The organism is Pseudomonas sp. MT3 (genome assembly GCF_054720805.1).
Genome location: NZ_JBTVPY010000001.1, coordinates 329,157 through 422,951, shown reverse-complemented (window position 1 = coordinate 422,951; position 93,795 = coordinate 329,157). Strand labels below are relative to the sequence as shown.

The 93,795-nt window shown below is 66.8% G+C and carries 84 protein-coding genes and 2 pseudogenes; 40 read left to right on the top strand and 46 right to left on the bottom strand.

Annotated features, from left to right (window positions below; all coding sequences use genetic code 11):
* Positions 1-128: 128 nt before the first annotated feature.
* Positions 129-548, bottom strand: coding sequence for a group II truncated hemoglobin (locus tag ACYCAX_RS01840; RefSeq protein ID WP_015477664.1), 420 nt, complete (start codon positions 546-548; stop codon positions 129-131).
* 83 nt (positions 549-631) lie between these two features.
* Positions 632-886: a hypothetical protein gene (locus tag ACYCAX_RS01835; RefSeq protein ID WP_294971741.1), complete on the bottom strand. Its 255-nt coding sequence runs from the start codon at positions 884-886 to the stop codon at positions 632-634.
* Positions 887-1,471: 585 nt separating this feature from the next.
* Between ACYCAX_RS01835 and ACYCAX_RS01830 the strand changes: the two genes are divergently transcribed.
* Positions 1,472-2,539, top strand: coding sequence for an MBL fold metallo-hydrolase (locus ACYCAX_RS01830; protein ID WP_460247311.1), 1,068 nt, complete (start codon positions 1,472-1,474; stop codon positions 2,537-2,539).
* 132 nt (positions 2,540-2,671) lie between these two features.
* On the opposite strand, the pseudogene ACYCAX_RS01825 reads toward ACYCAX_RS01830, so the two are convergent.
* Together ACYCAX_RS01825 and ACYCAX_RS01820 are read right to left on the bottom strand one after the other, a co-directional pair.
* Positions 2,672-3,345 (bottom strand): annotated as a pseudogene (locus tag ACYCAX_RS01825) (LysR family transcriptional regulator); the annotation flags it as partial.
* A gap of 157 nt (positions 3,346-3,502) precedes the next feature.
* Positions 3,503-3,778, bottom strand: a pseudogene (locus ACYCAX_RS01820) (CadC-family transcriptional regulator); the annotation flags it as partial.
* Between ACYCAX_RS01820 and ACYCAX_RS01815 the strand changes: the two are divergent.
* From ACYCAX_RS01815 to dctM, 4 genes are all read left to right on the top strand, one after another.
* On the top strand, positions 3,778-4,179 hold the full coding sequence (locus ACYCAX_RS01815; RefSeq protein WP_460247316.1) for a cupin domain-containing protein: 402 nt from the start codon (positions 3,778-3,780) through the stop codon (positions 4,177-4,179). The pseudogene ACYCAX_RS01820 and the gene ACYCAX_RS01815 sit on opposite strands and share 1 nt — an antisense overlap.
* 206 nt (positions 4,180-4,385) lie before the next feature.
* Positions 4,386-5,381, top strand: a complete 996-nt coding sequence (gene dctP / locus ACYCAX_RS01810) for a C4-dicarboxylate TRAP substrate-binding protein DctP (protein ID WP_015477658.1) — start codon at positions 4,386-4,388, stop codon at positions 5,379-5,381.
* Positions 5,382-5,452: 71 nt separating this feature from the next.
* Positions 5,453-6,100: a TRAP transporter small permease gene (locus ACYCAX_RS01805; RefSeq protein WP_015477657.1), complete on the top strand. Its 648-nt coding sequence runs from the start codon at positions 5,453-5,455 to the stop codon at positions 6,098-6,100.
* Entirely contained in the window at positions 6,097-7,380 is a 1,284-nt protein-coding gene (gene dctM, locus ACYCAX_RS01800; RefSeq protein WP_460247310.1) for a C4-dicarboxylate TRAP transporter large permease protein DctM, read from the top strand. Before ACYCAX_RS01805 ends, dctM begins: the two co-directional genes overlap by 4 nt.
* A 49-nt stretch (positions 7,381-7,429) precedes the next feature.
* On the opposite strand, the gene ACYCAX_RS01795 is transcribed toward dctM, so the two are convergent.
* From ACYCAX_RS01795 to ACYCAX_RS01760, 8 genes are all read right to left on the bottom strand, one after another.
* Positions 7,430-7,843, bottom strand: coding sequence for a DUF1850 domain-containing protein (locus tag ACYCAX_RS01795; protein WP_015477655.1), 414 nt, complete (start codon positions 7,841-7,843; stop codon positions 7,430-7,432).
* On the bottom strand, positions 7,840-9,867 hold the full coding sequence (locus ACYCAX_RS01790; RefSeq protein ID WP_015477654.1) for a TRAP transporter permease: 2,028 nt from the start codon (positions 9,865-9,867) through the stop codon (positions 7,840-7,842). Before ACYCAX_RS01790 ends, ACYCAX_RS01795 begins: the two co-directional genes overlap by 4 nt.
* A gap of 51 nt (positions 9,868-9,918) precedes the next feature.
* The gene (locus ACYCAX_RS01785; protein ID WP_460247309.1) at positions 9,919-10,872 is read right to left on the bottom strand and encodes a TAXI family TRAP transporter solute-binding subunit; all 954 of its coding nucleotides are present in this window, start codon (positions 10,870-10,872) and stop codon (positions 9,919-9,921) included.
* Between the two features lie 301 nt (positions 10,873-11,173).
* Positions 11,174-11,680, bottom strand: a complete 507-nt coding sequence (locus ACYCAX_RS01780) for a hypothetical protein (RefSeq protein ID WP_460247308.1) — start codon at positions 11,678-11,680, stop codon at positions 11,174-11,176.
* 159 nt (positions 11,681-11,839) lie between these two features.
* Positions 11,840-12,529, bottom strand: coding sequence for a GNAT family N-acetyltransferase (locus tag ACYCAX_RS01775; protein ID WP_015477651.1), 690 nt, complete (start codon positions 12,527-12,529; stop codon positions 11,840-11,842).
* 230 nt (positions 12,530-12,759) lie between these two features.
* Entirely contained in the window at positions 12,760-13,518 is a 759-nt protein-coding gene (locus tag ACYCAX_RS01770) for a class I SAM-dependent methyltransferase (RefSeq protein ID WP_041712023.1), read from the bottom strand.
* Positions 13,511-14,002, bottom strand: a complete 492-nt coding sequence (locus tag ACYCAX_RS01765) for a MarR family winged helix-turn-helix transcriptional regulator (protein ID WP_015477649.1) — start codon at positions 14,000-14,002, stop codon at positions 13,511-13,513. Before ACYCAX_RS01765 ends, ACYCAX_RS01770 begins: the two co-directional genes overlap by 8 nt.
* Before the next feature lie 183 nt (positions 14,003-14,185).
* Positions 14,186-15,220, bottom strand: coding sequence for a helix-turn-helix domain-containing protein (locus ACYCAX_RS01760; RefSeq protein WP_460247307.1), 1,035 nt, complete (start codon positions 15,218-15,220; stop codon positions 14,186-14,188).
* 272 nt (positions 15,221-15,492) lie between these two features.
* Between ACYCAX_RS01760 and ACYCAX_RS01755 the strand changes: the two genes are divergently transcribed.
* Positions 15,493-16,419, top strand: coding sequence for a LysR family transcriptional regulator (locus ACYCAX_RS01755; RefSeq protein ID WP_294971710.1), 927 nt, complete (start codon positions 15,493-15,495; stop codon positions 16,417-16,419).
* Between the two features lie 70 nt (positions 16,420-16,489).
* Here the strand turns inward: ACYCAX_RS01755 and ACYCAX_RS01750 are convergent, their stop codons facing one another.
* Positions 16,490-17,422 carry a LysR family transcriptional regulator gene (locus tag ACYCAX_RS01750; RefSeq protein WP_460247306.1) on the bottom strand — a complete coding sequence of 311 codons (933 nt, stop codon included), beginning with the start codon at positions 17,420-17,422 and terminating at the stop codon, positions 16,490-16,492.
* A 93-nt stretch (positions 17,423-17,515) separates the two neighbouring features.
* Here ACYCAX_RS01750 and ACYCAX_RS01745 point away from each other — a divergent pair, with 93 nt between their 5' ends.
* The 6 genes from ACYCAX_RS01745 to ACYCAX_RS01720 all read left to right on the top strand — a co-directional run bounded on the left by ACYCAX_RS01745 (position 17,516) and on the right by ACYCAX_RS01720 (position 25,394).
* Positions 17,516-18,358 (top strand): AraC family transcriptional regulator ligand-binding domain-containing protein, encoded by an 843-nt coding sequence (locus ACYCAX_RS01745; protein WP_460247305.1) that lies wholly within the window; start codon positions 17,516-17,518, stop codon positions 18,356-18,358.
* Between the two features lie 84 nt (positions 18,359-18,442).
* Positions 18,443-20,272, top strand: coding sequence for a DUF1302 domain-containing protein (locus ACYCAX_RS01740; protein WP_460247304.1), 1,830 nt, complete (start codon positions 18,443-18,445; stop codon positions 20,270-20,272).
* 11 nt (positions 20,273-20,283) lie between these two features.
* A complete protein-coding gene (locus ACYCAX_RS01735) occupies positions 20,284-21,621 on the top strand; it encodes a DUF1329 domain-containing protein (RefSeq protein ID WP_294971699.1) in 1,338 nt (445 codons plus the stop codon).
* A gap of 259 nt (positions 21,622-21,880) precedes the next feature.
* Complete coding sequence (locus tag ACYCAX_RS01730) at positions 21,881-23,224, top strand: DUF1254 domain-containing protein (protein ID WP_015477642.1); 1,344 nt, start codon at positions 21,881-21,883, stop codon at positions 23,222-23,224.
* Between the two features lie 3 nt (positions 23,225-23,227).
* Positions 23,228-24,634 carry a DUF1254 domain-containing protein gene (locus tag ACYCAX_RS01725; RefSeq protein ID WP_460247303.1) on the top strand — a complete coding sequence of 469 codons (1,407 nt, stop codon included), beginning with the start codon at positions 23,228-23,230 and terminating at the stop codon, positions 24,632-24,634.
* A 238-nt stretch (positions 24,635-24,872) separates the two neighbouring features.
* A complete protein-coding gene (locus ACYCAX_RS01720) occupies positions 24,873-25,394 on the top strand; it encodes a DinB family protein (RefSeq protein WP_460247302.1) in 522 nt (173 codons plus the stop codon).
* On the opposite strand, the gene ACYCAX_RS01715 is transcribed toward ACYCAX_RS01720, so the two are convergent.
* Positions 25,391-26,302 carry a LysR family transcriptional regulator gene (locus ACYCAX_RS01715; RefSeq protein ID WP_015477616.1) on the bottom strand — a complete coding sequence of 304 codons (912 nt, stop codon included), beginning with the start codon at positions 26,300-26,302 and terminating at the stop codon, positions 25,391-25,393. The genes ACYCAX_RS01720 and ACYCAX_RS01715 overlap by 4 nt on opposite strands.
* A gap of 210 nt (positions 26,303-26,512) precedes the next feature.
* Complete coding sequence (locus tag ACYCAX_RS01710) at positions 26,513-27,319, bottom strand: alpha/beta fold hydrolase (RefSeq protein ID WP_460247301.1); 807 nt, start codon at positions 27,317-27,319, stop codon at positions 26,513-26,515.
* Positions 27,320-27,437: 118 nt separating this feature from the next.
* Here ACYCAX_RS01710 and ACYCAX_RS01705 point away from each other — a divergent pair, with 118 nt between their 5' ends.
* Both ACYCAX_RS01705 and ACYCAX_RS01700 read left to right on the top strand, forming a co-directional pair.
* Positions 27,438-28,388, top strand: a complete 951-nt coding sequence (locus ACYCAX_RS01705) for a GlxA family transcriptional regulator (RefSeq protein WP_460247300.1) — start codon at positions 27,438-27,440, stop codon at positions 28,386-28,388.
* A 344-nt stretch (positions 28,389-28,732) separates the two neighbouring features.
* Positions 28,733-29,437 (top strand): MgtC/SapB family protein, encoded by a 705-nt coding sequence (locus ACYCAX_RS01700; RefSeq protein ID WP_015477613.1) that lies wholly within the window; start codon positions 28,733-28,735, stop codon positions 29,435-29,437.
* Between the two features lie 128 nt (positions 29,438-29,565).
* Here ACYCAX_RS01700 and ampC read toward each other — a convergent pair whose 3' ends face one another.
* Positions 29,566-30,711: a class C beta-lactamase gene (ampC, locus tag ACYCAX_RS01695; protein WP_460247299.1), complete on the bottom strand. Its 1,146-nt coding sequence runs from the start codon at positions 30,709-30,711 to the stop codon at positions 29,566-29,568.
* 125 nt (positions 30,712-30,836) lie between these two features.
* Here ampC and ACYCAX_RS01690 point away from each other — a divergent pair, with 125 nt between their 5' ends.
* The gene (locus ACYCAX_RS01690; RefSeq protein WP_460247298.1) at positions 30,837-31,874 is read left to right on the top strand and encodes an RNA methyltransferase; all 1,038 of its coding nucleotides are present in this window, start codon (positions 30,837-30,839) and stop codon (positions 31,872-31,874) included.
* Positions 31,875-32,242: 368 nt separating this feature from the next.
* Entirely contained in the window at positions 32,243-32,587 is a 345-nt protein-coding gene (locus ACYCAX_RS01685; RefSeq protein WP_015477610.1) for a cupin domain-containing protein, read from the top strand.
* A gap of 50 nt (positions 32,588-32,637) precedes the next feature.
* On the opposite strand, the gene ACYCAX_RS01680 is transcribed toward ACYCAX_RS01685, so the two are convergent.
* From ACYCAX_RS01680 to ACYCAX_RS01665, 4 genes are all read right to left on the bottom strand, one after another.
* Positions 32,638-33,330, bottom strand: coding sequence for an MgtC/SapB family protein (locus tag ACYCAX_RS01680; protein ID WP_015477609.1), 693 nt, complete (start codon positions 33,328-33,330; stop codon positions 32,638-32,640).
* Positions 33,331-33,571: 241 nt separating this feature from the next.
* Positions 33,572-34,996, bottom strand: coding sequence for an efflux transporter outer membrane subunit (locus ACYCAX_RS01675; protein WP_294981052.1), 1,425 nt, complete (start codon positions 34,994-34,996; stop codon positions 33,572-33,574).
* A gap of 5 nt (positions 34,997-35,001) precedes the next feature.
* Complete coding sequence (locus ACYCAX_RS01670) at positions 35,002-38,133, bottom strand: multidrug efflux RND transporter permease subunit (protein WP_460247297.1); 3,132 nt, start codon at positions 38,131-38,133, stop codon at positions 35,002-35,004.
* A gap of 27 nt (positions 38,134-38,160) precedes the next feature.
* Entirely contained in the window at positions 38,161-39,309 is a 1,149-nt protein-coding gene (locus ACYCAX_RS01665; RefSeq protein WP_041712013.1) for a MexC family multidrug efflux RND transporter periplasmic adaptor subunit, read from the bottom strand.
* Positions 39,310-39,497: 188 nt separating this feature from the next.
* On the opposite strand from ACYCAX_RS01665, the gene ACYCAX_RS01660 reads away from it, so the two are divergent.
* On the top strand, positions 39,498-40,064 hold the full coding sequence (locus tag ACYCAX_RS01660) for a TetR/AcrR family transcriptional regulator (protein WP_041712012.1): 567 nt from the start codon (positions 39,498-39,500) through the stop codon (positions 40,062-40,064).
* 183 nt (positions 40,065-40,247) lie between these two features.
* Positions 40,248-41,693 (top strand): SulP family inorganic anion transporter, encoded by a 1,446-nt coding sequence (locus ACYCAX_RS01655; protein WP_015477604.1) that lies wholly within the window; start codon positions 40,248-40,250, stop codon positions 41,691-41,693.
* Position 41,694: 1 nt separating this feature from the next.
* On the opposite strand, the gene ACYCAX_RS01650 is transcribed toward ACYCAX_RS01655, so the two are convergent.
* A complete protein-coding gene (locus ACYCAX_RS01650) occupies positions 41,695-41,913 on the bottom strand; it encodes a hypothetical protein (RefSeq protein ID WP_015477603.1) in 219 nt (72 codons plus the stop codon).
* 67 nt (positions 41,914-41,980) lie between these two features.
* Between ACYCAX_RS01650 and ACYCAX_RS01645 the strand changes: the two genes are divergently transcribed.
* The gene (locus ACYCAX_RS01645) at positions 41,981-42,184 is read left to right on the top strand and encodes a hypothetical protein (protein ID WP_460247296.1); all 204 of its coding nucleotides are present in this window, start codon (positions 41,981-41,983) and stop codon (positions 42,182-42,184) included.
* A gap of 122 nt (positions 42,185-42,306) precedes the next feature.
* Here ACYCAX_RS01645 and ACYCAX_RS01640 read toward each other — a convergent pair whose 3' ends face one another.
* The 3 genes from ACYCAX_RS01640 to ACYCAX_RS01630 all read right to left on the bottom strand — a co-directional run bounded on the left by ACYCAX_RS01640 (position 42,307) and on the right by ACYCAX_RS01630 (position 44,574).
* On the bottom strand, positions 42,307-43,500 hold the full coding sequence (locus tag ACYCAX_RS01640) for an MFS transporter (protein ID WP_460247295.1): 1,194 nt from the start codon (positions 43,498-43,500) through the stop codon (positions 42,307-42,309).
* Positions 43,501-43,606: 106 nt separating this feature from the next.
* Positions 43,607-43,822 (bottom strand): tautomerase family protein, encoded by a 216-nt coding sequence (locus ACYCAX_RS01635; protein ID WP_015477600.1) that lies wholly within the window; start codon positions 43,820-43,822, stop codon positions 43,607-43,609.
* Between the two features lie 17 nt (positions 43,823-43,839).
* Positions 43,840-44,574 (bottom strand): SDR family NAD(P)-dependent oxidoreductase, encoded by a 735-nt coding sequence (locus ACYCAX_RS01630; protein WP_294973358.1) that lies wholly within the window; start codon positions 44,572-44,574, stop codon positions 43,840-43,842.
* Between the two features lie 132 nt (positions 44,575-44,706).
* Between ACYCAX_RS01630 and ACYCAX_RS01625 the strand changes: the two genes are divergently transcribed.
* Positions 44,707-45,618: a LysR family transcriptional regulator gene (locus ACYCAX_RS01625; protein WP_460247294.1), complete on the top strand. Its 912-nt coding sequence runs from the start codon at positions 44,707-44,709 to the stop codon at positions 45,616-45,618.
* Positions 45,619-45,659: 41 nt separating this feature from the next.
* On the opposite strand, the gene ACYCAX_RS01620 is transcribed toward ACYCAX_RS01625, so the two are convergent.
* The 6 genes from ACYCAX_RS01620 to ccoN form a co-directional block, all read right to left on the bottom strand.
* Positions 45,660-46,100 (bottom strand): nuclear transport factor 2 family protein, encoded by a 441-nt coding sequence (locus tag ACYCAX_RS01620; RefSeq protein ID WP_294973362.1) that lies wholly within the window; start codon positions 46,098-46,100, stop codon positions 45,660-45,662.
* Positions 46,101-46,239: 139 nt separating this feature from the next.
* Positions 46,240-46,743, bottom strand: coding sequence for a GNAT family N-acetyltransferase (locus ACYCAX_RS01615; RefSeq protein WP_015477596.1), 504 nt, complete (start codon positions 46,741-46,743; stop codon positions 46,240-46,242).
* Between the two features lie 97 nt (positions 46,744-46,840).
* Positions 46,841-47,701, bottom strand: a complete 861-nt coding sequence (locus ACYCAX_RS01610; protein ID WP_015477595.1) for a LysR family transcriptional regulator — start codon at positions 47,699-47,701, stop codon at positions 46,841-46,843.
* Between the two features lie 47 nt (positions 47,702-47,748).
* Positions 47,749-48,888: an HPP family protein gene (locus ACYCAX_RS01605; protein WP_294973364.1), complete on the bottom strand. Its 1,140-nt coding sequence runs from the start codon at positions 48,886-48,888 to the stop codon at positions 47,749-47,751.
* A gap of 111 nt (positions 48,889-48,999) precedes the next feature.
* Entirely contained in the window at positions 49,000-49,209 is a 210-nt protein-coding gene (locus ACYCAX_RS01600) for a hypothetical protein (protein ID WP_015477593.1), read from the bottom strand.
* An 11-nt stretch (positions 49,210-49,220) separates the two neighbouring features.
* The gene (gene ccoN, locus ACYCAX_RS01595) at positions 49,221-50,666 is read right to left on the bottom strand and encodes a cytochrome-c oxidase, cbb3-type subunit I (protein WP_015477592.1); all 1,446 of its coding nucleotides are present in this window, start codon (positions 50,664-50,666) and stop codon (positions 49,221-49,223) included.
* Between the two features lie 373 nt (positions 50,667-51,039).
* Between ccoN and ACYCAX_RS01590 the strand changes: the two genes are divergently transcribed.
* Both ACYCAX_RS01590 and ACYCAX_RS01585 read left to right on the top strand, forming a co-directional pair.
* Positions 51,040-51,432 (top strand): DUF6306 domain-containing protein, encoded by a 393-nt coding sequence (locus tag ACYCAX_RS01590; protein WP_294973369.1) that lies wholly within the window; start codon positions 51,040-51,042, stop codon positions 51,430-51,432.
* A gap of 47 nt (positions 51,433-51,479) precedes the next feature.
* Positions 51,480-51,902, top strand: a complete 423-nt coding sequence (locus ACYCAX_RS01585; RefSeq protein ID WP_294973371.1) for a GIY-YIG nuclease family protein — start codon at positions 51,480-51,482, stop codon at positions 51,900-51,902.
* On the opposite strand, the gene ACYCAX_RS01580 is transcribed toward ACYCAX_RS01585, so the two are convergent.
* Entirely contained in the window at positions 51,894-52,802 is a 909-nt protein-coding gene (locus ACYCAX_RS01580) for a LysR substrate-binding domain-containing protein (RefSeq protein WP_041712006.1), read from the bottom strand. The genes ACYCAX_RS01585 and ACYCAX_RS01580 overlap by 9 nt on opposite strands.
* A gap of 128 nt (positions 52,803-52,930) precedes the next feature.
* Here ACYCAX_RS01580 and ACYCAX_RS01575 point away from each other — a divergent pair, with 128 nt between their 5' ends.
* Complete coding sequence (locus ACYCAX_RS01575; RefSeq protein WP_015477588.1) at positions 52,931-53,881, top strand: DMT family transporter; 951 nt, start codon at positions 52,931-52,933, stop codon at positions 53,879-53,881.
* A gap of 1 nt (position 53,882) precedes the next feature.
* Here ACYCAX_RS01575 and ACYCAX_RS01570 read toward each other — a convergent pair whose 3' ends face one another.
* The 7 genes from ACYCAX_RS01570 to ACYCAX_RS01540 form a co-directional block, all read right to left on the bottom strand.
* Positions 53,883-54,713, bottom strand: a complete 831-nt coding sequence (locus tag ACYCAX_RS01570) for a peptidylprolyl isomerase (protein WP_015477587.1) — start codon at positions 54,711-54,713, stop codon at positions 53,883-53,885.
* A 12-nt stretch (positions 54,714-54,725) separates the two neighbouring features.
* Entirely contained in the window at positions 54,726-55,409 is a 684-nt protein-coding gene (gene narI, locus ACYCAX_RS01565; RefSeq protein ID WP_015477586.1) for a respiratory nitrate reductase subunit gamma, read from the bottom strand.
* Positions 55,410-55,422: 13 nt separating this feature from the next.
* Complete coding sequence (gene narJ, locus ACYCAX_RS01560; protein WP_460247293.1) at positions 55,423-56,181, bottom strand: nitrate reductase molybdenum cofactor assembly chaperone; 759 nt, start codon at positions 56,179-56,181, stop codon at positions 55,423-55,425.
* Positions 56,174-57,730: a nitrate reductase subunit beta gene (narH, locus tag ACYCAX_RS01555; protein ID WP_460247292.1), complete on the bottom strand. Its 1,557-nt coding sequence runs from the start codon at positions 57,728-57,730 to the stop codon at positions 56,174-56,176. The genes narJ and narH overlap by 8 nt, the downstream gene beginning before the upstream one ends.
* Complete coding sequence (locus ACYCAX_RS01550) at positions 57,727-61,491, bottom strand: nitrate reductase subunit alpha (protein WP_460247291.1); 3,765 nt, start codon at positions 61,489-61,491, stop codon at positions 57,727-57,729. Before ACYCAX_RS01550 ends, narH begins: the two co-directional genes overlap by 4 nt.
* Positions 61,492-61,524: 33 nt before the next feature.
* Positions 61,525-64,173: a nitrate/nitrite transporter gene (locus ACYCAX_RS01545; protein ID WP_294973381.1), complete on the bottom strand. Its 2,649-nt coding sequence runs from the start codon at positions 64,171-64,173 to the stop codon at positions 61,525-61,527.
* A gap of 289 nt (positions 64,174-64,462) precedes the next feature.
* On the bottom strand, positions 64,463-65,155 hold the full coding sequence (locus ACYCAX_RS01540) for an MOSC domain-containing protein (protein WP_015477581.1): 693 nt from the start codon (positions 65,153-65,155) through the stop codon (positions 64,463-64,465).
* 121 nt (positions 65,156-65,276) lie between these two features.
* On the opposite strand from ACYCAX_RS01540, the gene ACYCAX_RS01535 reads away from it, so the two are divergent.
* Entirely contained in the window at positions 65,277-65,537 is a 261-nt protein-coding gene (locus ACYCAX_RS01535; protein WP_236620479.1) for a cytoplasmic protein, read from the top strand.
* 202 nt (positions 65,538-65,739) lie between these two features.
* On the opposite strand, the gene ACYCAX_RS01530 is transcribed toward ACYCAX_RS01535, so the two are convergent.
* On the bottom strand, positions 65,740-66,633 hold the full coding sequence (locus ACYCAX_RS01530; RefSeq protein ID WP_460247290.1) for an aldo/keto reductase: 894 nt from the start codon (positions 66,631-66,633) through the stop codon (positions 65,740-65,742).
* 243 nt (positions 66,634-66,876) lie between these two features.
* On the opposite strand from ACYCAX_RS01530, the gene ACYCAX_RS01525 reads away from it, so the two are divergent.
* Genes ACYCAX_RS01525 through ACYCAX_RS01515 form a run of 3 tightly spaced genes read left to right on the top strand, consistent with a single transcriptional unit; the run spans position 66,877 to position 69,291 of the window.
* On the top strand, positions 66,877-67,209 hold the full coding sequence (locus ACYCAX_RS01525; protein ID WP_294973387.1) for a carboxymuconolactone decarboxylase family protein: 333 nt from the start codon (positions 66,877-66,879) through the stop codon (positions 67,207-67,209).
* A 10-nt stretch (positions 67,210-67,219) separates the two neighbouring features.
* The gene (locus tag ACYCAX_RS01520) at positions 67,220-68,227 is read left to right on the top strand and encodes an aldo/keto reductase (protein WP_015477577.1); all 1,008 of its coding nucleotides are present in this window, start codon (positions 67,220-67,222) and stop codon (positions 68,225-68,227) included.
* 20 nt (positions 68,228-68,247) lie between these two features.
* Entirely contained in the window at positions 68,248-69,291 is a 1,044-nt protein-coding gene (locus ACYCAX_RS01515) for an NAD(P)-dependent alcohol dehydrogenase (RefSeq protein WP_460247289.1), read from the top strand.
* Positions 69,292-69,324: 33 nt separating this feature from the next.
* Here ACYCAX_RS01515 and ACYCAX_RS01510 read toward each other — a convergent pair whose 3' ends face one another.
* Positions 69,325-70,218 (bottom strand): LysR family transcriptional regulator, encoded by an 894-nt coding sequence (locus ACYCAX_RS01510; protein WP_460247288.1) that lies wholly within the window; start codon positions 70,216-70,218, stop codon positions 69,325-69,327.
* Between the two features lie 532 nt (positions 70,219-70,750).
* On the opposite strand from ACYCAX_RS01510, the gene ACYCAX_RS01505 reads away from it, so the two are divergent.
* From ACYCAX_RS01505 to ACYCAX_RS01495, 3 genes are read left to right on the top strand one after another with little or no spacing between them, the layout of a single operon-like run.
* Positions 70,751-72,253 carry an OmpA family protein gene (locus ACYCAX_RS01505; RefSeq protein WP_460247287.1) on the top strand — a complete coding sequence of 501 codons (1,503 nt, stop codon included), beginning with the start codon at positions 70,751-70,753 and terminating at the stop codon, positions 72,251-72,253.
* A 12-nt stretch (positions 72,254-72,265) separates the two neighbouring features.
* Complete coding sequence (locus tag ACYCAX_RS01500; protein WP_460247286.1) at positions 72,266-74,029, top strand: hypothetical protein; 1,764 nt, start codon at positions 72,266-72,268, stop codon at positions 74,027-74,029.
* Positions 74,029-74,862: a hypothetical protein gene (locus ACYCAX_RS01495; RefSeq protein WP_460247285.1), complete on the top strand. Its 834-nt coding sequence runs from the start codon at positions 74,029-74,031 to the stop codon at positions 74,860-74,862. The genes ACYCAX_RS01500 and ACYCAX_RS01495 overlap by 1 nt, the downstream gene beginning before the upstream one ends.
* 91 nt (positions 74,863-74,953) lie before the next feature.
* On the opposite strand, the gene ACYCAX_RS01490 is transcribed toward ACYCAX_RS01495, so the two are convergent.
* From ACYCAX_RS01490 to ACYCAX_RS01480, 3 genes are all read right to left on the bottom strand, one after another.
* Positions 74,954-75,814: an SMP-30/gluconolactonase/LRE family protein gene (locus ACYCAX_RS01490; protein ID WP_460247284.1), complete on the bottom strand. Its 861-nt coding sequence runs from the start codon at positions 75,812-75,814 to the stop codon at positions 74,954-74,956.
* A 369-nt stretch (positions 75,815-76,183) separates the two neighbouring features.
* Positions 76,184-77,425 (bottom strand): EAL domain-containing response regulator, encoded by a 1,242-nt coding sequence (locus ACYCAX_RS01485; RefSeq protein WP_460247283.1) that lies wholly within the window; start codon positions 77,423-77,425, stop codon positions 76,184-76,186.
* A gap of 190 nt (positions 77,426-77,615) precedes the next feature.
* Positions 77,616-78,629 (bottom strand): ABC transporter substrate-binding protein, encoded by a 1,014-nt coding sequence (locus ACYCAX_RS01480; protein WP_015477569.1) that lies wholly within the window; start codon positions 78,627-78,629, stop codon positions 77,616-77,618.
* Between the two features lie 268 nt (positions 78,630-78,897).
* On the opposite strand from ACYCAX_RS01480, the gene ACYCAX_RS01475 reads away from it, so the two are divergent.
* The 5 genes from ACYCAX_RS01475 (at position 78,898) to ACYCAX_RS01455 (ending at position 85,300) form a co-directional block, all read left to right on the top strand.
* Complete coding sequence (locus ACYCAX_RS01475; RefSeq protein WP_015477568.1) at positions 78,898-80,349, top strand: amino acid permease; 1,452 nt, start codon at positions 78,898-78,900, stop codon at positions 80,347-80,349.
* 233 nt (positions 80,350-80,582) lie between these two features.
* Positions 80,583-81,359: a trehalose-phosphatase gene (otsB, locus tag ACYCAX_RS01470; protein WP_294973402.1), complete on the top strand. Its 777-nt coding sequence runs from the start codon at positions 80,583-80,585 to the stop codon at positions 81,357-81,359.
* Complete coding sequence (locus tag ACYCAX_RS01465) at positions 81,356-83,155, top strand: glycoside hydrolase family 15 protein (protein ID WP_294973404.1); 1,800 nt, start codon at positions 81,356-81,358, stop codon at positions 83,153-83,155. Before otsB ends, ACYCAX_RS01465 begins: the two co-directional genes overlap by 4 nt.
* The gene (gene otsA, locus ACYCAX_RS01460) at positions 83,137-84,549 is read left to right on the top strand and encodes an alpha,alpha-trehalose-phosphate synthase (UDP-forming) (protein WP_015477565.1); all 1,413 of its coding nucleotides are present in this window, start codon (positions 83,137-83,139) and stop codon (positions 84,547-84,549) included. The genes ACYCAX_RS01465 and otsA overlap by 19 nt, the downstream gene beginning before the upstream one ends.
* A 541-nt stretch (positions 84,550-85,090) precedes the next feature.
* Positions 85,091-85,300 carry a cold-shock protein gene (locus ACYCAX_RS01455; protein ID WP_015477564.1) on the top strand — a complete coding sequence of 70 codons (210 nt, stop codon included), beginning with the start codon at positions 85,091-85,093 and terminating at the stop codon, positions 85,298-85,300.
* 84 nt (positions 85,301-85,384) lie between these two features.
* Here the strand turns inward: ACYCAX_RS01455 and ACYCAX_RS01450 are convergent, their stop codons facing one another.
* Together ACYCAX_RS01450 and ACYCAX_RS01445 are read right to left on the bottom strand one after the other, a co-directional pair.
* On the bottom strand, positions 85,385-85,696 hold the full coding sequence (locus ACYCAX_RS01450; protein WP_294973408.1) for a cupin domain-containing protein: 312 nt from the start codon (positions 85,694-85,696) through the stop codon (positions 85,385-85,387).
* Between the two features lie 171 nt (positions 85,697-85,867).
* A complete protein-coding gene (locus tag ACYCAX_RS01445) occupies positions 85,868-86,728 on the bottom strand; it encodes a LysR substrate-binding domain-containing protein (protein WP_460247282.1) in 861 nt (286 codons plus the stop codon).
* A gap of 133 nt (positions 86,729-86,861) precedes the next feature.
* Here ACYCAX_RS01445 and ACYCAX_RS01440 point away from each other — a divergent pair, with 133 nt between their 5' ends.
* From ACYCAX_RS01440 to ACYCAX_RS01425, 4 genes are read left to right on the top strand one after another with little or no spacing between them, the layout of a single operon-like run.
* Positions 86,862-87,914 carry an agmatine deiminase family protein gene (locus tag ACYCAX_RS01440; protein ID WP_460247281.1) on the top strand — a complete coding sequence of 351 codons (1,053 nt, stop codon included), beginning with the start codon at positions 86,862-86,864 and terminating at the stop codon, positions 87,912-87,914.
* Entirely contained in the window at positions 87,914-88,816 is a 903-nt protein-coding gene (gene aguB / locus ACYCAX_RS01435) for an N-carbamoylputrescine amidase (protein WP_460247280.1), read from the top strand. Before ACYCAX_RS01440 ends, aguB begins: the two co-directional genes overlap by 1 nt.
* 2 nt (positions 88,817-88,818) lie before the next feature.
* Positions 88,819-89,916 (top strand): extracellular solute-binding protein, encoded by a 1,098-nt coding sequence (locus tag ACYCAX_RS01430; RefSeq protein WP_294973416.1) that lies wholly within the window; start codon positions 88,819-88,821, stop codon positions 89,914-89,916.
* A gap of 10 nt (positions 89,917-89,926) precedes the next feature.
* The gene (locus tag ACYCAX_RS01425) at positions 89,927-91,024 is read left to right on the top strand and encodes an agmatine deiminase family protein (RefSeq protein WP_460247279.1); all 1,098 of its coding nucleotides are present in this window, start codon (positions 89,927-89,929) and stop codon (positions 91,022-91,024) included.
* A 185-nt stretch (positions 91,025-91,209) separates the two neighbouring features.
* Here ACYCAX_RS01425 and ACYCAX_RS01420 read toward each other — a convergent pair whose 3' ends face one another.
* Positions 91,210-92,733 (bottom strand): sensor domain-containing diguanylate cyclase, encoded by a 1,524-nt coding sequence (locus ACYCAX_RS01420; RefSeq protein WP_294973418.1) that lies wholly within the window; start codon positions 92,731-92,733, stop codon positions 91,210-91,212.
* Positions 92,734-93,117: 384 nt separating this feature from the next.
* Here ACYCAX_RS01420 and ACYCAX_RS01415 point away from each other — a divergent pair, with 384 nt between their 5' ends.
* The gene (locus ACYCAX_RS01415; RefSeq protein WP_294973420.1) at positions 93,118-93,747 is read left to right on the top strand and encodes an FMN-binding negative transcriptional regulator; all 630 of its coding nucleotides are present in this window, start codon (positions 93,118-93,120) and stop codon (positions 93,745-93,747) included.
* Positions 93,748-93,795: the final 48 nt, after the last annotated feature.

Below are 93,795 nucleotides of genomic sequence, written 5' to 3'. Positions count from 1 at the left end.
TCTGCCGGCGGCATCGGGTGGCAGCTACTTTTTCAACAGAATCGGCCGATTGCTGCCGGTCGCGGCGGGCAGATATCGGCCAGAAGGAACCTTGGATAGGTAAAGGCCGGGCAGGCGGCGGGGGTGGTTCAGCCGTGCCGAGCCCGGCTCGCCTGTACCACCCGGTGCGCCGGCACGCGCAGTTGCGTCAGCAGGTATTCGGCAAACTCCAGCGAGAAGGGTTGCAGGGCAATGGCGCGCTCCATGCAGCCCAGCCAGGCGGCGCCTAGGGCTTCGTCGATCGGCCATTGGGCGTGGAAGGACGGGATGGAGATGGAACCGTATTTTTCACTGAACAGCCTTGGGCCGCCCAGCCAGCCGCTGAGGAAGCAGGCCAGTTTGTCGCGAGACTGTTCCAGGTTTTCCGGGTGTATGCGGCGCAGGTCGGCGGCATCCGGCAGTTCGTCCATCAGCCGGTAGAAGTCGTCGACCAGGTGGCGCAGGCCGTCGATGCCGCCAGCGGCCTGGAAGGAGGCATCGCCTGTGCCGAAGGGGAGGGTGTTGCTCACGGACGGGGCTCGCTGAGGTTCGGGAACCACATCATACTCGGCGCGCCGGCGGATGATCAGTTGGTATGCTGAACAAGCGCCACTCAGTTACAAGAACAGCAGTCGTTGGAGTCGCTTCCATCGTACAGATAGGGGGCCAGGTCTTCCCTGGCTTCTTTCTCTAGCAAACCGACACTAACGTCGATTCCTGCCGCGCGAAGTATCGCAATGCCTGCACCCGCATTGCGCGGGTCAGGATCCAGCAAAGCAACGACAACCTGTCCGATAGGCAGATGGAGTTTCAGTTGCTTGACCGGAACAACGGCAGCCGCGATTTCTGGGTAGATCGCGGCTGTCACGACTGGCCTCGGAAGCGCTGGCTCAAGTTGATCGCATATCCAGCGCAAGGGGCAGGCCGGCAAACCCATCAGTGAGCGGGGCGAGGCACGGAACAAGCGCATAGCCAGCCCACGCGCTCGAGTCGAGCACGTCACCCGGCACCCGGGTGCCAGGGGTTGTACTCATCACTGCCTGGATCAGCTCTGATGTGTGTTTTAGAGGTGCCCTTTAGGATAATTGCTGAAGGGGAGCTGTCTTGTGCGAACGAATGATTCGGCCGGAGCCCGCCACGGAGCAGGTTTCGATTATCCAGGGCGAACCATGCTCACGGGTAGCCATCGACCCCATTGGTTGCAGTCGATGGCTGATTTTTACCTGGACGGTGGATGTCTCACCCGCGTCGCCCCGGTGCTGAATCTGGACGAGGTGGCGCACCCGCGCCTGCGGGTGCGCAGCGTATTCAGCCGTGAACAGGGTATCCTGCGGGCCAACCCGGCGCCGCGCTTTCCGCCCCGCCGGCCGCAGTGCACATGCCGAGGCCGTGCTGCGCGAGTGGGCGGCAGACCGGCCAGTCCAGTGCTGGACTTGAACGATAAGGAGAACGGATGAGCGGTACAACTGAACCCCTGGTGTATCCCTGCGGTGAGCCGCCCGCACCCGGCAGTGCGCGCGAAGTAGCGCCGGGGGTGTTCTGGCTGCGCATGCCGCTGCCATTGGCGCTGGACCATATCAACCTCTGGCTGGTCCGCGATGGTAGGGGCTGGGCGGCATTCGACAGCGGCATGCACGAGGCTGAAACCGAGGTCGCCTGGCGCCAGTTGGTGGGGGCGGGCGGCGTCCTCGAGGGTGTACCACCCGGGCGGCTGTTCGTCACCCACATGCACCCCGACCACGTGGGCATGGCCGGTTGGCTGCAGCGCGAGTTCGGCAGCGATCTCTGGATGACCCAGACGGAATACCTCAATTGCCGGATGCTGGCTGCCGACACTGGCCGCGAAGCGCCGGAGGAGGGAGTCAGTTTCTATCGCGCGGCCGGTTGGGAACATGAGGCGCTCGAGCGTTACCGGGAGCGCTTTGGCGGTTTCGGCCGGATGATCTCGCCGATGCCGCAGAGCTACCGGCGTGTGCAGGATGGCGAGTGGATACGGATCGGCGGGCAGGACTGGCAGGTGCTGGTAGGCACCGGACATTCGCCCGAGCACGCCTGTTTCTACAACCCGGAACAGGGCCTGCTGATTTCCGGTGACCAGGTGCTGCCGCGTATTTCGTCGAACGTCTCGGTGTTTCCCACCGAGCCGCTGGCCGATCCCCTGGGGGACTGGCTGCAGTCGCTGGAGCGTTTCCAGCGGCTGGTGCCGGACGATGTTCTGGTGCTGCCGGCCCACGGCGAACCTTTCCGTGGCCTGCATGCGCGCCTGCAGCGCATGGCCGACAGCCAATTGCGTGCGCTCTCGCGTCTCGAAGGGCGTCTGCAGCAGGGACCCAAACGTGCCGTCGACCTGTTCGGCGCGCTGTTCGCCCGCGCCATCGGGCCGGACCTGCTGTCGCTGGCTACCGGCGAATGCCTGGCCAATCTCAACTATCTGCTGCGACGTGGCCGGGCGGTGGTGGAGGCCGACTCCGATGGCGTGCACTGGTATCGGGCTCCGGCCCCGGCTCCGACGATGGCCTGACGCATTGCACGCCAGGGCGTGGATTCGCCAGCAGGGAACGGTGCGAGCCTGAGAAACGATCTCCGCGAAGGCCTCTTTTGCGCCTGCGCGGAGCCCGGCAGCGAGGTGATTGCTGAATTTTTCTCATCTACCTTCCAGTACGCGTTGCAGCCGTCCATCCTTCAGGGCGGGACGAACCAGATCCTCGAACACGTAGGCGAGCCCGCAACCTCTCACCGCCGCTTCGGCGGTAAGGCCCATGTCGTCGAGCGTCAGCGGACCGTCCACCTCCGTTTCGAGCTTGATCCCACTCCGTTCGAACTCCCAGCGGTAGTACGTGCCGCTGGGTAAGCGCAGGCGAATGCACGGCAGGTCGCGCAGGTACTGGGGATGTCGCGGCTTCGGGTGGGGTTCGAAGAACTCCGGCGCCGCCACCTCCGCCGAGCGCAGATGCGGGCCGATGGGCACTGCGACCATGTCCGCTTCCAGGGGCTCGCCGAAGCGCAAGCCCGCATCGAAGCCGCTGGACACTCCATTCACCAGCGCATTGTCGGCCACCACCTCGACGCGGATGTCCGGGTAGGCCGCCAGGAAGCGCCCGAGCAGCGGTAGCAGGACCATCTGTACCGTCGGCCGGCCGCATTGATGCGCAGGGTGCCTACAGGCTTGCCGCGAAAGCTGTTGAGGTCATCCAGCGTGTCGTCGATATCGCGGAATGCCGGCTGGATGCGCTCGCGCAGTCGCTCGCCGGCTTCGGTTAGCGCCACGCTGCGAGTGATGCGGTTGAACAGGCGCAGATCGAGACGCTCTTCCAGGCCCCGCAGCGCAGGTCGTCGCTGCTGATTTTCTTCATCGGAGGCTCGCTGCGGAATTGGCCGATGCAGTGGTAGCCGAGCGGGGAAGGAAGTGTCAAGCGGGAGGGCGACCGGACATGGCACGGCTCTTGTCATTCCGGCAAACCGGCCAGCCGCAACCCCTCGGCAAGCCGGTCAGGTGGGCGAGCGCATGCCCACTTCGAGTCAGGGCGACGGCGTCGTCCCGGCCGAGTTCCACCGCCAATCTCGCCAATCGCGTGCCCTTGGCGATTTCTCCGGGGGGATCGGTCATCCAGCCATTGAGTTTGCGCCAGAAATGGCACAAGGCGGCCATGCCATAGGCCGACGCGAACTCTTCGTCCAGCTCGATGGCTTTGTAGAACAGGGATAGCGCGTTCTCCACCGCCTCACGGGTGCCGTTATGCAGCTTCGCGGTTCCGTGCAATAGTCTTCGCCGCCACTATCCCGGCCCTGTCCATCACCTCTGTGTCGGCCGATGAGCGGCCGGTCAGCAAGATCTCCGTGGTTTTCGATCAGCCCTTGCCGAACGTGCCTGGCAAGAGCATGCGAGGCGTGATCGTCGACTATGCGCCGGGCGCGGCGTCACCTTCCCATCGGCATCCGAAGTCAGCCTTCATCTACGCAACGGTGCTGGAGGGGGAAGTGCGCAGCAGCGTCAATGGCTCGCCAGAGTGGACCTGCAAGGTCGAGGAATACTGGTATGAGGCGCCTGGCGCATTCCACGCCGTAAGCGCCAACGCCAGCGATACCAAACCCGCGCGACTGATGGCCGTGTTCGTCCTCGACAGCACGGAGACAGAGCTGGTCACTCCCAGCTCCAGGTGAGGGCCCTGTATCCCACGGCGCACGGCGGTATCTCCGTCGCGCGCCAGGGAGCATCCGGCGAGCGTCGCAGCTTCGAGCCGAAGAGATAGAAGATTCACAATCCAATCCCCCAATTCGCAGTTGCCACCTAGACTTCGTCTTGTTGCCTCGCTCGGGCCAAGCCTCGCTTGCCTGAGTTTGACCAAGAACAACAAGAGGATTCACCCATGTTCAACGCTGTCCTGAAAGCGCTCGCCTGTGCTCTCGCGCTGGGAGCTGCCGGCCTGGCCCATGCCGCCGATCCCATCGTGATCAAGTTCTCGCACGTAGTGGCCGAACATACCCCCAAGGGACAAGGCGCACTGCTGTTCAAGAAACTCGTCGAAGAACGCCTGCCCGGAAAGGTAAAGGTCGAGGTCTACCCCAACTCCTCGCTCTTCGGCGATGGCAAGGAAATGGAAGCTCTGCTGCTCGGTGACGTACAACTGATCGCCCCGTCCCTGGCCAAGTTCGAGCAGTACACCAAGCAACTGCAATTGTTCGATTTGCCGTTCCTGTTCAACGACATCCAGGCGGTGGACCGCTTCCAGCACAGCCCGGAAGGCCAGTCCCTGCTCAAGTCAATGGAGAGCAAGAACATCACCGGCCTGGGTTACTGGCACAACGGCATGAAACAGCTATCGGCGAACAAGCCCCTGCGCGAGCCCAAGGATGCCCGTGGCTTGAAATTCCGCGTGCAAGCCTCCGCCGTGCTTGAGGAACAGTTCAAGGCCGTACGCGCCAACCCGCGCAAGATGAGCTTCGCGGAGGTTTACCAGGGCCTGCAGACCGGCGTGGTCAACGGTGCCGAGAACCCTTGGTCGAACATCTATTCGCAAAAAATGCACGAGGTGCAGAAGTACATCACCGAGTCCAATCATGGCGTGCTCGACTACATGCTGATCACCAACACCAAGTTCTGGAATGGGCTGCCGCCTGACGTACGGACCGAACTGGAGAAAATCATCCAGGAAGTGACCAATGAGGTGAACAAGCAGGCCGAGGCCCTGAACCAGGGTGACAAGCAGCGCATCATCGAAGCCAAGACCAGCGAGATCATCGAGCTGACCCCCGAGCAGCGCAATGAGTGGCGTGAAGCTATGAAGCCGGTGTGGAAGAAGTTCGAAGCCGAGATCGGCCCCGACCTGATCAAGGCTGCCGAAGCCGCCAACCAGGCCCAGTAAGACGCTCGTTCGAGGGGGAGGTTTTCGCCCCCTCGACCCCACGACGTTTCTGCCATCGGGAGATGCCATCCATGAACGCCTTGTGGCGCGTCTGGGACCACTTCGAGGAAGGCTTCATCGCCTTCCTCCTGGCGGCCATGACGCTGGTGACCTTCGTCTACGTTGTCCTCAACAACCTCTACACCCTGTTCTACAACCTGGCCGATCGCTGGGAGGCCGCTAGCGACACGCTGTTTGCCATTGGCGATGCGATCCTTGCGATGGCTCAGGCCATGACCTGGAGCAACGCTCTGACCAAGGCGCTGTTTGCCTGGCTGATCTTCTTCGGCCTGGCCTATGGCGTGCGTACCGCCGGACACATCGGCGTCGACGCGCTGGTCAAGCTGGCTCCGCGTCACATCCAGCGGATCATCGGGGTGGTCGCCTGTCTTTGTAGCCTGGGCTACGCCGGCCTCATAGCGGTGGCGAGCTTCGAATGGATGCAGACCCTCTTCACTGCCGCCATCGGCGCCGAAGACCTCGGTCACTTCGGTGTGCAGCAGTGGCATATCGGCCTGATCCTGCCGCTGGGCTTCAGCCTGATGTTCATCCGCTTCGTCGAGATCCTCTGGCGCATCCTCAAGGGCCGGCAGACCGGCCTGGGCCTCGCGGATGAAGCTGCCGAGGTGCTGAAACTCACCGAGCAGGATGACGGTCCGCACAAGGAGGAGGGGAAATGACAGTCCTGTTCCTTTTCTTCCTGCTGTTCCTGCTGATGTTCATCGGTGTACCTATCGCCATCTCCCTTGGTCTGGCCGGTTCGATGACCATCATCCTGTTCAGCCCGGACTCGGTGCGTTCCCTGGCGATCAAGCTGTTCGAGACCTCCGAGCACTACACCTTGCTGGCGATCCCGTTCTTCCTGCTGGCGGGCGCTTTCATGACAACCGGCGGCGTGGCGCGGCGCCTGATCGACTTTGCCAACGCCTGCGTCGGCCACATCCGTGGTGGACTGGCGATCGCCGCCGTGCTGGCCTGCATGCTCTTCGCCGCGCTGTCCGGCTCCAGCCCGGCCACGGTTGCCGCCGTCGGCTCCATTGCCATCGCCGGCATGGTGCGCTCCGGTTACCCGCAGGCTTTCGGCGCAGGGATCGTCTGCAACGCCGGCACCCTGGGCATCCTGATCCCGCCGTCCATCGTGATGGTCGTCTATGCGGCCGCAACTGAAACCTCGGTAGGCAAACTGTTCATGGCGGGTGTAGTGCCAGGGATCATGCTGGGCATGGTGTTGATGGTGGCGATCTACGTGATCGCGGTGAAAAAGAACCTGCCCTCTCTGCCCCGGGCCACCTTCGGCGAATGGCTTACCGCCGGGCGCAAGGCCATCTGGGGTTTGCTGCTGATGCTGATCATTCTCGGGGGCATCTACTCAGGCATGTTCACCCCCACCGAGGCTGCCGCGGTGGCGGCGGTGTACTCGGCCTTCATCGCCCTGTTCGTCTACCGGGACATGAAGTTCAGCGAAGTGCCCAAGGTGCTGCTGGAGTCCGGCAAGCTGTCGATCATGCTGATGTTCATCATCGCCAACGCCATGCTCTTCGCCCATGTGCTGACCACCGAACAGCTGCCACAACAGATCACCGCCTGGGTGATCGACGCCGGCCTGACCCCTGTGACCTTCCTGCTGGTGGTGAATATTGTGCTGCTGATCGCCGGGGCCTTCATGGAGCCCTCGGCGATCATCCTGATCCTGGCGCCGATCCTCTTCCCCATCGCCACGAAACTGGGCATCGATCCCATCCATCTCGGCATCATCATGGTGGTCAACCTGGAGATCGGGCTGGTGACCCCGCCGGTGGGGCTTAACCTGTTCGTCACCTCCGCGGTGACCGGCATGCCGCTGACGGCGACTATCCGTGCGGCCATGCCCTGGCTGATGATCCTGCTGGCCTTCCTCGTCCTGGTTACCTACGTGCCCTGGATATCCCTCGTCCTGCCCAACTGGCTGGGCATGAATTGATTTCCCGTGCCGGGCTTCGTGTCCACTCCCGGCGGGTGGCAGTCTTTTGCTATGACCGAGGAGTGGTGCGTTCACCGGCGCCCGGATCGCACGCCCAGAAATCCACGGCCGGGGTCGCCGTCGTCGGAGGCCCCAGCCAGTGCGCCAGCGCCTGGCAGCCGTGTTCGGTGCACAACTGGTAGTCGCCGGCCTCGGGCGTGCGCCCGGCGTGCAGCGGTTGCAGTGGCGGCAACTGGCGCCGGTAGTGCCAGGCACCGTCGTGCAATACGGCGTCATCGGGTATCTCCATGCCGGCGCCGGTGCCGCGTACCCGCGCCTCGCCCAGTACCAGCCCGGCGGGCGTCACCTGGTAATCCTCCTCCCAGCGGATCTTCTCGATGCTGTGCTGCCAGGCGAGGGTGAAGTGCTGCAGCGGCAGGCTGGCCCAGACGACTCCGGCCAGCCCCAGGCACAACCCGGTCATGCTGGCTGCCCGGATGCCGCGCGATGGCGCCACAGGTGCCAGCCGACCAGTGCCGCGCCGAGGACGAAGCCCGCCTCGTCGCTGATCGGCACGGCGAGGATCAACAGCAGCCCGGCGGCGAACGCCAGAGCGCGTTCCCACCAGGGCATGGGCCCGCTGAAGTGACCGGTGGAGGCCATGCCCCAGAGCGCCACCGCGAAGATCGCCTTGACCAGCATGTAGAGGGTGGCAAGCCAGTTGTCGCCCTGCATCATCAGCGCCGGGTCATACACCGCCATGAAGGGTACGACGAAACCGGCCAGGGCGATGCGTACCGCCCAGAAGCTGATCTTCAGGCCTTTCTCCTGGGCGATGGGCGCGGCGGCGAAGCAGGCCAGGGCCACCGGCGGGGTGAGGTCGGCGAGGATGCCGAAATAGAACACGAACATGTGCGAGACGATCAGCGGCACGCCCAGCTCCAGCAGGGCTGGCGCTGCGATGGAGCTGGTGATGATGTAGTTGGGGATGGTCGGGATGCCCATGCCCAGCACCAGGCAGGTGAGCATGGTCAGCACCAGCGAGAGGAACAGGTTGTCGCGACCCAGGTCGAGGATGTAGCCGGCGAAGGTGGTGGCGATGCCGGTCAGCGAGATGACGCCGATGATCACCCCGACCAGGGTGCAGGCGATGCCCACCGGCACCGCGTGGCGCGCGCCCTCGGCCAGGGCCATGACGCAGGCGCGCAGGGTGGCGCGGCCGCCCCGGATGAAGAAGCAGGCCAGCGCCAGGGCGGCGATGACCAGCAGGATCACGCCGATGCCCAGGCGGAAAAAGCCTGAGCAGAGCACCCCCAGCGCCACCCAGAAGGCGACGCGCAGCCAGGTGTTGCTGGCGCGCAGGATGATTGCCGAGCCGAGAATCACGATTGCCGTCAGGGCCAGGCCGACCATGCCCGAGTACAACGGGGTGCGCCCGGAGAACAGCAGGGCGATCAGCACCAGCAGCGGGATCAGCAGGAACCAGCGCTGGCGCAGCGCGCCCCAGGCGCTGGGGCATTGCTCGCGCGGCAGGCCGTGCAACTGGCTGCGCCGCGCCTCCAGGTGGACCATCCAGTACACCGAACCGAAGTAGAGCAGCGCCGGGATCAGCGCCGCCTTGGCCACCTCGGCGTAGGGCACGTTGATGGTCTCGGCCATGATGAAGGCCACAGCGCCCATCACCGGCGGCATGATCTGGCTGCCCATGCTGGAGGTGGCCTCGACACCCCCGGCGAAGGCCGGCGAATAGCCGAAGCGCTTCATCAGCGGGATGGTGAACTGCCCGGTGGTGACCACATTCGCCACCCCGGAGCCGGTGATGGTGCCCATCAGCGCCGAGGAGAACACCGAAACCTTGGCCGGACCGCCGCTGCGGTGGCCGAACAGGCCCATGGCGAAGTCGGTGAACAGGCGGATCATCCCGGCCTGTTCGAGGAACGCGCCGAACAGGATGAACAGGTAGATGTAGGTGGCCGAGACGTAGGTAGGCGTGCCGTACAGCCCCTCGGTGCCGAACGACAGCTGGTTGACCAGTTGGTCGACGCCGTAGCCCCGATGCGCCAGGTCACCCGGCAGGTACTGGCCGAACAGCCCATAGGCGAGGAACAGGGCGCAGATGATCGGCAGGGCGATTCCCATGACGCGCCGCGCGGCCTCGAACACCAGCACGATCAGCACCAGGCCGATGAGCATGTCGCCGTGGGTCAGTTCGCCGGAGCGCTGGATCAGGTCGGCCTCGAAGATCCACTGGTAGGCCGCCGTGGCCATGCCCGCCAGGCCCAGCAGCCAGGCCAGTGGCTGCCAGGGACGCTCGTAGCCGCGGGCGGGGTAGCACAGGTACACCACCAGCAGCAGGAAGCCCACGTGTATGGAACGCTGGACCTGGGTGGAAATCAGCGGGAAGGCCGCGGTGGCGACCTGGAAGATCGAGAAGGCCAGGGCGACGGCGAACAGGCTGGCGGGCCAGCGCTCTGTGTCGGCGTGCAGGCCGTGCGCGGTATCTGTCATGCGAGGGTCTCCTGCGGTGGCCGGCCCCGGGGCGCGGGGCCGGCCCATGACTCAGGGAAGCAGACCTTTTTCCTTGTAGAAGCGCTCGGCGCCGGGGTGCAGGGGGATGGGCAGGTTCTTCGTCGCCTTGTCCAGGCTGATGTCCTTGGCCGCCGCATGGGCGGTAATCAGACGCGGCAGGTTGTCGAACAGCTGCTTGGTCATCTGGTAGGCCAACTCGTCGCTGACGCCCTTGCGGGTCACCAGAATGTTGACGATGGCGGCGGTGGGCACGTCGGCGTCCTGGCCGTCATAGGTCCCGGCCGGGATGGTCGCGGGCAGGTAGGCGTTGTTGCCGATCTTCGCCACCACCTCGGCGGGGATCGCCACGAAGCTCACCGGCATGGTCGAGGCCAGGTCGCGGATCGATGCCTGGCCCAGGCCCGAGGACTGCAGGGTGGCGTCGAGCTGGCGGTTCTTGATCAGTTCCACCGATTCGGCGAAGGGCAGGTATTCGATCTTGCCCATGTCCTCATAACTCAGCCCGGCGGCCTTGAAGATGGCGCGGGCGTTCAGCTCGGTGCCGGACTTGGGCGCGCCGACGGAGATGCGCTTGCCCTTGAGGTCCGCCAGGGACTTGATCCCCGATTCCTTGCTCGCGACGATCTGGATGTAGTTGGGGTAGGTGCCGGCGATGGCGCGCAGCTTCTTCAGCGGCGCCTTGAAGCCGGCATCAGCCTCACCCTTCCAGGCGTCGGACACCGAATCGCCGAGGGCGAAGGCCAGTTCGCCACGGTCGGCTTGCAGCAGGTTGAGATTTTCCACCGAGGCCTTGGTAGCTTGTACCGAAGTCTTGCTGCCCTCGATGCCGTGACTATAGATCTGCGACAGGCCAACGCCCACCGGGTAGTACACCCCGCTGGTGCCGCCAGTGAGAATGTTGATGAAGGTGGGGGCAGCCTGGGCAGTGGCGCAGACGGCAAGGAGGGCGGCGCCGGCCAGCGCCAGGCGGGTACGTCGGATCATGGCTCGGTCTCCAGGTTCTTGTTCTTGTGCCTGAAAGGTTAACCCTAGATCGCCTGGGCCGGACCTGCCCGTTTTTTAGTCGAGAATCTAAGAGGTCGCGACGGCGTTGAAGCTCAGATTCTGTTCAGCGCAGCCTCGTTGAGGATCTACCGTGCCAGGGCGGGCGCGCAGCTCCAGCGTGGGCTCGATGACACGCACGACAGAGCGGTTCCGCGCAGTCCCTGGAAGCGCTGGCGTATCACGAAAGGCAGGGGCGGCTTCCGCTGCAGGGCCCTCGAGTATCATGCGAGGCCCCTGCAATTCATGCTGCCGGTGCCTTGCCAAAGAGCGCGGCATACATCCCGTCCAGGGTCGAAAAGGACGAGAACTCACCGCGCCGGATTTCACGGATGTTTGGACGCTCGCCCTTTTGACCGGCCTGGTTGGCCTTGGTGTGCCTGGCCACCTTTGCAGTCTCCAGGCTGGGGAGGGGCTTTCCAGGTTCGCCGCCGAAGTACAGGAATGGCCCCAAGGCGAGGGTCTGTTCGTCGAAATAGATCCACACCATGCATCCCGATGGCTTGTCGCCGAGGCGAACATGCAGCTTCTGCCTGGCGGTGCTGGAGCCAATGAACGACGCTTTGAGCTGTACGTGGCGAATTACGCCGTGTGCCTCGAGGATGAGGTCATAGCCGGCGTTGTCGACCTCGGGCTTGGCCACTTCCAGATCACACCGATCCAGGCGCCAGGACTCTTTCAGTAGCTCGCCGACGAAGAGGTGTTCTACCAGCTTTTCGCGGTAGGAAGAGTGTTCGGAGTGCTTGCTCATCGTTATCCGGGGCAGAAGTCCATTCGAGCGGCCAGTCTAGCCTTTGGCCGGGATCGAGTCAGAGGTGAATCGGCCCGCTGCTCCTTGACGCCCGACGTGGACTTCTGTGCCGGACGCGGACGCTCAACGCAGGAAAAGGAAATCCGTCCCCTGTGGTCGTCAGTGAATCGTAGGGAAACGCTCTTCCACCACTGCCTGAGCCTGGCGGGCCATCTGGTCGAGCAGGCGATCGCGTTTGTTCTCGGCCTCGCGCATGGCCTTCCTGCCGTGCTGCTGCACCAGGTAGGCGTGGATCTGCCGCACTTCCTTGGACTGGTAGATCGGGGCCAGGTCCTGCACCGCGACCATGCCGTCCGAGCGGTGATCGCGGGTGTTCAGCAGCACGTGTGGTCCCTGCGCCGCCAGTACCTGAAATCCCATCGACTCGAAGATCGCGACCTTGCCTGCCGCGCAGGCCAGCTCGGCGTGGGGCCGGCTCTCGACCATTTGCTGCAACAGAGCCCGGGCAATACCGCGACGGCGGTGGCTGGCCTTGACGGCCACATAGGCCAGCGTGCAGGCCTCGCTATCGTCCTGGCTCGGCAGGTACAGGGCAAATCCCAGCACCTGGGAGGGCTCTTCATCATCAAGGGCCAGGATCAACCGCGCGTGACTGTCCCGGGAGCCATTCATGGCCTGCAGATAGAGGTGCACCTCGTAGCCAATCACGTACTGGTACAACTGGTAGAGCGGATTGCTGGGCGTCAGCGACACCGGGCTGATATCGCTGAAGTAGTCCACCACCATTTGTAGAACCTGACTCTTCAGGGATTCGGGCGGCGGTGTATCCAGGTTGACAAGGGTGAACATCTGAAGCTGGCTCCGGGCGTGCCCGATCCGGGGAATCGGCGCTGGCGCGATTGTAACCCCGGCGAGCGTCGAGTGTTCCCGTCGCGCTCGCGGGGAAGGGCCCAGCCGGTCGCATCATCATTCCCCGACTCTCGCTAGTCGTTGTTGCTAAAGCAATGTGTGCCGGTTAGCCACGGCCAGGGTTTCGCGGTGGGACAGTCCGACGGTGAGCGGTAACGGCTGGCGAGGGCTCATAGGCGTCCGATCCTCATGTTGATGGGCCAACTGACGGGGTGCCGGGTGGCGGGGTCTCCCCAGCGTTCGGCCAACTCGGCGGCGAACCGCCGCAGCAGGTCTTCGCGTCCGGCTTCCCTGGCGCTGCGCACTGCCGACCAGGTAGAGACGTAGCCGAGGAACTCCTCCAGGTTCCACTCCAGGCGGATGGCTATTTCCGGGCCTTTGAGTTCGTCGAAGGGGAAGTCGATGGTCGCGTAGCCGCTGTCCACCAGCGCGCGTTCGGCAGGCCAGTAAGGGCCGATCTCCTGCCAGTAGAATGGCTCGAAGCGAGCGCCCAGCGCGCCTTCCAGGCGCAGTACGGCGTAACTGATCAGCGCGAGGATCGCATGGGGTTTCGCCACCCGGCGCACTTCGGCGTAGAACCTGGGCAGGTCGAACCAGTGCGCGGCCTGCGCGGCGGTGATCAGGCTGGCGCTGCGGCTGAGCAGGGGAAGGTCTTCCGCCTGGGCGCAGCCGTAGCTGATGTTTTCCCGTGGCGCCGTGTGGGTGATCTGATCCAGGCTGGGATCGAACCCGACCACCGCGCTGAAGTGTTCGGCCAGTTGGCGGGTCAGTTGGCCGCTGCCGCAGCCGACGTCGACCGCGAGCAGCCGGTCGGGAGCCAGCGAGGCCAGATAGGCCGCGAGTTCCGCCGGGTATTCGGGGCGGAAGCGCGCGTAGGCCTGTCCGCCCTGGTCGAACCAGTTCCTCAATTTCATGTCCGGACTATTCATGGCTTGGGACTCCCGCGTCGAGGCCGTGTATGACGTTGCTCAGGCGCTGCGAGAAGCCCTGCCTTTCGAGGGCTTTCGCGGTGTCTTCAAGTACGCGGCGCAATGGGTGGCCGATCTCGTTTTCGAGCTGCTCGATGGCTTCGAAGGTCGCGGCCCAGTGCGAGTTGAGTGTGCTCACCAAGCGCTTTCCGGCGGGCGTCAGCTGGATGACGCTCTTGCGGCCATCGTCGCCACGCTGTCGGGAAATGACGCCGTCAGCTTCCATCTGGCCGACGGTCTGGCTGATGGCGCCCTGGGTCAGGTGGGTACGGGCGGTGATTTCAGTGACCGTTTGCGCGCCCGACCGGATGGCGCGCAGCACCGGGGTATAGCGCGCTCGATAGTTCAGGCCCATCTGCTGGTAACGCTCTTCGGCGCCGAGCTCCACCAGCTCTGACACATAGCGCAGCAGCTCGCCCAGCCCGGGTTCGTTCTTTCTGTTCATCGTGCGTCTCCAACCGCTGGCAGCAAATTACATTAGCGCTAATGTAATTTGCAAGCCGACCTGTGTACGGCGTGGCGCCATTGCGGGAATCGGCGAGTGCCCGGTCCGACGGCCGTTCGCCTCAGGTCGAGCCGAGTGGGTGAAGAGGGGATCGAGCGTCCGCGCCAGGCCGAGATGGATGCGTCAGCGCGGCAGGGCGTTGCGCCAGGCGCCAGGGCTGGTGCCATACCAGCGGGTGAACGCCCGGGAGAAACTCTGCAGGTCGCCATAGCCGAGCTGGTCGGTTATCTCCGACAATGACAGCGCAGGGTTTTCCAGCAGGTCCATCGCCCTGTAGCGGCGCTGTTCGTCGAGCAGTTCGCTGTAGCGCCAGCCATGTCCCAGCAGCCGCCGCGCGGCGGTGCGCTCGGTCAGATGGTGCGTTTCGCAGAAGGACTGGAAGCTGGCGCCCTGCGGCATGGACCACGCGATGTAGTCGGCGGCCTCGTCCAGCAGGGTTCTCTGCGTCTGCCCGCGCGCTTGTTCCACTATCCCGACCAGGGTTGCTTCCAGCTCCGGGTTGGGGGGCGACAAGGGGCGGCGGTAGACCTCCGGCCGCAGCCGTATGACGACGTCGGTGTCATGCGCGCGCCAGTGCACCGGTGTGCGCAACGCCTGCGTGTACGGCGCGGGGTCCGAAGGCCCGCTGCCGGGGAGATCGATGCCCAGCAGCGGGTCCTGGAGGATGCCGCTGGCCAACAGTTTGCGCCTCAGCAGGCTGCAGACGCCGACCACCGTGTACTCGCGACTCTGCCGGCCGGACAGCAGGGCTCCGCGCTCGGACAGCACCAGCGCGATGCTGTCGCCCTGCGCGCGCAACTCGGCACGCAGCGAGCCGTTGAAGTAAGGGAAGTACTCGGCGAAATAAGTGCAGGCCGACTCCAGGGTCGGCGCGACATCGAACAGATAGGTCAGCCCGTTGGTCAGGGTGGAGACGAAGCGCTTGCCGGCGAACAGTCCGATGGCGGCGTCGCCGCTGGCCGCTTCGGCCAGGTCCCAGAATCGCCGCGAGAGGAAGAGCGGCACACGCACCAGCGGCATGCGCAGCTCCAGCAAGGTCCGGCGAAAACAGGCCTCCAGTTCCTCTCCAGCGACACCGCGGGACAGCAACTCTTCCATCGCCGGCAGCAGCGTCGGTGCATAGAAGGCGTTGGACACGGAGGAAGCGAGAGGACTCATTTCGAACGGAAGCTCCGCAGGGCAGGCGGGATGACCTTACGCATTCCGTCCGGCACCGACAAGCCGCGCCGGGCGACCGCTTCCGGTTCCGAGGTTGCCGTTCGCCAGGTCGCGTCAGGCCGGCGCCCGCCGTTGTCCGGGACGTCCTGGCACGAGGCCTCTTGTCGGCCGGCGGCACGGATGATCGGAAATTGTCCTTTCCGGCTGGGGCGGCGACGCGCGTCGTTCCCTAGCATCGGCGACCCGTTTCAGCGTATGCCGCGGTACCCGCCATGCTCGACCTCCGCCAACTGGACCTCAACCTGCTGCTGGCCTTCGACGCCATCTATCACCAGCGCAGCATCACCCGCGCCGCCGAGGTCATGGGCCTGACCCAGCCGGCGATGAGCAACGCCCTGCGTCGCCTGCGCCAGCTCTGCGACGACCCGCTGTTCGTCAAGACCCACCTGGGCGTGGCGCCGACGCTGGTGGCACACCGGCTTTCCGGCTCGATCCGCGAGGCCCTGGAGAGCCTGCGTGAAGCCCTCGGCCATACGCCCGCCGCCCACGGCCAACCGGCTGCGCGGGTCCTGCGCGTCAGTTGTCCGGAGGCCTTCCAGCCGACGCTGCTGGAGGCGTTGCTGGAAAACCCGGACGCCGACTGGCAGCCGCGTTTCTACCAGAGCCGCCGGCGTGAGGCGCTGCAGGAGCTCACCAGTGGCAAGCTCGACCTGCTGATCGACATCGACCAGCCGCTGTCCCGCCAGAGCGGCCTGCGCAAGGTGCCATTGCTGGGCGACCATTACGTGTTCGCCCACGGCGAGGCGCTCGCGCAGCCGCCGCGTACGCGGGAGGAGTACCTGAGGGTGCCGCAGATCCAGCTGTCCCAGCGCCGCGACGGGCTGGCGCCGATCGATCTGGAGCTGGGCCTGCGCGGACAGCGCCGGAACATCGCCCTGACGTTGCAGAGCGCCCTGGCGGCGCGCCTGGTCGCCGACCAGCGCCCGTACGGCCTGACCCTGCCCAGCCGCGTCGCCGGGCTCCTCGGGTTGCGTCAGAGCCCGCTGCCGCTGGAGCTGTCGGTACGTATCGAGCTGTGCCTGTATGTGGAGGACCGCTACCGCTTCGAGCAGGCGATGGAGCGAGCGATCCGCCAGGTGCAACGGGCATTTGCCGGCGGCCGGACCTTGTCACCGCAGCACGTGGGGGCACAGGGGTAGCGGTCAATCGCGGCTGCCGTTGGTACGGGGGTTCGCGGCTGTTCCGCCGTTCGCTGCGCACCGGCGATCGTCAGCCGGTGCTGTCCAGGCCGCGCGGCAGGCGTTCGTCCGCCGCCAGGATCGTCTCGATCATCGCCTGTGCCGCCGGTGACAGCCCGTAGTCGGCGCGGCTGACGATGCCGTAATGCAGGCGCAGTTCGGGGCGGTCCTGGGGAACATCGGCGATGCTCAGCAAGGCGACCTCGCCGCGCTGCACGGGCGCGTGCAGCGCCTCCACCGCCGCCAGGCCCACCGCGTCGGAACGCGCGACGATGTGCAGGATGGCGGCGAACTGTGCGCACTCGATGTTCATGTGGAAGTCGCGCTCGCCGATCACCTCGGCCAGCACCTTGCGCAGCGGCGGCGGGATGCGCGTGCCCACGCGCGGGTAGTCGAGCAGGTCGGTCAGCTTCAGTGTCCGTCGCGCCGCCAGCGGGTGGCCGTGGCGGCAGAAGAAGCGACCGGGGCGGAGCTCCAGCCAGCGCACCCGGTAATCCGGGTCGCCGGCGAAATTGCGGGCGTCGCCGATGAAGAACTCCACCTGTTCTTCCTTGAGCAACTGGGTCATCTGCTCCCAGTCGCCCATCAGGAAGCCGACGTCGATGGCCGGGTGTGCGCGGATGAAATCGGCCATCGCCTCGGGCACCAGCAGTTGCGCGGGGTAGGGGCCGCAGCCGAAGCGCAGCTCGCCGGCGTTGAGGCCGTTGAACTGTTCCAGTTCGTTGCGCAGCGAGCGGGTACCGGCGAGTAGCCGGCGAGCGTGCTGCAACACCAGCCCGCCCTGGCCGGTGAGACGGAACTCGCGACTCTGGCGGTCCACCAGCTCGCAGTCCAGGTCGCGTTCCAGCGACTGGATGCTGCGACTCAGCGCCGACTGGCTGAGGCCGATGGCGTCGGCGGCGCGCTGGAAGTTCTGGTGGTCGGCGAGGGCGATCAGGTGGCGGAGCTGTCTGAGTTCCATCATGCATCCAATGCATAGAAGTGCTGAGTTAAATGAATTTGATGGATAGCAGAAGGAGCTGGTCTAGTAAACCCGTTTGCCGGAGGGAAATCCGCCATGTCGCCGCTACTTTTCGCATCCAGTGCCTTTGCCAGCACCATCCTGCTGCATGCCGCTCGCCTCGGACTGAGCGCCGCCGAGCTGCGCCTGCGGGCCGGCATCGCCGAGGCGCAGCTGGAGGACCATCGCGCCTGCATTCCCGCCGAGCAGGTGGAGCGGCTGTGGCGCGAGTGCGAGCGCGCCAGCGGCAATCCGCGCTTTGGTTGCGAGCTGGTCAATGGCATGGCGACCCACTGCCTGCAAGGGCTCAATATCCTGCTGGATTCGGCACCGGACCTGGGTGCCAGCCTCGCGGCCTTCTGCGAGCACCTGCCGAGCGTGACCAACTGCGTGGAGGCGCGGTTGCTCGACGAAGGGACGGTGACGCGCCTGGGCCTGCGGCTGATGCGTGACGACCTGCACCACTTCGGCCTCGACGCCGCCGTGCTGACGCTGATCCGCAATATCGCCCGGCGCATTGCCCAGCCGGCGGCGACCTTCATCGAAGCGGGCATCGCGCCACACCAGCACTGCGGCGAGACGCTGGCTGGCTGGGGCGTGCCCTGGCGTGTCGCGCCATCGCCGTTCCTGCTGCTGCCCACGGCGTTGCTGGCCACGCCGCTGCCGGGCGCCAACGAGTTCCTCTACCACAGCCTGCGCCAGCAATGGTGTGGCGCGCGGAATGCCGGGGAGGGCGATGGCCTGAGCCTGGCGCGCATCTGGCTGCGCGCCTCCGACCAGCCCATCGAGCGCATCGCCGAGCGCATCGGCTATCGCCAGAGCGGCAACTTCATTCGCGCCTTCCGCAAGCGCTTCGGCGTCACGCCCAAGCAGTTCCGCCTGGGCCAGTGCCAGGCATGATCGAAATTTGTCGTTCCCGGCTTGTGGTCGCCATGCGCGCTGCCGTCAAGGTTGGCCCGCGGTACAACCCATCCGGAGCCCATAATGACAAGAATCCATCCGGCCCTCGCCCCCCGTGTGTCCAGGGGGCGACGCCAGCACTGCACTGCCCGACCGCTTCTGCTCGCCCTGGCGGTCGCTGGCGCCTTGCCGGCGCACGCCACCACCTTCAAGTTGAACGACGACTGGAGCCTGTCGACCAAGACCACCTTGAGCCTGGGCGCCAGCTGGTCGGCGCAGGACCCCGACCGCCATCTGATGACCCACGCCAACGCGATGCAGGCCCAGCACATCGGCAACGCCGACGGCACCAGCATCAGCGCCGACGACAACCGCCTGAACTTCAAGAAGGGCGACCCCATCTCGCAGATGTTCAAGGGCCTCACCGACTTCAGCCTGGACGGCCAGGGGCAGGGTGCCTTCGTCCGCTTCAAGTACTGGTACGACCACGCCTACGAGACCGGCGACGGCCGCTTCAAGGACTTCGATGACGACGGCTGGCCGACCCTGGCGCGCTTCCACGGTTTCGATACGCTCGACGCCTACGTCTGGAAGGACTTCGACGTCGACGAACATCCGCTGAACCTGAAGCTCGGCAAGCAGGTGCTGTCCTGGGGTGAGGCGATCCTGATCCAGAACGGCATCAACGTGATCAACCCGCTGGACTACAGCGCCTTCAACAAGCCCGGCGTGGACATCAAGGAAGGCCAACTGCCGGTGGAGATGCTCTCGTTCAACCTCGGCCTGACCGACAAGGTCAACCTCGAAGGCTTCTACCAGTACAACTGGCGCCCCAGCGTACTGGACGGCTGCGGCACCTTCTTCGCCTCCAGCGACGCCATTCAGCCCGGCTGCGGCCCGCTGTACCTGAGCCAGGTGCAGACCGACGCGCAGATGCAGGCCAGCGGCCTGTACGTGGCCCACGGCGCCGACCAGGACCCGTCCGATCAGGGCCAGTGGGGCGTCGCCCTGCGCACGCTGATCAGCTCGCTGAATGACGCCGAGGCGGCCTTCTACTACGTGAACTATCACGCGCGCCTGCCGTACCTGGCGCTCACCGCGCGGGATGTCAGCAAACCCGGCAGCTTCCCGCTCGGTCGCGTACAGGGGCCGGTTTATGCGGCGGCGTTCCCGGAGAACATCAACCTCTACGGCCTGAGCATCAACGGTGCGCTGCCCGGCTGGGGCACCTCGCTGGCGGCGGAGCTGAGCTACCGGCCGAACATGCCGGTGGCGCTCAACGGACCGGACATGAACGTGGCGATGATCAGCGGTCCTGGTGGCAGTTCGTCGATCACCGACGTGTCGGCCAACGCCTCCACCACCGGCCAGACCCTGGACGGCTGGGAGCGCAAGCCGGTGTGGCAGATGACCGCCTCGGCCACCCAGATCATCGACCATGTGCTCGGCGCCACGCGCCTGACCTTGCTGGGCGAGGCCGGCGTGGTGCACGTGGGCGATGTCGGCGACGAGCGCCTGGGGCGCAACTCCGCCTTCGGCCGCAGCGCGCCGCTCAATGGTTCGAAATGCAACACCGTGGCCAGCGGCGTGACCAACCGCTACTGCACCGACGATGGCTTCACCACGCCCTGGTCCTGGGGCTATCGCCTGCGCGCCGGCCTGGAATACAGCGACGTGCTGCCGGGGGTGAACATGCTGCCCAGCCTGAACTTCCGCCACGACGTGGAGGGCTACTCCTACGATCCGGGCGGTCCGTTCCAGGAAGGGCAGATGGCCGCCGGCCTGTCGCTGGCCTTCAACTACCTGAACGATTACAGCCTGGAGTTCGGCTACAACAGCTTCTTCGGCTCCAACACGTACAGCACGCTCGACGACCGCGACTTCTACAGCGTCAGCGCCAAGGTCGACTTCTGAGGAACCGCCCCATGCAACTTGCGAAAATCTCCGCCCTGGCACTGGCCTTGGGCCTGGCGTTCTGCGCCCACGCCGACACCGTGGCCGATCTCGGCAACCGCCTGACCCCGGTCGGCGCCGAGAAGGCCGGCAACGCCGACGGCAGCATCCCCGCCTGGGACGGCGGCCTGAAACCCGACGCCGGGCAGGTCGACGCCAAGGGTGGCTATGCCGATCCCTACGCCGCCGAAAAGCCGCTGTTCACCATCACCCCGGCCAACGCCGGGCAGTACAGCCAGTGGCTCAGCCCCGGCGAGCAGGCGATGCTCAAGCGTTATCCGAACACCTACAAGATCAATGTCTACCCCAGCCACCGCAGCGCGCGGCTGCCCGAGGAGATCAATGCCGCGACCCGCGACAATGCCAGCAAGGCCAAGCTCGCCGACGGCGGCAACGGCGTGCTGAACTACCAGCGTGGCGTGCCCTTCCCGCTGCCGAAGGAGGGTGTCGAGGCGATCTGGAACCATATCACCCGCTACCGCGGCGGCAGTATCGAGCGCACCTTCAGCTCGGCCAACGTGAAGGAGAACGGCGTCTACAGCCTGGTCCGCTCGCAGACCGACATGAACTACGCCGAGACCGTCGACGACCTGCCGCAGGGCGCCAACCTGCTGTACCTGTTCAAGACCCGCGTGCTGGCGCCGGCGCGGCTGTCCGGCGAGGCGGTGCTGACCCACGAGCCGATGGACCAGGTGGCCGAGCCGCGCGCGGCCTGGCAGTACATCCCCGGCCAGCGCCGGGTGCGCCGCGCCCCGCTGGTCGCCTACGACAACAGCGCGCGCTACAGCGACGGCATGATCACCGCCGATAGCCTCGACGGCTTCAACGGCGCGCCGGATCGCTATGACTGGAAGCTGGTGGGCAAGCAGGAGCTGTTCGTGCCCTACAACAGCTTCCGCCTGTACGACCGCTCGGTGAAGTACGCCGACATCCTCACGACCGGCCATATCAACCCCGACCTCGCACGCTTCGAGAAGCACCGCGTGTGGGTCGTGGAAGCGACCCTCAAGCCCGGCGCGCGCCACGTCTACAGCAAGCGCCGCTACTACCTCGACGAGGACAGCTGGAACATCCTCCTCGGCGAGCTGTACGACAGCCGTGGCGAGCTGTGGCGCAACTACCAGTCCCACGCCATGCCGTACTACGACAAGCAATTCACCTTCGAAGCCCTGGCCGCGGCCTATGACCTGATCAGCGGGCGCTACTTCGTCAACGGCCTGATGAACGAGGAGAGCACCGGCCTGAAGACCGGGCAGCACGCGAAGATGAGCGACTACACGCCATCCGACCTGCGTCGCTGGGCCAAGTAGATCTCTGCTCCTTCCCCGGCCGGACGTGGCCGGGGCTCCTGCGCCATCCCCCGCGTCATGGGGATGGCATTTTTTACAAGGCATGCCAGCCGGCATGCGCTCAACGCCGGACTGGGTGGTCCTCCGGCGCCGTGATCGTTTTTTGTCCGCTGGCGCTAACCCCCGGTGCCGCCGCGTAGCGCACTCTGGCCGGACATCGGGTTCCGGCGTTCGCCTGGCCGGCCCATGCCATTCCAACAAGAACAACGAGGAACACCCCATGCGCCACTGGCTGCCTGCATTCGCCCTGCTTCCCCTGTTCGCCGGCCACGCCTGGGCGGCTGCGCCGAGTCCGCAGCAGGCCCGCGAGCTGGCCGAACAGGCCTACCTGTTCGCCTACGCCACCGCCGAACACGGCAAGACCCTGCAGGCCATCGCCGCCAAGCTGCCGGTCAACCACCTGTACAACCGCACCACGCTGCTCGGCCCGGAAGACCGCACCGTGGTTTCGCCGAACAACGACACGCTCTATTCCTACGCCTTGCTCGACCTGCGCGAGCACCCGGTGGTCCTCGACGTGCCGGCGGTGCCCCGGCGTTACTACAGCTTCCAGCTGATTGACATGCGCACCGACAATCTCGACTACATCGGCACCCGCGCCACCGGCCGCGCCGCCGGCAGTTTCCTGATCGCCGGCCCCGACTGGGACGGCAAGCAGCCCGAGGGCTTCCAGGGCAAGGTGATCCGCTCGCCCAGCCGCATCCTGTTCCTGCTCGGCCGCACCGCCGTGGATGGCGAAGCCGACCTGGCCGCCGCCAAGGCGGTGATGGAGGGCTACACGCTGCGCAGCACCCAGCCGACCCTGCTGCCGCACAAGATGGACGTGCCGCCCTACCAGCCGACCAAGCAGGGGCCGGCGCAGAACGTCTTCGTCGATTTCAACGCGCTGTCCACCTGGCACGCCTGGAACCCGCAGGAGCGGGAGCGCCTGGCGCGGTTCGCGCAGATCGGCGTGGGCACCGGCAAACCCTTCGACCCCGCGCAACTGCCGGCGGATATCGCCCAGGCCGTGGCCGAGGGGGCGGAGGAGGGCCGCAACAAGGTACTCGCCGCCACCGAAGGTTTCTCCAAACCGAGCAATGGCTGGCAGACATTCCCGACCAATGTCGGCCATTACGGCAGCGATGACCTGACCCGCGCGGCGGTGGCCTGGAAGTACCTCTACGCCAACGACGCGGTAGAGGCCATGTACCCGGTCACCCGTGTCGATGCCGGCGGCCAGGTGCTGGACGGCGGACGGGCATACCGCCTGCGCTTCGCCCCCGGCCAACTGCCGCCGGTGGACGCCTTCTGGTCGGTGACCCTGTACGACGGCAAGACCCAGATGCTCGCGGCCAACCCGCTCAACCGCTACACGCTCAACAGCGAAGGCGGGCTGAAGAAGGACGCCGATGGCGGCCTGACCCTGACCATCCAGCACGCCCAGCCAACCCATACCGACAACTGGCTGCCGGCGCCCCGGGGGCCGTTCAACCTGATCCTGCGCATGTACCTGCCGCAGGCCAGCGCGCTCAAGGGCGACTACCAGCCGCCGGCCGTACAGCCGGTCGCCAGCCAGGAGTAAACCATGAATCCACTTCTGACCCGCCGCCGTTTCCTCGGCGCCAGCGGTGCGCTTGGCTTCGGCCTGGGCTGTGTGCCGAACTGGCTTCTGGCCGCTCCCGCCGAACTGGAAAGCGATCCGGCCGTGTTCCGGGACATCGTTCGCCAGGCCTGGATCTACGCCTACCCGATGCTGATGCATTACCAGACGATGCAAAAGCAGGCACTCGATCCACGGGGGCCGGAGTACGTCGGCGGCTTCGGCGTGTTCCGCCACTACAGCGAGCTGTTCACCCCGAAGAACCGCGACGTGGTGACGCCCAACAACGACACCCTGTACTCCTGGGCCTGGCTCGACCTGCGTGCCGAGCCCTGGGTGCTCAGCGTGCCGGCGGTGGCCGACGACCGCTACTACGTACACCAACTGGTTGACCAGTACACCTTCAACTTCGGCTATGTCGGCGTGCTCGCCACCGGCCGCGAGGCCGGCGACTACCTGGTTGCCGGGCCCGACTGGAAGGGCGAGGCGCCGGCCGGTATCCGCCAGGTGCTGCGCAGCGAAACGCAGATCGCCATGATCCTGGGCCGCACCGGTCTGCGCAGCGCCGCCGACCTGCCGGCGGTGCGCGAGCTCCAGCAGCAATACCGGCTGCGCCCCCTGCATGCGTTCAGCGGCACTCCGGCGCCCGCTGCCGCCCCCGTCGTCAACTGGCTGCCCTGGGAAATGCCGCGTGACCTGGGCGCCGGCTTCATCCCACACCTCAACCGGATTCTCGCCTTCTGTCCGACGGACCCGAGCGAGGTCGAGCTGCGCCAGCGTTTCGCCCGTGTCGGCATCGGCGCAGGCCTGGCGTTCGACCCGGCGGCGCTCGGCCCGGCTCAACGCCAGGCGCTGGCCGCCGGCATCCAGCAGGGCGTGGCCGAGCTGAAGGCCAAGGGCGCCACGCTGCGCTCCTCCGCCGGCCTGTTCGGCACCCGTGCTGCCATGCACAACGACTACCTGAGCCGAGCGGCCGCGGCGGCCAGCGGCATTTATGGCAACAGCGTGGAGGAGGCCATCTACCTGGGCAGCCGCATCGACAGTGCGAAGCAGCCGCTGCAGGGTGGCCAGCGCTACCGGCTGCGCTTCGCTCCGGGGCAACTGCCGCCGGCCAGGGAGTTCTGGTCGCTGACCCTCTACGACCTGCCGGATCGCCAACTGGTGGACAACCCCATCCAGCGCTATTGCCTGAGCAGCCGCGATCCGCTGGTGCGCGATGCCGATGGCGGCGTGACGCTCTACATCCAGGCCGACGCGCCTGGCAAGGCGGAGCAGGCGAACTGGCTGCCTTCGACGCGGCAGGGGCCGTTCAACCTGATCCTGCGGATCTACGGACCGCAGCGGCAGGTGGTGAGCGGGGAGTGGGCGATGCCGGGGATCGAGCGGGTCTGAGTGGCGCGGACCGTACCCGCTGGACGGCGGCAGGTCGCCGTCGCCGTCGGCTTTGCGACCATCGGGGCGGGCCGCTCTGTCGCGCGGTGTGGCGTATCCGCTCGGAGAGGAGATGTCGCTCCCAGGCATGTCGCGTCGGCGAGCGTGCCGGGGGATGGTCTATATCCAATAGGTTCTTCCGGGCGCGCCCCGGAAGGAGCCATTGGGACTCCCACCCACCCCGCCAGGAGGATTACCCGTGATCAACCTTGCCACGGCCAGGCTGCTGGCCCACTACAAGCGTTGGGCCGACCAGGCGCTCTTCGCCAGCCTGGCCACGCTGGCGCCCGAGGAACTCGACCGACAGCGCGCCGGCCCGATGAAGAGCATGATCGCCACGCTCAATCACATCCATGTGGTGGACCGCATCTGGCAGGCCCACCTGCAGCACCGCGAGCACGGATTCACCTCGCGCCAGGCGCTGCCCTACCCGGAGCTTGCCGACCTGTGGCGGGCGCAGCAGGAGGTGAACGACTGGTTCGTCGACTGGAGCGCCGGGCAGACGGAAGCCACGCTGGAGATGCCCATCGATTTCGCCTTCGTTTCCGGCGACCGCGGCACCCTGAGCGCCGGCGCCATGCTGCTGCACGTGGTCAACCACGGGACCTACCACCGTGGCTGGCTGGTGCAGATGTACTTCGAGATCCCCGCCATGCCGCCCATGACCGACCTGTCGGTGTACCTCACCGAGGCCAATCCGGCGCCGGTCGCCAACTGCTAGGCCTCCGGCCTGGCCATGTGCTCGACGATCTTGCTGCGCAGCCAGCGCTCGGCGGGGTCGTTGTCGGTGACTTCACCCCAGACCATCGACAGCTCCGAGGTGACGATGGGGAAGGGCGGGTCATCGGCGCGCAACTGGCTGCCCTCGACCAGCGCCGCCGCCGCGTAGTCCGGGACGCAGGCGAGCAACTCGGTGCCCGGCAGGATCGAGCGCAGGCCGCTGAACTGCGGCACCGCCAGCATCACCCGGCGGGTGCGGCCGACACGGGCGAGATCGTTGTCGATGTTGCCGCACAGGTCGCCGGAGAACGACACCAGCGCGTGGGGGCGCTCACTGAAATCGTCCAGGCTGAGAGGGCCGGGGCGGTCGTCGCCGCGCAATACCTTGACCGTCATGTCGCGCAGCCCGCGGCGCTTGGCATTCGCCGGCAGCTCGGTGGTGTAGCTGACGCCGACGGAGATTTCGCCCGAGGCCAGCATCGCCGACATCAGCAGGAAGTTGACCCGGCGCACTACCACGACCACGTCCGGCGCTTCCTCGCGGATCTGCTTGAGCAGCGCCGGGAACAGGCCGAACTCGGCGTCGTCGGACAGGCCGATGCGGAAGGTGTCGCGGTTGGTCGCCGGGTCGAACTCCCGGGCGCGGCTGACGGCGCTGGAGATGGTGTCCATCGCCGGCTGCAGTTCGCGCAGGATCGCCAGGGCGCGCAGGGTGGGCTCGTAGCCCTTGCCGTTGCGCACCAGCAGCGGGTCGTCGAAGAGGTCGCGCAGGCGCGCCAGCGCGGCGCTGACGGCCGGCTGGCCGAGGAAGAGCTTCTCCGCGGCGCGCGTCAGGTTCCTCTCGAACATCAGCGTCTCGAAGATCACCAGCAGGTTCATGTCGACGCGGCGCAGCTCGTTACGGTTCATGCCGGCTCCTCGTGGGCTTCTGCTCGGACAGGCGATTCAGGCAGCAAGTATCGTGCAGGATGGGAGATTTTCCTGTCTGGTCGCGGAGGATTTTGCCGGGGAGGGGGCCGAGGCGCCGCCCGCCACGCCTGCCACTAGTATGTGCCTCGGCCCGGTGCGCACGGCGGAAGTTGGACGGGCCGTGGGGACTGGTCGCTGGATGGAGCGATCCTAGCCTGCCATCGCGTTGCCGAAGCGCCGGAGGAAATCGTCCACCGCCGCCAGCACCGTCGCCTGCTGCTGGCGGTGCGGGACGTGGCCGCAGTCGGGCAGCAGCTTCAGCACCGTGGGCACGCCCGGCACCGAGGTGAAGCGTTCGGGGTGCGCCGCCGAGCCGTATTCGTCCTGCTCGCCGTGCAGGCTGAGGATCGGGCAGCGCACCTGGGCCAGTTCGGCGTCGAGGTTCCAGTCGCTGAACTCCTCCGACAGCCAGGTATCGACCCAGGCACGCAGCACCCAGAAGGCCTTGTCGCCGTGGTACTTCTGCAGGCGCTCCAGTTGGCCTTCGCGGGCAAATTCCTGTTCGGCGGCGCGGATGCCGTCGCGGGTCCGGTGCTCGACGAAGGCCTGGGCCGATTCGGTGACCAGTGCCGCGCAGGCCTGCGGATGCCGCGCCACGCAGGCCACCGCCATCGCGCCGCCGACGCTGTGGCCGAACACCACGCAGCGTTCGAAGCCGAAGTGCTGTTGCAGCCGCGGGAAGTGCTCCTGCGCTTCGTCGTCGATGAAGCCCAGGGGCAGGGCACCGGGGTAGGGTTCGGAACGGCCGAAACCGAGACGGTCGTAGGCGATCACCGGGCGGCCGGTAGTGCGTGCGAGGTGCTCGGGAAAGTCCCGCCACAAAGCCACGCAGCCCAGGGAATCATGCAGCAGCAGGATGGGCTCGCCGCGCGTTTCGGCGGGCGTCCAGTCCTGGGCGAAGAGCTGGCCCTTCTCGGTGCTGATCCAGTGTTCGCGGGTGCTGACGGGCAACGGCATGAGGCTCTCCTGTGGGACGGGGCTGACTCGCTTGTCGTTCGGCCATAGTATTCCGGCACGCTGTTCAGAGCGATGTTCAGACGGGCGCATGCATAGTCCGATCGGGCCAGGAGGGGAAATGAAACAGGTGGCGGTTCTGGCCTACGAAGGGTGCTGGGCGATGGGGTTGTTCTCGGCGACGGACTTCTTCCGCATCGCCTCGCTGCTGGAACGGCACGTCGGCGTGGAGCGCTCCTTCGCCGTCCGCGTGGTGTCCGTCGAGGGGGCTCCGGTGCTTGCCGCCGGTGGCCACCTCGTCACGCCGGATGGCGGTTTGCGGGATGTCGCGGAGGCATCGCTGATCGTCCTGCCGGCCATCGAGGGACCGCGTCTGGCCGGCTTCGAGCCGGATGCGCGGGTGCTGGCCTGGCTCGGCGAGCGGATCGACGCCGGCGCCCGCGTCCTGGCGCTGACCACCGGCGCCGCCTGGCTGGCCGCCAGCGGCCGGCTGGACGGCGGCCTGCTGGCCACCCACTGGGCCTTCGTGCGGCAACTGGGCAAGCAGTACCCGGCGTGCCGCTTTGTGGCCCGCGAATCCTTCCTCCAGGAGGGCGGGCGGTACAGTACCGGCTCGCTCAACGGCTGTTTCGATGCGTTGCTGGACATCCTTGCCCAGGAGCGCGGCGACCGCTTCGCGCAGCTCTGCGCCACCCACTTGCTGGTGGCCGACCCGCATCGGCTCGGACCGATCCTGCCGGGTCACCGCAACCATTGCGACGAAACCGTGCTGCGGGTGCAGGACTGGATCGAAAGCCACCATGCGCAGCCCCTGACCATTGCACGCATGGCGCACCAGGCCGGTGTCAGCGAGCGGACCTTCAAGCGCCGCTTCAGCGAGGTGACGCGGCTGCCGCCCAACCTCTACCTGCAGCAGGTACGCATCGACAAGGCGAAGAAGCTGCTGCTGGCGACCCCGTTGGCGGTGCGCGAGATCGCCGCCGAGGTGGGCTACGAGAACGTCAGCTTCTTCGTCCGCCTGTTCAAGGCCCGCACCGGGACCACACCGGCGCGCTGGCGGGCGGGTTCCTAAGGAAGCCTTAAGGTTGCCGGGGGATAATGGCGACTCGCGGCCGGAGTTGTCCCGGGCAGTGCTCACACCGGGTCCGGTCGCTTTTTTTCAACTTGCACGGGAGTCCTGCCTTGGACACTTGCCCTGGTCGATTGCGACAGGTCTGAACAGCGAGCCGTCCGGCGGAACCCTGCCGCTGTCTCGCTGCGTTGCGGACAGTGGCGACACGCATCCCCACGGGATGACGTCTCTCCATTCCCCTCCGGGGCTCCCGCGGCCCTTCGATCTCTTGCAATCCATCACCCGATAGCGCGCCGGCCTCGCCCGGCGCATGGACCGGCCGCGCGCCGGATACGAGGTGGAACATGGATTGGAAAATCTTCCTGCTGCGGGTGGCCGCGGCACTTGCCCTGGGCGCCCTGATCGGCGCCGAACGCCAATTGCGCCAGCGCCTCACCGGCCTGCGCACCAATGCCCTGGTCAGCACCGGCGCCTGCCTGTTCGTGCTGATGACCCAGGCCATGCCGGGCCTCTCGGCGGACGCACCGCGCATCGCCGCCTACGTGGTTTCCGGCATCGGTTTCCTCGGCGGCGGCGTGATCATGCGCGACGGCCTCAACGTACGCGGCCTGAATACCGCGGCCACCCTCTGGTGCACCGCCGCCATCGGCGTGCTGTGCAGCATGGGCCTGCTGCTGGAGGCGGCGCTGGGCAGCGTGGTGGTGCTGTGCGCCAATATCCTGCTGCGCGACATCGCTTCGCGCCTGAACCACCAGGACATGCTGCCGGCCAGCGAGGCGGAGCAGCGCTACGGGGTGGCCATCGTCTGCCGCGCCGAGGACGAGATCCAGGTGCGCAGCCTGATGCTGCACAGCCTGGACGGTGGCGAACTGCGCCTGCAGTCGCTGCACAGCGAGGACCAGCCGAACCCGGCGAAACTGGAAGTACGTGCCGAACTGCTCGGCGGCCACGGCGCCGCCGGCCAGCTGGAGCGCATGGTCAGCCGCATCAGCCTGGAGAAAGGCGTCAGCTCGGTGCGCTGGCAGTTGTTCGAGCTGGCAAGCGACTGAGAATCACCGAGCCGGCATTGTGGCGGGGCTCTTCGCAGGAGCGAGCCTGCTCGCGAACAGATTTGCCGACGGCATCGGTGTCGGGTGGTTCGCGAGCAAGCTCGCTCCTACAGGGGGGGCGTACCGAGTCACTCCAACCGTGAAAGAATGTCCCAGGCCAGCTTCACCCGCGCCTCGTTGGGATAGTTGCGGTTGGCCAGCAGCACGATGCCGCGCTGTTTCGCCGGCACGAACGCCACGTAGGCGCCGAAGCCGGCGGTGGCGCCGGTCTTGTTCACCCAGACCTTCTGCTGCGGCGGCAACGGTGGGGTGAGGGCGGTGACCACCTGGTTGCCCTGGATCATCTGGCTGCCGTTGTACTGCTGCAGCTCGGCCAGCTTCGGCGGGTAGGCGTACTGCTCCCAGATCAGGTCCTGGGTCATCGGGCCGACCTTGTAGTAGCCGGTGCGGGTGGCGTCGAGCGCGGCCTGCAGCTTCTCCCCCGGCTTGACCCGGCCCAGCTGGATCTCGACGAAGTGCAGCAGGTCGCGGCTGCTGCTGCGTACGCCGTAGGCCACGTCGGCCAGCACGTCGGGGTTGAGCCGCACCGGCGCGTCGTTCTTGTCGTAGCCCTGGGCGTAGTAGCCCTGGCGGGTCACCGGCACCTCGATATGGGTGTTGGAGAGGCCCAGCGGGGCGAACACGTTGCGCTGCATCGCCGTCTTGAACGGCACGTCGAGTGCCCGCTCGGTGGCGAAGCCGACCAGGGCGATGCTCGGGTTGGCGTAGGTGCGCTGGGTGCCGGCGAGGTACTGCGGCTGCCAGTCGTTGTAGTACTCGGTGAGCTGCGCGGACGTTTGCACCGCCTCGGGAACCTGCAACGGGAAGCCGCCGGCGGTATGGGTGGCGAGGTTGATCAGGCTGACCTTGTCCAGCGCGCTGCCGCGCAGCTCCGGCATATAGCGGGTGGGGCTCGCCTTCAGCGACAGCTTGCCGGCGGCCTGGGCGAAGGCGGCGAGGGTCACGGTGAAGGTCTTGCTGATCGAGCCGACCTCGAACAGGGTATCGCTGGTGACCGGCTGGCGGCTTTCCTTCGACGCCAGGCCGAAGTTGTAGAAGCGCTGCTCGCCGTTGTCGGTGACGCCGATCGCCAGCCCCGCGATAGCGTGTTCGCGCATCACTGCCTCGGCGGCCCTCTGCACCTTGGCATCGAAGTCCGGCGCCACGGCGTTGGCCGGGGGAATGCAGGCGAGGGTGAGCGAGCAGCTGAGTGCGAGCGGGCCGGTCAGGCGCATGGCGAACATCCTGTTGCGATGGGCAAGGGCTGACCCTAGCACCGCCGCGCCCGGCGCTCCAGTGGCGGGCGCGGCGACAGCCCGCGCTACGCCGCCAACCCCGCCGGTGGTAGCATGCGCGCCCCATGCACTTCACCGACCTCGACCAACGTCTCGCCACCCTCGGAGCGCTGCCCCTGCACCGCGCCCGGATGCTGCGCGCCTGGCTGCAGGGCAGGGCGCTGGACAGCGGCACGCGGCGCCAGGCCAGCGCAGACTTCCTGCCGCTCTCCGTGCGCAACGGCGTGGCGGACATCGACGCCGAACTTGCGCAGCTGGCGCGCCTGCATTCCCGGCACCCCGGCGCGGACGGCTCCGAGCGCCTGCTGGTGCAACTGCACGACGGGCAGATGGTGGAAAGCGTGCTGCTGCCGCGCGGCGGCGTGTGCGTGTCCACCCAGGTCGGCTGCGCGGTGGGCTGCCTGTTCTGCATGACTGGCAAGAGTGGCCTGCTGCGCCAGGTGAGCGCGATGGAAATCCTTGCCCAGGTGGTGCTGGCCCGCCGCGTGCGAGCAGTGAAGCGCGTGGTGTTCATGGGCATGGGCGAGCCGGCGCACAACCTCGACAGCGTGCTCGAAGCCATCGACCGCCTCGGCACCGACGGCGGCATCGGCCACAAGAACCTGGTGTTCTCCACCGTCGGTGATCCGCGTGTGTTCGAGCGCCTGCCGCAACAGAAGATCAAGCCGGCGCTGGCGCTCTCGCTGCACACCAGCAACGCCGAGCTGCGCGAACGGCTGCTGCCGCGCGCGCCGAAGCTCAGCCCGGAGGAACTGGTGGAGCTGGGCGAAACCTATGCCCGCCAGGTCGGCTATCCGGTCCAGTACCAGTGGACGCTGCTCAAGGGCATCAACGACAGCCAGGACGAGCTCGACGGCATCCTGCGCCTGCTCAAGGGCAAGTTCGGCGTCCTCAACCTGATCCCCTTCAACAGCCTCGAAGGCGACCAGTACCAGCGCCCGGACGGCGAGCGCATCGATGAGATCGTCCGTTACCTGCACAGCCGGGGCGTGCTGACCAAGGTGCGCAACAGTGCCGGGCAGGACGTCGACGGCGGCTGCGGCCAACTGCGTGCCCGCGCCACCGGGCTGATCGCCACGTCGCGCCGGCGGATGCCCTCGTAGTAGCGGACTCTGTCCGCGATGCTTTTGGGTTGGGAGATTCTGCATCGCTTCGGCGTGTGCTGATGTATTGGGTTTCGCCCCTTGGGCGAGTCCCTTTCGTCAAACGTCGGATAGCCGCCCTCACAAAAGGAAGCAAAAGGTCTTGCCCCATCATCCGGCCCCGGTTTTGCCCGGGGTGATTCGCTTCGCTCTCCCTTCGAGCCAGCCTTCGGCTGATCCGAGCCTGGAACTGTCCGGTAGGTAGCGGACCTTGTCCGCGAAGCTCCGACAAGCCGGCCACGGACAACCGCAGGTCGGCCCCAGGCAACTCTCGGGCGTTACGCCGACCTATGGTGACGGGCCCTTCACTGGATCGACCCGGAGCTGAGATGTCCGACTTCATTACCGTGCTGCGCGAAACCTGTCCGACCCCGGTGCTGGACGCCACCCAATGGAAACGCATCGGCGGCGACCCGCACACCGTCAACCTCAATGCCTACACCTCGAAAGACGGCAGCAAGATCATGGGCACCTGGATCTGCACCCCCGGCAAGTTCGAGGTGAACTACGGGAAGTGGGAGTACTGCCATTTCCTCGATGGCTACTGCGTCATTACCCCCGAGGGCGAGCAGCCGATCCACCTGCGTGCCGGCGATGTGTTCGTCATCGAGCCGGGCATGAAGGGCACCTGGGAAGTGGTGGAAACGGTGCGCAAGTACTTCGTCTTCGCCTGATTGCCCGCCATGAAGAGGGAGCCGGCCAGCTCCCTCTTCATGGCGGGGTTTCACTGTGGTTCTTCGCTGATCGACCAGCATGCCGCCGAGACATACGGGGCCAGCGCCAGTTCGCCCACCAGGGTTTCCAGCAGGCTGTCCTTGCTGCTGGGGGCGAGCACCAGGGCCGTCACTTCCACCTCGCCGCCGGTCTTGCGCGCATGGCTTTCCAGGCGCTGCAGGGCCAGGCCGTTGACGCTCAGGCGATTGAGCAGGGTGGAGCGCACCAGAGCTTCCTGATGCGCTTCGGTCACCGTCTCGATCAGGTAGTAGCGTTCGCTGCTCGGCTCGATGGGCGCGTAGCGCTGGATCCAGCGGGTCACCGGCGGCAGCGTCAGGTTGCACAGGACGATCAGCAGGGTGGCGGACAGCGCGGCGAGGAAGAAGCCGCTGCCGGCCAGCACGCCTACCGCGCCGGTGCACCAGATCGTGGCGGCGGTGCTCAGGCCGCGAACGCTCAGACCGTCGCGCATGATCACGCCGGCGCCGAGGAAACCGATGCCGGTGACCACCTGGGCGGACATGCGCACCACCTGGTCCTCCGCGCCCATGAGGAAGGGCAGGGTGGCGAAGGTGGCCGCGCCGAGGGCGACCAGGCCGTGGGTGGCGACGCCGGTGAAACGCTGCCGCCATTGCCGCTCCATGCCGATCAGCGCGCCGAAACAGAGGGCTGCGAACAGGTCCAGGATGATCTCGAAGTGCATTACGTTACGCTCCGCGCCGGCCTTGCGCCGACGCCAGTGGGAAGGGTCGATTCGCCCCGAAGAGGATGAAAGTCGGGCCAGTCTATCGGGCTATCGGGTGAAGCGGGGTGATATGGGGCAGAGCGCCCTGTCGGGGGCAACGTTACTGCCCCGGATCACCCCGTAGGAGCTGACTCTGTCCGCGAAATCCATCGCGAGAGGAGTCCGCCCTGCGGGGGCCGCACCGCCGGCGGGGGCGTGATCAGCGCCGCGCCATCGCATCCCCGCTCCAGCCGCCGCCCAGGGCGCGGAACAGGTCGACGAGGGCGATCTGCCGCTGGGTGCTGGTTTCGATGTAGGCCGACTCGTTGATGAAGTTGCTGCGCTGTGCGTCGAGGTAGCGCAGGTGGCTGTCCACGCCGCCTTCGTAGCGCGCCTTGGCCAGCTTCAGCGTCTCGTTGGTGGTGTTGGCCAGCGCGCGGCGGGCGCTTTCCTCGCGGCGCAGGGTATCGGTCGCCGCCAGGGCGTCGGCCACTTCGCGGAATGCCGTCTGGATGGTGCCTTCGTAGGCGGCCACGGCGGAGTCCTTGCGCACCTTGGCCAGGTCGAGGTTGGCGCGGTTGCGGCCGGCATCGAAGATCGGCAGCGACAGTGTCGGCACGAAGCTCCAGGAGCGCGAGCCGCCGTCGAACAGTCCGGACATTTCCGCACTGGAGGTGCCGAAGCTGCCGGTCAGGCTGATGCGCGGGAAGAACGCCGCGCGGGCCGCGCCGATGTCGGCGTTGCGCGCCTTGAGCTGGTGCTCGGCGGCGAGGATGTCCGGGCGCCGCTCGATCAGTTCGGACGGCGTGCCGGGAACGATGTCCTGGACCAGCATCGGCTTGTTCTGCGGCAACTGCGGGATGCGTTTCGCCGCGTCCGGGGTGCCGAGCAGCAGCACCAGGGCGTTGAGCGCCTGCTGCTTCTGCCGCGCGTTGCTTTCCAGTTCGGCGCGGGACTGTTCCACCAGTCCCAGCGCTTCCTGGTAGTCCAGCGCGGTGGCGGCGCCGGCCGTGCGCCGCTGGCCGATCAGGCCCAGCGAGTCTTCGCGGCTGGCCAGGGTCTGCTCGGTGAGCTGCAGGCGACGCTGGGCGCCGTCGTAGCTCAGGTAGGCCTGGCTGACTTCGGCGATCAGCGCCAGGCGCGCGCTGCGGCCGGCTTCCTCGGTGGCCAGGTATTGCTCCAGGGCGGCGTCGGTCAGGCTCTTCACCCGGCCGAACAGGTCCACTTCGTACTCGGGCAGCGACAGGCCGACCTGGTAGCTGCTGCTCACGCCGGAATGGCCGTCGCTGGAGAGATCCCCCGGCAGCCGCTGGCGGTTGCCGTTGGCTGTCGCGCCGAGGCCCGGCACCCGCTCGGAGCGCTGGATGCGGTATTGCGCGCGGGCCTGTTCGATATCGAGCAGGGTCTGGCGCAGCGAGCGGTTGTTGTCCAGGGCGATGTTCACCAGGTCGCGCAGTTCGCTGTCGACGATGAAGGTCTGCCAGTCCAGGTTGCTCGCGGCCCGGCCCGACTGCGCGGCGGGGCCACTCCAGTTCGAGGCTACGGGCGCTTCTGGACGTTCGTAGGTCGGCGCCAGGGAGCAGCCGGCCAGGAACAGGGCCGGGACCAGCAGCAGGGCTGACGCGGCAAAGGCTGGTTTGCGCATGGCGGTCACTCCGTGGCCTCGAGGGATGGATGGGCGGGCCTGGGTTGGCGGCGCAGCAGCGACAGCAGCCAGACGAAGCAGACGGGCACGAAGATCACCCCCAGCAGCGTGGCGCTGAGCATCCCGCCGATCACCCCGGTGCCGATGGCGCGCTGGCTGGCGGCGCCGGCGCCGCTGGCGATGGTCAGCGGCACCACGCCGAGGATGAAGGCCATCGAGGTCATGATGATCGGGCGGAAGCGCAGGCGAGCGGCCTCGATGGCGGCCTCGCGCAGGCTGTAGCCCTTCTCCCAGAGTTCCTTGGCGAACTCGACGATGAGGATCGCGTTCTTCGCCGCAAGACCGATGATGGTGATCAGGCCGACCTTGAAGTACACGTCGTTGGGCAGGCCGACGGCCGTCACCGCGAGCACCGCGCCGAGGGCGCCGATGGGCACGATGAGCATCACCGACAGCGGGATCGCCCAGCTCTCGTAGAGCGCCACCAGCAGCAGGAACACCACCAGGATGGCGAGGGCGAACAGTTGCGCCGCCTGGCCGCTGGCGACCCTCTCCTGGTAGGACAGGCCGGTCCATTCGTAGCTGATGCCCGCCGGCAGTTCGGCGGCCAGGCGCTGCATTTCGGCCATCGCCTCGCCGGTGCTGACACCGGGCGCGGCGTCGCCGGCGATGCGGATCGACGGGTAGCCGTTGTAGCGCACCAGTTGCACCGGGCCTTCTTCCCAGCGGGTGCTGACGAAGGCGGACAGCGGCACCAGCTCGCCGCCGGCGTTGGGTACGTAGAGCTTGAGCACGGCTTCCGGGGTCATCCGCTCGCCCTGTTCGGCCTGCACCACCACGCGTTGCTGGCGGCCGGCGTTGGCGAAGTCGTTGATCACCGACGAACCGAAGGCGGCGGACAGCGCACTGCTGATCGACTCGAAGCTCACGCCGAGGGTGCGTGCCTTGTCGCGGTCGATTTCCAGGCGCAGCTGCGGCGCTTCGGCGAGGCCTTCCATCATCGCGTAGAGGATCTTCGGGTTGCCGTTGGCTTCGCCCAGCAACTGGTCGCGGGCCGCCAGCAGGGCGTCGCGGCCGAGGCCGGCGCGGTCCTGCAGGCGCAGGGCGAAACCGCCGGAGTTGCCCAGGCCGTCGATCGGCGGCGGAGTGACCGCCATGATCGCGCCGTCGCTGATCCCGGCGAAGCGTTCGTTGGTGTGCGTGGCCTCCGCGTCGGCGGACTGCTCGGCGCTGCGCACGGACCAGTCCTTCAGTGTCGGGAAGGACAGCGCGGCGTTCTCGCCCATGCCGGAGAAGCTGAAGCCCATCACCAGGAACACCGAATCGACCGCCTCGCGGGACATCAGGTAGCGCTCCAGCTCCTGGCCGGTGAGGTCGGTGCGCGCGCGGGTGGCGCCCGGCGGCAGTTGGATGTCGACGATCATGTAGCCCTGGTCTTCCACCGGCACGAAGGACTCCGGCAGGCGCACGTAGGTGTAGCCGAGCACGGCGATGATGCCGGCGTAGACCAGCATGTAGCGCCCGGCACGCTTGACCAGTGCGCTGTTGAGCAGGGTGTAGCGCGCGGTCAGGCGCGCGAAGCCGCGGTTGAAGGCGCCGAAGAAGCCGCGCTTCTCGTGGTGACCCTCGGGGATCGGCTTGAGCAGGGTGGCGCACAGCGCCGGAGTGAAGGTCAGGGCGAGGAAGCCGGAGAACAGGATCGACACCGCCAGCGACAGGGAGAACTGCTGGTAGATCACGCCCACCGAGCCGGCCATGAACGCCAGCGGCAGGAACACCGCCGACAGTACCAGGGTGATGCCGACGATGGCGCCGGACACCTGGCCCATCGCCTTGACCGTGGCGGCGGCGGGGGAGAGCCCTTCCTCGGCCATGATCCGCTCGACGTTCTCCACCACCACGATGGCGTCGTCCACCAGGATGCCGATGGCCAGCACCATGCCGAACATGGTCATCATGTTCACCGAGAAGCCCAGCAGGTACATCATCGTCAGCGTACCGAGCAGGCACACCGGCACCACGATGGCCGGGATCAGGGTGTAGCGCACGTTCTGCAGGAACAGGAACATCACCAGGAACACCAGCACCATCGCTTCGAGCAGGGTGTGGATGACCTTCTCGATGGCCACGTCGACGAAGCGCGAGGTGTCGTAGGGCACCGAGTACTCGATGTCGTCGGGGAAGTTCACCGCCAGCTCGGCCAGGCGCTCCTTCACCAGGGCGGCGGTCTGCAGCGCGTTGGCGCCGGGGGAGAGCTGGATGGCGCCGGCCACCGCCGGCTTGCCGTTCAGGCGCGCGGTGAAGTTGTAGCTTTCGCTGCCCACTTCCAGGCGTGCGACATCGGCCAGCTTCACGGTGGAGCCGTCGGGATTGGCGCGCAGCACGACGCGGCCGAACTCCGCCGGATCATCGAGGGTGCCTTTCACCGCCAGGGTCGCGGTCAGTTCCTGCTGGGTGCTGCCCGGCGAGCTGCCGAAGCTGCCGGCCGGCACCTGCACGTTCTGCCCGCGGATGGCGTTGCCCACATCGTCGATGGAGAGGCCATAGCCCACCAGCTTCTGCGGGTCGATCCAGACGCGCATGGCCGCTTCGGAGGAGAAGAACTGCAGCTTGCCGACGCCGGAGACGCGGCGCAGCTCGTTGTTGATGTTGCGCGCGGCGTAGTCGCCCAGGGCGGTGGTATCGCTGCGCTGGGCGCCTTCCTTGTAGTTGAGCGCGTAGATCAGCAGGAAGCCGGCGCTGGTCTGCTCGACCTCCAGCCCCTGGGTGAGCACGGCCTGGGGCATGCGCGCCTCGGCCTTCTTCAGGCGGTTCTGCACGTCCACCTGGGCCAGCTCCGGGTTGGTACCGGGCTGGAAGGTGACCACCACCTCGGCCATGCCGTTGGAGTTGCTGGTGGACTCGAAGTAGAGCAGGCCCTTGGCGCCGTTGAGCTCCTCCTCGATCACGCTGGTGACCGAGTCCACCAGCACCTGCGCCGAGGCGCCGGGGTAGGTGGCGGTCACGCTGATCTGCGGCGGCGCCACGTTGGGGTACTGCGCCACCGGCAGCAACGGAATGACCAGCAGGCCGGCCAGGGAGATGAACAGCGCCACCACCCACGCGAAGTTGGGGCGCATGATGAAGAACTTGGACATGAAAGATTCCTCGCGGCGAGCCCGGCCTTACTGGCGTGCCGCCTGTTGTTCCTGCGCGGAACGCGGTTCGACCTTGCTGCCCGGCTGCAGGCCGGTGAGGCCGCCGACGATCACCTGGTCGCCGCTGGCCAGGCCCTGGCTGATCTGCCAGCGCGAGCCCTGCATGGCACCGGTCACCACCGACCGGGTTTCGACGCGGCTGTCGGCGCCGATCACCAGCACGTGGGCGCTGCCGTCGGTGGCGCGCTGCACGGCGCGCTGGGGCACCAGGATGGCCTTGTCGTCGCTGCCCTGCGGTGCGGTGACCCGCACGTACATGCCCGGCAGCAGCACACCGTCGGGGTTGGCGAAGCTGCCGCGCAGCGACACCTGGCCGGTGCCACGGTCCACCGAGACATCGGTGAACAGCAGCTCACCCTGGCGCTGGTAGTTCGTGCCGTCGACACGGATGCTCAGCGCCTGGCTCTGGCCGGCGGAGAGGTTGCCGCCCTTGAGCGCCTCGCGCAGGCGCAGCGCGTCGGCCACCGGCTGGGTGAAGTCGGCGTAGATCGGGTCGAGCTGCTGGATGCGCGCCATCAGCGTCGCCTCGCCCTGGCCGACCAGTGCGCCCTCGGTGACCAGCGCACGGCCGATACGCCCGGAAATCGGTGCCTTGACCGAGGCGTAGCCCAGGTTCAGCCGCGCGGTTTCCACGTCCGCCTGGGCCGAGCGTACCGCCGCCTGGGCGCTGCGCATGTCCGCCGTGGCGGTGTCGAAGTCCTGCTGGCTGACCGCTTCGATCTTCACCAGCGGCTCATAGCGCCTGACCCGCGCCTGCGCCTCGTAGAGCGAAGCCTGGGCACGCGCCAGTTCGCCTTCGGCGCGGGACACGGCAGCCTTCAGCGGCGCCGGGTCGATCTGGAACAGCAACTCGCCGGCCTTCACGTCGGCGCCTTCCTCGAAGCGCTTCTGCAGCACGATGCCGGCGACCCGCGCGCGGACCTCGGCCACCCGCATGGGCTCGATGCGACCGGGCAATTCCGAGGTCAACACCAGCGGCTCGGTGACCACCGCCACCACATCCACCGGGCGGGCGACCTCGGCGACCGCTTCCGGCTCGCCCGAAGGCCCGCAACCGGCCAGCGCCATCGCTGCCATCCAAGCGCTGATCATCCCTACCGCACGCAACCTGCCCATGATTCACCCGGGTCTGCTCTAACTGGAAAGGTGCGTATGATCCTTTTAAAAACAAAATGAGTCAATATTGTCTCATATGCTTCTAGAGTGTATAAAATGTGACATATCCTTTCAAAAGGAGAGGCTTTTTCTGCACAATGAGACTCTCCAACATCGAAGCAACCCGACACCCGGTTCCGAGGCTACGAATGACACTCACTGCCCACGATGAACGTCTTCTCAATGCGCTGGCCGTCGCTATCGTCGATCGCCCTCGGGCGACACTGAAGGAGCTGGCGGCATCGGCAGGGGTGAGCAAGGCCACGTTGCACCGCTTCTGCGGCACCCGTGACAATCTGCTGGAGATGCTGGACAACTATGGCCACTCGGTGATCCGGCAGATCCTCGAGGCCGCCGAACTGCAGCAGGCGCAACCGCTGGATGCACTGCGCCGGCTGATCGGCGAACACCTCAAGCATCGCGAGATGCTGGCCTTCCTGCTCTTCCAGTACCGCGCCGAAAGCCTCGACATCGAAACCACCACCGAACGCTGGCGCTACTACACCGCCGCCGTGGACGCCTTCTTCCTACGCGGCCAGCAGATCGGCGTGTTCCGCATCGACATCACCGCCGCGGTGTTCACCGAGCTCTTCCTCTCGATGGTCTACGGCATGGTCGACGCCGTGCGCTATGGCCGGGCGGCCAGCTCCAGCTCGGCCAGCGTGCTGGAGCAGTTGTTCCTGCACGGGGCGCTGGTACAGGGGCAGGCCGGATAGGGCGGTGGCCCGGTTTCACCCGCTTCGCCATGAGCGCGGATCGAAGCCCGCGGTATCGTCGAGGTCGGGTCCTCGGCTCCGGAGAACTGACCGGTACGCCGCGCGGGTGTAGCGAGTGGCCGTGCGCGATGCATTTCCGTACCATTGCCGATCTTTTTCGCAACACCCGTCCCGAGTCGAACCATGAAACCCGCCCGCCTGCGTGCCGATGTCCTGGCAGGACTGACCACGTCCTTCGCCCTGGTACCCGAGTGCATCGCCTTTGCCCTGGTCGCCCACCTCAATCCGCTGATGGGGCTGTATGGCGCCTTTATCCTCTGCACCCTGACCGCGTTGTTCGGCGGACGGCCCGGCATGGTGTCCGGCGCGGCCGGTTCGATGGCGGTGGTGATCGTCGCCCTGGTGGTGCAGCACGGGGTGCAGTACCTGCTGGCCACGGTGCTGCTGGGCGGGCTGGTGATGATCGGCTTCGGCCTGCTGCGCCTGGGCAAGCTGGTGCGGATGGTGCCGCACCCGGTGATGCTGGGGTTCGTGAATGGCCTGGCGATCGTCATCGCGCTGGCGCAGATGGAGCATTTCAAGGACGGCGAACACTGGCTGAGCGGCAACCCGCTGTACCTGATGCTGGGGCTGGTGGCGCTGACCATGACGGTGGTGTATGGACTGCCGCGCCTGACCCGCGCGGTGCCGCCGGCGCTGGTGGCGATCCTGGGCGTCGGCCTGCTGGTCTACCTGCTGAACCTGCCGACCCGCACGTTGGGCGATATGGCGCACATCGCCGGCGGCCTGCCGCCGTTCGCTCTGCCGGACATCCCGTGGAACCTGGAAACCCTGCGGATCATCGCGCCCTATGCCTTCCTCATGGCGATGGTCGGGCTGCTGGAAACCCTGCTGACCCTCAACCTCACCGACGAGATCACCGAGAGCCGCGGCTTTCCCGACCGCGAGTGCGTGGCGCTGGGCGGCGCCAATATCGTTTCCGGGCTGTTCGGCGGCATGGGCGGCTGCGCCATGATCGGCCAGACGGTGATCAACCTGAGCTCGGGCGGCCGTGGCCGGCTGTCGGGCGTGGTGGCCGGGGTGATGATCCTGTTCTTCGTGCTGTTCCTATCGCCGCTGATCGAGCGCATCCCGCTGGCGGCGCTGGTGGGCGTGATGTTCGTGGTATCGCAGCAGACCTTCGCCTGGGCTTCGCTGCGGGTGCTGCACAAGGTGCCGCTGAGCGACGTGCTGGTGATCATCGCGGTGACCGCGATCACCGTGGCCACCGATCTGGCGACCGCGGTGTTCTGCGGCATCATCCTCGCCGCCCTGGACTTTGCCTGGAAACACGCCCGCGAGCTGTACGCCGATGTGCATGACGAGGCCGATGGCAGCCGGCTCTACCGCGTGCACGGCACGCTGTTCTTCGCTTCCAGCACGCCGTTCCTCAACCAGTTCGACCCGGCCAATGACCCGCAGCAGGTCACCCTGGACTGCGCGCACCTGAGCTTCGTCGATTACTCGGCCATCGCCGCGCTGAAGACGCTGCGCGAGCGGTATGCCAGGGCGGGCAAGCACCTGCGCGTGGTGCACCTGTCGGAGCGCTGCCGGCAGTTGCTCAAGCGCGCCGGTATCCAGCACGCCTGAGTCAGGGCCTGGGGGTGGCATCCGGGGTGCTGAGGGCCTGCCAGACGAGTTCGAGGGCGTCGGCATCCCTGAGCAACTGGCGCCTGGCACAGCGGATGCGCCGCGCCTGGTCTTCGCTGCAGGCGCGGGCCAGCAGCTCCTGGAGCAGTTCGGCGGCAACCTCGTTGTTGTAGGCCGTCGTGCGGACGGCGCGTAGATGGCGTTGTTCCTGCTGGCGCATGTCGTGTTCCCCCGGCCGGACCCGGTCTCATTCCTCGGAATTTCACCTTGATGCCGATGATGCCTTCGTGGCTGCGCCCTTCGCCATCGAACGCTTTCTGGATCCCGAGCGAGCGGGTCAGGCTGGTCCGCTCGACGAGCCGGTAGTCGACGTCCAGGTTCAGTTCGCCCCAGGTACCGTCCTGGTCGGCGCTGAACGGGACGGCGCGTCGGCGGAGGAAAACTCGGTCTTCATCCGGCCCTTGAACTCATGCCACGCGCTCGGGCGATGACCCTTGTCGTCCTCGGCGCGGGTTGCGGCTCAGCAGCTCACCGTCGAGCCCCCACAGGCTGATGGCGCCGGGCAGGATGCCGAGCAGCCGCGTCACTCCCCGGAGCCGCGCAAGGTCGTTCGTCAGTCGTGCGGCCGGGGCGAGGGCCGAGAGGCGCCGGCGACGTAGAAGAAGGCGCCGACGGCGATGCAGCCGGCGAGCATCACGAACACCCAGTGCGGCGCCCACAGGCTCAGGGCGAAGCCGACCAGCACCGGGCCGGCGCCGCCGCCGAGGTTCGACAGGTTCTGCGTGCCGTAGTACACGCCGCGCAGATGGGGCGGGGCGATGCGGTCGATGAACATGTACTCGGCGGGGATCACGATGATCTCGCCGAGGGTGAACACGACCATTGCCAGGCCCCAGTGCGCGAGATGCCGGGACAGGCCGAAGCCGACGATGCCCAGCACGAACAGGCCCAGGCCGACGATCAGCCAGCGCTGCAGGTGCGCATTGTCGATGCGTTTGCCCAGCAGGTACTGCAGGCAGATCACCGTCACCGCGTTGACCCCGAGGATGGTCTGGATCACCTGGTAGGCGTATTCCGCCGTGCCGGTGGCGACCAGGTACTGCGACAGGTAGGCGGAGAACTGGCCGAATACCACGGCGGTGAAGGCCCCGCCGACGGTGAAGTACATCAGCCGGCGATCCCGCGACAGCACGCCCATCACCGCCAGGAAGGAGGGCGGCGCCACCCCGGCGGCCGGGCGCATGTCACGGTCGCCATAGCGCAGGAAGGCCAGCAGAAAGAGGCCGCCCAGGGCCGCGGACACCATGAAGGGCAGCTTCTGGCTCCATTGCGCCAGCCCGGCGCCGATGAAGGGACCGATGGCGTAGGCGAGGTTGATCAGGGTGTAGCGGATGGAGAAGGCGCGGCTCTGCTCGCCCGCCGCCAGCAGCCGGCCGAAGGCGGTCTTCACCACCACGTCGGTCACCGAGTAGGCGAAGTTGAAGCCGAGCAGGAAGAAAAAGAACAGCCAGAGGTTGTCCGTCAGGCACATGCCGATGAAGGCGGCGACGAAGCAGGCGCTGAAGCCGAGGATCAGGCGGTAGCCGGGCATCCGGTCGATCAGGTAGCCGCCGTAGAGGCTGATCAGCGAACCGCCGACCAGCGCCCCGCCCAGCAGCAGGCCGATGCGGCTGACGGCCAGGTCGAAGTTCGTCGAGAGGTAGATCACCAGGTAAGGCAGGGTAATGGCGCGCGCCAGGGTCAGCAGGAGCGTGGAGCAGAGCAGCAGGTTGACCTGCAGCGGGTAACGCTTGAGCGCGGCGAGCATTCCATGCCTCGGTACGGACGTTGGGGGATGCCGCGATGCTAGCAGCACCCCGAAGGTGCGGCGCAATCGCCGGAGGCCCTGGCGGCCCCCCGGCGTGCCCGCAGCTTCAGTCGCCGGGCTGCTTCGCCCGCGCGCGCAGCGCCTTGACGGTTTCGCCGCCCACGCCCCAGCTGTCGGTGGGGATTTCCTGGATCACCACGAAGGTGCTCGCCGGCGGTTTTCTCAGTACCCGCTCCAGCAGTTCGGTCACGCCTTCGATCAACTGGCGGCGTTCCTCGGCGGTCACCCCTTCGTCGGTGACCTGGATGTTCACGTAGGGCATTGCGGTTCTCCTGTGGTTTACCAGGTGCCGGTGGTGGATCCACCGTCGACATTCAGAATGGCACCGGTGACGAAGGTCGAGTCGGTCAGGTAGAGCACGGCGTCGACGATGTCCCGCGGCGTGCCTATCTTGCCGGTGGGCGCCAGGCTGCTGAGGAAGGCGCTGGTTTCGGCGTCCTCGGCGTGCATCGGGGTCTGGATGATCCCCGGCGCCACGGCGTTGACCTGCACCTGGGAGCCCGCCAGCTCCAGCGCCAGGCCGCGCACCGCGCTGTTCAGACCGCCCTTGATCAGCACCGGCAGCAGCGCCGGTACCTTGGCGTTGGGCTGCAGGGCGATGGCGGCGGTGATGGCGACGATGTGCCCCGAGCCGTTGGCGGCCATGTGCCGGGCGGCGGCCTGGGCGGGGTAGAAGAAGCCCTTGAGGTTGGTGTCGACGATGGCGTTGACCTCATCCTCGCTGTACTCGGTCACCGGCTTGGGAATGAAGATGCCGGCGTTGTTGATCAGGATGTCCACCTGGCCGAAGGCTTCGGTGGCCTGGGCGAACAGGCGTCTGGCGGTTTCCGGTCGGGCGATGTCGCCCTCCACCAGTAGGAAGTTGGCCGGGTTGCCCAGCTTCTGCGCGGCCTCCTGCAGGCGGGCCTGGCTGCGGGCGTTGCCCACCACGTTGTAGCCGCGCGCCAGGTAGGCCTCGGCGATGGCGAAGCCCAGGCCGCTGGAAGCGCCGGTGACGATGACGGTCTTGCTCATGATTGAGTCTCCTCAAGTGAGGCGGGGCGGGATGCCCGCGTCTTGGGGGCCAATCTAGGCTGCAAGCGCTGCTTGAAAAATGAGGTTCATGGCATTTGAATTGATACCTCATGTAATGAATCGGGCTGCGCCATGACTCGCCATTTCGACGACCTGCAACTGGGCAGCATCGAGCTGTTCTGCCTCGCCGCGGAAACCGGCAGCTTCACCGCCGCGGCCAACGAGGCCGGCATCACTCCGGCGGCGGTGAGCCGTTCGGTGGCGCGCCTGGAGGAACGCCTCGGCGTGCGCCTGTTCGTCCGCACCACGCGGCAGATGCGCCTGACCGAAGGCGGGCGCAACTACTTCGAACAGTGCCGCCAGGCCCTGGGCCAACTGGTGGATGCCGAGCGCGAGGTCACCGGCGGCCAGAGCGTGCCGTCCGGCCGGCTGCGCATCAGCGTGCCGACGCCTTACGCGCATTTCCGCCTGCTGCCGCTGCTGCCGGAGTTCCGCCGGCGCTACCCGCAGGTGACGGTGGACATCCACGTCAGCAATCGCAACATCGACTTCGCCGACGAAGGCTATGACCTGGCGGTGCGCGGCCGCGAGCCGGCGGATTCGAGTCTCGTCGCGCGGCGCCTGGAGGATGCCGAACTGGTGGTGGTGGGCACCCCGGACTACCTGCGGTGCGCCGGCACGCCACGGACACCGGACGATCTCGACGGCCATGAGTGCATCCAGTACGACCTGCCCAGCACCGGGCGCCGGGTGCCCTGGTCGTTCCGGGTCAATGGCCGGGTCGTGGAGGTGGAAACCTCGGGCAGTTGCACGGTGCTGGAAGACCACCTGGCCACCGCGACCCTGGCGAAGCACGGCGGCGGGTTGATGCAGGCCTATCGCTTCACCGTGCAGGCGGAACTGGCTGCCGGCGAGCTGGTGGAGGTGCTGGGCGACTACGGCGGCACCACGCGCCCGTTCCTGCTGATCTACCCCCATGCGCGGCACGTGCCTTCGCGGGTGCGGGCGTTCATCGAGTTCATGCTGGAGCAGCGGGGGCGCTAGCCGTGGGGCCCGCCGGTTGGACTGGCCGGCGGGCCGTGCCGTCATCCGTGCGCGTGGGCCTTCTGGGCGGAGAGGTAGGCGCCCAGGCGCCGGCCCATCTCCTCGCCGAGGGCCTGCAGGCCGCTCATGGGGCGGATCATCACCTCGAACTCGACGATCTTGCCGGTTTCGTCGAAGCGGATCATGTCGATGCCCTTGAGCTCGCGGCCGTTGACCTGGGCGCTGAACTCCAGGACCACGCTCAGGCCATCGCCGGTGGCCAGTTGGCGGTGGTAGACGAAGTCGCCGAACACTTGCAGCACGGTGCCGAGGATGGTCGCCGCCACCGGGGCGCCGGGGTAGGGCGTGTGGGCCATCGGCGAGCGGAACACGATGTTCGGCGACAGCAGCTCCGGCAGCCCGGAGAAGTCCTTGCCGGCGATCATCTGGTGCCAGCGTTCCAGGGATGCGGCGGCCTGCGGGTTCAGGTTGAGGGTGGACATGGGGTACCTCCTGATCGTTCTTGTCATTTGAACAGGACGATACGTCCGTGCGCGGAACCCGCTCAATGATCGGAAATGACAGAAGACTGATCCTGCCGAACAACCGCCCGCCGCCGCGCAGCGGATCGTCAGCCGCTTCTCAGTGCGTCCAGGGATTGATGAAAAAGCTCGCCAACTGCGGATCGTCGCCCGGATCGACGTGCCGGACCGACCGCGGCAGGGCGCCCAGCACGGCTTTCCAGAACGCCGCCGCCAGCTCGTCGCCGGTGTAGTAGCGCACCAGCCAGGGACCGGGATTGTCCAGCAGCACGCGGGTGGCGACGGTGCGGCCGACACCCTGGCGCCGGTACTTCTTTAGCACGAACAGGTCGGCCAGCTCCAGCGCGTCGATGCCCGGCAGTTCGCTGCCTTCGATCAGCAGGAAGCCGGCGATGAAACCGTCGACGAGGATCAGGTTGGCGCTCCATTCCGGTTCGCTCCAGTAGCGCGCCAGGTGTTCCTCGTGGAGGTAGAAGCGGCCGTCCACTTCCACGTCCTCCTGCTCCCAGTCCGAGGACTCGTAGGCGTAGAACTGGTAGAGGTTGCGGATCAGCTCGATGTGTTCCGGGCCGGTCGCTACCAGCTCGATGGGGTGGTCGGTCATGGCGGTGCTCGTGGCGGTGCGCGGGGCGCACGGCAGAGGGGGATCAGGTAATTTTCGCGCAATGCGCCAGTATTGCCAGCGCCATGCGGGATGCTCGTCAGATCATCGGATCCCAGCGCTGCGACCAGTCGGTGTCCTGCGCCACCACCTCGCGCAGCAGGGTGAAGGCCTGCTGCAGCGCCTGCGAGTCGCGGTCGCGGGAATACACCAGGTAGGTCGGGTAGCTGAACTCCGGCGCGCGCGGTACACGGCGCAACACCTTGCGGTCCAGGTAGCTCTGCACCACCCGCGTGCGGAAGTAGCCCGAGCCGCCGTTCTCCAGGATGTACTGCAGCGCCAGCGGGCCGAGGTTGAAGGATACCGGCGCCTTGGACAGCTCCGGCAGGGCGCTGTCGTGCTGCTGGCGGAAGCCTTCGCCCCAGTCGATGTAGACGTAGGGCTCGGGGTTCTGCGCGCGCACCAGGATCAGCTTTTCCTCCAGCAACTGTTCCACCTGCATCCCCGGCCAGTAGGTCGGATGGTAGACCAGCGCCGCGTCCAGCACGCCCAGCTCCAGCTGGCGCAGCAGGCTCTGGCCGTCGCCGATGTCGGCGCGCACGGCGTGGTCGCCGATGACCTGGCGGATGCGGCTGACCCAGCGCAGCATCAGCGGGTTGCACAGGCTCACCTCGCCGCCGATGTGCAGCACGTTGTGGTAGCCCTGTGGCAGCGGCAGGTCGCGCTGGGCGGCTTCCCAGGTCTGCAGGATCTGGTTGGCATAGGTGACGAAGGACTCGCCGTCCGGGGTGAGGCGCGCCCCGGCGCGGTTGCGTACGAAGAGGGTGCAGTTGAGGTGGCTCTCCAGCTTCTGCACCCGCGCGGTGACGGCGGTCTGGGTGATGTGCATGCGTTCGGCGGCGGCGACGAAGCTGCCGTGGCGAACGATTTCCAGGAAGGTGCGGGTCAGGTCGATGTCCATGAGCGGAGTCTGCGCGAATCAGGCGGCCAGTGTAGCGGAAACCGGGGTCAACCCAGGTGACTGAGCAGGTCGCGCTGCAGGGCGGCGATCAGGTCGGTCTGGGTGATCACCCCGACCAGCTCGCCACGCTCCAGTACCGGCAGGCAGTGCAGGCCTCGGTCTGAGAGCAGCGGGATCAGTTCCACCGCATGGGCGTCGGCGTCGACATGCAGTACCGGGCGGCTCATCACTTCGCCGAGCACGCGGTCGCGGCGCAGGCCGACGCTGCCGAGCAGGCCCTTCAGCCAGCCGCCCTTGCGTTTCGGCGCGAGCAGGTCGATCAGGCTGACGATGCCCACCAGCCGGCGTTCTTCGTCGAGGATCGGCAGCGCCTTCAGGTGGTGCTTCACCAGCAGGCGCAGGGCGTGGCTGATCGGGGTGTCCGGCGCGGCGCAGACCAGGTCGCGGGACATGATCTGGTGCGCGCGGGTGTCGCCCATGCTGCGGCGCAGGGCGTGGCGCTCGGTACTGCGGACGATGAGTTCGAGGTCGTCGCGGGTGATGTCGACGAAGGCGCCCAGTTCGTCCAGCGCCAGATCGAGGTCGGCGGCCTGGATGCCGACGCGCTCGCCGGGGGTTGGGTCCTGGGTCTGGTGATCGTCCTTGATGACCGTGCGCCGGCGCGGATAGGGCATGCGCGTGAGGTTGTTGAAGATCACCGCCAGCAGCACCAGGCCGAGGCCGCCGCTGATCGCCGGCAGTGGCGCCATCCACGCCGGCTCGCCAGGCAGCGGCGCGGCGAAGACCATGCAGAACGCCACTGCGCCGCCGGGCGGATGCAGGCAGCGCAGCGGGTACATCAGTACCAGGCTCAGGCCCAGCGCCAGGGCCGCGCTGGGCATCCCGACCGGTAGCCAGAGACCGATCAGCAGGGCCACCAGCGAGGCGCACAGGTAGCTGCCGATCACCGACCAGGGCTGGGCGAGGGCGCCGGAGGAGACAGCGAACAGCAGGATCGCCGAGGCGGCCCAGGGGCCGGCGAAGTGCAGGGCCACCGAGGAGCCGAACAGCACGCCGCAGGTGACGGCGATCAGCAGGAAACCCATGCTGGCGCCGCAGGAAGCGCGCAACCATTCGCGGGGACGGGTGTGGGGAATATCGGGAAGGTACGTGGCGGCACGCTGCCGCCAGCCGGGCAGGGAGAGCATCTGGCTGGTCCAGGAACGTCAGGGCGGAAAAAAGGCCGGGCTCTTGCGGCAAGAGCCCTGCAAGGGTGCCGCAGGCGGCACTTGGGGAGGCCCCATCCGTGGGGCGGGAAATCAGGCGCGCATTCGATAGGGCGGCGGCGCTTCCGGCAGCGGCTGGACGACCCGTTCGCAGCGCCGGCCGGTGGCTGCTGTCATGCGCCGGGCGGCTTCCGGGTCGTCGGCGAAGGGTAGCAACGCGGCCTGCTCGAAGCTGTCGCCGCGACAGGCGCGCCAGCAGGCCACGGCGCAGGCCAGCAGACCGAAGAACATCAGCAGGGTCATGCTCTGGCTCCTCAGGCCGTGGCCGCCGTGCCGTGGCTCACCGGCTCGCCCGCACGTACGGTGAGCCAGGTGTTCCAGGCCATCAGCAGCATGCCGCTGGCGAAGGTGGCGCCGCCGAGCAGGCGCACGATGTAGCCCGGATGGCTGGCGGCCAGCGCTTCGACGAAGGAGTAGGTGAGGGTGCCGTCTTCGTTGACCGCGCGCCACATCAGGCCCTGGGTGATGCCGTTGACCCACATGGAGGCGATGTACAGGACGGTGCCGATGGTGGCCATCCAGAAGTGCGCGTTGATCAGGCCGACGCTGTGCATCTGCTCGCGGCCATAGAGTTTCGGGATCATGTGGTAGAGCGCGCCGATGGAGATCATCGCTACCCAGCCCAGGGCGCCGGCATGTACGTGGCCGATGGTCCAGTCGGTGTAGTGCGACAGCGAGTTGACGGTCTTGATCGCCATCATCGGACCTTCGAAGGTGGACATGCCGTAGAAGGCCAGGGACACCACCAGGAAGCGCAGGATCGGGTCGGTGCGCAGCTTATGCCAGGCGCCGGAGAGGGTCATCATGCCGTTGATCATGCCGCCCCAGCTCGGAGCCAGCAGGATCAGGGACATCACCATGCCCAGCGACTGGGCCCAGTCCGGCAGCGCGGTGTAGTGCAGGTGGTGCGGGCCGGCCCAGATGTACAGGGTGATGATCGCCCAGAAATGCACGATGGACAGGCGATAGGAGTAGATCGGCCGTTCGGCCTGCTTGGGCACGTAGTAGTACATCATGCCGAGGAAGCCTACCGAGAGGATGAAGCCCACCACGCTGTGGCCGTACCACCACTGGATCATCGCGTCGGTGGCGCCCGAGTAGATCGGGTAGGACTTGAGCAGGGTCACCGGCACCGACAGGTGGTTGACCACGTGAACCATCCCGGTCACCACGATGAAGGCGCCGTAGAACCAGTTGCCCACATAGATGTGGCGCACCTTGCGGCGGGCGATGGTGCCGAAGAACAGGTAGGCGTACACCAGCCAGAGCACCGTGACCCAGAGGGCGATGGGCCACTCCATCTCGGCGTATTCCTTGGAGGTGGTGATGCCCAGCGGGTAGCTGACCACCATCGCCACCAGGCTCGCCTGCCAGCCCCAGAACAGCAGGTTGGCCAGGCCGTCGGAGATGATCCGCACGCGGCAGGTGCGCTGCACCACGTAGAAGGAGGTGGCGAACAGCGCGCTGCCGCCGAAGGCGAAGATCACCAGGTTGGTGTGGATCGGCCGGATGCGCCCGAAACTGGTCCAGGGCATGTCCAGGCTCAGTTGCGGCCACACCAGCTGGGCGGCGATGAACACGCCCATGAACATCCCGAGGATGCCCCAGCCCAGGGTGGTCAGAGTGAAACGGCGAACAATGTCGTAGTTGTAGACGCTGCTGTCGGGGGTGTTCTGATCGAGGGGTATCGCGCTGTCCATCTTGATTCCGTCGTACTCCGGTTGACTGACGGCTCCCTGTCCGCCGCAGGGGTACGGTCGGACGGACGAACGTCGTGGGAGGCAATTCGTCGCAGGGGAGCCGAACTAGTCTGAACAGACGGGATGGATGCAACAAACGAATAATAATGCAGCATAAGTGCAGTAATTTTGATGTTAATGCGAGCGACTGCCACGCAAGCGCTCTGGCGCGCCTTGCTCAGGATCAAGGATGGCGTACGCAACGGTGGAAATGACGACGTGGCGCGTGGGAGGGATCCATTCAAAAAAGTGCAGCATCAGTGCAATTCAATTCATTTAAATCCGAGCCGGCGGGCGGTCTAGCATGGGGCTTCGCGATCATGAGGAGCCGTCCATGCCCACTCTTCCCGCCGACCTTGTCGACTGGCTGCAGACCCTGATGCGTGCCGAGCGCGCCGGTGCGCGGGTCATGCTCGACAGCCTGCGGCAAACCGACGAACCCGCCGTGCGCCGGCGCCTGGAACTCCTGCACCAGGGCGAGGCCGACAGTTGCCGGCACCTGCGCGCCTGCCTGGAGCGTCTGGGGGTGCAGCCGGACACCGGCATCGGCGACTTCCACGCCAGCGCTATGGCCATCGAGGACCTGGAACTGCGCTTCGATTTCATCGGGCGTGGCCAGCGCTGGGTCGCCCGCCAGATTCGCCAGCGCCTGCCGGAAATCGAGGCGCCCTGGCTGCGCGAGGAGCTGCAGGCGGTGCTGCGCCTGCATGAGGACGGTGAAGCCTGAACCTTGGGTGAGTATCCTGGGCCCCGTTGACCACGGAGCGCTGCCACATGGATGGGATGACCCGGATTCGCTTTGCCGAGATAGACCTGCGCGTTCCCGCCGAGCCCGGCCTCTATGAAATCCATAGCCTGGATGGCCAGGCGCTGAAGGTCGGCATCGGCAAGAACCTGCGCAAGCGCCTGACCCAGCACTATCGTTCCCGCCAGAGCCGCCTGGTGCTGAAGGCGGGCGGGGACTGGAGCAATCCACGGGATGTCGAGAGCAAGCAGTCGATCCTCGCCAAACACCTGTTCTTCGCCGAAGTGGACGGCTATGACCTGAAGAGTGAGGCGGGGCGGCGGGCCTTCCTCGATGAGCGCTGCTACATCCTGTTCCGCACCACCGCCACTCGGGAGGAAGCGCGCGAGTTGGAGAAGCGCAAGGAGGCGAGCGGCGGGTTCCGCTTCGTCGGCCTGACCGATTCAGCCTGATCTTTCGCCCACCGAGGCCAGCAGCCAGTCATGGAACAACTGCGCCGAGGGCGACAGCTGGCGGTGCCGCAACGACACCAGGTATTCGCCGCGCTCGGTCACCAGCGCATGGTCGGTCACCCGCTGCATCTCGCCCTTGGCCACTGCCTCGTCGGCCATAAAGCTCCACGCCAGGCCAATGCCCATGCCCTGCTGCACGGCGCGGTAGGCGAGGGTGAGCTGGTTGAACACCGGGTCGCTTTCCGCCGGCTGGTAGTCCCTGCCGAAATGCGCGAACCAGTCGTGCCAGTCCAGGCAGCTCCAGGCCGAGGCATCCAGTTGCACCAGGGGCGCGGCGGCCAGTTGCTCGAGGGTCGTGATCGCCGAGACGTCCAGGTCCGGGCGCGCCACCGGGTAGACGACTTCCGGCAGCACGAACTGGCTGTTCAGCGTGGTCCAGTCGCCGGCGCCGTAGAGGATGCCGAGGTCGAAGTCCACCAGGCTGGCTTCGTCGATCTCGTTGATCGCATGCACGTGCACGGCGATGCCGGGGTGCGTCTTGTTGAACTCGATCAGCTTGGGGAACAGCCAGAACTGTGCCAGCGCGTGGGTTGCCAGCACCGATACGGCGTTGCTCTGGTGCACGTTGCGGATGCGCCGCACGCTGTGCTGCAGGCGATCGAGCAGCATGTCCACGGTGCCCAGCAGCTCGGCGCCGGCGGCGGTCAGGGTGACACCGCGCGGCTTGCGCTCGAACAGCGGCACCTTGAGGTTGTCTTCCAGCGCGCGCATCTGCTTGCTCACCGCGCTCTGGGTGAGAAACAGCTCGGTGGCGGCCAGGGTAAAGCTGCCGCAGCGGCCCACGGCCTCGAAGGTGACCAGGGTTTCCAGGGGCGGCAGGGTGCGCAGGTAACGGCTGATGACGGTTCTCCGGTTGACAGATGCTCAGCCATTCCCGTGGGGAATGGCTCGGTGCGGATTTATCCTTGGTCAGACGCTAGCACAGTCGCTACCGTGGCGGCATTTCCGACTGATCGAGGTAACGGGTAATGAAACGCGGGGTGGTCTACGCAGGCATGGCAGGCGCAATCTGGGGCGGGGTGATCCTGGCACCGTCGCTCGTGCCGGAGTTCAACCCGCTGCTGATCAGCTCCGTGCGCTTCGCCCTGTACGGCGCCATTTCGCTGCTGATCGCCCTGCCGGTGGCCCTGGGCTTGCTGCGTCGGGTCAGTCGCGAGGACCTGTCGATGCTGGTGCGCCTGTCCCTGGCCGGCAACCTGCTGTATTTCGCGCTGCTCTCGGCGGCGGTGCAGTTCGCCGGGGTGGCGGCGGCCTCGCTGATCAACGGCATCATGCCGCTGGCGATCAGCTACCGCAGCCGTTCCGAACAGGACTCGCTGCCGCTGTCGCGGATGAAATTCCCGCTGGCGCTGGTGGCCCTGGGCATTCTCTGCATCAACCTCGACCCCGCGGCGCTGATGGCCGCCGGCAGTACGCCGGGCGAGCGCATCCTCGGCATCGTCTGCGGCTTCTGCGCGGTGGTCTGCTGGTCCTGGTACGCCACGGCCAACGCGCGCTACCTGAAGGCCAGCCATTTCACCAGCCACGAGTGGTCGACGCTGACCGGCGTGGTCACCGGTGTCATGGCTATCGTGCTGGCGGGCGTGGGCGTGCTGGTCGCGCCGCAGGCGGTGCCCACCGGCATTTCCTCGGAGCGCTGGATGGCGTTCCTCTGGGTGTCGCTGTTCCTCGCCGTGTTCGGCTCGTGGGTGGCCAATGGCCTGTGGAACGCCGCGACGCGCCGCCTGCCGATGAGCCTGGGCGGCCAGTTGATCGTCTTCGAAACGCTGTTCGCCTGTGCCTATGCCTACATCAACGAGCAGCGGCTGCCCGGCCCGGTGGAGGCGCTGGCGATTGTCCTGCTGACTGTCGGCGTGCTCTGGGCCATCGGCCTGCACCGCGCGCCCGCCGAGGTCGAGGGGCGCGCGGCGCAGTCCTGATTCACGGCCCGAGATCGTTGCGCCGGTTGCCGGAGCCTTCGATGGGGTCGTCGTCCAGGCGGATGCCCTCGACGCCGATTTCCGCCTCCAGCGCCAGCAGGTACTGGCGCAGGGCGTGGCGGGTGGATTCCTCGCGCAGGCTGTGGTGCACCCGGTTGGCGACCTGGTCGTAGGGCAGGGGCTTGCGCTCCTGGCGTTCGTCGACGCTCACCAGGTGCCAGCCGTAGCGCGACGCCAGCGGCCGCTCGTGCAGGCCGACGGGCAAGCGCTGCAGCGCCTGGTCCAGCTCGGCCACGGTCTGGCCGGAGGTCAGCCAGCCCAGCTCGCCGCCGTCGTCCTTCGACGGGCAGGCCGAATGCCGCTGGGCCAGATCGGTGAAGCGTTCCGGGTGTTCGCCCAGCTCCTTCAGCAGCTTTTCGCCCAGGCGGTAGTGCGCATCGCGAGCCTTGGCGTCTTCCGGCGCGGCGGGCAGGAGGATGTGCCGCACGCGTAGCCGGGTGGGCTCGGAGAAGCGTTCGCGGTGGGTGTCGAAGTAGCGGCGGCAAGCGCTTTCGTCGGGCTCCGGGACGTTCAGTTCGCGCTCCAGCAGGGCGGCCACGGCCTGATCGTTTTCCTCCTCATGGCCGGCCGCCAGCCCGAGCATGGCGGCCCGCTGCGCCAGCAGCTCGCGCACTACCAGGGCGCGGGCGGCCTTGAGCTGGGCCTCGGCCAGCGACGGCGAAGGGTGGAAGGGCGTTTCCCTGGCGATGTCGGCCTCGCTGAGTTGCGTGTCGCCGACGCGGATCACCGGCGCCGGGGCGTTGGGCAGGTTCTCGACTGCGATCATGTCCATGTCTGTCGTTCCTTAGCTGCGCCGGCGGACGATCTGGTAATTGCGCCCGAAGTAGCCCAGCGGAATGCTCCACACGTGCACCAGGCGGGTGAAGGGGAACAGCAGGATGATGGTCAGGCCGAGGAAGATGTGCAGCTTGAAGATCAGCGGCGCGTCCATCACGAAGCCGGCTGCGTCGCCACGGAAGAACACGATGGCCTGGGCCCAGTTGGCCAGCAGCAGCATCATGCCGCCGTCCAGGTGGTGCAGCGAGGCGAAGATGGTGATCAGCCCCAGGCACGCCTGCAGCAGGAGCAGGGCGATGATCAGGTTGTCCATCACGCTGGAGGAGGCGCGTACCCGCGGGTTGGTCAGCCGCCGCCAGAGCAGCATGGCGCCGCCGATCACGCAGAGCACGCCGGCCACGCCGCCGAAGAGGATGGCCATGATCTGCTTGTGCCCGGCGGAGAGGAACGGCGCGTAGACCCAGTGCGGCGTCAGCAGGCCGACCAGGTGGCCGAAGAAGATCGCCAGGATGCCGATGTGGAACAGGTTGCTCGCCAGGCGCATGTTCTTCGACGAGAGCATCTGGCTGGAACCGGTCTTCCAGGTGTACTGGCCGTGGTCGTAGCGCATCAGGCTGCCGAGCAGGAACACCGAGCCGGCGAGGTAGGGGTAGATGCCGTAGATGAAGTGGAACAGGTAGTCCTCGAACATGATGAGCCTCCGTTTACTGGGTGCCGGACGGCATGACCTGGATGACCTGTGGCAGCGTCTCGTACTTGCGCTCGGCCAGGCGCCGCCCCTCGGCGGACTGCAGGCTGCAGTCCTGGTCGGTTTCGGCGTTGAAGCGCACCACTTCTTCTTCCCACACCGCGTCCAGCGCCTGGGGCGTGTTGTCGGGCTTTTCATCCGCGACGGCGGGGCGCTGCTCGTCGATGGCGTCGGTGGCGCCGATCAGCGCGAGCAGGGCGCGGGGCACCAGCGCGTAGCGGGTGTCGCGTTCCTCCAGGCGCGCGGCGAGCAGGGCGAGGATGTGCCGGATGTCGCCCAGCCACTGGCCGATCTCCTCGTGGCTGCGGGTCGACAGGTATTCCAGGAACAGCGGCAGGTAGTCGGGCAACTCGCGGGCGTCGAGCTGGAAGCCGGCGGCCTCGTACTCGGCCAGCAGGTTGACCATGGCCTGACCGCGATCGCGGGATTCGCCGTGCACGTGCTCGAACAGCAGCAGCGAGGTGGCGCGGCCACGGTCGAAGAGTTCGACGTAGGCTTCCTCCAGATCGAGCAGTTCCCCGGCGGCCAGCTCGCGGCACCACTGGGCGAGCTGCGCGCGCAAGGGCGTGGGCAGGCGGTGTTCGGCATCGAGGATGTCGATGGCCTCGGCGCAGGCCACCTGCAGTTCGGCGCTGGGGTAGTCGAGCAGCCGCGCCAGCACGCGCAGACTCAGCAGGCCCACGGGTGGGCCTTCGTAGGGACGGTACTCACCCATGACGGCTGTCCTCCACCGGGTCGAAGGTCTGCACCGGCTTGACCAGCGTGGTGGTGTTCTTGCGTCCGCCGAACAGGCTGACCTGGCTGTTGCCGCCATTGCAGCCGTCGCCGAAGCTGAAGCCGCAGCCGCTGCGTTCGGCATAGGCTTCGGGGATGTGCTCGCGGTGGCCGGTGGGGATGACGAAGCGGTCCTCGTAGTTGGCGATCGCCAGGTAGCGGTACATTTCCTCGACCTGGTTCCGGGTCAGCCCGACCTCGTCGAGCACGGCGGTATTGTCCGTCTTGTCGACGTGCTTGGCGCGCATGTACACGCGCATCGCCATCAGCCGCTTGAGCGCCAGCACGACCGGTGCTTCTTCCCCGGCGGTGAGCATGTTGGCCAGGTAGCGCACCGGGATGCGCAGCGATTCGATCTTCGGCAGCACGCCGTCGAACTCCATATGGCCCGCTTCGGCGGCGGACTGGATGGGGGAGAGCGGCGGCACGTACCAGACCATCGGCAGGGTGCGGTATTCCGGGTGCAGCGGCAGGGCCAGCTGCCAGTCGATGGCCAGCTTGTAGACCGGCGAGGCTTGCGCTGCGGCAATCACGTTGTCGGGGATGCCGTCCTTGCGCGCCTGGGCGATGACTTCCGGGTCGTGCGGGTCGAGGAAGATCTCGCACTGGCGGTGGTAGAGGTCGCGGTCGTCCTTGGAGGCGGCCACTTCCTCGATGCGGTCGGCGTCGTAGAGCAGCACGCCGAGATAGCGGATGCGCCCCACGCAGGTTTCCGAGCAGACGGTGGGCTGGCCGCTCTCGATGCGCGGGTAGCAGAAGATGCACTTCTCCGACTTACCGCTTTTCCAGTTGTAGTAGATCTTCTTGTACGGGCAGCCGGAGATGCACATGCGCCAGCCGCGGCATTTGTCCTGGTCGATCAGGACGATGCCGTCTTCCTCGCGCTTGTAGATCGCGCCGCTGGGGCAGGAGGCCACGCACGCCGGGTTCAGGCAGTGCTCGCACAGGCGCGGCAGGTACATCATGAAGGTGTTTTCGAACTGCCCGTAGATGTCCGCCTGGACCTGGTCGAAGTTGATGTCCTTGCGCCGCTTGGCGAACTCGGTGCCCAGCAGTTCTTCCCAGTTGGGGCCCCATTCCACCTTGTCCATGCGCTGCCCGGAGATCAGCGAGCGCGGCCGCGCCACCGGCTGGTGCTCGCCCTGCTTGGCGCTGTGCAGGTGCTGGTAGTCGAAGGTGAAGGGTTCGTAGTAGTCGTCGATCTCCGGCAGGTCCGGGTTGGCGAAGATGTTCGCCAGCACCCGCCACTTGCCGCCGATGCGTGGGTTGATGGAGCCGTCGGCGTTGCGCACCCAGCCGCCGTTCCACTTCTTCTGGTTCTCCCACTCCTTGGGATAGCCGATGCCCGGCTTGGTCTCGACGTTGTTGTACCAGGCGTACTCGATGCCTTCGCGGCTGGTCCAGACGTTCTTGCAGGTGACCGAGCAGGTGTGGCAACCGATGCACTTGTCGAGGTTCAGGACCATGCCGACCTGGGAACGAATCTTCATTTCACGGCCTCCTGCTGATAGTCGTTGCCTTCGCCGTCGAGCCAGTCGATGCGGTGCATCTTGCGCACGATGACGAACTCGTCGCGGTTGGAGCCCACGGTGCCGTAGTAGTTGAAGCCGTAGGAGAGCTGCGCGTAGCCGCCGATCATGTGGGTCGGCTTGGGGCAGACCCGCGTCACCGAGTTGTGGATACCGCCACGGGTGCCGGTCATCTCCGAGCCCGGGATGTTCAGGATGCGTTCCTGGGCGTGGTACATCATCGCCATGCCGGGGCGTACCCGCTGGCTCACCACCGCGCGGGCGGCGATGGCGCCGTTGGCGTTGTACAGCTCGATCCAGTCGTTGTCGGAGACGCCGATGGAGCGCGCGTCGTCCTCGGACATCCAGACGATCGGCCCGCCGCGGGAGAGGGTCTGCATCAGCAGGTTGTCGCTGTAGGTGGAGTGGATGCCCCACTTCTGGTGCGGGGTGATCCAGTTGAGGGCGATCTCCGGGTTGCCGTTGCTCTTGGGCGCGGCGACGCTGGCGGCGGCCTTGGTGTCGATGGGCGGGCGATAGACCATCAGGCTTTCGCCGAAGGCGCGCATCCAGGGGTGGTCCTGGTAGAACTGCTGGCGACCGGTGACGGTGCGCCAGGGGATCAGTTCATGCACGTTGGTGTAGCAGGCGTTGTAGCTGACGTGTTCGTCTTCCAGGCCCGACCAGGTGGGGCTGGAGATGATCTTGCGCGGCTGCGCGACGAGGTCGCGGAAGCGGATCTTTTCCTCTTCCTTGGGCTTGGCCAGGTGCGTATGGTCGCGCCCGGTGATCTTCGACAGCGCCGCCCAGGCCTTCACCGCTACCTGGCCGTTGGTTTCCGGCGCCAGGGCGAGGATCATCTCCGCCGCGTCGATGGCCGAGGCGATCTTCGGCCGGCCTTCGGCGGAGCCTTCCAGCTTGCGGTAGTTGAGCTTGCCGAGCAGGTCGACCTCGGTCTCGGTCTTCCAGGCGATGCCCTTGCCGCCGTTGCCGATGCTGTCCAGCAGCGGGCCGACCGAGCTGAAGCGCTCGTAGGTTTCCGGGTAGTTGCGCTTGACCTCGATGAGCGACGGCATGGTCTTGCCGGGGATCGGTTCGCACTCGCCTTTCTTCCAGTCCAGTACCTGCGGCTGGGCCAGTTCGCCGGGACTGTCGTGCTGCAGGGGCAGGGTGACCAGGTCGGTTTCCTCGCCCAGGTGACCGACGCACAGACGCGAGAACGCCTGGGCGATGCCGTCGTAGATCTGCCAGTCGCTGCGGGCTTCCCACGCCGGGTCGGTGGCGGCGGTGAGCGGGTGGATGAAGGGGTGCATGTCGGACGTGTTGAGGTCGTCCTTCTCGTACCAGGTGGCGGTGGGCAGCACCACATCGGAGTAGAGGCAGGTGGTGGACATGCGGAAGTCCAGGGTGGTCAGCAGGTCGAGCTTGCCTTCGATGGGCTCGTCCTTCCATTCCACTTCCTCGGGCTTCTGATGACCCGAATCGCCCAGGTCCTTGCCGAGCAGGCCGTTCCTGGTGCCCAGCAGGTACTTGAGCATGTACTCGTGGCCCTTGCCGGAGGAGCCGAGCAGGTTGGAGCGCCAGACGAACAGGTTGCGCGGGTGGTTCTGCGGGTTGTCCGGGTCCTCGCTGGCGAAGCGCAGCTGGCCGCTTTTCAGCTGCTCGACGGTGTAGTCCACCGTGCTCTTGCCGGCGGCCTGGGCGGCAGCGGCCAGGCGCAGCGGGTTGATCCCCAGCTGCGGCGCGGAGGGCAGCCAGCCCATGCGCTCGGCGCGCACGTTGAAGTCCACCAGGCTGCCGCTGAAGTCCTGCGGGCGCGCCAGCGGGGAGAGCAGTTCCTTCACCTCCAGCTTCTCGTAGCGCCACTGGCTGGAGTGGTTGTAGAAGAACGAGGTGCCGTTCATGTGGCGCGGCGGACGGTGCCAGTCGAGGGCGAAGGCCAGCGGCGTCCAGCCGGTCTGCGGGCGCAGCTTCTCCTGGCCGACGTAGTGCGACCAGCCGCCGCCGCTCTTGCCGATGCAACCGCAGAGGATGAGCATGTTGATCAGCCCGCGGTAGTTCATGTCCATGTGGTACCAGTGGTTCATCCCGGCACCGACGATGATCATGGAGCGGCCGTGGGTCTTGTCGGCGTTCTGCGCGAACTCGCGGGCGATGCGGATCATCTGCGCCGCCGGCACCCCGGTGATCGCTTCCTGCCAGGCCGGGGTGTAGGGCTTCATCTGCCCGTAGTCGCTGGCGCCATCGTCCGCGCCGGAGCCGCCGACGGTAGCGGCCAGGCCCCGGTCGATGCCGTAGTTGGCGGCGGTGAGGTCGAACACGGTGACCGCCAGCACCTCGCGGCCATCGGCCAGTTTCAGGCGCTTGGCCGGCACATGGTGGTAGATGACGTCGCGTACTTTCACGTTGGGGAAGTGCTGGCGCTCGATGCCGCCGAAGTAGGGGAAGGCCACCCGCGCCACTTCGTCATGCTGGCCGAGCTGCGACAGGCGCAGGCTGACGTCCTGGCCGTCGGCGTCCACCGGTTCCAGGTTCCAGTGTCCGGTTTCACCCCAGCGGAAGCCGATGGAGCCGCGCGGTACCACCAGGCGGTCGCCGCTCTCGTCCCAGGCCACGGTCTTCCACTCGGGGTTATTGGCCTGCTCCAGGTTGCCGTCGAAGTCGCTGGCGCGCAGCTGCTTGCCCGGCACCAGGCTGCCGTCGTCGCGCTGTTCCAGCTCCACCAGGATCGGCATGTCGGTGAAGCGGCGGATGTAGTCGGTGAAGTAGGCGCTGGGCTGCTCCAGGTGGAATTCCTTGAAGATCACATGGCCCATGGCGATGGCCAGCGCGGAGTCGGTGCCCTGCTTGGCACTCATCCACTCGTCGCAGAGCTTGGAGATTTCCGCGTAGTCCGGGGTGATGGCGATGGTCTTGGTGCCCTTGTAGCGCACCTCGGTGAAGAAGTGCGCGTCGGGGGTGCGGGTTTGCGGGACGTTGGAACCCCAGGCGATGATGTAGCCGGAGTTGTACCAGTCGGCGGACTCGGGCACGTCGGTCTGCTCGCCCCACACCTGGGGTGAGGCGGGCGGCAGGTCGCAATACCAGTCGTAGAAGGACAGGCACACGCCGCCGATCAGCGACAGGTAACGGGTGCCCGAGGCGTAGGAGACCATCGACATCGCCGGGATCGGCGAGAAGCCGGCGACGCGGTCCGGGCCGTAGGTCTTCACGGTGTAGACGTTGGCGGCGGCGACCAGGGTCTGCATCTCGTCCCAGTCGGCGCGGACGAACCCGCCGCGGCCACGGATGGACTTGTACTGCTTCGACTTCTGCGGGTCTTCGACGATGCTCGCCCAGGCCAGCACCGGATCCTTGTGGGTCGCCAGCGCCTCGCGCCAGAGCTGCACCAGCGCCTTGCGCACCATCGGGTATTTCAGCCGGTTGGCGCTGTACAGGTACCAGGAGTAGCTTGCACCGCGCGGGCAGCCACGGGGCTCGTGGTTGGGCAGGTCGGGGCGGGTGCGCGGGTAGTCGGTCTGCTGGGTTTCCCAGGTGACCAGGCCGTTCTTCACGTAGATCTTCCAGCTGCAGGAGCCGGTGCAGTTCACCCCGTGGGTCGAGCGGGCGATCTTGTCGAACTGCCAGCGCTGGCGATAGCCGTCCTCCCAGTCGCGGCTCTCGTCGCGGGTTTCGCCGTGGCCGCCGGCGAACTCCGGGGGACGCTTGACCAGGTAGCGTAGGCGGTCGATGAAGAAGCTCATGTTTCTCCTCCTTGGCAGAGTGCGTCGTCAGCGTTAGCAGCGCACTTCGGCATTGCGACGGGTGTAGAAGAACCAGGTCAGCGCGATACACAGCACGTAGAACACGATGAACCCGTAGAGCGCCCATTCCGGGCCTCCGGTGAGGTCGAACGAACTGCCGAACGATTTCGGGATGAAGAAGCCGCCGTAGGCCGCTACCGCCGAGATGAAGCCCACCGCGGCGGCGGACTCCTTCTCGCTCTGCAGGCCCTGTTGCTCGGCGGGCAGGCTGGGGAACAGGCGCGGCGTCATGATCCGGAAGATCGCCGGGATCATCTGCGTGGTGCTGGCATTGCCCACGCCGGAGAAGAAGAACAGCAGCAGGAACATCGCCAGGAAGCCCCAGAAGGCGCCCGGTTGGTCCTTGCCTTCGATGAAGAACAGCACGCCGCCGACGCACACGGCCATGGCGACGAACACCCAGAGGCTGATCCGCCCGCCGCCGAAGCGATCCGCCAGGCCGCCGGTGAAGGCGCGAGCGAGGGCACCGATCAGCGGCCCGAGGAAGGCGAACTTGAGCACGTCGACGCCGGGGAACAGGTGCCCGGCCAGCAGCGGGAAACCGGCGGAGAAGCCGATGAAGCTGCCGAAGGTGCCGGTATAGAGCACGCTCATCAGCCAGGTGTGCTTGCGCTTGAAGATCGCCATCTGGTCGGCGAAGGACGACTTGGCGCTGGCGATGTCGTTCATCCCGAACCAGGCGGCGAGCGTGGCGACGATGATGAAGGGCACCCAGATGAAGCCGGCGTTCTGCAGCCACAGCGGGGTGCCGGTGCTGGTGGTCTGCGGTTCGCCGCCCAGGCTGCCGAACACCGCCATCGTGATGCTCAGCGGCACCAGGAACTGCATGACGCTCACGCCCAGGTTACCCAGCCCGGCGTTCAGGCCCATCGCGGAGCCCTTGGCCTGTTTGGGGAAGAAGAACGAGATGTTCGCCATGCTCGAGGAGAAGTTGCCGCCGCCCAGGCCGCAGAGCAGGGCGAGGATCAACATCACCAGGTAGGGCGTGTTGGGGTTCTGCACGGCGAAGCCGATCCACAGCGCCGGCACCAGCAGGGAGGCGGTGGACAGCGCCGTCCAGCGCCGCCCGCCGAAGATCGGCACCATGAAGCTGTAGAAGATGCGCAGGGTGGCGCCGGACAGGCCGGGCAGGGCGGCCAGCCAGAACAGCTGGTTGGCGCTGTACTCGAAGCCCGCCAGCGGCAGCTTGGCCACCACCACCGACCAGACCATCCAGATGGCGAAGGCCAGCAGCAGGTTGGGGATGGAGATCCACAGGTTGCGCGTGGCGATGCGCTTGCCGGTATCCGCCCAGAACGCCGGGTCCTCCGGGTGCCAGTCGCGCAGCACGAAGCTGCTGGGGGTGGAGAGTTCCGGCAGGTCGCGGGTTTCGCTGTGCTCGGCCCATTCCACGCGTTCGGCCATGCGGATCGCGTAGTGCATCCACAGCAGGGCGCCGGCGGCGATCAGGAACAGCAGCATGAAGCAGCTCTGCCAGATGCCGACCACGTCGTTGAGCATGCCGAAGGTCAGCGGCAGCAGGAAGCCGCCCAGGCCGCCGATCATCCCCACCAGGCCGCCGACCACGCCGACGTGCTGCGGGTAGTAGGTCGGGATGTGCTTGAACACCGCCGCCTTGCCCAGGGACATGAAGAAGCCCAGGACGATGATGACCAGGGCGAAGCCGACCAGGCCGAAGTGCATCGAGAACTCGATGTCGCCGCGTACCCCGGTGACGGTGTAGCGGGTCGGCGGGTAGCTGAGCAGGAAGGTGCACAGCACCGAAATGCCCAGGGTCCAGTACATCACCCTACGGGCGCCGTAGCGGTCCGACAGCCAGCCGCCGAGGATGCGGAACAGCGAGGCGGGCACGGTGTACAGCGCGGCGACGAAGCCGGCGGCGGCCAGCCCCAGGCCGTACACCTCCATCAGGTAGTGCGGCAGCCAAAGCGCCAGGGCGACGAAGGCGCCGAAGACGAAGAAGTAGTAGAGCGAGAAGCGCCACACGCGCAGTTCGGTCAGCGGCGCCAGTTGCTCGGACAGCGGGATGGCCTTGGCCTGGCGCGTTGCGGCCTGGGGATCGGTCTTGGCGAAGAGGATGAAGCCGATGCCCATCGCGCCGAGCACCAGCGCGTACACCAGGGCGGCGCCGCGCCAGCCCAGGGCCAGCATCAGCAGCGGAGCGGCGAGGTTGGTCAGGCCGGCGCCGACGTTGCCGGCGCCGAAGATGCCCAGCGCGGTGCCCTGGCGGCCCTGCTCGAACCAGGTGGCGGTGTAGGCGGTGCCGACGATGAAGCCGCCGCCCGCCAGCCCCACGCCCAGTGCCGCGACGAGCAGCATCGGGAAGCTGTTGGCGAAGGTCAGCAGGTAGACGCAGGCGGCTGACACCAGCATCAGCAGGCCGAACACCCAGCGCCCGCCGTAGCGGTCGGTCCACAGGCCGAGGAAGATGCGCGAGATCGAGCCGGTCAGCACCGGCGTCGCCATCAACAGGCCGAGCTGGGTATCGGTAAGGCCGAACTCGTTCTTGATCTGCAGGCCGAGGATGGAGAACAGCGTCCATACGGCGAAGCACAGCGTGAAGGCGAGGGTCGACAAGCCGAGGGCGCGATAGCGATCACCGGCAGAAATGGAGTTAGCCATACTGGACACAATCCCTTGACGGCACCGTCGGCAACGGTTTCTTTTTCCAGCCGTAGCGATGCCCGGACAGGCCAGTGGATACCTGTGCTCGCAAGCGTTGCCATAGGCCGATTCACGGTCGGTCTTGCTGGATCTCTAGTTATCTTTGCACCCGAAGGTGTTGTAGAGCCTCAGCCTAGACGCAGATCAAAGGGATTTCCAAAACTCGCCGGGATATTGCGTTGAATGTGCAGAACTTTGCGGTTCGCTATATATTTGAGTAGATAGCGATGGCCATCCAGGTGCTATCTCAGGGCTGGCCCTGCAGACGCGGCCCCCAATCCTCCACCTGGCCTTGCTCCAGGCGCCGGCTCAGGGTGCGCCGCCAGTTCGGCGCCAGCGGCAATTCCAGGCATTCGCGCAGGATGTCCATGTCCACGCGCTTGTCGAACAGCACGGCGGAGAGCCGTTGCAGTGGCCAGTCCGCATGCTGCCGCTCGACCCGCTCCAGCGTCGCGCCGGCGGCGATCACGCCTTCCTCCAGTACTCGGTAGTACCAGCCGGTGCGCCCCGACTCCTGCACCCGCAGCGCCATCTGCGCCACCGCGAAGCGGTCGTTGAGTTTCCAGCACGGCATCCGCCCCTGGGACACCTCCAGCAATGCCGTGCCGGCGCGGATGCGATCGCCCAGGCAGACATCCGCCTCGGTCCAGCCGGTGCTGCTGAAGTTCTCGCCGAAGGCGCCCGGCTGCATCAGCAGCGGGTGTTCGCCCAGCTCGGCGATCCAGTCCGCGTAGTGTTCGCGGGGATAGTGGTGGATGGCTTTCTCGACGCCGCCGTGCACGCGCAGGTCGCCTTGCTCGTCGCTTTCCAGGCCCAGGGTGGTGATCGTCAGCGATCCCTGGCGCGGCGCCTTGGCGATGGCGCTGCGCGATCCGGCGCGGGTGAAGGGCACGGCGCGTCCAGTGAGGAGGGCGTCGAGGGAAATGCAGGTCGGGCTCATGGGGACCTCTCGGGAGTGGTGTCGATCAAAAACTACCTGGACAAAATCATTCAGATCGGTAGTCTCTGTCAAGGTGTCGATTCGATACAAAGTGTCGTTGCGCCCCGCCAGCGAGTCCCGCATGCCCAACCGAGAGTTCCCGATGCAGAAGTACCGTCTTACCATCCAGCGCCACGGCCAGTTGCTCGGCCATTTCGACTCCGACCTGCCCTGGGCGCGCGACGCCGTGCGTGCCATCGCGGATGCGCTTGGCGGGCAGGGCTTCGTCCTTGAGTTGCAGGTGGCCGACGGCGAGCGGCGCCTGCTGGAAAGCTCGCCAGCCGGCATCAAGCTGCTGGCCAGCGAGCCGCTGTATCGCCCGATGGCGCTGGAGAACCTGTAGGAGCGAGCTTGCTCGCGAACCTCCGACGCGCCGGCCCTGCCGGCGAATCGCGAACGGGATCCGGGGACTCGCCTGCTTTCGTAGAAGCAACGGTCTTTCACTCGGCAGCGGTTCGCGAGCAAGCTCGTTCCTACAGATGGCGGCGTCGGTCCGCTCCTGCGGGGAAATCCCTGCACGCAGGAGCACGTTCTGTCCGCGCTGATCAGCGATCCACCCGCTGCTGCAGGTGCGCCGGGTAGCGCTCGCCGGCGATTTCGATCCGCCGTAGCGCCTCTTCGATGGCGGAGAGGTCAGTGGCGTCCAACACCAGCGAGGCTGCACCGAGGTTTTCTTCCAGGCGATGCAGCTTGGTGGTGCCGGGGATCGGTACGATCCACGGCTGTTGCGCCAGCAGCCAGGCGATGGCGATCTGCGCGCGGCTCGCGTCCTTGCCCTCGGCGATGCGGCCGAGCACGTCCACCAGGCCGGCGTTGGCCGTGCGGTTCTCCTCGGAGAAGCGCGGCACGATGTTGCGGAAATCGTTGGCCGAGAACTGGGTGCGAGCGTCGATGGCGCCGGTGAGGAAGCCCTTGCCCAGCGGGCTGAAGGGCACGAAGCCGATGCCCAGTTCGGCCAGTAGCGGGAGGATTTCCTTCTCCGGCTCGCGCCACCACAGCGAGTACTCGCTTTGCAGCGCCGCCACCGGCTGCACCGCATGGGCGCGACGGATGGATTGCGGGCCGGCTTCGGAGAGGCCGAAGTGCTTCACCTTGCCTTCGCGGATCAGTTCGGCGACGGTGCCGGCGACGTCCTCGATGGGCACGTTCGGGTCGACCCGGTGCTGGTAGAAGAGCTCGATGCGATCGGTCTTCAGGCGATTGAGCGAGGCTTCGGCGACGGCGCGGATGCTCTCCGGGCGGCTGTCCAGGCCGAGGCGGGTGTCGCCTGCGCTGAAGCCGAACTTGGTGGCGATTGCCACCTCGTCGCGTATCGGTGCCAGGGCTTCGCCCAGCAGTTCCTCGTTGGCGAAGGGGCCGTAGCCGTAGCTCAGGCCCATGCAGCCAAGGCCCAGTGTCGATACCTGCAGGCCGTTGCGGCCCAGTGTGCGCTTGTCCATCGGAGTTTCTCCTGGAGCGGGAACGGACGGGATTGCCCGGCGAATCGTCTGGAATGGACTTTACTCAAAGACTTTCGCTGCGATTAGACGGGCAGAGCCGCATTCGCCTATGAGCGTGATTCATGGATCTGGCAGGGCCATTCATGAGTGTTCCTCATAGGTCCAAGCGTGTTGCGCCCCTTAATCGACACACCGCCCAGGCCTAGCATGGTCGGCAACTTCAGCAGCCCAGCGGAGAACACCATGAGCGAGCAGCCTTCCACCGCTCACAAGGCTTTTGCCGACATCGCCCCGGTGCTGGCCGACTACACCGACCGGGTGCTGTTCGGCGACGTCTGGGAGCGCCCCGGCCTGTCGCCGCGCGACCGCAGCCTGGTCACCGTGGCCAGCCTGATGTCGCGCTACCAGGCCAACGAACTGCAGTTCCATCTGGGCAAGGCGCTGGACAACGGCGTCACCCGCGAGGAACTGATCGAGCTGATCACCCACCTGGCTTTCTATTCCGGCTGGCCCACGGCTTCCACCGCGCTGGGCGTTGCCCGCCGGGTGTTCGCCGAACGCGATGCCACCGAGTGAGGAAAATTTCATGGAATACCGTTACCTGGGCCGCAGCGCCCTGAAAGTCTCGCCCCTGTGCCTGGGCGCCATGATGTTCGGCGGCGAGACCGACGAGCCGACCTCGCGCCGCATCATCGACAAGGCCTTCGAGCAGGGTGTCAATTTCATCGACACCGCCGACGTCTACCACAAGGGCCGTTCCGAGGAGATCGTGGGGCGCGCGGTAGCCGCCCGGCGCGATGACTGGGTGATCGCCAGCAAGTTCGGCAACGCCCTGGGCGATGGTCCGAATAACCGTGGCCAGTCGCGCAAATGGATCTACCAGGCTGTGGACGACAGTCTGCGCCGCCTGGGAACCGACTACCTGGACATCCTCTACTTCCACCGCACCGACGTCGATGCGCCGCTGGAGGAGGGCCTGCGCGCCGTGGGCGAGTTGATCCGCCAGGGCAAGGTGCGCTACTACGGGCTGTCCAACTTCCGTGGCTGGCGCATCGCCGAGGTGGTGCGGCTGGCCGACCGGTTGGGCATCGACCGGCCGATCTGCAGCGAGCCGCTGTACAACCTGGTGGACCGCACCGCCGAAGTCGAGCAACTGCCCGCCGCCGGCCACTTCGGCATCGGCGTGGTGCCCTACAGCCCGCTGGCCCGTGGCGTGCTCACCGGCAAGTACCGGCCTGGCGCCGAGCCGCCGGCGGACTCCCGTGCCGGCCGTGGCGACAAGCGCATCCAGCAGACCGAATGGCGCCCTGAATCCCTGCGGATCGCCCAGTGCATCGCTGAACACGCCGCCGCCCGTGGCACCACGCCGGCCGCTTTCGCCCTGGCCTGGGTGCTGAACAATCCCCTGGTCAGCTCGCTCATTGCCGGCCCGCGCACCGAGGCGCACTGGGACGGCTACCTGCCGGCGTTGGAGATCGAGCTGACTGCTGAGGATGAAACCTTCGTCGACAGCCTGGTGCCGCCCGGTCATGCCTCCACGCCCGGCTACAGCGATCCCGCCTATCCCGTCGAAGGCCGCCCGGCCCGCCGTTGAAACCTCGAGGAGCAATGCCGATGAAGACCCTTGGATACGCCGCGCAGAACCCGCAGGACCCGCTGGCGCCGTTCACCTTCGAACGCCGCGCGCTGCGCGACAACGACGTGGCGATGGACGTCCTCTACTGTGGCGTCTGCCACTCCGACCTGCACCAGGCCCGCAACGACTGGGGCTTCAGCCGCTACCCGATGGTGCCGGGCCACGAGATCGTCGGCCGGGTCACCGCCGTGGGGCCGAAAGTGACCCGCTACCAGGTCGGCGATGCCGTGGCGGTGGGCTGCATGGTGGATTCCTGCCAGCGCTGCGACCAGTGCCGCAAGGGCGAGGAACAGTTGTGCCGCGAGGGCAACACCCAGACCTACAACGGTGTGGACCGCATTACCCGCGAAGCGACCCAGGGCGGTTATTCCCAGCAACTGGTGGTGCGCGAGGAGTTCGTCCTCCGTGTACCGGCGGCCCTGGACCTGAGCCGCGCCGCGCCGTTGCTGTGCGCCGGTATCACCACTTATTCGCCGCTGCGCACCTGGAACGTCGGGCCGGGCAGCCGCGTCGGCGTGGTCGGCCTCGGCGGGCTGGGGCGCATGGCGGTGAAGCTGGCGGCCGGCCTGGGCGCCACCGTCACCGTGCTCAGCCGCAGCGCCGACAAGCGCGCCGATGCCCTGGAACTGGGTGCCGATGCGCTGCTGGTGTCGTCCGACGCCCAGGCGATGAAGGCGGCGGCCAACAGCTTCGACCTGATCGTCGATACCGTGCCGGTGAAGCATGATCTGAAGCCCTACATGCCGCTGCTGGACGTGGACGGCACCCTGGTGATGGTCGGGCAGGTCGGGCCCATCGACGAGATCAGCAGCATCCCGCTGCTGCTGGGGCGCCGGCGCATCGCCGGATCGCCCATCGGCGGCATCGCCGAAACCCAGGAACTGCTCGATTTCTGCGGCAAGAAGAACATCCTGCCGGAGTGCGAGATGATCCGCATGGACGCGATCAACCACGCCTTCGAGCGCATGGAGCGCTCCGACGTGCGCTACCGCTTCGTCATCGACATGTCGACCCTGGGCTGAGGCAGTGCGCTGGGCGCGTCCTGCGCCCGGTGTTCAGTCCTGATGGCGCAGGGCGTCCACCAGCACCGTGAAGGCGCGGGATTTCTGCCGACGGCTGGGGTAGTAGAGGTGGTAGCCGGGAAAGGTCGGGCACCAGTCTTCCAGCACCTGCTCCAGGCGGCCTGCGGCGACGTGCTCGGTGACCATGTCCTGCGGCAGGTAGGCCAGGCCGAAGCCGTCCAGCGCAGCGCGCAGGATGTGCGGGCTGCTGTTGAACGTCAGTTGGCCTTCCACTCGCGCCTTCACTTCGTGACCGTCCTTGGCGAACTCCCAGGCCATCAGCCCGCCGTAGGTCGGCAGGCGCAGGTTGAGGCAGTCATGGCTGGCCAGCGCCTGGACGTCTGCCGGGCGGCCCTTGCGGGCGAGGTAGGCGGGACTGGCGGCCACCGCCATGCGCAGGTCCGGGGCGATGCGCACGGCGATCATGTCCTTGGCCACCTGGTCGCCCAGGCGTACGCCGGCGTCGAAGCGCTCGGCGGCGATGTCGGTCAGGCCGTAATCGACGCTGACCTCGACCTTGATGTCCGGGTAGTCCGGCAGCACTTTCGAGAGCTTCGGCCAGAGCACGGTGCTGGCCGCGTGTTCGGCGGCGGTGATACGCAGGGTGCCCACGGGTTTGTCGCGAAAATCGCTGAGCGCCGCCAGTTCCGCCTCGATCTCCTCGAAGCGCGGCGCCAGGGTGTGCAGCAGCCGCTCGCCGGCCTCGGTGGGCGAGACGCTGCGGGTGGTGCGGCTGAGCAGGCGCAGGCCGAGGCGGGTTTCCAGGGCGCGGATGGTGTGGCTCAGCGCCGACTGGGAGACCCCCAACTGCGCCGCCGCCTTGGTGAAGCTGCCTTCGCGGGCCACCGTGACGAAGGCGATCAGGTCGTTGAAGTTTTCCCGTGGCATGTCGGCTCCGCTGTGGTCGTCGCGACGAGGACCGCGCAGGCGGAGTGTATCCGAGTCGGAGGACCGGCACCGTCGTCGCGAGGCTCCGGCGGATGCCGGGCGCGAAGGGGTAGATGGCCAGTGGCGGCACGATGACGTCAAAATGCCATCGAAAGCACTTTAATATCATTCAGAATGTGATAGATTCCTCGCCCACAAAGTGAGTCAGATCGAAGCGCCATGACGGCCGCTCGCCACCCGTTCAAGGAGGATACCGGTGCAATATCTTCACGCCCGCTGTTTGCTGTCGGCGTCCATTCCCGCGTCGGCGCGTCCTGGCCAACGGCCCGAAACCTCCTTTTCCGCTGCGGCGCCTGCCTGCCGTAATGCCTCGCCGCTGCCCGCCTGTTGTTCCGCGCGGGGCACGAGGTCCATCGCGAATTTCCCGTCGAGCAGCCAGCCGCTCCGCGCGGCCTGACGCCTGCCATCCGCGACGCGTCCTGCCGGCGCTCGCCCTCGTTCATCCGCCGACCCACGACCTTAAGGGGTAGTCATGTTCAGCAATGCCATTCTGCGGCCGACCGCGCTCGCCGTAGCCATTTCGCTCGGCCTGAGCGGCTGCGCCAGCATCGACAAAGGCCTTGGAAGTTCCAATGGCGCTACCGCCTGCGTCCTCGGCGGGATCGCCGGCGCGCTCATCGGCGGCGGGGTGGCGGCGGCCACCGGCAAGAACATCGGCGCCGGAGCGGCAGTGGGGGCGGTCGTGGGCTGCGGCGCAACCTACCTGTACCAGCAACGGGTCAAGCGCCTGCAGGCCATCGCCAAGGAAGAGGGGATCGACATCCAGGTCACCGAGCTGCAGGCCGCCGCGCCGGCCGGGCAGGCGGCGCAGCCCGGCGCCGCACCGGCGGTGGTCGGTATCGAGGCGCAGGTGCAGGACAGCTCGATGTTCGATGTCGGTTCGGCACGGGTCACCGTGGACGGCCAGCGTCAGTTGCGCAAGATCGCCCAGGCACTGGCCGAAGGGCGCAACGATCCGAAGAACGCCGGCAAGAAGATCCTCGTCGTCGGCCATACCGACGCCACCGGTTCGGCCGAGTTCAACCAGCGCCTGTCCGAGCAGCGCGCCCGCGCGGTGGGCGGCATTCTCGCCGAGGTCGGCATTCCGGCCAGCGACATCTACTACCAGGGCGCCGGCGCGTCCCGTCCGCTGGCGGACAACGCCAGCGAGTCCGGCCGGGCGAAGAACCGCCGCGTCGAGATGACCGAAGTGGACAGCCAGCAACTGCTGGTGGAGCGCGTGCGCGCCGAACGCAACAATCCCAAGTACCTGGCCCACGGCACGGCCCGTCCGGCTGCCGCCAAGCCGGCGGACAAACCGGCCCGCGCGCCGGCCAGGCCCGCGCCGCTGCCGGTGCCCCAGGTGCAGCCGGAGGAAACCGTCGAGGCGGCCCCGTCGAGCGGTATCAGCCTGCCGGGCAAGGGCGGTATCGACTTCGGCGGCAGTCCGGTGTTCAGCACCACCTCGACCCTGGCGCAGGGCATCCAGCCGAAGGCCTCGACCTTCAGCCTGATTGCCCCGGCCTACGCGGCGGTGCCCGCCAGCTCCTGCATCGGCGACATGCCGCGCAGCGAGGGTGAGGTGAAGAACCTGGCCAGCGGCGCGCCACTGGGCGAACCGGAGACCACCGACTACCTGCCGGGCATGAATGGCCGGCCTTGGGGCAAGGTGGTGAACGGCCACGTGGCGCTGGTCGGCCCGGTGTCGATCCTGCGCGAGAACGCGCTGGTGGTGGCGCAGCCGGAGATGCAGTTCATCGCCAACTACAAGGCCGGCGGCAAGAAACAGTCGGCGAAATTCCCGGGCGTGGCCAACGCCTACGAAGGCGAGGACAAGGTGCTCTACCGGGTGTTCGCGGCGGACCCGGCGACGTCGCCGGTCACCTGCATGGACATCGTCTTCGACAAGCGTTCGGGTGCCGCCAGCGGCGGGGAGATCTACTACCCGAAGCAAGGCCAGGCCTACGTCGCCAACTTCCAACCCATCCGAAAATAACGAGAGCTGACCATGTTCGATACGATTCGAGCGTTCTTCCTCGCCTACTGGTACGTCGTGGTACCGGTGGTGACCCTGTGCTTCCTGGCCATTCCGGTAATCGTGTACTGGAACGAGGTGCGCTACTGGCTGATGAACGTGCGCATGCGTCTGCCGATGGTGGGGCGCATCCGCAGCTGGGTCCGTCATCCGGGCACTCCGGAGGACTCCGGTTTCCTCAGCTCCGAGCGTGAGCTGTGCTCCTTCTATGCCAAGTACTACGACGACCACAAGGTGGACAAGGCCTTCTTCAAGAAGTGCGAGAACTACCTGGCCAAGGCCAACGAGGATGGGCGCCGCGAGAAGAGCCTGGGCATCTGGGCGCTGATCATCGTGCTGATGCTGATCGAGGCCACCGCGTTCGGTTACGCCCTGGCGCCGTTCGCCCTGACCCTGGCCACGCCCAAGACCGCCATGATCGGCGCCTTCGCCATCGGCCTGGTGATCTCCATCATCTGCCTGCTGCTCTCGGAGTTCGCCGGTCGCGAGCTGTACAAGAACTCGGTGGTCGGCCACATCATGTCCTTCGAGGACCTGCGTGGCACCGGCGACATGGGCGACATGGTGCGCAAGAACCTGATCACCATCGACAACACCACCGATGACGACGCCCGTCCCGAGTTCCAGCAGATGCTCAACCGCGTGCGCGCACCCAAGGACGGCGCGATGCCGGCCAAGCGCTACCGCGTGGTGTCGGCCTATACCGTGTTCATCGTGGTGCTGGCTTGCGCTGCCTTTTGGGTGCGTACCGAAACCCTGAACGCCCAGGAGGCCGAGCTGATCGCCAACCCGCCGGCGGTGAGCCAGTCCGCCGACGACTTCCCCAGCGGGGGCGACGACGACTTCCCGCTGACCGACGACATGGCCAGTCTGAGCCAGCAGTCCGCCGGCAAGAGCGCCCAGGACCAGATCGACGCGCTGCACCGTGCCTCGCTGGTGACCTTCGCCGTACTCAGCGTGCTATTCGTGTTCATCCAGACCACCTCGACCTTCCTGGCCTACATCTTCGGCTTCGCCGGCACCCATTCGCGCAAGGCCTGGGAAATGACCCACGATTTCGCCAACGCCGATGAGTTCGAGCGTCACCACCTGAGCAAGGCGCGCTCCATCGCGGTGGACGCACAAAGCTCGCTCGGTACCCTGCAGGGCCTGCAATCCCGCGTGTTCCGCGTCAGCGGTACGACCAAGACCGACACCGGCAAGAACCTCCAGCAGCGCACCTTCGAGAATTACCTCGTGTACGCCGCCAACGAGGCGACCGGCAAGCAGACCGACGAGATGATGCGCAACTTCATCCAGAAGGGCATCGACCGCGTCCAGGCGCTGATCGACGAAGGCGACCTCAACGCCGCGGCGAAGGCTTTCAACGACATCGGCCCCGCCGTGGCGAGCATCAACACCAGCAACCAGGACCTGCTGCCGCTCAAGCAGAAGTTCGAATCGCTGCGTCCGATGTTCCAGGCCGTGCTCGCTCCTCGTCCCGAGCCGGTGGCCGCCGCCGTCCAGGTGGTTGTGGCCGAGCCCGTGGCTGTCGCTCCGGTCGTGGCTGCCGAGGTTGTCGCGCCGGTTGCCGCCGCACCCGCCGCACCAGTAGAGGCGCCGGCCTTCGACAAGAATGCCTGGGGCGATCTGACCGACCTGGAAGAAGAAGACCTGCCTCAGGTTGCCGCCAAATACGCGGTGGACGTCGCGCAGTTGCGCCGCGCGCGCAAGCTGCAACAGCTGGAGAAGGTGTGATGAAACTGCGAGGCCTGCTCCTGGCGCTGGCCCTCGTGCCCGCCGCCGTGATGGCGGCGGAGCGCAATGACGTGCCCAGTTGCTACGCCGCCGCCAAGGTCGAGGAATTCCGCACGCCCGCATCCGGGCGGATGCTCACCGTGGTGGTGGACCAGACCACGCCGCTGACCCCGGACCTGCAACGCACGGCCTGGGGCCATATCAAGCGCTTCATGCAGCCGGGCGACAAGCTGCGCCTGTACAGCTTCAGCGCCTACCTGGACGGGCACTACACCCAGCTGCGCTTCGCCGGCGAGCTGGAGCGTCCGCTACAGGCCTCGGTGATCGAGGACGTGCCGATGATGTCCACGCGCAAGCTGGACAACTGCCTCAAGGGGCAGCCGCAGATCATGTTCAAGCGCTTCGGCCAGGCCTTCGCCAAGGCGATGGGCACCTCCAGCAGCGACATTCCCCGCAGCGAGATCCTCTTCTCGCTCAAGGAAATCGGCCAGGACATGCAGAAGGCGGACGGGGTGGACGACAATGTCGTCTTCCTCCTCTCCGACATGCTGGAGTACAGCGACTTCGGCAGCTTCTACGTGGCCAACGGCATCCGCACCATCGACCCGACGGTGGAACTGGCCAAGGTGCAGAAGCAGAACCTGATGGCCGACTTCGCCGGCGCGCGGGTCTACGTGCACGGCGCGGCCTTCGTCCCGACCACGGCGAAGAATGGCTACCGCAGCGGCAAGATGATCCAGAACCTGCAAGGCTTCTGGAGCGCCTACTTCGCGAAGTCCAACGCCGAGCTGCGCGGCTTCGGCAACCCCGAGCTGACCTCCGCCCTGGAGTGATCGGCCCGTTCCAGCCCCGCTGCGCCGTTCGGCGCCGGGGCCGGATCCATCCACGACGCCGGGTTTTGCCCCGGCGTTGCGTTATTCGCGGTCAGCGGCTGGGTTGCAGCGTCAGCACGCGATTACGGCCACCTTCGGCCAGCAGGTAACCGCCCTTGCCGTCGGGAACGATGGTCTGCGGCGCCTTGAGGAACGACAGCACGGTCTGCGGCTCGCCCTTGCCATCCCACAGCAGCAGGCGTGCGCGGTGGGTGGAGTCTTCGCTGATCCAGATGCCCCGTGCGTCGCACATGACGAAGGTGGGCTTGTTCAGGCCGCCGAGGATTTCCGGGTCGTGGCCGTCGTCACGGAGCTCGCGGATCGCGCCACGGTTCTTCTGGGTGTAGAGCAGGCGGCCATCGGTGCAGCGGGTGATCGACTCGGCTTCGTCGAGGCGCTCGCGCACTACGCTCAGGTCGCCGTCGCTCCAGCGGTAGCGCAGCAGCCGGCCGCGGTCGTGGCGGTCCTCGATGGCATAGAGGGCGTCGCCATCATCCCACAGCCCCTGTATCGAGTTGCCCTGGAACAGTGTGCTGAGCTTGCCGTCCTTGAGCATCTGCACCGGCCTGTCGTCCGTTTCCTGGCTGAACACCCAGCCGCCACGGGCGGCGATCAGCCCGTCCGGCTTGGACAGGCCGTCGATCACCACCTTGCGTTCACCGCTCGGGGTGATGCGCAGGATGTTGCCCTGGTCGTCCTTCAGTTCCTGGCTGACCAACAGGCCGCCGTCGGCCAGCGGGACGATGGAGGCGGCTTTCTTCACCTCGCGTTGCAGTACCTGGACGTTCCAGCCAGCGGCGGCCTGGACCGGGTAGAAGTCCTGCCAGATGAAGAAGCCGACGGCCGCGGCGACGGTGAGGGCGGCGGCGGAGAGGGCGATGCGCAAGGGCGAGCGGCGAGGAGAGTCGGTCATGAGGGGGCGAGTCGTTATTGTTGGAAGGAGGCGGGCATTCCCGGCCAGCCGGTACGGCCGTGCATGGTAGCGGCTGTCGAGGGCCGGGGGATAGCGGAGCCTCCACAGGTGGGAAAACCCTTCCAACGCCGGATCAGGCGAGCGTGGGGCTCCCTCCCGGCACGATGGAGGTCGGGTAGGGGACATCCAGGCATTTTCTCGACACATTGCAAGCAGTTGGCGGAGGTTCGTGCGCAACGCCTGTGCGGGAGGAGAGGGAGGGCAAACTGATAGCAATGACCTACAATTTGTAGGTCCTTTGCTGAGGACACCCAGACGGCTGTTGCGGACAGGAGGTCAGCAACAGCCGTCTTTCTATTCTGGCGGGGCTCAATCGGCCAGGTGCACCAGCGAACCAGGCAGGGGCCGGATCGGGCCCGCTTTCGGCTGGTGCGTCGGCGTGCCGCGCAGCAGCCCGGACAACCCATCGGCCGCGGCGGGCTTGCCGAACAGGTAACCCTGGGCCGCCTCGCATCCCAGGCTCTGCAACTGGCGATGCTGGCTGGGGTTCTCCACGCCTTCGGCTACGACCCGCAGGCCCAGTTCGCGGCCCAGCGCCAGGGCGTTGGTCAGCACGATCAGGCGGCGCGGATCGCCCGTATTGAGGTTGGCGAGGAAGCTGCGGTCGAGCTTCAGCTCGGTGAACGGCAGCTCCACCAGGCGTTGCAGGTTGGAGTGCTTGCAGCCGAAATCGTCGATGGCCAGGCCGCAGCCCAGCAGGCGCAGGCGCAGCACGTTCTCCAGGCTGGACGGCAGCGCGTGCAACGGCGACGACTCGGTCAGCTCGAAGGTGACGTTCCGTGGATCGATCTCCATGCGCCGCAGTTCGCACTCGACGCTGACGGCGAAATCGGTCCGGGCGATCTGCTCGGGTTCCAGGTTGAAGGACAGTTCCAGGTCGGTCCGGCCGTGGGCCCGCAGGGCGTCATGGGCCTGTGCCATCTGCTGGAACAGCAGCGCATCGAGCATTCCATCACGGCGCAGGGCTGGCAGAAATTCGTCCGGCAGCAGTACCTGCCCGTCCTCGCGGTGCCAGCGGGCGAGCACTTCGAAACCATAGATCTGCGCGGTGGCCACCATGACCTTGGGTTGCAGGGCCACGCGCAACTCGCCGCGCTCCAGCACCCGACCGATGTCGGCGCCATCGAGGGCGCCCAGGTGGCGAGGCGATACGCTCCGCTCCAACGCGTGAGGTTCGAAATCCACCAGCAGGGCGCGCAGGCGCTCCAGGGTGGCCGGCTCGTTGCCCAGCCAGAACACCTTCATGCCCTGCAGCCGCAGCAGGTGCGCCAGCGTCGACCAGGTGCCCGGCGCCATCTCGCCGCTGACCACCACGCCGTGGGCGAGTTGCTCGCGCGCCACGGTCTGGAGGAACTCCAGGCGCGGCACCGGATCGATGTGCACATCGCAGATCAGCAGATGCACGCCGCCGACGCTGCGCAGCCGGTCCAGAACCAGGGCGTTGCCGGACACCTCCGCGAGGACGCTGTAGCCGAGGTGGTGGAGGGCGGTCACCGCCGCCGAACGGTGAGGACCGGACGCCTGCAGGATCAGCGCGGAAAGGGGAGGCATGGAAGACTCGGATGGGCGTTTGGGGCCTCGGCATTCTGAGAATTGGCGCTCGCTTGGTGAATCGTCCAATTCCGCTTTTGCTATCAGAGAAATCCTATTTGGAGGCTCCCGACGGCCCATCGCTCAGCCTTTGCCCCCACCTGCGGCACCCGGCCAGGCGCCATGCCGGCCAGGTCGGGGCGGCCACGGTTCACAGGGCGGCCTTGACCCTGGCGCGTGGCTCGGCTGGCAACCAGCCCTGCCACACCTGCGGGTTGGCCTTGAGGAAATCGCGCGCGGCCTCGCGCGGTTCCTGGCGCGTCTCGCTCATCCTGGCCAGGGCCGCGTTGAGCAGGTCGATGGGGATGTCGACCTTCTCGAACAGCGCCACCAGTTCCGGGTATTGCCGGTGGAAGGGCGCGGAAACCCCTACCGACAGCTTGGCCGGCAGCGAACGGCTGCCCCGCGGATGGGGATTGTCGGGGTCGGAGAGGGTCTTCCAGGCCTCGGCGTCGAACGGCGGCTCCTCCAGGCGCAGCAGCTTGTAGCGGCCCATCAGCGGGGTCGGGGACCAGTAGTAGAACAGCACCGGCTTGCCCCGGCGGATCGACGAGGCGATCTCGGCGTCCATTGCGGCGCCCGAGCCGCTGCGGAAGTTCACGTAGCTGCCTTCCAGCCCGTAGGCCTTGAGCTTCTGCGAGTTGACGATCTCCGACGTCCAGCCGGTGGGGCTGTTGAGGAAGCGACCCTTGTCCGGCGACTCGGGGTCGCGAAACACCTCGCGGTAGCGCGGCAGGTCGCTCACCGAGCGCAGTTCCGGGGCCTGCGGGGCGATGCCGCGCGCCGGGTCGCCGTGGACCACGTAGTCCGGCACCCACCAGCCCTCGTCGGCGTGCTTCACCAGGTTGCCCAGGCCGAACACCCGGCCTGCGGCTTCGGCCTTGATCCAGGCCGGGCTGCGGCCGGTCCATTCCTCGCCGATGACCTGGATGTCGTTGCGTGCCAGCGCGGCCTCCAGGCTCACGGTACTGCCCGGCAGGGTATCGGTGGGGTAGCCGTAGCCCTGTTCCACCAGCAGGCGCAGCATCTCGGTGATCAGGCTGCCGCTTTCCCAGGTCAGCTCGCCAAAGTGGATCGGTTTGCGTTCCTCGGCGGCCTGGACGCCTTGCCCCAGCAGGCCCAGGGCGAGCAGCGCGGTGCCCAGCCAGCGTGTGATCGTGTGCATGTGCGGATCCTTGTCGTGCCCGGAAGTCGGTGGTCAGCTTTGTATAGTAGAAGGTCCTCTCCGGCACGGCCGGCGAGCGGTTGGCTATGGGGAGCCGATCGCCGTGCGCCACGGCATTCGGGGGTGGCGTCAATACCTCTGGCGCAGCCTCGAAATAGTTCTAGGCTTGCGCAGGCCTCCATCTGCTTCAGATCAGTCCTGTCTCCTTGCCCGAGGACTAGAACGGAATCACCGACCCGACAGGGCCAGCTTCGGAAGGAGTCGAATCATGAAACATCTATCCCACGTGGAGGGCGGCACGGGCGACGGCAAGGTCGGCCTGTTCGGCCTCACCTCACTGATCGTCGGCAGCGCCATCGGCTCGGGCATCTTCGCCTTGCCCGCCACGCTCACGGGCGGCGCCGGCGCCCTCGGTATCCTCTGCGGCTGGGCCATCGTCGCCTTCGGGATGCTGTCGCTGGTCTCGGTCTATCGCAACCTCACCCTGCGCCAGCCGAACATCGACGACGGCATCTACGGCTGGTCCAAGGCCGGTTTCGGGCATATTGCCGGGTTCATTGGCGCGTACGGCCACGGCGCCGGCGACGCCATCGGCAACGCCTCCTACCTGGTGGTGATCTTCAGTGCCCTGGGCGCCTTCGGGGTGTTCTCCTACTTCGGCGATGGCACTACCTGGCCGGCGATCTTCGCCGCCTCCGCGCTGCTGTGGGTCATCAACGCGCTGGTGCTGCGTGGGGTGAAAACCAGCACCACGGTGAACAACGTCGCCACCGTCGCCAAGGTGGTGCCCATCGTGCTGTTCATCGGCCTGGCGCTCTACCACTTCGACAGCCGCGTGTTCATGACCGACTTCCGTGGCCAGAGCCACGGCGCCTCGATCTTCGCGCAGAGCAAAACCGTGCTGCTGGCCGCCATGTGGACGCTGATCGGCCTGGAGTCCGGGACCATCTACGCCACCCGCGCGCGCAAGCTCTCCGATGTGGCCAAGGCATCCACCCTCGGTGCGATCATCGTCTCGCTGCTGCTGGTGGGCACCTCGGTGCTGGCGCTGGGTATCCTGCCCGCCGCGCAGATCACCCAACTGCACCAACCGTCGATGGCCGGGTTGATGGCCGCGATGGTCGGTCCCTGGGGCGGCATGCTGATCAACATCTGCCTGATCGTCTCGGTGGTCGGCGCGCTGATCGCCTGGGTCGCCCTGAGTGCCGAGGAAGTCATGCTGTCCGGTCGCGGCAAGAGCGCCACCCAGTGGCTCGGCCGGCTCAACACCGCCGGTGCGCCGCGCAACGCCATGTGGCTCACCACGGGGATCGCCCAGGCGATGATGCTGGTCGCCGGTTTCAGCCATGCCGGTTATCTCGCGCTGTTGTCGTTCTCCACCTCGCTGGCGCTGATCCCATACCTGCTGTCGTCGATGTATTCCTTCAAATGCGCCTGCACCGGGCGTGGCTACGAGGGTGACAAGGTGCACGGCCGTTACTGGGAAATGGCCCTGTCGGCCTTCGCCGTGTGCTTCGTGCTGTTCATGCTCTATGGCGCTGGCCTGAAGTATGTGCTGCTGGCCTCCGTGGTCTGGGCCGTCGGCCTGCCGCTGTTCATCCTCGGCAAACGCGAGCAGCGGGAGAAACTCAGCGCCGTGGAATGGATCGTCTGCCTCGTCGTGATCGGCATGGCCCTGGCCGGCCTGCTCGGTCTGTGGACGGGCCACCTGGTGCTCTGAGGTTTCGTTCCATCCCCCGGCCCGGGCGGGCCGGGGCCTTCCGGCCGCCTTCGGGGCGGCCTTCTGCCATGCACCGTCCGGGCCATTTCCGGTCGACCCCCGTGGCCTCGCATGTTACGGTCCAGTGACTCCTTCAACCGTCCGTTGCGGCTTCGCAGGCGCAACGGCACGAGCTGCAAACGGAGAAATGGCTTATGTCACGTCCCCCGCAACGAGGACCTGTCGACACGGCCATGACCCCGCATAGCGAGGTCTCAGCCACTGCGCTGCTGCAACTCTGGCTCGGCCAGCACACGCAGACCGCAGTGTTCCTGGATGTCGACGGAACCCTTCTGGACATCGCCGAAGCCCCCGACGCGGTATACGTCCCGCCCGGGCTGGTCGATGCGCTCAGCGAGCTGCATCGACGCCTCGACGGTGCCCTGGCCCTGATCAGCGGCCGCCCGGTCGAAGAGCTCGACCGGCTGCTCCATCCCCTGCGCCTGCCCGCCAGCGGCGGTCACGGCGCCCACTGGCGCGAAACCGGCGACAGTCCGCTGCGCCGCACCACCAAGGACTTGCCCGCCTGCGTGCGCGTGCAGCTCAATGCGCTCGCCTGCGCCCATGCCGGCGTACTGGCCGAAGACAAGGGCAGCAGCTTCGCCCTGCATTACCGCACCGCGCCCGACAGCGCGCCGGCGCTGCGCGTGGCCTTGCAGGCGCTGCTCAGCGCGCCGGAAGGCGCGGGCCTGTGCTTGCTGGGTGGCAAGCAGGTCTACGAAATCATCGCCGAGGACGTGGACAAGGCCGGCGCGATCCAGCGCCTGATGACCACGCCGGCGTTCGACGGGCGCCGCCCGCTGTTTGTCGGCGACGACCTCACCGACCAACCCGCCCTGGCCCTGATGCCCGGCCTGCAAGGGCTGGGACTCTCGGTCGGGCGCACGCTGCCGGGGGCGAGTGCCGTCTTCGCCGACGCGGCGGCGGTCCGTACCGCACTCATCCTGGCGGCAGGAGGAAACCCTCGATGACTGAACGGCACGACGGAGCACTGGAACTGGGTCTGATCGGCAACTGCCGCGTGGCCGCCCTGGTCAACCCACTGGGACGGTTGGTGTGGTGGTGCTACCCCAACTTCGATGGCGACCCGGCGTTCTCCCGGCTGCTGGCCGGCGACGAGGAAAAGGGCTTCGCCGACGTGCTGCTCGACGGCCAGGTCAGCCACGTATCCGAGTACCAGCGCAACACCGCGATCATCACTACGATCCTGCGCGACGACAGCGGCGGGGCCGTGCGCATCACCGACTTCGCCCCGCGCTTCCTGCAATACGGCCGGGTATTTCGCCCGGCCCAGCTGTGCCGGCTGATCGAGCCTCTGGAAGGGCTGCCCAGGATCACCCTGCGCGTGCGCCCGACCCACGGCTACGGCAAGCCGCGCCGCAGCGTGGCGGGCTCCAGCCACATCCGCTACCTGGACGGTGACGAGCCGATCCGCCTGACCACCGATGCGCCGCTGTCCTACCTGCTCAATGAAACCCGCTTCGCCCTGCGCCATCCGGTGAGCATGGTGATCGGCATGGACGAGCCGCTGGACAACGCACCCGGCGAGGTCGTGCGGGAATTTCTCAAGCGCACCCAGGGCCACTGGCACGACTGGGTGCGGGGCCTGGCGATCTCCTTCGAATGGCAGCAGGTGGTGATCCGCTCGGCCATCACCCTCAAGCTGTGCAACTTCGAGGAAACCGGCGCGATCATCGCCGCCGCCACCACCTCCATCCCCGAGGCGCCCGGTTCCCAGCGCAACTGGGACTACCGCTACTGCTGGCTGCGCGATGCCTACTTCGTCATTCTCGCCCTCAACCGCCTGGGCACCACCCGCACGATGGAGGGCTACATCGACTTCATCACCACCGTGGCCAGCGGCGATGCCGAACTCAAGCCGCTGTACGGCATCATCCCCGACATGGATCTCACCGAGCGCAACGAGCCGGACCTCGCCGGCTTCCTCGACCACGCGCCGGTGCGCGTCGGCAACCAGGCGGTGGAGCAGAACCAGCACGACGTGTTCGGCTCCGTGGTGCTCGCGGTGCTGCAGAGTTTCGTCGACGATCGCCTGCCCAGCCCCAGCAGCGACGGCATGCTGCAACTGCTCGAGTCCCTCGCCGCCAAGGCCGCGCACGCCGCCTTCGAAGCCGACGCCGGAATCTGGGAATACCGGGGCCGGCAGCGCATCCACACCCATTCCGCGCTGCTCTGCTGGGTCGCCTGCGACCGCGTGGGACGGCTGTGCGGGCGGCTCGGCCGGAGCGAGGCGGCGCGTGACTGGATGGCCCGGGCGGCGAACCTGCGCGAGCGCATCCTTCGCGAGGCCTGGAGCGAACGCAAACAATGCTTCACCGGCAGCTTCGGCTTCGACGACCTCGACGCCAGCGTGCTGCTGATGCATGAACTGGGCATCATCGAAGCCGACGACCCGCGCTTCGTCGCCACCGTCGAATGCATCGGCCGCGAACTCAACGTCAACGGCCACCTGCTGCGCTACGCCGCGCCGGACGACTTCGGCGTGCCGGAAACCGCCTTCCTGGTGGTCAAGTTCTGGTACCTCGACGCGCTTGCCGCCATCGGCCGCCGCGACGAAGCCCGCGCGCTGTTCGAAGAGCTGATCGCCGCGCGCAACCGCTACGGCCTGCTCTCCGAGGACCTGCACCCGCACACCGGAGAACTCTGGGGCAACATCCCGCAGACCTACTCGATGGCCGGGTTGATCAACTCGGCCATGCGTCTGTCCATTGGCTGGGAGGAGGGTCTATGCCGCGCCTCGTGGTGATCTCCAACCGGGTCATGGTGCCTGACGAATTCAACCCGGCCGCGCCCGGCGGCCTCGCCGTCGCGGTGGAGGCCGCCATGCGCCAGCGCGAAGGCATCTGGTTCGGCTGGAGCGGGCAGGTGGCCGAGGAACCGGGCCCGCTCGCCACCCTGGAGCGCGGCAACCTCACCTACATCCTCACCGACCTGCATCCGCAGGACTTCGACGAGTACTACAACGGCTTCGCCAACCGCGTGCTCTGGCCGATCCTGCACTACCGGGTCGACCTCGCCGAGTTCAGCGAGGCCGACTTCGGCGGCTACCGGCGCGTCAACGAATTTTTCGCCGAGCGCCTGAGCCCGCTGCTGGAGCCGGACGACGTGCTCTGGGTGCACGACTACCACCTCATCCCGCTCGCCCTGGCCCTGCGCGCCCGCGGGCACGCCAACCGCATCGGCTTCTTCCTGCACATCCCCATGCCGCCGGCGGACCTGCTCACCGCGATGCCGCACCACGCCGAACTGATCCGCGCCCTCACCGAATACAACCTGATCGGCTTCCAGACCGAAAACGACGCCAGCAATTTCGCCCGCTACCTCACCCGCGTGGTCGGCGCCGCCACCCCGGATGGCCGTCGCTACCACCTGGAAGACCAGCACTTTCGCGTCGGCGTGTTCCCCGTGGGCGTGGATGCCGACGGCTTCCGTGCGCTCGCCGAGAACGCCTCGCGGACCCCGGCCGCCGACGACCTGCGCGAAAGCCTCGGCGGCCGCGCGCTGATGGTCGGTGTGGACCGCCTCGACTATTCCAAGGGGATCGTCAACCGCCTGGACGGCTACGAACGTTTCCTGGAGCGCTACCCGGAATGGCACAACCGCGTGACGTGCCTGCAGATCTCCCCCGGCAGCCGCCAGGACATCCCCGAATACGCCGACATCGACGCCGCGGTCAGCGCCCGGGTCGGGCACATCAACGGCCGCTTCGGCGCCGTGTCCTGGGTACCGCTGCGCTACGTCGGGCGCAATCACCACCGCGAGGACATCGCGATGGTCATGCGCCACGCCCGTATCGGCCTGGTGACGCCGCTGCGCGATGGCATGAACCTGGTGGCCAAGGAGTTCGTCGCCGCGCAGGACCCGGACGATCCCGGCGTGCTCATCCTCTCGCAGTTCGCCGGCGCCGCCGCCGAGCTGGGTGGTGCGCTGATCATCAACCCTCACGACCGCGACGCCCTGGCCGACGCCATCAACACCGCCCTGCGCATGCCGCTGGGCGAGCGCCGGGCGCGTCATCGCGACATGTACGCGGTGCTCCAGGCCAACGACATCCGCTTCTGGGGGCCGAGCTTCATCGACGCGCTGACAAGACCGGGGAGGGCGCTGAACTGGTTGTCGAACCATTACCTCAGCCATTGAGGCTGTTTGCGGGTGCGGGGGCGGGGGCGCCCAATGCCTGCTCGCGAAGCACACGCTGCGCTTGTGCCGGGGTGTGCCGGAACGCCGATCGCGGATGAATCCGCTACTACGAAAGCTGCACCTTGACGTAGGAGCTTGTCCGCGATGCTCCTGCTCTTCGCAGGGCGGATAGCGTTGCGTGCAATTTGCCGTACCGGCTACGTTCCGCGGGGTTGGAGCTGGCTTTCGAGGCCTCAACGGAACAATCGGAAATCCACCCGCCCGACAGGCTGAAACGCTTCAAGAATGGGGCTTTGCGCCTGTCCAGAGTTCACTTCTAACCTTCGACCGCCCGTCAAATACCCCCGTCTACGATAAAAAAAACTACCAATTCCCCACACCCCATGTATTCTGCTCGCGCTGCCTGCCCGGTAAAGCGCCGCGACTTGATGTTCTGTCTACACGATGTTCCATCTCCTCGGCACCTCTTCACTACGCATTCAGCTCATGGTCGGTCGGTATTCGACTGGCCTTTAGCAATCAATATTCTGGAGACAACATCATGTCCGATCGTCAAAACGGCACCGTCAAGTGGTTCAACGCTGAGAAGGGCTTCGGCTTCATCACCCCGGAAAGCGGCCCGGACGTATTCGTTCACTTCCGTCAGATCGAAGGTAACGGCTACAAGTCCCTCGACGAAGGCCAAAAGGTCAGCTTCATCGTGACCGCCGGTCAGAAAGGCCCGCAGGCCGAGCAAGTTCGCGCCGTCTAATCGACGCCACTTGTAGAAAAAGCCCCGCATTCGCGGGGCTTTTTCATTCTCGCTGTCAAAATGCCGTCCGATGCCGCGCCGCTGTCAGACACTATCCTCGGTCTCGATCACCAGAATGCGCGCCTCGCCTTGAGGGTGAGCTACATGCTCGGTGCCGATCGACGCATAGAAGATATCCCCGGTTTCCAGCATGACCTTATGCTCGCCGGCGGTATCGCGATAGTGCATTTCCACCCGTCCGTCGAGCACCGCGAACACTTCCTCACCGTCGTTGATGTGCCATTTGTATGGCTGGTCGGTCCAGTGCAGGCGGGTGGTGATTCCGTTCATCTTGGTGATATCGAGCGCGCCCCAGGGGCGATTCGCGGTGAAGTGCTTGCTGCGGATGATTTTCAAGATGTCCTGGCTCCGTCGGGTGTTTGCCCATGCGGGGTGGATGGTCTGCCAGCCGGTACAGCAGCGTTGGCCTCGCGCGGACAATAATGCGGGTTTGTGCGCCGTGCCAGATTATCCGGTGGTTATGTCTGACTGATCCCGCCTGTCAGCTTTCGACAGCGTCGGAGGGCCTCAGGGCACCCCAAAAGCCCCCTCCAGCCACTCGCAGAACCTCATCGCCTGTGCATCCCGCTCGCTCTGCTGATGCACCAGCAGCGACCAATTCGGCCCGCGCACGGTCTGTTCGCACAGCGGCGTCAGCAGGCCGTTGTCCCTGGCATCGCCAGCCAGCAACCGGCTCACCAGCGCGATGCCCAGGCCCTGGCTGGCTGCATCGAGCAGCAGGCCGGGGTCGGAGAAGTTCAGGCCTTCGCTGTGCTGGCCGATGTCGGCGCCGCCTTGTACGTGCCAGTGCGCCCAGTCCATTTCCCGTTCGCCGTGCAGGGTAGTGCGCGTCGCTGCCGGCTGATCCAGCAGGCGCGGGTGGCAGGCGGGGTAGAGGCGGTCTTCCAGCAGCACGCGGAAGCGGCATTCAGCCTGGGCGCTGAGGTCGTCGCGCACGGCGATGTCGATGGTCTGGGTGGCCATGTCCGGGGTTTCGTCGGTGGTCAGTAGCCACAGGTCGATCTGCGGGTGGTGCGTATGGAAGTCGCCCAGGCGCGGCACCAGCCAGTGACGGGCGAAGGCCGGGGTGGTGTTGACCACCAGTTGGTTGGGCTTGCGGTACTGGTCCAGGCGGCGGATGCCCACTGCCAGTTGTTGCAGCAGCGACTGGGTGGTGCTGAGCAGGTCGAAACCGGCGTCGGTGAGGGCGACCTTGCGGCCATTGCGGTGGAACAACGGCTGCTCGATGAAGCTTTCCAGGCTGCGGATCTGTTGGCTGATGGCGGACTGGGTGAGGTGCAGTTCCTCCGCCGCCTTGTGGAAGCTGCCCAGCCGGGCGGCGGCTTCGAAGCCGCGCAGGGTGTTCAGGGGAGGCCAGTGCTTGAGCATGATCGATAAGTTCTGCTGATCAGATTTACGCAAAATCTATCGTTTGTTGTCGCGGTTTCACAGGCCTAGGATGGTTTCAGGCGCCGCTTAATCCTTTTCTTCCGATAAAAAATCCTAACCAAAGGCTTTGTGTATGCATTTCAACGAACTGCAGAACGGCTGGCGCATGCCCGCAGAATGGGTACCTCACGCAGCGACCTGGATGGCGTTTCCGCATAACCGTCCGCTCTGGGAAGGCGGCTGGCGCGTGACCCTGGAGCAGGTGCAGGAAGACTTCGCCCGGGTGGCCAACGCCATCGCCCGCTTCGAGCCGGTGAAGCTGGTGGTCGATCCGTCCGCCATGGCCCGCGCTGCTGAGCTGTGCGGGCCGAACGTCGAGCTGGTCGCGCTGCCCATCGATGACAGCTGGTGCCGAGACTCCGGGCCGACCTTCGTCTGCCATCCGCAACACGGCGTGGCCGGGGTGAGCTGGCGCTTCAACGCCTGGGGCGGCAAGTCGGCGCATACCCTCGACGAAGGACTGGGCCGGCGCATCCTCAATCAGTTGGGTCTGGACTGCTTCGGCACGCCGCTGGCCAACGAGGGCGGGGCGATCCACGTGGACGGCGAGGGCACGCTGATCACCACCGAGTCGGTGTTGCTCAACTCCAATCGCAATCCCGGCGTGAGCAAGCGCGAGATGGAGGACATCTTCGCCCGCCTGCTGGGCGTGAGCAAAACCATCTGGCTGCCGGGCGATCCGCAGTACGTCACCGGCGACGTGACCGACGGCCATGTCGATGGCGTGTGCGCCTTCGCCCGGCCCGGCGTGCTGCTGGTGGACGCGACCCGCGATACGTCCAGCGCCTACGCCGAGGTCGCCCGCGAGAACCGCCGCGTGTTGGAGCTGGCCACCGATGCCAAGGGCCGCTCCTTCGAACTGATCGAACTGTTCGAAGCCAGCGCGGCGGTGGACCCTGAGGCGGAAGTCTTCTGCGCGTCCTACACCAACTTCTACCTGGCCAACGGCGCGGTGATCATGCCGGCCTATGGCATCGCCGCCGACGACGAGGCCGCCGCCACCCTGGCCCGTGCCTTCCCCGGTCGCGAGGTGGTGCCGGTGCGCATCAACCACCTGGCCCACGGCGGCGGCGGGGTGCACTGCATCACCCAGCAGCAGCCGGCCTGGCCGCTGGAGGGCGTGTGATGAGCAAGCTGACCGTTGCGGTGCTGCAGTTCGCCTGCAGCTGGGACCTGCCGCGCAATCTCGACGAAGCCGAGCGCCGCGTGCGCGAGGCGGCCGCTGCCGGGGCGCGACTGATCCTCCTGCCCGAGTTGTTCGCCACGCCGTATTTCTGCATCGAACAGGATCACGCCCACCTGGCGCTAGCGCAGCCCTATGACGACAGCCCGCTGCTGCGGCGCTTCGCCCGATTGGCGGCGGAGCTGGAGGTGGTGCTGCCGATCAGTTGGTTCGAGCGCGCCGGCAACGCCTACTTCAACTCGCTGACCGTCGCCGACGCCGACGGCCGCCTGCTCGGGGTGTACCGCAAGACGCACATTCCCAACGCCATCGGCTACCAGGAGAAGGAGTACTTCAGCCCCGGCGATACCGGCTTCCGCGTCTGGGATACCGCCGTCGGCCGCCTCGGTGTGGGTATCTGCTGGGACCAGTGGTTCCCCGAGACGGCGCGCTGCCTGGCGCTGCAAGGGGCGGAAATCCTGCTGTTCCCCACCGCCATCGGCTCCGAGCCGGGCGCGGCGCAACTGGATTCCCGCGATCACTGGCAGACCGCCCAGCGCGGCCACGCCGCCGCCAACCTGCTGCCGGTGCTGGCGGCCAACCGCATCGGCGAGGAAATGGCGCCCAGCGATGACGCCCTGCGCATGCGCTTCTACGGCTCGTCCTTCATCACCGACCACAAGGGCGCGCTGCTGGCCGAGGCCGGGCGCAACGAGGCCGCCATGCTGGTCCGCGAGCTGGACCTCGACCTGGCCCGCGAGGAGCGCCTGACCTGGGGCGTCTACCGCGATCGCCGTCCGGAAATGTACGGCCCGCTGCTCGGCCTCGATGGCCGCCACCTGCACCCGCGCTGGCAAGGAGTCTGACCATGCACAAGCACCTGCTGATCGGCGCGCTGGGGTTGTCCCTGGCGTGCGCCCTGCAACCGGCCACGGCCGAAGAGAAGGTCCTGCGCCTGTTCAACTGGGCGGATTACTTCGCCCCCGATACCCTGGCAAATTTCACTGAAGAGACCGGGATCCGCGTCATCTACGACGTGATGGACAGTAGCGAGACGCTGGAGGCCAAGATGATGGCCGGGCACAGCGGCTACGACCTGATCTTCCCCGGCGACACCGTCGCCGAACGACTGATGCGCGCCGGCGCCTTGCAGAAGCTCGACGAGAGCAAGCTGGAGCACTTGGGCGAGATCGAGCCGGGTCTGCAGAGCCTGCAGACCAAGTACCCATACTCGCGCCATGCCGTGGTGCCCTACACCTGGGGCAGCATCGGCCTGACCTACAACCAGGCGAAGATCGAGCAGCGCATGCCCGGCGCGCCGGTGAACAGCCTGGACATGCTGTTCAAGCCGGAGCTGGCCAAGCACTTCGCCGATTGCGGCATCTCGATGATCGACTCGCCAGACGAGGTGCTGGCCGTGGTGCTGAATTACCTGGGCCGTGACCCGCGCAGCGGCAAACCGCAGGACCTGGCCGACGCGCTGGCGACGCTGAATGGCATCCGTCCGTACATCCGCAAGTTCCAGTCGCAGCCGGTGACCCAGCTGGTGAACGGTGACCTGTGCCTGTCGCTGGGCTACAGCGGCGACGTGATCCAGTCCCAGCGCGCCGCCGACGAGGCGAAGAAGCCCGAGCGCTTCGAGTACCGCGTACCGCGCGAAGGCACCTCGGTGTGGATGGATACCATGGCCATTCCTGCCGACGCGCCGCACCCGGAGTATGCCTATGCGCTGATCAACTACCTGATGCGCCCCGAGGTGATGGCGGCGATCAGCACCGCCACCGGCTACCCGACCTCCAACGCCAAGGCGCGGCCGATGGTCGAGGCGAGCATGCGCGACAATCCGGACATCTATCTTGATGAGAAGGCCTACGCGCGGCTGTTCCCCGGCAAGGATATCCCCCAGCGCGACATGCGCGCGCGGATGCGCACCTGGACCAGCTTCAAGACCGGCACCGGTGGCTGAGGAGGCAAGAATGATGACACGCAGGAACCTGCTCGGCGCCGGCATGACGCTGGCGACGGGACTCGGGCTCGGCCGCGTCAGCCTGGCGGCGGAGCGCTGGTACATGCCCGACGAACACCGCAGGCAGGAGCGGGTGTTCGTCGCCTACGCGGCGAGTGCCGACGTCTGGGAAGACATCGCGCCCGACGTGAACGCCACGGTGGCGCGGCTGGCCCGCGCCATCGCCGAGTTCCAGCCGGTGACGGTGCTCTGCCGGCCGGAGCAGCAGGCCGAGGCCAAGCGCGCGTGCGGCGGGCAGAACATCGACTTCCTGCCACTGCCGGTGGATGACATCTGGGTGCGCGACTACGGCGGCTGTTTCCTGGTCAACGATGCGCCGGGCGGCCTGGCGCTGGCCGACTTCAACTTCAATGGCTGGGGCGGCAAGCAGCACGCCGAGCGCGACCGCGAAGTGTCGGCGGCGCTGGCCGAGGAGCTGGAGGCGAAAGCCATCGTCAGCGAGCTGTGCGGGGAGGGTGGCGGCATCGAGGTGGATGGCCACGGTACGGCGATTCTCACCGAGAGCTGCTGGGTCAACGACAACCGCAATCCGGGCTGGACGCGGCCGCGCATCGAGGCGGAGCTCAAGCGCGTGCTGGGTCTGCGCAAGGTGATCTGGCTGCCGGGCATTCGTGGCAAGGACATCACCGACGCCCACGTGGATTTCTACGCGCGCTTCGTCGAGCCGGGCGTGGTGGTGGTCAACCTGGACAATGATCCGCAGTCCTACGACTACGCGGTGACCCGTCGCCACCTAGAGATACTCAAGGGTGCCACTGACGCCGATGGCCGTCGGTTGCAGTTGCACAGCCTGCCGCCGCCCCTGAAGCCCGCGCCGAGCGCTTACAACCGCGACAACCCGGATTTCGCCGCCGGCTATATCAACTACCTGCCGGTGAACGGCGCGGTGATCGCGCCACGCTTCGGCGATCCGTCTGCCGATGCGCACTGCCATGCGTTGTTGGGCGAGTTGTATCCGGATCGCGAGATCGTGCAGCTGAACATCGACCCGATTGCCGCCGGGGGCGGTGGCATTCACTGCGTGACGTTGCAGATGCCGGCGGTGTAGTCCCGATTTGTGCTGGCGGGCTCTTCGCAGGATGGGTATCGCTTCGCGCCATGCCATCCTGCGGTCGTGCAGCCCTGCGCGATCAGGGGCGGCGCACGCCGCCTCGACCCGCGCCGGCAGGATGATGCCTGCGGCGCTGGCGAGGGCGAAGTCGCGTTCGCCATGCAGTCGGTCAGGATCGAAGGTCATGCTGGTGTTCCGCCGAGATCGGGGGCGCTGTCCAGGCGGTTGCGGCCGGCGGCCTTGGCGCGGTACAGGGCCTGGTCGGCGGCGCCGATCAGCGCGGCGGCGGAGGCGTCCGAGCCTGGGGGCAGGGTGGCGATGCCGATGCTGGCGGTCACCCGGCCGAAGGGGCTGCCGACGTGGGGCAGGTTGCTCTGCCAGAGGTGCTGCAGGATCTGTTCGGCCACCGCGCGTGCGCCGTCGCCGTCGGTGTTGGGCAGGATCACCGCGAGCTCTTCGCCACCGTAGCGCGCCGTCAGGTCGCCGGGGCGCCGCACGTTGTCGGCCAGCAGCCGGCCGATGCAACGCAGGCAGTCGTCGCCGGCTGGGTGGCCGTAGGTGTCGTTGAAGCGCTTGAAGTAGTCGATGTCGATCAGCAGCAGGCCCAGCGGAGTTCGTTCGCGGTGCGCGCGGCGCAGTTCGGCGGCGAGGTGGTCGTCGAAGCTGCGGCGATTCCGCAAGGCGGTGAGCGGGTCGCGCGAGGCGAGTACTTCGAGCTGGCGGTTGGCCCTGAGTAGCTCTTCGCGGGCCGCCACCAGCAGGGCTTCGGCGCCGATCCGGCGTTTGATCGCGAGGATCATCAGGCAGCCGATGATGACGATCACCATCAGCAGGCCCAGGGCGATGCTCACGGTGCGCAGGGCGTCGGTGTACCAGGCGGCCAGGACTTCGTCCTTGCCCAGGGCAACCGAGGTCACCAGCGGGTAGCGCTCGTTCTTGCGGAAGGCGTAGAGGCGCTCGATGCCGTCCAGCGACGAGGTGAAGGTGGCGGTGCCGACGCTGGTGATGTCCCGGTACTGGGTGAAGATCGGCGAGCGCGACAATACGCGGCCCATGTCGCCCGGGCGGAACGGATAGCGCACCAGTACCTGGCCGTTGCTGGTGGCGACGCCGATGGCGCCGTGGCGGCCGATGTCGATCTTGCCGAACAGCTGGAGGAAGTTTTCCACGCCAAGGGTGGCGGAGATGACGCCGGCGAAGCGGCCGTCGGGATGGTTGTAGCGGCGGCTGACGGTGATCACCCACTGGCCGTTGTAGCGGCTGCGGATTGGCTCGCCGATGTAGGCGTCGGTCGACGGGGTGTCGCGATGGTGGATGAAGAAGGTGCGGTCGGCGCTGCTGGCGCCGGACGGGATGTCGCCGCTGGAGGACATCAGCCAGGTACCGCTGGCGTCGTAGACGACAATGCCGTCGAGCTGATTGAACAGGGGCTGCTGGCGCTGCACCAGGTGGCGCAGGCGTTCCAGCTGCGCGGGCTCGCTGCCGTCGTTTTCCAGGCGTTCGGCCAGGCCCAGGAGCAGCATGGAGCTCTGGGTGACGATACCTTCGACGTAGGTGTCCAGCGCCTGGGTCAGATTGAGGTTGTGGGTGTAGGCCTTGGCGAGGATGCGCTCGCGGGCGGCCCACAGCTCCCAGGCGGTGGCCACCGCCAGGGTCAGGCTGATGATTGACAGGAGGAGGATGGCAAGGCGGATGTCGCGCTTCACATAGGCCTCGTGGAAGGATTCTCGTCGCGTGGCGGGCGCATGGCCCGGACGGTCTGCCGGGGTCAGGGGGATGGCTGGGGCCTGTCCGGCGTCACGCGGGCAGGGCCGCCCAGTTTGGCGCGGCGCAGGGGCAGGTCGCAACGGGGTGTGCGTAGAGCCGGGCATGGGGATGTGGGGGCGGGGAACTGCTATGCATCGTGTCTGCCGTCCTGGGCGAACGCTGGCCAGTGGCTAGAGTAGGGGGCGGCTCAAGCGGCGTCCACTGTGGAGTGGAACGTGGGGAGCACGGCGGAAAATGGTTCTTTCAAGGTCGCTGGCAATGGATCTTTATGGGGTGCCAATGTGCCGGCATGATGAGGTCTTCAAGACGCTATCGAGGATTCCATGTACATCCCACCGCATTTCCAGGAACACCGCCCGGATGAACTGCATCGGCTGATCCGCGAGCATCCGCTGGGCATTCTGGTGACCGGTCATGCCGGCGTGCTGGACGCCAATCACCTTCCCTTCGAGCTGGAGCTGGCCGGTGACAAGCCGCTGCTGCGCGCCCACGTCGCCCGCGCCAACCCGGTGTGGCGGGAGGCCGACGGCGAAGAGGTGCTGGTGATCTTCCGCGGCGAGCACGCCTATATCTCGCCCAACTGGTACCCGAGCAAGCATGAGGAGCACCGCCAGGTGCCGACCTGGAACTACCAGGTGGTGCACGTGCGCGGCCGCCTGCGGGTGATGGACGAGGAGCGCTTCGTGCGTGGCGTGGTCGGGCGCCTGACCCGCACCCATGAGGCGGGCGAGGCGCGGCCGTGGAAGATGAGCGATTCCACGCCGGAGTTCATCGGCGGGATGCTGGCGAGCATCGTCGGCATCGAGGTGGAGATCGGCGAGATCGTCGGCAAGTCCAAGCTCAGCCAGAACAAGGAGGACCGTGATCGGCTGGGGGCCGCGGCGGAGCTGGAGATACGCGGTGGCCACGAGCTGGCCGGGGCGATGGTCAAGTCCAGGGACGCGCGGGACTGACCTGTAGGAGCGAGCTTGCTCGCGAACCTTCCCTTGCTCATTTGAACC

Excerpts from the sequence above, each read along its gene's own strand:
- ACYCAX_RS01830 (WP_460247311.1), top strand. The coding sequence starts at position 1,472 with ATGAGCGGTACAACTGAACCCCTGGTGTATCCCTGCGGTGAGCCGCCC.
- dctP (WP_015477658.1), top strand. The coding sequence starts at position 4,386 with ATGTTCAACGCTGTCCTGAAAGCGCTCGCCTGTGCTCTCGCGCTGGGA.
- ACYCAX_RS01805 (WP_015477657.1), top strand. The coding sequence starts at position 5,453 with ATGAACGCCTTGTGGCGCGTCTGGGACCACTTCGAGGAAGGCTTCATC.
- dctM (WP_460247310.1), top strand. The coding sequence starts at position 6,097 with ATGACAGTCCTGTTCCTTTTCTTCCTGCTGTTCCTGCTGATGTTCATC.
- ACYCAX_RS01795 (WP_015477655.1), bottom strand. The coding sequence starts at position 7,843 with ATGACCGGGTTGTGCCTGGGGCTGGCCGGAGTCGTCTGGGCCAGCCTG.
- ACYCAX_RS01790 (WP_015477654.1), bottom strand. The coding sequence starts at position 9,867 with ATGACAGATACCGCGCACGGCCTGCACGCCGACACAGAGCGCTGGCCC.
- ACYCAX_RS01785 (WP_460247309.1), bottom strand. The coding sequence starts at position 10,872 with ATGATCCGACGTACCCGCCTGGCGCTGGCCGGCGCCGCCCTCCTTGCC.
- ACYCAX_RS01780 (WP_460247308.1), bottom strand. The coding sequence starts at position 11,680 with ATGAGCAAGCACTCCGAACACTCTTCCTACCGCGAAAAGCTGGTAGAA.
- ACYCAX_RS01775 (WP_015477651.1), bottom strand. The coding sequence starts at position 12,529 with ATGTTCACCCTTGTCAACCTGGATACACCGCCGCCCGAATCCCTGAAG.
- ACYCAX_RS01770 (WP_041712023.1), bottom strand. The coding sequence starts at position 13,518 with ATGAATAGTCCGGACATGAAATTGAGGAACTGGTTCGACCAGGGCGGA.
- ACYCAX_RS01765 (WP_015477649.1), bottom strand. The coding sequence starts at position 14,002 with ATGAACAGAAAGAACGAACCCGGGCTGGGCGAGCTGCTGCGCTATGTG.
- ACYCAX_RS01760 (WP_460247307.1), bottom strand. The coding sequence starts at position 15,220 with ATGAGTCCTCTCGCTTCCTCCGTGTCCAACGCCTTCTATGCACCGACG.
- ACYCAX_RS01755 (WP_294971710.1), top strand. The coding sequence starts at position 15,493 with ATGCTCGACCTCCGCCAACTGGACCTCAACCTGCTGCTGGCCTTCGAC.
- ACYCAX_RS01750 (WP_460247306.1), bottom strand. The coding sequence starts at position 17,422 with ATGATGGAACTCAGACAGCTCCGCCACCTGATCGCCCTCGCCGACCAC.
- ACYCAX_RS01745 (WP_460247305.1), top strand. The coding sequence starts at position 17,516 with ATGTCGCCGCTACTTTTCGCATCCAGTGCCTTTGCCAGCACCATCCTG.
- ACYCAX_RS01740 (WP_460247304.1), top strand. The coding sequence starts at position 18,443 with ATGACAAGAATCCATCCGGCCCTCGCCCCCCGTGTGTCCAGGGGGCGA.
- ACYCAX_RS01735 (WP_294971699.1), top strand. The coding sequence starts at position 20,284 with ATGCAACTTGCGAAAATCTCCGCCCTGGCACTGGCCTTGGGCCTGGCG.
- ACYCAX_RS01730 (WP_015477642.1), top strand. The coding sequence starts at position 21,881 with ATGCGCCACTGGCTGCCTGCATTCGCCCTGCTTCCCCTGTTCGCCGGC.
- ACYCAX_RS01725 (WP_460247303.1), top strand. The coding sequence starts at position 23,228 with ATGAATCCACTTCTGACCCGCCGCCGTTTCCTCGGCGCCAGCGGTGCG.
- ACYCAX_RS01715 (WP_015477616.1), bottom strand. The coding sequence starts at position 26,302 with ATGAACCGTAACGAGCTGCGCCGCGTCGACATGAACCTGCTGGTGATC.
- ACYCAX_RS01710 (WP_460247301.1), bottom strand. The coding sequence starts at position 27,319 with ATGCCGTTGCCCGTCAGCACCCGCGAACACTGGATCAGCACCGAGAAG.
- ACYCAX_RS01705 (WP_460247300.1), top strand. The coding sequence starts at position 27,438 with ATGAAACAGGTGGCGGTTCTGGCCTACGAAGGGTGCTGGGCGATGGGG.
- ACYCAX_RS01700 (WP_015477613.1), top strand. The coding sequence starts at position 28,733 with ATGGATTGGAAAATCTTCCTGCTGCGGGTGGCCGCGGCACTTGCCCTG.
- ampC (WP_460247299.1), bottom strand. The coding sequence starts at position 30,711 with ATGCGCCTGACCGGCCCGCTCGCACTCAGCTGCTCGCTCACCCTCGCC.
- ACYCAX_RS01690 (WP_460247298.1), top strand. The coding sequence starts at position 30,837 with ATGCACTTCACCGACCTCGACCAACGTCTCGCCACCCTCGGAGCGCTG.
- ACYCAX_RS01685 (WP_015477610.1), top strand. The coding sequence starts at position 32,243 with ATGTCCGACTTCATTACCGTGCTGCGCGAAACCTGTCCGACCCCGGTG.
- ACYCAX_RS01680 (WP_015477609.1), bottom strand. The coding sequence starts at position 33,330 with ATGCACTTCGAGATCATCCTGGACCTGTTCGCAGCCCTCTGTTTCGGC.
- ACYCAX_RS01675 (WP_294981052.1), bottom strand. The coding sequence starts at position 34,996 with ATGCGCAAACCAGCCTTTGCCGCGTCAGCCCTGCTGCTGGTCCCGGCC.
- ACYCAX_RS01670 (WP_460247297.1), bottom strand. The coding sequence starts at position 38,133 with ATGTCCAAGTTCTTCATCATGCGCCCCAACTTCGCGTGGGTGGTGGCG.
- ACYCAX_RS01665 (WP_041712013.1), bottom strand. The coding sequence starts at position 39,309 with ATGGGCAGGTTGCGTGCGGTAGGGATGATCAGCGCTTGGATGGCAGCG.
- ACYCAX_RS01660 (WP_041712012.1), top strand. The coding sequence starts at position 39,498 with ATGACACTCACTGCCCACGATGAACGTCTTCTCAATGCGCTGGCCGTC.
- ACYCAX_RS01655 (WP_015477604.1), top strand. The coding sequence starts at position 40,248 with ATGAAACCCGCCCGCCTGCGTGCCGATGTCCTGGCAGGACTGACCACG.
- ACYCAX_RS01650 (WP_015477603.1), bottom strand. The coding sequence starts at position 41,913 with ATGCGCCAGCAGGAACAACGCCATCTACGCGCCGTCCGCACGACGGCC.
- ACYCAX_RS01640 (WP_460247295.1), bottom strand. The coding sequence starts at position 43,500 with ATGCTCGCCGCGCTCAAGCGTTACCCGCTGCAGGTCAACCTGCTGCTC.
- ACYCAX_RS01635 (WP_015477600.1), bottom strand. The coding sequence starts at position 43,822 with ATGCCCTACGTGAACATCCAGGTCACCGACGAAGGGGTGACCGCCGAG.
- ACYCAX_RS01630 (WP_294973358.1), bottom strand. The coding sequence starts at position 44,574 with ATGAGCAAGACCGTCATCGTCACCGGCGCTTCCAGCGGCCTGGGCTTC.
- ACYCAX_RS01625 (WP_460247294.1), top strand. The coding sequence starts at position 44,707 with ATGACTCGCCATTTCGACGACCTGCAACTGGGCAGCATCGAGCTGTTC.
- ACYCAX_RS01620 (WP_294973362.1), bottom strand. The coding sequence starts at position 46,100 with ATGTCCACCCTCAACCTGAACCCGCAGGCCGCCGCATCCCTGGAACGC.
- ACYCAX_RS01615 (WP_015477596.1), bottom strand. The coding sequence starts at position 46,743 with ATGACCGACCACCCCATCGAGCTGGTAGCGACCGGCCCGGAACACATC.
- ACYCAX_RS01610 (WP_015477595.1), bottom strand. The coding sequence starts at position 47,701 with ATGGACATCGACCTGACCCGCACCTTCCTGGAAATCGTTCGCCACGGC.
- ACYCAX_RS01605 (WP_294973364.1), bottom strand. The coding sequence starts at position 48,888 with ATGCTCTCCCTGCCCGGCTGGCGGCAGCGTGCCGCCACGTACCTTCCC.
- ACYCAX_RS01600 (WP_015477593.1), bottom strand. The coding sequence starts at position 49,209 with ATGACCCTGCTGATGTTCTTCGGTCTGCTGGCCTGCGCCGTGGCCTGC.
- ccoN (WP_015477592.1), bottom strand. The coding sequence starts at position 50,666 with ATGGACAGCGCGATACCCCTCGATCAGAACACCCCCGACAGCAGCGTC.
- ACYCAX_RS01590 (WP_294973369.1), top strand. The coding sequence starts at position 51,040 with ATGCCCACTCTTCCCGCCGACCTTGTCGACTGGCTGCAGACCCTGATG.
- ACYCAX_RS01585 (WP_294973371.1), top strand. The coding sequence starts at position 51,480 with ATGGATGGGATGACCCGGATTCGCTTTGCCGAGATAGACCTGCGCGTT.
- ACYCAX_RS01575 (WP_015477588.1), top strand. The coding sequence starts at position 52,931 with ATGAAACGCGGGGTGGTCTACGCAGGCATGGCAGGCGCAATCTGGGGC.
- ACYCAX_RS01570 (WP_015477587.1), bottom strand. The coding sequence starts at position 54,713 with ATGGACATGATCGCAGTCGAGAACCTGCCCAACGCCCCGGCGCCGGTG.
- narI (WP_015477586.1), bottom strand. The coding sequence starts at position 55,409 with ATGTTCGAGGACTACCTGTTCCACTTCATCTACGGCATCTACCCCTAC.
- narJ (WP_460247293.1), bottom strand. The coding sequence starts at position 56,181 with ATGGGTGAGTACCGTCCCTACGAAGGCCCACCCGTGGGCCTGCTGAGT.
- narH (WP_460247292.1), bottom strand. The coding sequence starts at position 57,730 with ATGAAGATTCGTTCCCAGGTCGGCATGGTCCTGAACCTCGACAAGTGC.
- ACYCAX_RS01550 (WP_460247291.1), bottom strand. The coding sequence starts at position 61,491 with ATGAGCTTCTTCATCGACCGCCTACGCTACCTGGTCAAGCGTCCCCCG.
- ACYCAX_RS01545 (WP_294973381.1), bottom strand. The coding sequence starts at position 64,173 with ATGGCTAACTCCATTTCTGCCGGTGATCGCTATCGCGCCCTCGGCTTG.
- ACYCAX_RS01540 (WP_015477581.1), bottom strand. The coding sequence starts at position 65,155 with ATGAGCCCGACCTGCATTTCCCTCGACGCCCTCCTCACTGGACGCGCC.
- ACYCAX_RS01535 (WP_236620479.1), top strand. The coding sequence starts at position 65,277 with ATGCCCAACCGAGAGTTCCCGATGCAGAAGTACCGTCTTACCATCCAG.
- ACYCAX_RS01530 (WP_460247290.1), bottom strand. The coding sequence starts at position 66,633 with ATGGACAAGCGCACACTGGGCCGCAACGGCCTGCAGGTATCGACACTG.
- ACYCAX_RS01525 (WP_294973387.1), top strand. The coding sequence starts at position 66,877 with ATGAGCGAGCAGCCTTCCACCGCTCACAAGGCTTTTGCCGACATCGCC.
- ACYCAX_RS01520 (WP_015477577.1), top strand. The coding sequence starts at position 67,220 with ATGGAATACCGTTACCTGGGCCGCAGCGCCCTGAAAGTCTCGCCCCTG.
- ACYCAX_RS01515 (WP_460247289.1), top strand. The coding sequence starts at position 68,248 with ATGAAGACCCTTGGATACGCCGCGCAGAACCCGCAGGACCCGCTGGCG.
- ACYCAX_RS01510 (WP_460247288.1), bottom strand. The coding sequence starts at position 70,218 with ATGCCACGGGAAAACTTCAACGACCTGATCGCCTTCGTCACGGTGGCC.
- ACYCAX_RS01505 (WP_460247287.1), top strand. The coding sequence starts at position 70,751 with ATGTTCAGCAATGCCATTCTGCGGCCGACCGCGCTCGCCGTAGCCATT.
- ACYCAX_RS01500 (WP_460247286.1), top strand. The coding sequence starts at position 72,266 with ATGTTCGATACGATTCGAGCGTTCTTCCTCGCCTACTGGTACGTCGTG.
- ACYCAX_RS01495 (WP_460247285.1), top strand. The coding sequence starts at position 74,029 with ATGAAACTGCGAGGCCTGCTCCTGGCGCTGGCCCTCGTGCCCGCCGCC.
- ACYCAX_RS01490 (WP_460247284.1), bottom strand. The coding sequence starts at position 75,814 with ATGACCGACTCTCCTCGCCGCTCGCCCTTGCGCATCGCCCTCTCCGCC.
- ACYCAX_RS01485 (WP_460247283.1), bottom strand. The coding sequence starts at position 77,425 with ATGCCTCCCCTTTCCGCGCTGATCCTGCAGGCGTCCGGTCCTCACCGT.
- ACYCAX_RS01480 (WP_015477569.1), bottom strand. The coding sequence starts at position 78,629 with ATGCACACGATCACACGCTGGCTGGGCACCGCGCTGCTCGCCCTGGGC.
- ACYCAX_RS01475 (WP_015477568.1), top strand. The coding sequence starts at position 78,898 with ATGAAACATCTATCCCACGTGGAGGGCGGCACGGGCGACGGCAAGGTC.
- otsB (WP_294973402.1), top strand. The coding sequence starts at position 80,583 with ATGACCCCGCATAGCGAGGTCTCAGCCACTGCGCTGCTGCAACTCTGG.
- ACYCAX_RS01465 (WP_294973404.1), top strand. The coding sequence starts at position 81,356 with ATGACTGAACGGCACGACGGAGCACTGGAACTGGGTCTGATCGGCAAC.
- otsA (WP_015477565.1), top strand. The coding sequence starts at position 83,137 with ATGCCGCGCCTCGTGGTGATCTCCAACCGGGTCATGGTGCCTGACGAA.
- ACYCAX_RS01455 (WP_015477564.1), top strand. The coding sequence starts at position 85,091 with ATGTCCGATCGTCAAAACGGCACCGTCAAGTGGTTCAACGCTGAGAAG.
- ACYCAX_RS01445 (WP_460247282.1), bottom strand. The coding sequence starts at position 86,728 with ATGCTCAAGCACTGGCCTCCCCTGAACACCCTGCGCGGCTTCGAAGCC.
- ACYCAX_RS01440 (WP_460247281.1), top strand. The coding sequence starts at position 86,862 with ATGCATTTCAACGAACTGCAGAACGGCTGGCGCATGCCCGCAGAATGG.
- aguB (WP_460247280.1), top strand. The coding sequence starts at position 87,914 with ATGAGCAAGCTGACCGTTGCGGTGCTGCAGTTCGCCTGCAGCTGGGAC.
- ACYCAX_RS01430 (WP_294973416.1), top strand. The coding sequence starts at position 88,819 with ATGCACAAGCACCTGCTGATCGGCGCGCTGGGGTTGTCCCTGGCGTGC.
- ACYCAX_RS01425 (WP_460247279.1), top strand. The coding sequence starts at position 89,927 with ATGATGACACGCAGGAACCTGCTCGGCGCCGGCATGACGCTGGCGACG.
- ACYCAX_RS01415 (WP_294973420.1), top strand. The coding sequence starts at position 93,118 with ATGTACATCCCACCGCATTTCCAGGAACACCGCCCGGATGAACTGCAT.